At 40.9% G+C, this 88,963-nt stretch carries 61 protein-coding genes and 1 tRNA gene; 16 read left to right on the top strand and 46 right to left on the bottom strand.

The genetic code is table 11. The annotated features are described in order from the left end of the window. Window positions 1–599 precede the first annotated feature (599 nt). Complete coding sequence (gene recO, locus HCG69_RS14750) at window positions 600–1,328, bottom strand: DNA repair protein RecO (protein WP_221650666.1); 729 nt, start codon at window positions 1,326–1,328, stop codon at window positions 600–602. 287 nt (window positions 1,329–1,615) lie between these two features. Between recO and HCG69_RS14755 the strand changes: the two genes are divergently transcribed. The 3 genes from HCG69_RS14755 to gyrB all read left to right on the top strand — a co-directional run bounded on the left by HCG69_RS14755 (window position 1,616) and on the right by gyrB (window position 4,150). Next, a tRNA-Glu gene (locus tag HCG69_RS14755) sits at window positions 1,616–1,687 on the top strand. Window positions 1,688–1,726: 39 nt separating this feature from the next. Beyond that, window positions 1,727–1,981 carry a 30S ribosomal protein S20 gene (gene rpsT, locus HCG69_RS14760; RefSeq protein ID WP_221650667.1) on the top strand — a complete coding sequence of 85 codons (255 nt, stop codon included), beginning with the start codon at window positions 1,727–1,729 and terminating at the stop codon, window positions 1,979–1,981. 201 nt (window positions 1,982–2,182) lie between these two features. Further along, window positions 2,183–4,150, top strand: a complete 1,968-nt coding sequence (gene gyrB, locus HCG69_RS14765) for a DNA topoisomerase (ATP-hydrolyzing) subunit B (RefSeq protein WP_221650668.1) — start codon at window positions 2,183–2,185, stop codon at window positions 4,148–4,150. A 121-nt stretch (window positions 4,151–4,271) separates the two neighbouring features. On the opposite strand, the gene HCG69_RS14770 is transcribed toward gyrB, so the two are convergent. Both HCG69_RS14770 and gpmI read right to left on the bottom strand, forming a co-directional pair. Next, entirely contained in the window at window positions 4,272–4,853 is a 582-nt protein-coding gene (locus HCG69_RS14770; protein WP_221650669.1) for a DUF3109 family protein, read from the bottom strand. 118 nt (window positions 4,854–4,971) lie between these two features. After that, window positions 4,972–6,486, bottom strand: a complete 1,515-nt coding sequence (gene gpmI / locus HCG69_RS14775) for a 2,3-bisphosphoglycerate-independent phosphoglycerate mutase (RefSeq protein WP_221650670.1) — start codon at window positions 6,484–6,486, stop codon at window positions 4,972–4,974. A gap of 264 nt (window positions 6,487–6,750) precedes the next feature. Between gpmI and HCG69_RS14780 the strand changes: the two genes are divergently transcribed. The 3 genes from HCG69_RS14780 (at window position 6,751) to HCG69_RS14790 (ending at window position 11,253) form a co-directional block, all read left to right on the top strand. After that, complete coding sequence (locus HCG69_RS14780) at window positions 6,751–7,677, top strand: magnesium transporter CorA family protein (protein WP_221650671.1); 927 nt, start codon at window positions 6,751–6,753, stop codon at window positions 7,675–7,677. A 292-nt stretch (window positions 7,678–7,969) separates the two neighbouring features. Continuing rightward, window positions 7,970–9,754 carry a hypothetical protein gene (locus HCG69_RS14785; protein WP_221650672.1) on the top strand — a complete coding sequence of 595 codons (1,785 nt, stop codon included), beginning with the start codon at window positions 7,970–7,972 and terminating at the stop codon, window positions 9,752–9,754. Window positions 9,755–9,783: 29 nt separating this feature from the next. Continuing rightward, window positions 9,784–11,253 (top strand): DUF5723 family protein, encoded by a 1,470-nt coding sequence (locus tag HCG69_RS14790; RefSeq protein WP_221650673.1) that lies wholly within the window; start codon window positions 9,784–9,786, stop codon window positions 11,251–11,253. Here HCG69_RS14790 and HCG69_RS14795 read toward each other — a convergent pair. Further along, entirely contained in the window at window positions 11,242–11,844 is a 603-nt protein-coding gene (locus HCG69_RS14795) for a ribonuclease HII (RefSeq protein ID WP_221650674.1), read from the bottom strand. The two genes, HCG69_RS14790 and HCG69_RS14795, sit on opposite strands and share 12 nt — an antisense overlap. A 188-nt stretch (window positions 11,845–12,032) precedes the next feature. Then, a complete protein-coding gene (locus tag HCG69_RS14800) occupies window positions 12,033–14,237 on the bottom strand; it encodes a sodium-translocating pyrophosphatase (protein ID WP_221650675.1) in 2,205 nt (734 codons plus the stop codon). Between the two features lie 459 nt (window positions 14,238–14,696). Here HCG69_RS14800 and HCG69_RS14805 point away from each other — a divergent pair, with 459 nt between their 5' ends. The 4 genes from HCG69_RS14805 (at window position 14,697) to HCG69_RS14820 (ending at window position 18,630) form a co-directional block, all read left to right on the top strand. Further along, window positions 14,697–16,655 (top strand): heavy metal translocating P-type ATPase, encoded by a 1,959-nt coding sequence (locus HCG69_RS14805; RefSeq protein WP_221650676.1) that lies wholly within the window; start codon window positions 14,697–14,699, stop codon window positions 16,653–16,655. Window positions 16,656–16,657: 2 nt separating this feature from the next. Next, complete coding sequence (locus HCG69_RS14810; RefSeq protein WP_025866617.1) at window positions 16,658–17,074, top strand: Fur family transcriptional regulator; 417 nt, start codon at window positions 16,658–16,660, stop codon at window positions 17,072–17,074. A 77-nt stretch (window positions 17,075–17,151) separates the two neighbouring features. Beyond that, window positions 17,152–18,210, top strand: coding sequence for a YhcG family protein (locus tag HCG69_RS14815; protein ID WP_221650677.1), 1,059 nt, complete (start codon window positions 17,152–17,154; stop codon window positions 18,208–18,210). 15 nt (window positions 18,211–18,225) lie between these two features. After that, window positions 18,226–18,630 (top strand): serine hydrolase domain-containing protein, encoded by a 405-nt coding sequence (locus HCG69_RS14820; RefSeq protein ID WP_002558750.1) that lies wholly within the window; start codon window positions 18,226–18,228, stop codon window positions 18,628–18,630. Window positions 18,631–18,733: 103 nt separating this feature from the next. On the opposite strand, the gene HCG69_RS14825 is transcribed toward HCG69_RS14820, so the two are convergent. The 27 genes from HCG69_RS14825 to HCG69_RS14955 form a co-directional block, all read right to left on the bottom strand. Then, window positions 18,734–19,054 (bottom strand): heavy metal-binding domain-containing protein, encoded by a 321-nt coding sequence (locus tag HCG69_RS14825; protein ID WP_002558749.1) that lies wholly within the window; start codon window positions 19,052–19,054, stop codon window positions 18,734–18,736. An 87-nt stretch (window positions 19,055–19,141) separates the two neighbouring features. After that, entirely contained in the window at window positions 19,142–21,352 is a 2,211-nt protein-coding gene (locus HCG69_RS14830; protein WP_221650678.1) for a RagB/SusD family nutrient uptake outer membrane protein, read from the bottom strand. A gap of 36 nt (window positions 21,353–21,388) precedes the next feature. After that, entirely contained in the window at window positions 21,389–22,600 is a 1,212-nt protein-coding gene (locus HCG69_RS14835; RefSeq protein ID WP_221650679.1) for an aminotransferase class V-fold PLP-dependent enzyme, read from the bottom strand. 103 nt (window positions 22,601–22,703) lie between these two features. Further along, window positions 22,704–24,047 (bottom strand): Fe-S cluster assembly protein SufD, encoded by a 1,344-nt coding sequence (sufD, locus tag HCG69_RS14840; protein ID WP_221650680.1) that lies wholly within the window; start codon window positions 24,045–24,047, stop codon window positions 22,704–22,706. 114 nt (window positions 24,048–24,161) lie between these two features. Then, window positions 24,162–24,914 (bottom strand): Fe-S cluster assembly ATPase SufC, encoded by a 753-nt coding sequence (sufC, locus tag HCG69_RS14845; RefSeq protein ID WP_221650681.1) that lies wholly within the window; start codon window positions 24,912–24,914, stop codon window positions 24,162–24,164. A 110-nt stretch (window positions 24,915–25,024) separates the two neighbouring features. Beyond that, a complete protein-coding gene (gene sufB / locus HCG69_RS14850; protein WP_002558744.1) occupies window positions 25,025–26,479 on the bottom strand; it encodes a Fe-S cluster assembly protein SufB in 1,455 nt (484 codons plus the stop codon). Then, on the bottom strand, window positions 26,479–26,979 hold the full coding sequence (locus tag HCG69_RS14855) for a CvpA family protein (protein WP_002558743.1): 501 nt from the start codon (window positions 26,977–26,979) through the stop codon (window positions 26,479–26,481). The genes sufB and HCG69_RS14855 overlap by 1 nt, the downstream gene beginning before the upstream one ends. A 140-nt stretch (window positions 26,980–27,119) precedes the next feature. Then, the gene (gene infB / locus HCG69_RS14860) at window positions 27,120–30,179 is read right to left on the bottom strand and encodes a translation initiation factor IF-2 (RefSeq protein ID WP_221650682.1); all 3,060 of its coding nucleotides are present in this window, start codon (window positions 30,177–30,179) and stop codon (window positions 27,120–27,122) included. Window positions 30,180–30,324: 145 nt separating this feature from the next. Next, complete coding sequence (gene nusA, locus HCG69_RS14865; protein WP_221650683.1) at window positions 30,325–31,587, bottom strand: transcription termination factor NusA; 1,263 nt, start codon at window positions 31,585–31,587, stop codon at window positions 30,325–30,327. A gap of 2 nt (window positions 31,588–31,589) precedes the next feature. After that, window positions 31,590–32,057 carry a ribosome assembly cofactor RimP gene (rimP, locus tag HCG69_RS14870; RefSeq protein WP_221650684.1) on the bottom strand — a complete coding sequence of 156 codons (468 nt, stop codon included), beginning with the start codon at window positions 32,055–32,057 and terminating at the stop codon, window positions 31,590–31,592. 473 nt (window positions 32,058–32,530) lie between these two features. Next, on the bottom strand, window positions 32,531–32,821 hold the full coding sequence (locus HCG69_RS14875; RefSeq protein WP_221650716.1) for a hypothetical protein: 291 nt from the start codon (window positions 32,819–32,821) through the stop codon (window positions 32,531–32,533). Window positions 32,822–33,144: 323 nt separating this feature from the next. Next, window positions 33,145–35,394 (bottom strand): family 20 glycosylhydrolase, encoded by a 2,250-nt coding sequence (locus HCG69_RS14880; RefSeq protein WP_221650685.1) that lies wholly within the window; start codon window positions 35,392–35,394, stop codon window positions 33,145–33,147. 41 nt (window positions 35,395–35,435) lie between these two features. Next, complete coding sequence (locus HCG69_RS14885) at window positions 35,436–38,015, bottom strand: glycoside hydrolase family 3 N-terminal domain-containing protein (RefSeq protein WP_221650686.1); 2,580 nt, start codon at window positions 38,013–38,015, stop codon at window positions 35,436–35,438. Then, window positions 37,996–40,383, bottom strand: coding sequence for a polysaccharide lyase family 8 super-sandwich domain-containing protein (locus tag HCG69_RS14890; protein ID WP_221650687.1), 2,388 nt, complete (start codon window positions 40,381–40,383; stop codon window positions 37,996–37,998). Before HCG69_RS14890 ends, HCG69_RS14885 begins: the two co-directional genes overlap by 20 nt. A 10-nt stretch (window positions 40,384–40,393) precedes the next feature. Then, window positions 40,394–42,670: a glycoside hydrolase family 95-like protein gene (locus tag HCG69_RS14895; RefSeq protein ID WP_221650688.1), complete on the bottom strand. Its 2,277-nt coding sequence runs from the start codon at window positions 42,668–42,670 to the stop codon at window positions 40,394–40,396. A gap of 116 nt (window positions 42,671–42,786) precedes the next feature. After that, window positions 42,787–43,785 carry a glycoside hydrolase family 16 protein gene (locus HCG69_RS14900; RefSeq protein ID WP_025866607.1) on the bottom strand — a complete coding sequence of 333 codons (999 nt, stop codon included), beginning with the start codon at window positions 43,783–43,785 and terminating at the stop codon, window positions 42,787–42,789. Between the two features lie 111 nt (window positions 43,786–43,896). After that, a complete protein-coding gene (locus tag HCG69_RS14905; protein WP_221650689.1) occupies window positions 43,897–49,140 on the bottom strand; it encodes a RagB/SusD family nutrient uptake outer membrane protein in 5,244 nt (1,747 codons plus the stop codon). 110 nt (window positions 49,141–49,250) lie between these two features. Continuing rightward, window positions 49,251–50,765 carry a RagB/SusD family nutrient uptake outer membrane protein gene (locus HCG69_RS14910; protein ID WP_221650690.1) on the bottom strand — a complete coding sequence of 505 codons (1,515 nt, stop codon included), beginning with the start codon at window positions 50,763–50,765 and terminating at the stop codon, window positions 49,251–49,253. 21 nt (window positions 50,766–50,786) lie between these two features. Further along, entirely contained in the window at window positions 50,787–53,825 is a 3,039-nt protein-coding gene (locus tag HCG69_RS14915; RefSeq protein WP_221650691.1) for a TonB-dependent receptor, read from the bottom strand. Between the two features lie 18 nt (window positions 53,826–53,843). Continuing rightward, on the bottom strand, window positions 53,844–55,610 hold the full coding sequence (locus HCG69_RS14920; RefSeq protein WP_221650692.1) for a right-handed parallel beta-helix repeat-containing protein: 1,767 nt from the start codon (window positions 55,608–55,610) through the stop codon (window positions 53,844–53,846). A 599-nt stretch (window positions 55,611–56,209) separates the two neighbouring features. Then, window positions 56,210–60,256 carry a two-component regulator propeller domain-containing protein gene (locus HCG69_RS14925; RefSeq protein WP_221650693.1) on the bottom strand — a complete coding sequence of 1,349 codons (4,047 nt, stop codon included), beginning with the start codon at window positions 60,254–60,256 and terminating at the stop codon, window positions 56,210–56,212. 88 nt (window positions 60,257–60,344) lie between these two features. Continuing rightward, the gene (fucP, locus tag HCG69_RS14930; protein WP_221650694.1) at window positions 60,345–61,673 is read right to left on the bottom strand and encodes an L-fucose:H+ symporter permease; all 1,329 of its coding nucleotides are present in this window, start codon (window positions 61,671–61,673) and stop codon (window positions 60,345–60,347) included. A gap of 23 nt (window positions 61,674–61,696) precedes the next feature. Beyond that, on the bottom strand, window positions 61,697–62,092 hold the full coding sequence (locus HCG69_RS14935) for an L-rhamnose mutarotase (RefSeq protein ID WP_221650695.1): 396 nt from the start codon (window positions 62,090–62,092) through the stop codon (window positions 61,697–61,699). Window positions 62,093–62,106: 14 nt separating this feature from the next. Next, a complete protein-coding gene (locus HCG69_RS14940; RefSeq protein ID WP_221650715.1) occupies window positions 62,107–63,549 on the bottom strand; it encodes a rhamnulokinase family protein in 1,443 nt (480 codons plus the stop codon). Next, window positions 63,549–64,187 carry a class II aldolase/adducin family protein gene (locus HCG69_RS14945; protein WP_002558716.1) on the bottom strand — a complete coding sequence of 213 codons (639 nt, stop codon included), beginning with the start codon at window positions 64,185–64,187 and terminating at the stop codon, window positions 63,549–63,551. Before HCG69_RS14945 ends, HCG69_RS14940 begins: the two co-directional genes overlap by 1 nt. Window positions 64,188–64,251: 64 nt before the next feature. Continuing rightward, window positions 64,252–66,024, bottom strand: coding sequence for an L-fucose isomerase (gene fucI / locus HCG69_RS14950; RefSeq protein ID WP_221650696.1), 1,773 nt, complete (start codon window positions 66,022–66,024; stop codon window positions 64,252–64,254). 73 nt (window positions 66,025–66,097) lie between these two features. Further along, a complete protein-coding gene (locus HCG69_RS14955; protein WP_221650697.1) occupies window positions 66,098–67,078 on the bottom strand; it encodes a GntR family transcriptional regulator in 981 nt (326 codons plus the stop codon). Between the two features lie 456 nt (window positions 67,079–67,534). Between HCG69_RS14955 and HCG69_RS14960 the strand changes: the two genes are divergently transcribed. Next, window positions 67,535–67,930 (top strand): hypothetical protein, encoded by a 396-nt coding sequence (locus HCG69_RS14960; RefSeq protein WP_221650698.1) that lies wholly within the window; start codon window positions 67,535–67,537, stop codon window positions 67,928–67,930. A 139-nt stretch (window positions 67,931–68,069) separates the two neighbouring features. On the opposite strand, the gene HCG69_RS14965 is transcribed toward HCG69_RS14960, so the two are convergent. Continuing rightward, window positions 68,070–68,768, bottom strand: a complete 699-nt coding sequence (locus tag HCG69_RS14965; protein ID WP_221650699.1) for a SprT family zinc-dependent metalloprotease — start codon at window positions 68,766–68,768, stop codon at window positions 68,070–68,072. Window positions 68,769–69,038: 270 nt separating this feature from the next. On the opposite strand from HCG69_RS14965, the gene HCG69_RS14970 reads away from it, so the two are divergent. Beyond that, window positions 69,039–69,782, top strand: a complete 744-nt coding sequence (locus HCG69_RS14970) for a head GIN domain-containing protein (protein ID WP_221650700.1) — start codon at window positions 69,039–69,041, stop codon at window positions 69,780–69,782. A gap of 364 nt (window positions 69,783–70,146) precedes the next feature. Here HCG69_RS14970 and HCG69_RS14975 read toward each other — a convergent pair whose 3' ends face one another. The 7 genes from HCG69_RS14975 to HCG69_RS15005 all read right to left on the bottom strand — a co-directional run bounded on the left by HCG69_RS14975 (window position 70,147) and on the right by HCG69_RS15005 (window position 75,917). Continuing rightward, window positions 70,147–70,629 (bottom strand): DUF4252 domain-containing protein, encoded by a 483-nt coding sequence (locus tag HCG69_RS14975; RefSeq protein ID WP_221650701.1) that lies wholly within the window; start codon window positions 70,627–70,629, stop codon window positions 70,147–70,149. Next, window positions 70,629–71,138: a hypothetical protein gene (locus tag HCG69_RS14980; protein ID WP_221650702.1), complete on the bottom strand. Its 510-nt coding sequence runs from the start codon at window positions 71,136–71,138 to the stop codon at window positions 70,629–70,631. Before HCG69_RS14980 ends, HCG69_RS14975 begins: the two co-directional genes overlap by 1 nt. Then, window positions 71,128–71,637 carry an RNA polymerase sigma factor gene (locus tag HCG69_RS14985; RefSeq protein ID WP_195350650.1) on the bottom strand — a complete coding sequence of 170 codons (510 nt, stop codon included), beginning with the start codon at window positions 71,635–71,637 and terminating at the stop codon, window positions 71,128–71,130. The genes HCG69_RS14980 and HCG69_RS14985 overlap by 11 nt, the downstream gene beginning before the upstream one ends. Window positions 71,638–71,698: 61 nt before the next feature. Beyond that, window positions 71,699–72,472: an acetylglutamate kinase gene (gene argB, locus HCG69_RS14990; protein WP_221650703.1), complete on the bottom strand. Its 774-nt coding sequence runs from the start codon at window positions 72,470–72,472 to the stop codon at window positions 71,699–71,701. 181 nt (window positions 72,473–72,653) lie between these two features. Continuing rightward, window positions 72,654–74,546 (bottom strand): biosynthetic arginine decarboxylase, encoded by a 1,893-nt coding sequence (speA, locus tag HCG69_RS14995; protein WP_002558706.1) that lies wholly within the window; start codon window positions 74,544–74,546, stop codon window positions 72,654–72,656. A 120-nt stretch (window positions 74,547–74,666) separates the two neighbouring features. After that, complete coding sequence (locus HCG69_RS15000; protein WP_221650704.1) at window positions 74,667–75,194, bottom strand: shikimate kinase; 528 nt, start codon at window positions 75,192–75,194, stop codon at window positions 74,667–74,669. A 120-nt stretch (window positions 75,195–75,314) separates the two neighbouring features. Then, window positions 75,315–75,917, bottom strand: coding sequence for a nitroreductase family protein (locus tag HCG69_RS15005; RefSeq protein ID WP_025866598.1), 603 nt, complete (start codon window positions 75,915–75,917; stop codon window positions 75,315–75,317). 287 nt (window positions 75,918–76,204) lie between these two features. On the opposite strand from HCG69_RS15005, the gene HCG69_RS15010 reads away from it, so the two are divergent. After that, window positions 76,205–76,837, top strand: a complete 633-nt coding sequence (locus HCG69_RS15010) for a viroplasmin family protein (protein WP_221650705.1) — start codon at window positions 76,205–76,207, stop codon at window positions 76,835–76,837. A gap of 1 nt (window position 76,838) precedes the next feature. Here the strand turns inward: HCG69_RS15010 and HCG69_RS15015 are convergent, their stop codons facing one another. The 6 genes from HCG69_RS15015 to HCG69_RS15040 form a co-directional block, all read right to left on the bottom strand. Continuing rightward, a complete protein-coding gene (locus tag HCG69_RS15015; RefSeq protein WP_221650706.1) occupies window positions 76,839–78,071 on the bottom strand; it encodes a hypothetical protein in 1,233 nt (410 codons plus the stop codon). Between the two features lie 11 nt (window positions 78,072–78,082). Beyond that, entirely contained in the window at window positions 78,083–79,915 is a 1,833-nt protein-coding gene (locus HCG69_RS15020; protein ID WP_221650707.1) for an ABC transporter ATP-binding protein, read from the bottom strand. Window positions 79,916–80,259: 344 nt separating this feature from the next. Continuing rightward, a complete protein-coding gene (locus HCG69_RS15025; protein ID WP_221650708.1) occupies window positions 80,260–82,263 on the bottom strand; it encodes a glycosyltransferase in 2,004 nt (667 codons plus the stop codon). Between the two features lie 434 nt (window positions 82,264–82,697). Beyond that, window positions 82,698–83,687 carry a glycosyltransferase gene (locus tag HCG69_RS15030; protein ID WP_221650709.1) on the bottom strand — a complete coding sequence of 330 codons (990 nt, stop codon included), beginning with the start codon at window positions 83,685–83,687 and terminating at the stop codon, window positions 82,698–82,700. Window positions 83,688–83,704: 17 nt separating this feature from the next. Beyond that, window positions 83,705–84,895 (bottom strand): glycosyltransferase, encoded by a 1,191-nt coding sequence (locus HCG69_RS15035; protein WP_221650710.1) that lies wholly within the window; start codon window positions 84,893–84,895, stop codon window positions 83,705–83,707. After that, the gene (locus HCG69_RS15040) at window positions 84,895–85,854 is read right to left on the bottom strand and encodes a glycosyltransferase (RefSeq protein ID WP_221650711.1); all 960 of its coding nucleotides are present in this window, start codon (window positions 85,852–85,854) and stop codon (window positions 84,895–84,897) included. The genes HCG69_RS15035 and HCG69_RS15040 overlap by 1 nt, the downstream gene beginning before the upstream one ends. Before the next feature lie 171 nt (window positions 85,855–86,025). Here HCG69_RS15040 and HCG69_RS15045 point away from each other — a divergent pair, with 171 nt between their 5' ends. From HCG69_RS15045 to HCG69_RS15055, 3 genes are read left to right on the top strand one after another with little or no spacing between them, the layout of a single operon-like run. Then, window positions 86,026–86,811 carry a glycosyltransferase gene (locus HCG69_RS15045; protein ID WP_221650712.1) on the top strand — a complete coding sequence of 262 codons (786 nt, stop codon included), beginning with the start codon at window positions 86,026–86,028 and terminating at the stop codon, window positions 86,809–86,811. Further along, window positions 86,792–87,766 (top strand): glycosyltransferase family 2 protein, encoded by a 975-nt coding sequence (locus HCG69_RS15050; RefSeq protein WP_221650713.1) that lies wholly within the window; start codon window positions 86,792–86,794, stop codon window positions 87,764–87,766. Before HCG69_RS15045 ends, HCG69_RS15050 begins: the two co-directional genes overlap by 20 nt. Beyond that, a complete protein-coding gene (locus HCG69_RS15055) occupies window positions 87,766–88,722 on the top strand; it encodes a glycosyltransferase (protein WP_221650714.1) in 957 nt (318 codons plus the stop codon). The genes HCG69_RS15050 and HCG69_RS15055 overlap by 1 nt, the downstream gene beginning before the upstream one ends. The last annotated feature ends 241 nt before the right edge of the window (window positions 88,723–88,963 follow it).

An 88,963-nucleotide genomic window follows, 5' to 3' on the forward strand; every position in this document is an offset into this window, starting at 1 on the left:
TTAACTTGTTTTAACTACAAAGATAATATTTCAACCTCTATTTATTATGATGCAAATCTAAAGGATAAACGCAGATTAAAAGACTGTAGCTCTTTATCATACATTTGTTTCCCTTTGCGAAAATCTGCGTTCATTTGCGTTTCAATAAAGATTTAAACTCTGTGGAACTCCGTGTTACTCTGTGGTGAAATAGATTCATATCCATATAAGAACAAAGATTATGGCCCTATCCTTTCGGTAGCGGAAGTGCCCCTAAACGGCATCGCCACCGTTGCCCGGTATTGTACTTTGTCTTTCTCAGAAAGGAACGTTCCTTTCCCCGGTGAGCAGTCTTGTTTTACATGTACATGTTTCACTGCACCACATGTACATGTCGTACTGCACCACATGCACATGTCGTACTGCACCACATGCACATGTCGTACCGCTTTACATGTACATCTAAAACAACGCTACACACCGAGGCTTCCTACGTTACTCTACGAGATAGGACTTTATCGATACCGGAGAGATAAATAGATGGTAATGGCAGACAACATTTAGCGTAAAACTGATTAATAATAAATCAGCTCACCGCAAAGGACATAGAGACGAAGCAACTAATCGAATAACTCTTTCAGCACATCTAAAGATTTCAATAGCGGAAAATCGGGTAAGTGCAACCGATAATACTCATTAATAATTGTGAGGCAACGTGCCCGTTCTGTACGGTTCATACCGAAAATATGCATCGTATCATAATTCATTCGCATCAAACCAATAAGACGGAATGCCTCCTGCGGACCAATATACGACGAATGCAACTGCGGACGAAGCGAGGTAAAACAAGCATTCAACATATCAAAATAATCCCCTTCATGATAATCCTCCAAATTGGGATATAACCCCAAAAAGCGGGAAAGACGCATTAAAAACACCAAATGGAAATTGGCAAAACTCTCCCGGCATTCATCCAGCCAGGTAATGGAGTGAATCAGATAAGCAAACAACGGACGGTTTTCCGCTTCTTCACGAATGGCACGGTAAAGAAATTCCGCCAGAAAAAGAGCGATAGCTGACTTATATGGATCGTAAGGTATTGAAGAGAAAGGAAAAAAGGATTTTGCCTCTTTTATCTTATAAAGAGTAGTATTGGGTCGGAAATCTGCCTCAAACTCTATCAAAGAAAGTGGTTGAAACAATACGGACTTTACTGCCGCTTTTCTCGAACGTGGTACCGAAACTAAAAAAGAGGCGCGCCCCAACAACTCAGTATACATCTCAACAATATTAGATGTATCATTATATTTCAGTGTATGAAGAACTATCCCAACCGTTTTTTGTAACATTTCTCTTCTAATTCTAATTCAACACAAAACTACAAAAAAAAGCGGAATGTTAGTAGTTCATCTTCTACTACCTAAAAAAAAGAATATCTATATGACATTTTTTTTGCTGCATTATTTTATTGATAATCAGAAGAAAATCAGGTATAACACAAGAAACGAGGTAACTTCTTATAAAAAAAATCTTGCGAAATATTTGCTAATTCAAAAAAAGTATCTACCTTTGCATCCGCAATCGAGAAACAAACACTCGAAAAGCAAAAGAAACGGAAACGCTTCAAAGAAATGATGGCCCGTTCGTCTATCGGTTAGGACGCAAGATTTTCATTCTTGAAAGGGGGGTTCGACTCCCCCACGGGCTACAATTAAAAAAATAAACGAATTAAAACAGATTAGTCGAGATGGCAAATCACAAATCATCACTAAAGAGAATCAGACAAGAAGAAACAAGAAGACTTCATAACAGATATTATGGTAAAACCATGAGAAACGCTGTTAGAAAACTTCGTTCGACTACTGACAAAGCAGAAGCAACTGCTATGTATCCAGGCATCACAAAATTGCTTGATAAGTTGGCTAAAGTGAATATTATTCACAAGAACAAAGCTAACAACTTGAAGTCTAAATTGGCTATCTACATTAATAAGCTTGCTTAATATAAGAAATTAGCACTACTTCATACAACACAGAGACTGGACTTTTTAGTTCGGTCTTTTGTGCGTTAGGATCCATCTAATCAGATAAACCTTCTTCTTTTTCACTACTTATCAGTATTCTTGTTTTTTCACCCTTTATTCTTCCTCAATCCATTTTTTTTTGCTATTTTTGCTCTGTTATTATAACTTAGAAAGGCAATTATGAGCGAAGACTTATTCTCCCAAGTTCCCCAGGACAACGGATCGTATTCAGCCGACAGCATTCAGGTTCTAGAAGGTCTGGAAGCTGTGCGCAAGCGCCCCGCGATGTACATCGGCGACATCAGTGTAAAGGGACTTCATCACTTGGTATATGAAATCGTTGATAACTCTATCGACGAAGCGTTGGCAGGTTATTGCGACCACATTGAAGTCACAATCAACGAAGATAATTCAGTTACCGTACAGGACAATGGACGTGGTATTCCTGTAGACTTCCACGAAAAAGAACAGAAATCAGCACTTGAAGTAGCGATGACGGTACTTCATGCAGGTGGTAAATTCGACAAAGGTTCGTACAAAGTTTCAGGTGGTCTGCATGGTGTAGGTATGTCTTGCGTGAACGCGCTGTCTGCCCACATGATCAGTCAGGTTTACCGTAATGGTAAAATCTACCAGCAGGAGTATGAAATAGGAAAACCGCTTTATCCCGTAAAGGAAGTAGGCGAGTCGGAACATACCGGAACAAAACAACAATTCTGGCCGGATGCTACCATCTTCACAGAAACGGTTTACAAGTATGAAATTCTTGCCGGACGTATGCGCGAACTTGCTTACCTGAATGCAGGTATCAGAATTACATTGACAGATCGCCGTGTAGTTAATGATGAAGGCAAATTCAAACAAGAAGTATTCTATTCAGAAGAAGGCTTAAAGGAGTTTGTTCGTTATCTAGAATCCTCACGTGATCACCTGATTAATGATGTGATCTATCTGGACACGGAGAAGCAGGGTATCCCCATTGAACTGGCTATCATGTATAATACCGGATTCTCTGAAAACGTCCACTCTTATGTAAATAATATTAATACAATAGAAGGTGGTACACACCTGGCCGGTTTCCGTCGTGCACTGACGCGTACGCTGAAGAAATATGCCGAAGACAGCAAAATGCTGGAAAAGGTAAAGGTAGAAATCTCCGGTGATGACTTCCGCGAAGGTTTGACTGCTGTTATTTCTGTTAAAGTGGCTGAACCACAGTTTGAAGGACAGACCAAAACGAAATTGGGTAACAACGAAGTAATGGGAGCTGTAGACCAAGCAGTAGGTGAAGCATTGGCTTATTATCTGGAAGAACATCCGAAAGAAGCCAAGCTGATCGTTGACAAGGTGGTACTTGCTGCAACAGCTCGTCACGCTGCCCGTAAAGCACGTGAAATGGTACAACGTAAATCTCCGATGTCCGGTGGCGGACTTCCGGGTAAACTGGCTGACTGTTCGGACAAAGATCCACAAAAATGTGAATTATTCCTCGTTGAGGGAGATTCAGCAGGTGGTACAGCCAAACAGGGTCGTAACCGTGCATTCCAGGCTATCTTACCCTTACGTGGTAAGATTTTGAATGTAGAGAAAGCAATGTACCATAAAGCGCTTGAAAGCGAAGAAATCCGTAATATATATACAGCATTAGGTGTTACTATCGGAACAGAAGAAGATAGCAAGGCTGCCAACATTGACAAGTTGCGCTATCATAAGATTATCATTATGACCGATGCCGATGTCGATGGTTCTCACATCGACACACTGATCATGACATTCTTCTTCCGTTATATGCCACAGATTATCCAGAATGGTTATCTGTACATCGCTACGCCTCCGCTCTATCTGTGTAAGAAAGGTAAAGTAGAAGAATATTGCTGGACAGATGCGCAACGCCAGAAGTTTATCGATACCTATGGCGGTGGTTCGGAAAACGCGGTTCATACACAACGCTATAAAGGTTTGGGTGAAATGAACGCCCAGCAATTGTGGGAAACAACGATGGACCCGGAAAACCGTATGCTAAAACAAGTAAATATTGAAAACGCAGCAGAAGCTGATTTCATCTTCTCCATGTTAATGGGTGAAGACGTAGGACCGCGCCGCGAATTCATTGAAGAAAATGCAACGTATGCAAATATCGATGCATAATACGTAATTATATCACCAACCTCACATCTTACAACGAAGAAGCGCCGGTAAACAAAGGAAAATCCTTTGTACCGGCGCTTTTCTTTTTAAAAAGAAAGGTTGGAATACTACCTTGTTCCAATCAAATAAAACGTTGTTTCTTTAATTCTTCTGCAGTAACCTCTAACTCTCTATACCACTCTTCTCCGAATTTACGAATAAGTGGTTCTTTCAGAAATTTATATACCGGTACATCTTCTTTCTTGCCCAATAGCACAGCTGCCTTACAAATATCCCAACGGCTGTAATTAACAGCTTTATAAGGACCATAATCGCCCACACGAATAGGATAGAGATGACAAGACACAGGTTTGTAAAAATTCACTTTCCCTTCGCGGTAAGCTTTTTCAATGGCACAATAGCAGTAGCCTTTTTCATCGTAGCAAGTAAATACACAATCCTTATTATTTACAATAGAAGTCACAATATCTCCCTCTTGGTCAGTATACACCACTCCTTGTTTGTCAATAACGGCACGAGCCTCCGGAGAAAGTTCCTCCCAAATCACAGGAAGCACCTCTTCCAGCTTCGCAATCTCATCGAGTTCAACCGGAGCACCGGCATCTCCTTCGATGCAACATTCACCTTTACAAGCCTTCAGGTTGCAAATGAATTTTTCGCGAAACACATCTAAACTTACTACAACATCTCCTATTTGAATCATTCACTCAATCTATTAAAAGCAGAGACGCATTGAATACACCTTGTACCCTTATAAACATTTCATTCGTGTTTGCAAAGCTACAAGACGCATGCAGTGCGTCTCTACCATAAATTATATATTACTTAATCAGTACATTACCATTCATTTCCGCCGGTGCTTCAAGTCCCATAATCTTCAGGATTGTAGGAGCAACATCAGCAAGACGTCCATTCTCTACTTTAGCATCCTTATTTTCTGTAACATACACACAAGGAACCGGATTCAGAGAGTGTGCTGTATTCGGAGTACCATCTTCATTCAAAGCGTGATCGGCATTACCATGATCGGCAATAATGATAGCTTCATAGCCCTGCGCCTTAGCTGCTTCAACTGTTTCTTTTACACAAGCATCTACGGCAACAACCGCTTTCTCAATTGCATCATAAATACCGGTATGTCCTACCATATCGCCATTGGCATAGTTCACAACGATAAAATCATATTTATTCTCGTTGATGGCAGCCACCAGTTTATCTTTCACTTCGTAAGCACTCATCTCCGGCTTCAAGTCATAAGTAGCTACTTTGGGAGACGGAACCAAGATACGGTCTTCATTATTATATGGAGTTTCACGTCCACCGTTAAAGAAGAATGTTACATGTGCATATTTCTCTGTTTCAGCAATATGAAGCTGTTGCAAACCTTTGGCAGCCAGATATTCACCTAAAGTATTCATCACATTTTCTTTATCGAATAAGATATGAACACCTTTAAAAGAAGCATCATATGGAGTCATACAATAATACTGCAACCCCGGAATAGTATGCATACCTGCTTCCGGCATATCCTGCTGAGTCAGTACTACAGTCAGCTCTTTCGCGCGGTCATTACGATAATTAAAGAAGATAACAACATCGCCTTCTTTAATTGTACCGTCAACGTTCGCATTAACAATCGGTTTTATAAATTCGTCAGTAATACCTTCATCATAAGACTGCTGCATTGCCTGAACCATATCTGTAGCTTTTGTACCAATGCCATTTACCAGCAAATCATATGCTTCTTTCACACGCTCCCAACGTTTATCGCGATCCATTGCATAATAGCGACCAATGATAGAAGCAATCTTGCCGGCTGATTTTGCACAATGCGCTTCCAATTGTTCGATAAATCCTTTACCGCTCTTCGGGTCTGTATCACGACCATCCATGAAACAATGAATGTATGTATTCTCAACACCATATTCTTTGGATATATCACAAAGCTTGTACAGATGATCCAATGAACTGTGTACACCACCATCAGAAGTCAATCCCATGAAATGAATATTCTTTCCGTTTTCTTTAGCATAAGTAAAAGCAGAAACAATTTCGGGGTTCTTCATGATGCTGTTATCACGACATGCCAGATTGATTTTTACCAAATCCTGATAAACGACACGTCCGGCACCAATATTAAGGTGTCCTACTTCTGAGTTACCCATCTGTCCATCGGGCAAACCCACGTTCTCACCACTTGCCTGAAGCTGAGAATGAGGATACGTTTTTAGCAAATAATCCCAATAAGGAGTGGGAGTATTAAAAATTACGTCATCTTTTCCGTGGTCGCCTATTCCCCAACCATCAAGGATCATTAAAAGGGCTTTCTTACTCATAATATTTAAAATTAATTAATTGGCTTTCTTTAATTCGGGTGCAAAGGTACGAAAAAGATTATTTTAATCACAAAAAAGGAGAATAAGGTGCACTCTTATAAGAAATATTCCGTACTTTTGCCCCGCTTTTAAAAATATTAAGAATATAAATATGGACGATTCAAACCCGCGAACGTGCAACAGTATTAACTAAAAGCGAACAGAGCCATACAAGCGTCATGATGCCTCTGTTCGGATTAAAAACAAACGAAAGGAGGCAATAAGATGAGAAAATATCTTTATTGTGAGGCTGGCTTTGTGGAAAAATCACAATGGCTACCCAATAGCTGGGTGAATGTAGTATGCCCCGATGCAAATGATTTTGAGTTTCTGACTCAGGAATTACAAGTCCCAGAATCTTTTTTGAATGACATTGCCGATACCGACGAACGCCCTCGTACAGATACGGAGGGAAATTGGTTATTGACTATTCTTCGCATACCCGTACAAAGTAATCAGAACGCCATCCCATTCAGTACCGTCCCCATTGGTATCATTACCAACAATGAAATCATTGTTTCCGTATGTTATCACAACACGGAATTACTACCGGATTTTATTGAACATACCCGCCGTAAAGGGATCATAGTACGCAATAAATTAGACTTGATTTTACGGCTTATCTATTCATCGGCAGTATGGTTTCTGAAATACCTGAAACAAATTAATATTGACATCACCGCAGCAGAAAAAGAGCTGGAAAAAAGTATCCGCAACGAAGATCTCCTGCGCCTGATGAAATTACAAAAAACACTCGTTTACTTCAACACCTCTATTCGTGGTAATGAGGTGATGATAGGTAAGCTGAAAAGTATTTTTCAAGATACCGACTATCTGGACCAGGAATTAGTGGAAGATGTTATAATCGAATTAAAACAAGCATTCAATACCGTGAATATCTATAGTGATATCCTTACGGGAACCATGGACGCATTTGCCTCTATCATTTCCAACAATGTGAATGCGATCATGAAACGCATGACAAGCCTGTCTATTACATTGATGATACCTACACTGATTGCCAGTTTCTATGGAATGAATGTAGATATACACATTGATGAAGTGCCACATGCTTTTGCATTAATCGTATTATCCTCAGTAGTGCTTTCTGCAATGGCGTTCATCATATTCAGAAAGATTAAATGGTTCTAAAGAAGGGGAAGGAAAAAAGGAGAGTAGAGAAGGGAGAAGTACTATGCAGCGTGACAGGGCAACAACTTTCAACTTTTCATTAAATAACTTTCTTCATTTTCAATTTTCAATTAAATCAGGTCCAAACAGACATAAAGAATGCTTAAGTGGTTTAAATAGCTGCTTAAGTGTTCTTTTTGTTGTAAAACAAAGAATATCTGCAAGATGCATTTCTTACACAAAGTTTGTGCCGTTTGATTTATTTGTTTATTTTTGCAAAAAGTACTACTATCGTGTTAAAAAGGAATGCATTATGAAGAAAAAACACTTAAAACTCGGCTCATGTGCCCTCATGGCCTCATTACTCACGCTATCCTCTTGTGTGGATAACGATTATGATCTTACTAAAGACATCGACTTAACCATTCAGGTGGGTGGAAGCGAATTCGCTATTCCCGGAGGAGAGACTGAGCCGATAAAGTTGAGTAAGATACTGGATATTGAAGAAGATGGCGTTGTAAAGATCGACAATGAAGGCAATTATTATCTGCTACAGGAAGGATCGGAAAGTAACACAAACATCTCAGTAAATGGCTTTCAGGTAGAAGCTCCCAATATCACCCCGATAAGACCAGAATTAAACTTTACCATACCGCCTCTGACCGGTCTTCCTCCAACTGATATCTCAGCACCACTTCCAATAGAGAGTACAAATTTCGAATTGAAGGGTGAAAACCTTCCGACAGATATCACAAGCCTCTCTTCTATCGATATGGATATGGAAGCTGTGATTCGCTTTTCTATACCGGCAACAATCATCAGTAAACTCACTTTAAAGAGTGTTGAACTGAGCTTCCCGAAGTTTATCAAATCACCGAGACTCACAAATGGAGTATTACACCTGACAGGAGAAGAAGCTACTGCCGCAAATGGACTGACAATTACAATTCCCGTTGACGGAATTAACTGTAATAATCAAGAAGGGGTCACGTTTATCAAAGGCGATGAATATTCTCAACTTCTGATGAAAGGAACTATCTCTCTGGAAGGAGAAGTCAGTATCAATACCGGCGATGTACAACAAGGAGTTGAAGGCCCTGTTAGTATCAATCTGACAGTGGAAATCACACTACAGGACAAACAGTCCAAACAACCTATTATCAGCATAAAGTCAGTTACAGGTATTGTACAACCAAAGATAGATATCAACATTGATCCGGTTACTCTGTCCGGGCTGCCCGACTTTCTGGATGATGAAAAAGTAACCTTGTCTGTACAGAATCCAATGGTATTCTTCACAGCTAAGAACAATACCCCGGTTGCAGCAAACGTAAATGGTATAATCACTTCTTTCATAAACAAGGGTAGTGAAGAAATACCGGTAGGAGATCCTAATAAGCCTGTAACATTCAGCTTCAAACTGAACAAAGAAGAAGATCAGAAATTCTGTCTTTCACCGTTAGCACCTACAAATATGGAAGGAATAACCCATGTGGCAGTGCCCAATTTGCCTACACTTATCAACAAGATTCCTGACATATTTAAGTTCGACGTAAAAACCAACGCTACTACCGACGAAACTACTGTCGAATTAGGGCGTACTTACAATATTACTACCGATTATGACGTGAACGTACCTTTCGTATTTGGTAAAAACATCACAACGATTGTTTACAAAGACAGTGTAGACGGTTGGTATGATGACTTGAAAGACTATGAAATACAACAGGTAAACGCTACCGCTACTGCTTTCAACACAATCCCGTTAGGATTGAACCTCACAGCTAAGGCACTGACAGTAGATAATCAAGGAAAAGCCGAAGAACTGAAAGGTGTTGCTGTCACAGTAATAGTTGATGGTAAAAAAGACGGTACCATCAAAGCCGGTAAGAACAATATAGCCGTTGAAAGTACATTAGTCATTGAAATAAAAGAAACGACTTCCGGAGCTGTCAAGAGACTGGACGGACTTGCTTTCGAAATCGTAGCAGCATCAGCAGAAGGTGCCGAGGGACAACAACTGAACGAAAACCAAACGTTGCAATTGAAGAATGTACGACTGAAAGTACCCAATGGTGTAATTATAGATTTGAACTAATTTAGATGTATCAAAAAACGAATAGAACAATGAAACACTATAAATTAAAAGCCACACTGGCTTCACTCTTTATTCTCTGTACTACAGGCGTAGGGGCACAAAGCCTCAACTCGAGCTATTTTATGGAAGGTATGACTTATCGTCATCAGCTCAACCCGGCATTTATGAATGAAAGTAATTATATCAATTTACCCTTCTTCGTATTAGGTAATTTCAATGTAGGACTTCAGGGTAATATCGGGGTGAATGATTTCCTTTATAAATATAATCAGAACGGATATAAACTGACTACGTTTATGAACCCGACCGTTGGCAGTCAAGAGTTTCTAAGCAACCTGCATACTAACAACCACCTCAGTGTAAATCTTCGTATGCCTATTATTGCATTTGGTTTCCGTGGTTTCGGAGGTTTCAATACATTTGAAATTGCATTCCGCTCTAATACTTCTGTCAACTTGCCATACGGACTTTTTGACTTTATGAAAACAGGAATGAGCGACGAAGGCGGAACTCATTATAGAGTAAAAGATCTCACCGTACGCTCCAACAATTATGCAGAAGTAGCTTTGGGACATTCGCATGAGATCATTAAAGATCGCCTGACAATAGGTGCCAAAGTTAAATTCCTGGTAGGAGGAGCTAATGCAGAAGCGCAAATCAAGAGAATGGACATCACAATGGGACAAGACGAATGGCTCATAGATGCTGAAGGACAGGTAGAAGGTTCATTGAAGGGGGGGTATTTCGAAAGTAAAGAGCCCGATGAACACGGTAAACCCGGAGAAATTGACGGTTTTGACATCGATGGTCCAGGTATAGGTGGTTACGGAGTTGGATTTGATTTGGGAGCTGTATACAAAATGGATGATTACGTAGAAGGACTTACCCTTTCGGCTGCTCTACTTGACCTGGGGTTCATTAAATGGAACAACGGGCTGAAAGCTAAAATGCAACATAACTACACCTTCAAGGGATTTGAAAATCCAATTGCAGTAAAACCAGGAGAAGGTGAACCGGGAGATATAGACGACGAGTTGGATAACCTGGGGGATCAGTTTGAAGAATTCATCAAGTTCTATGATGACGGAACAGTTAAGAGCCGTACTACCAAACTGGCCACTACCATGAATATCGGTGCCGAATACGTGCTTCCTTATTATAAGAACCTGAAATTCGGTTTGCTTTCATCCACACATTTCAATAAGCCTTTCACATGGTCGGAAGCACGCCTTTCAGCCAATGTAGCCCCGGTAAGATGGTTTGAGGCTTCTGTAAACTATGCAATAAGCAGTTTCGGTTCGTCATTGGGATGGGTACTGAATTTCCACCCGAGTGGTTTCAACTTCTTCATTGGAACAGACCACATGATAACCAAAGTAACCCCACAATATGTTCCGGTAGGCAATGCTAATGCAAACGTAAGTATGGGATTCAACATTACCTGGGGAAAGAAGAAAACCAAAAAAGTGGTAACAACAACTACGACATCAGCATTCTAAAGATAACTGACCGTCACCCAACAGGTTGAAGGTCATCCGATGATAAGGAGAAACACCGTGTTCGGCAATAGCTGCACGGTGTTTTTTTGTGGGATACCCTTTGTTATGATCCCAATCGTAATAAGAGAATTCTTCATGCAGCCGGTTCATGTAATCATCGCGATAAGTTTTCGCCAGGATAGAAGCAGCAGCAATAGACAGATACTTCCCGTCCCCTTTAATCACCGTTGTATGAGGGATATCAGCATACTTTTTAAAACGATTACCATCAATGAGAAGATGTTCCGGTCGTACCTTGAGCTGATCTACTGCCCGGTGCATGGCAAGAAAAGAGGCGTTCAGAATATTTATATCGTCTATCTCTTCGGGAGATACAATCCCAACAGCCCAGGCAATAGCTTCCCGCTCAATAACCTCACGCAAAGCATAACGTTGTTTTTCGGTGAGCTGTTTGGAATCATTCAAGAGTTCATTCTTAAAATCTACCGGAAGAATAACGGCAGCAGCATAAACAGAACCGGCCAAACAACCGCGTCCGGCTTCATCACAACCAGCCTCCACAAGACCTTCATTCAAATAAGGTAATAGCATAATCGCTTTATTTAGTTGAAAATTGAAAGTTGAAAATTAACTGCGCGATCATGCTACGTAACAACTTTCAACTAATAGCACAATCATCCTTACATTTAAAAAACGGCACAAAGATAATTATTTAGTTGAAAATTGGCTACGCTATAACGCTGCATAGTAATTTTCAACTTTCAATTTTCAACTTTCAACTAAAACAAGCTCCAGGCAACAGTCAGACCTGCCATAACAATGGCGACCATGCTCATAAGCTTTATCAGGATATTCAAACTCGGGCCGGATGTATCTTTAAACGGATCGCCAACGGTATCGCCTACAACAGTTGCTTTGTGTACTTCGCCACCTTTGCCACCCAAATTGCCTTCTTCCACATATTTCTTTGCATTATCCCAAGCACCACCGGCATTAGCCATAAAAATAGCAAGTACGAAACCACTGCTCAAACCACCGATAAGCAACCCAACAACTCCAGTCACTCCAAAAACAACTCCGGTAAGAATAGGAGCAACAATGGCTATAAGTGAAGGAATAACCATCTCACGCTGAGCACCTTTGGTGGAGATAGCCACACAACGTTCGTAATCGGGTTCCGCCTCTCCGGTCAGGATACCTTTTATCTCACGGAACTGACGACGTACTTCATCCACCATATGACCGGCAGCGCGCCCAACGGCATTCATTGTCAATCCACAGAAAAGGAAAGCCATCATAGAACCAATAAAAATACCGGAAAGCACCTTTGGGTTCATCAGAGTGACATCATAGTAATTCATAAAATCCACAAAGGTAGCATTGGCAGTTGCTATAATATCGCCATTGGGCATCGTCAGTTCTACTGTTCCCAGACGGGTCAACCCGATACGGATTTCCTCAATGTAAGAAGCAAGCAAGGCAAGCCCCGTTAGTGCAGCAGAGCCAATGGCAAATCCTTTACCTGTAGCAGCTGTTGTATTACCCAATGAGTCGAGGGCATCCGTACGCTTACGTACTTCCTCACCCAAACCGGACATTTCAGCATTACCACCAGCATTGTCGGCAATCGGTCCATAGGCATCCGTAGCAAGGGTTATTCCTAATGTAGAAAGCATACCTACGGCAGCAATGCCAATACCATAAAGTCCCATACCAACATTATTGAAGTCGAAGCCGGAAGCAAACAGGAAAGAGGCTATAATACCCACTACCACAGCTAATACAGGAATGGCTGTAGAGATCATACCCAAACCGATACCGGAGATAATAACTGTAGCCGGACCAGTCTTACCGCTCTCGCTCAACTTCTGAGTAGGCCGATAGGACTGGGATGTATAATACTCGGTAGAACGGCCAATGATAATACCAACAACCAATCCAACTACCACGGCACAAGAAATCCACATCCAATTTTCAAGCTGCAATAACCAAAGAATAAAGAAAGTAGCCGCTACTATCAATACCGAACTCAGATTTGTACCGAAAGCAAGCGAGTTCAACAAGTCTTTCATCTTAGCATTTTCTTTGGTACGTACCGAGAAGATACCAATGATAGAAAGCAGAATACCCACAGCAGCAATCAGCATTGGGGCAATAACGGCTTTAAACTGCATCACGGTGTCACCTGTATGAATAAAGGCAGCTGCCCCCAATGCAGCGGTAGCAAGGATAGAGCCACAATAGGACTCATAAAGATCGGCTCCCATACCAGCCACATCACCTACATTGTCACCTACATTATCGGCAATGGTAGCCGGATTTCGCGGATCATCCTCCGGTATGCCTGCTTCTACCTTCCCCACAAGGTCGGCACCCACATCGGCTGCTTTGGTATAAATACCGCCACCTACGCGGGCAAACAATGCCTGTGTGGAAGCTCCCATACCGAAAGTCAGCATCGTAGTAGTGATAATACAAAGTTTATGAGTAGGACTCAGCACATCAGCCGGAATGGCCCAGTTCAACAATAAATACCAGAAAGATATATCAAGAAGTCCAAGGCCTACTACTACCAGTCCCATCACCGCACCACTACGGAAAGCGATCCTCAGTCCGGCATTTAAAGAAGTACGCGCAGCATTGGCGGTACGTGCAGAAGCGTAAGTGGCCGTCTTCATACCAAGAAATCCCGAAAGTCCGGAGAAGAAACCACCGGTCAGAAACGCAATAGGTACCCAGGCATTCTGTACCTGAAAACCGTAGGCCATAATAGAGAACAAGACTACCAGACCGAAAAATACCCATCCCACAATCTTATACTGTTGTTTCAGATAAGACATGGCACCTTTGCGCACTGCTGCAGCAATCTTAATCATTTGAGGAGTACCTTCACTCTCTTTCATCATTTGCTTGTGGAAATAATAAGCAAAGCAGAGAGCCAATACAGAGGCGGCAGGAACCAGCCAGAAAAGCAAGCTATCCATAGAATAAATTTTTAGAGGTTTACGAAAGGCTAAAAGTATTGATTCCAAACGAGATAAGCAAATAAAAAAGAAAGAAAAAAGATGTCGGATTACTTGACTTTAGCTTTTTTATATCGTATCTTTGTTAACGTAATCATAAAGTAGATTCAATTAAACTACATTAGAAGGAGAGAGCCGCAGCTTTCTCCTTTCTTCTTTTATATACGGAGGATATGCCTTCTTTCTTCGGTACTTTTTAAGTATTTCCTCGGTATATAATGAAAATTACACGGTATGTTACGGTTCATTACATACTATGTTACGACGCAAATGACATTGTGTTGTGATGTAAATGCTACTTTCTTCCCGAATAGTTGTTTTTTTAGTTAAGAATCAATAAATCAGCTCTTGACAAGATTGCAACCCAGTTGCACATGCAAATGCCCTATATTTGCATCAGAAATCAATAATAGAATCATTATGAGCTGTAACTGTTGTCACCCTTCCGGCTGTAGCCCAGAAAAGAAAAAGAACGAATATATACCGGCTATCATCAGTTTTACCATGCTGGCAGTAGGAATGATACTCAATCATTTCAATCTGTTTACACTGCCGGGCAGTGCTCTGATATGGTATACAGTGGCCTACCTGCCCGTAGGATGGCCTGTATTGCGGGAGGCTTTCGGACGACTCCGTCACGGAGAGTTCTTCAATGAATTTATGCTGATGGGTATCGCCACCATCGGCGCATTCTGCATTGGTGAGTATCCCGAAGGAGTGGCAGTGATGCTATTCTACTCCATCGGAGAAGCTTTTCAGGATCGTGCAGTGGGGAATGCACAGCGAAATATCAAAGCACTGCTCGATGTACGTCCGGAAACGGCAACAGTCATCCGTGATAAACGTCCGGAGGCAATGCACCCTGAAAATGTTAAGGTAGGAGAAACCATCGAGATAAAAGCCGGCGAACGCGTCCCTCTTGACGGAATGATGCAAAACGATCAGGCCTCTTTCAATACAGCTGCACTAACCGGAGAAAGTCGTCCTCGAACCATACGCTTAGGAGAGACGGTGCTTGCAGGGATGATTGCTACCGACCGGGTAGTACGGCTTACAGTAACCAAACCATTTAATGAAAGTGCACTTGCCCGAATACTTGCCATGGTACAAGAAGCCAACGAGCGGAAAGCACCTGTAGAGTTATTCATACGCCGGTTTGCACGGATATATACCCCTATCGTTACGGGATTGGCAGTACTTATCGTTCTCCTCCCCTTCCTCTACTCATTGGGAGTGCCTGCATTTGATTATGTTTTCAGAGACTGGCTTTACCGGAGTCTGGTGTTTCTGGTTATTTCCTGCCCTTGCGCGCTCGTTGTCAGTATCCCTTTAGGCTATTTTGGAGGTATCGGAGCAGCTTCCCGCGCCGGAGTCCTGTTCAAGGGGGGAAACTATCTGGATGCTATTACTCAGGTCAACACCGTAGTTTTCGACAAGACCGGAACTCTCACCAAAGGAGTATTTGAAGTACAGCATCTGGAGAGCGTACTCTTTTCCGATATAGAGTTATTGCAATACGTTGCCTCTGCGGAGCAGAAAAGCACACATCCGATAGCACGTGCCATCGGTGAATATGCGATCCGAAAGGAAGTAACACTCCTCCCTGCCACAGACACAACAGAGATACCCGGACACGGACTAAGAGTTATCATAGCCGGGCACGAAGTACTGGCAGGTAATCCCCGTCTACTCTCCCGCTACAACATTGCCTGCCCGGCAGAATTGAATGTTTCGGCAGATACCATTGTAACTTGTGCAGTAGACGGAACATATGCCGGATTTCTTCTTCTGGCTGATACTCCCAAAGAGGATGCAGAGATAGCTATCCAGGCACTGAAAGCATTAAATATTGATAATATACAAATTCTTTCGGGCGATAAACAAGCAATTGTTTCTAAATTAGGAGCGCAATTGGGAATATCTCAGGCATACGGCGATCTGCTACCCGAAGGAAAGGTTGCCCATATTGAACAACTGAAGGCCAATCCTGCCCACCGCATTGCTTTCGTAGGAGACGGTATCAATGATGCACCTGTACTGGCAATGAGCAATGTGGGTATCGCTATGGGAGGCCTGGGTAGTGATGCAGCCATCGAGACAGCAGATGTAGTGATACAAAACGACCAGCCGTCTAAAGTAGCAACTGCCATACGCATCGGTCGTGCTACCCGACGGATTGTCTGGCAAAACATCATTCTCGCTTTCGGTGTAAAACTGGCCGTATTGCTATTGGGTGCCGTTGGCATGGCTACCATGTGGGAAGCTGTGTTTGCTGATGTAGGCGTAGCTTTGCTGGCTATCCTGAATGCCATACGAATACAGAAGCAAGGTGCTTCAGATCGGTTTACATCCGGCATAAACAATGAAAACAGAAGATGATTATGGAAGAGAATATCTACCTCGACAAATTAGGACAACGGGATATTAAGCCAACCGCTATGCGGTTGCTTATCCTTCGAGCCATGATGCAGTTCAACCGGGCTTTCAGCCTGCTCGATCTGGAGACGTATCTGGATACTGTGGACAAATCTACACTCTCACGCACTATTAACCTTTTTCTGAAACATCATCTCATACATGGTATCGACGATGGTTCAGGCTCACTAAAGTACGCCGTATGTGGGAATGAATGCAACTGTGACATTGATGATCTGCATGTACATTTCTATTGTACTAAGTGCCACAAGACATATTGCTTGCGGAATATACATATCCCGGCAGTCAGCCTGCCACAACATTTCACTGCGGAAAGTATCAATTACGTGATAAAGGGCTTGTGTGATCATTGTTCGCATTGACAAAAAAAGATTCGGTTAGCGTTCTCTTATATATATCTTTTGTTACCTTTGTGTCTCATCATACTATTCAACACACAATGGAACAGCTTTATGGATTGCAAGAAGACTACCGACAATGGCTCACAGAGCTTAAATCAAAAATACGTTTCAGCCAGATAAAAGCGGCAGTAGCCGTTAACAGCGAGCTCATCCGCCTATATTGGAACCTCGGGCAACAGATTGTAGAAAAGCAAGAGAATGCACAATGGGGAAGCGGATTCATAGAACGGCTCAGTAAAGACTTACAAATGGAGTTTCCTACTATAGGTGGGTTCTCTTATCGGAATCTAAGACGTTGCAAACAGTTCTATCTCTTTTATAATCAATACAATACAATTCGGCCACAACTTGTGGCCAAATTAGAAGACGATTCTTTATTTCAAATACCCTGGGGGCATCACGGACTCATAATGGAACGAACCAAAGTTGTTCAGGAAGCCCTCTTCTACATCCACAAAACCATCGAAAACGGATGGAGTCGTGCCATATTAGAATATCACATCGAAAAAGACCTCTATCATACTCAAGGCAAAGCTATCAATAACTTTTCTACCACTCTCCCTGAACCTCAAAGTGAACTCGCCAACGAACTTATCAAAGATCCGTATCATTTCGATTTCCTCCAACTTTCAGACAAAGCATTGGAGCGCGACATTGAAAATGGTCTTGTGCAACACATCTCACAATTTTTATTGGAGATGGGACAAGGCTTCGCTTACATGGGACGGCAATACCTGCTGAGAGTAGGTAAAAAAGAGTATAGATTGGATCTGCTATTCTATCATACAAAACTTAAGGCCTATATCATTATCGAATTAAAAGCGAAAGAGTTCGAGCCCGAATTCATAGGTAAACTCAATTTTTACGTATCAGCTATTAACGAACTGGTACGTGACTCCCAAGACCGCCCCACCATCGGTATTCTCCTCTGCAAAGGAAAAGATGACTATGAAGTGGAATTCTCGCTTCGAGACATCAACAAACCTATTGGAGTCAGTACTTATACTTATAATGAACTTCCGGAAGAAATCCGACAAGCGCTCCCCGACCTGCAAGAGCTGAAAGAGCAATTAAACGAATATGACCGTTTGCAGTAAAAAACAATCTACAATATGAAGAAATCAATAATCTCATGTATTCTCTTCTGTTTAATCCTGTTGCCAATACAGGGACAAGAAATAAACACAGCCAAAATCGATTCTTTTCTTAATCATATCGAGAAGTATAATCAAGGTATTGGTTCTGTGGCCATTTCCAAAGGAGGGAAAACGGTGTATACACGCCGTTTCGGACAAAATAATCTGAATAAGAAACAAAACGGTGAAGCATTCAAATATCGCATAGGCTCCATCACCAAACTTATGACGGCTACACTGGTTGAACAACTTGTGGAACAAGGCCGGCTCAATCTAACCGAGACATTTTTGAAACCAAGGTTCAAAGTCCAGCCCAAATGTAGAACGGGCAAGTTCAAAAAAACTTTCACGCACCAAGACCTCCTCGAGAACATGGGTTGATATTGTATAGGTAGTTCCGTTAATATTGCAATGCATATCTTCTCTTCATAGAAAAACTCCCCCAATTGTTATAACTTTACTAACAACCAGAGGAGTCCTGTTATTATTCTATCACTACCGCCGTTCCGGTAGCAGTTACCATCAACATGCTACCACTACCCCCAACGGTTTCATAATCCAGGTCAACGCCTATTACAGCATTAGCCCCGAGCCGGGCAGCCTGTTCTTCCATTTCCTTTATCGCTGTTTCTTTAGCCTGACGGAGCACTTCTTCATAAGCACCGGAACGTCCACCTACAAAATCACGAATACCGGCTAAAAAATCACGAAATACATTGGCACCGATGATCGTCTCACCAGAGACAATTCCATAATAGTGAATTATTCTTTTCCCTTCAATAATGGGAGTCGTTGTTACTAACATAATCTTTTCTTTGTTTATTGGTTATTTACGTTATTAGACGCACAAATAACCGGAAAAGTTGCAACTGCTGTCCAATTTAATTCACAATTATTTCCATCCCGGATTCTGAATGAGATTTTTATTAGCTTCTATCTCCTGTAGGGGAATGGGCAATAACTGTTGATAATCTTTTATCTTCAACTGCTCAACAGCCAGATTGTTGCGCCGTAAGAATGAGAAATAGCTACCAAAACCCTTCAGTTCACTTTGCCAGACCGAGCGTAAAGATTCGATAAAGTTAACTTCGGAAATTAAGGGTAAGTTCCGCGCTTGTGTTACTTTATTCGAATAAGCCATTGCCTCAGCCCGGTTGCCTAAATGATAAGCACATTCAGCAGCAGATAACAGGACTTCGGTATAAGTCACAAAAGGTACATAAGCATTGCCTTTCAAAACAGATTCAGATGACTGCTGCAGGGAATCAGTACGCAATCCCCAGACGATTTCACGGGAGCTCAATCCCAGCGACGTTTCCGAAGAGGACTCCAGGGCGTATACACCACTGTCAATAATCCGTTTCAGATAATTATAAGCTTGCGCATAGGATTTCTGATGCAGATACATCTTAGCCAATAACGCTAACGAAGCACCTTTTGCAGGGTACAAAACGCCCTCGGGAGTATCAAACCCACCCGGTTCCAGCTTACTATGCTCCACACAATAATTCAAATCATCTATTAAGTTCGCAAACAAATTCTCACTACCCAGTTGTTGAGAGCCTCCAAGCGGATCATCATAATTTATCACATAAGGAACATTCTCCCACCAAGATGCTAACTGGAAATACTGAACGGCGGCTAACTGATGAATATAGGCCATAAAGGACGGGGCTTCAACGACTCCACCTTTTTCAAGTATATAATCTAACATCCTGATTCTGGAAATAGCATTATATGCCTTCCTCCAAATATTCAGTAATTTACTGTCATAGGTAGTCAATGTATGTTCATAAATAGCATAATATGACGTATTCCTACCATCAAAGCTTTGTGTATAGTAACCATCCAAATTGGAAAAGTCCTGCATGGAAATCATCATTTGATTGGCTATACCCGCAACAACTGCTTGTCCATCCTCTCCAAACTCGATCTGTTTAGAAGGATCTCCGTTTTGTGTAATCCTCAGTTCTGCAGAAAGTTTTCCACTTGTAGTATAGACAGTAATAGATTCTCCTTTTATCAAAGCTCCATCAGCAGGCCGGGCAACGATAATCAGTTCATTCCCCTCAATCGTTTTCGTGTAATTAATATCAGTATATTTAAAAACCTTCAGACTCTCCTCAGTGACAGACTCACCTGGTATCCCAGCCGGCCTCTCTAAAGTTACCGGTACTTTACAATCTATCTTAATACGGAAAGTTCCTCCCTCGGCAGGAATAGCCAACTCTTTTTTATCGAGAGTCAACGTCATATCTCCTCCGGCATCGGGTTCATTACCGGCAATACCATCACCATCCCAGTCAATAAAATAATTCAGGTTTGGGACAGTAACATCCATATTCAACGCCTTATAACGAGTGATGATGTTATCTGATATCTCATTTACATCCAACAGCACGGCATCCTCCCGGAGTTGTTTTTTTGTATTATCCGTAAATGTACCTTCCGCTTTGAATTCGGCACTCAGTTTGGCCAAGTATTCCGTTAATTCAGCATCCGTACGATCTCTCAATAAAGTAGAAGATACAACGATTAATGCACCGGCTTCATCAGTACCGGAAGCAATAGAAAAGTTACAAACGTCCTTTTCGGCATAACGTTCCAGACCAAAACTTTTCAAAACTTCCTTCTGGACTTTTGCATCAGCTTCATTGAAATCCGGCTTGTTATTCCTAAGAAGCTGCATCATACGTTGCGTTTTCAGGTGGGTAAGAATGTTGATATTAGCCTGTTTATTATCAGCCAAATTGACTATTGACTGCAGAGATATCTGCCCGGTAGACAATTCCCCGTCTACTTCATTAAAATAATATCCGTCAGCTGTTAATAACACGTAAGACGAATTCAATTTAATCTCTCCCAGATTAAAAGAACCGTCATCATCAACAATAATACCCTGGTAAACCTCACCAGTCAGATTATAATCTTTATCCAATGCTTGCGCAGTAATTTTGGAACCATTTATAAAAGGTCCTTTTTCTACTTTACCCGTTACTTTATAGAGGTTCGGGGTAAAATCATCCTTATTATCTTCTTCACATCCGGTTACGAATGCCAAAAGAAAAAGTAAACAGAAATAGTTTAGCAGTTTATGTTTCATAGTTTATGTTATTGTGCCTTACGGCATATTACTCAATCAGAACATTTTACTAACGCGCTCCACACCGGCTACAAGGGCATCAATCTCCTCTTTTGTGTTATAAACGGCAAAAGAAGCACGAACCGTACCCTCAATACCAAGGCGCTGCATCAACGGTTGTACACAATGATGTCCGGTACGGACAGCAATACCCAGTCTGTCGAGCAAAGTACCCATATCAAAGTGGTGAATATTACCTACCAGAAAAGAGATAACACTGCTCTTGTGCGCTGCTTCACCGAAGATACGGATATCCGGAATCTCTTTCAAACGCTGCATAGCATAAGTAGTCAGTTCATGTTCATGGGCGGTAATATTATCCATACCAAGACCAGTCACATAATCAAGGGCTTTTGCCAGCCCGGTAGTACCAATGTAATCGGGAGTACCGGCTTCAAACTTAAAAGGAAGTTCATTGAACGTTGTTTTCTCAAAAGAAACGTGCTGTATCATTTCTCCCCCACCCTGATAAGGCGGCAGGCGGTCGAGCCATTCTTCTTTTCCATAAAGAACACCCACACCGGTAGGACCATAGATTTTATGTGCAGAGAAGGCAAAGAAGTCAGCATCCATGTCCTGCATATCAACTTTCATATGAGGTACGGACTGTGCACCGTCTATCAATACAGGTACCCCGTGAGCATGAGCAGTAGCAATCATCTCTTTGACGGGATTAACCGTTCCCAATACATTGGAAACCTGCGTTACACTCACTATCTTTGTCCGGTCTGAAAAAAGCTTCTCGTATTCGTCCAGCAACAGTTCACCTTTATCATTCATAGGTATCACTTTTATTGCAATACCTTTACGGGCAGCTAAAAGTTGCCAGGGCACAATGTTACTGTGATGCTCCATCACGGAGAGAATAACCTCATCTCCCTCTTCCATGAACTCCTCACCGAAACTGGAAACAAGAAGATTAATAGCCTCTGTTGTACCACGGGTAAAGATAATCTCATTTATACTACGGGCATTGATAAACTCACGCACTGTAGCACGGGAAGCTTCATGTAACTCTGTAGCTTGCTGAGAAAGATAGTGTACTCCCCGATGCACATTGGCATTAACAGAATAGTATTCATCTACCAGCGAATCAATCACCAGACGTGGTTTCTGAGTCGTTGCACCATTATCGAAATAAATCAAAGGCTTCCCATATACCGTACGGCTAAGAATGGGAAAGTCTTCACGTATCTTCTTTATATCCATTTTATTAGTGATTAGTTGGTTAATGATTAGTGATTAGTGGTTAGTGATTAGTGGGCTGCGCTATTATGCTGCATGGCACTAATCACTAACCACTAATCACTAATCACTTACATATCGCACATCCCTGGCACTTGTTCAGTTCACCCCGGAAACGTTTCTCCACCAACAGATGTAAACGGTCTTTTAAAGCATCCAGACGGATGGTATCTATTACTTCATTTACAAAAGCAAACATAAGCAGCAAACGGGCTTCTTTCTCTGCAATACCACGGGTACGCATATAGAACAAAGCAGTTTCATCCAATTGGCCAACGGTAGCACCGTGAGAGCATTTCACATCGTCTGCATAGATTTCCAACTGAGGCTGGGTATACATACGGGCATCACGGGTGGCACAAAGATTACGGTTCGTTTGTTGAGAACTTGTATGCTGTGCATCAGGACGCACCAGTACCAAACCGGCAAAAGCGCCAACAGACTGGTCATCGAGTACATATTTAAACAATTCATTACTGGTGCAATTTGGCACAACATGGTCAATGGTCGTATTATTGTCTACATGCTGGTTCTTATCGGCAATAGCCATGCCACAAAGATTGATTTCGGCACCTTCTCCTGCAAGAGTTACCTCTGTTGTATTACGGGTAGTACCGTTATGAAGAGTCATACCGTTAAGCAATACGTTGCTGTTTGCCTCCTGTTTTACATAGAGATTACTGATACGCACCGTACTGGTATGTGTCTCCTCCAATTCATACAAATCGAATACGGAGTTCGCTCCGGCAAACACTTCAACCACTTGCGTAGCCAGGAAGTTTACGCCATCCATAGCATGGTCACACATCAATAAACGTGCCTGCGCACCTTCTTCAAGAATAATCAATACACGACGGTTTACCATGAAATTGACATCTGCACGTAATATATTAATCAACTGAATAGGGCGTTCTACCACTACATTTTTCGGAACATACATCAGTACACCATCCTGTGCAAAGGCGGTATTAAAAGCAGTCACTCCATCTTTAGAAGTATCAGCCAGCTTGCCATAGTATTTCTTTACTAAATCGGGATGTTGCTCTGCTACCTCTTTCAGACTTCCAAAGATAACTCCTTCCGGCAGATGCGACTTTGGCAATGCCTTATTATAAAACGCATCGTTCACTACAAAGAACAAAGAGGTACTCATGTTGGGCACATCGCACTTGAACACCTCATAGGGATTCACCGGAATATCCAGACGATTCAGATTAAGTCCGTAATCGGGTGCGAAGAATTTGCTGATATCGGTATATTTATACTTCTCCTGCTTACGCGTAGGAAAGCCCACCCGTTCAAAATCGGCAAAAGCAGTAGCACGCGGAGCATTCATGACCTCAGTACTATGCCGGCAAATCATTGCTTCACATTGTGAGAAGAGATCTATATATTGTTGTTCTACACTCATCTTTTTGATTTATGATTTATCATTTATGAATTATGCATGATGATGTATGGATTATGAGTTATGGTGTATAAGCAATGCCATGCTGCACAGTCTTCATTACTCATAATTCATAAGTCAATCCTTCACCTCTTTCTTAATCCAGTCGTATCCTTTCTCTTCCAGTTCGAGAGCCAGTTCCGGTCCGGCAGTTTTCACGATACGGCCTTTATAGAGCACATGTACGATATCCGGTTTGATATAGTCCAGCAGACGTTGATAATGGGTAATAACAATATAACTTGTATCAGGAGTCTTCAATTTATTAACTCCCTCGGCTACAATGCGAAGTGCATCAATATCAAGGCCAGAATCGGTTTCATCAAGAATGCTGAGACGTGGTTCCAGCATAGCCATCTGAAAAATCTCATTCCGCTTCTTCTCACCACCAGAGAAGCCTTCGTTCACCGAACGGTTAGCTAACTTATTATCCAGTTCTACCACCGCACGCTTCTCACGCATCAGTTTAAGAAACTCACTGGCTGTTAATGCAGGAAGTCCTTTGTATTTGCGTTGCTCATTTACCGCAGCACGCATAAAGTTTACCATACTTACTCCGGGGATCTCTACCGGATACTGGAAACTCAGAAAAAGACCTTCATGGCTACGATCTTCAGGGCTCAGGTCTAACAGATTCTTTCCATCAAAGGTTACGCTACCCTTGGTTACCTCAAAAGCAGGATTTCCCACCAAAACAGAAGAAAGCGTACTCTTTCCGGATCCGTTAGGTCCCATGATAGCATGTACCTCGCCCGGTTTCACTGTTAAGTTAATACCTTTCAATATCTCTTTGCCATTGATGCTGGCATGTAAGTCTTTTATCTCTAACATGATTATATTTACAATTTACGATTTACAATTTACGATTGAAATTACTTTTAAGACGGTCTACATTTACAATCAAACTTCAATCGTAAATCGTAAATCGTCTAATCGTCCAATCATCCCACGCTTCCCTCTAATGAGATCGTCAGCAATTTTTGCGCTTCAACGGCAAACTCCATCGGAAGTTTATTCAATACTTCTTTGGCATATCCGTTTACAATAAGTCCGATAGCATCTTCGGTTGGGATACCACGCTGGTTACAATAGAATATCTGATCTTCACTGATCTTGCTGGTAGTAGCTTCGTGTTCTACCACAGCCGTCTCGTTATGAATATCCATGTAAGGGAAAGTATGTGCACCACATTTATCACCGAGCAAGAGTGAATCACACTGGCTATAGTTACGTGCATTATCAGCTCTTTCAGAAACACGTACCAGACCCCGGTAGGAGTTTTCGCTCTTTCCGGCAGAAATACCTTTACTTACAATCGTACTACGGGTATTCTTACCGAGATGTATCATCTTTGTACCCGTATCCGCCTGCTGATAGTTGTTCGTTACAGCTACAGAGTAGAATTCCGCTGTAGAGTTATCGCCGGTAAGAATACAGGAAGGATATTTCCATGTAATGGCCGAACCGGTTTCTACCTGCGTCCACGACAGTTTACTATCTACTCCTTTACAATTACCACGTTTCGTCACAAAGTTATAAACGCCCCCTTTGCCGTTAGCATCACCCGGATACCAGTTCTGAACAGTGGAGTATTTCACTTCGGCACGATCATGTACCATAATTTCCACAATAGCAGCATGCAACTGGTTTTCATCACGCATCGGTGCTGTACAACCTTCCAGATAGGAAACATACGAATCATCATCCGCCACAATCAGTGTACGTTCAAACTGCCCCGTATTAGCCGCATTAATGCGGAAGTATGTCGATAACTCCATCGGGCAACGTACGCCTTTCGGTATATAAACAAATGACCCGTCAGAGAACACTGCCGAGTTCAGCGCAGCAAAGAAGTTATCACGATAACCTACTACCGATCCTAAATACTTCTTTACCAGATCGGGATGTTCACGCACTGCTTCACTGAAAGAGCAGAATATAATCCCTTTCTCCATCAGCGTTTCTTTAAATGTTGTCTTTACCGAAACGGAGTCCATTACAGCATCCACAGCCATTCCACTCAACGCCATCTGTTCCTCCAATGGAATACCTAACTTATTAAATGTCTTTATCAACTCCGGATCTACCTCATCCATACTCTTCGGTCCTTCTTTCTTCTTGGTAGGATCGGCATAATAAGAGATAGCCTGATAATCTATCTCAGGGATACGGAGATGTGCCCAGGTAGGCATCTCCAATGTCAGCCAGTGGCGATACGCCTTCAACCGAAACTCCAGCAACCATTCCGGCTCGCCTTTCTTCGACGAAATAAGGCGAATAACATCCTCATTAAGTCCTTTCTCAATGATATCTGTATGCACCTCCGTAGTGAAGCCATATTTATACTTCTCCTGCGTGAGTTCCTTTACATATTTATTGGGTTCTTCTTGTTGCATTATTTATTGAGTATATATTGTTGTGTCACTTCTTTTGCCGCAGGAAAGAATATTCCCGCAAACTTAGCCATAGGATAATATAACACTGATTCCTCCTTCTTTGTTTTATCAATCAATGTGTTATCTGCATCGATAAATTCTATCACACAAATTACCAGACTGGTAAGCAGCAGAAATTTCAACGCCCCCAGTCCACTGCCAAGCCAACGGTTCAGCCACCCTAAAGAAACAGCTTCCATTGCTTTTGTTAGCAGAGATGCCACCAAAGTAAAGATCAATGGCACGGCAATCCAAATGACAATGAAAGATAATATCTGTGCCACCGTCATTGAGTCTGTCACAGTAGGACAAAGTTTCTCGGCAAGAGAAGCATACAACGCTTTTGCTGCCAATAATCCTACTATCAGCCCCAGTATGGAAGCAAGCTGCCGGATAAACCCCTTCATAAAGCCTGTCACCACACCTGCACCAACGATAACCAAAATTATTATATCGATCATATATGAAGAGAGTTATAAGGTTATGGAGTCATAGGAAATCAGCGAGATAATAAGTTATCAAAAAGAAAAAGGTGGTAAGGTGGCCATTACCACATTACCACCCTATAACTTTATAACGTTATAACTCTATAACTTATCCATTACAGCGTTTGTTTTACTTCTACTTCTTCGTAAGTTTCGATCATATCCCCCACCTTGATGTCGTTGTAATTCACCAGGCTGATACCGCACTCGAAGTTCGTACCTACTTCCTTCACGTCGTCTTTGAAACGTTTCAGCGCATTAATTGCACCTGAGAAGATAACAATACCATCGCGGATAAGACGTGCTTTGTCGCTGCGTTTCACCTTTCCGGTCTTTACTACCGCACCAGCAACCGTACCAACCTTCGTAATGTTGAATACTTCGCGAACTTCGATAGTAGAAGTTACTACCTCTTTCACTTCCGGTGCTAACATACCTTCCATAGCAGCTTTCACCTCTTCGATAGCGTCATAGATAACCGAATACTTACGGATATCAACGCCTTCCTTCTCTGCCATTCTCTCAGCTGAACCTGAAGGACGTACCTGGAAACCGATAATAATAGCATCTGAAGCAGCAGCTAGAGAAACATCTGATTCGGAAATCTGTCCCACACCTTTGTGGATTACATTTACCTGAATTTGCGGAGTAGAAAGCTTAATCAATGAATCGCTCAAAGCTTCTACCGAACCGTCTACGTCACCCTTCACAATGATGTTCAATTCCTGGAAGTTACCCAATGCGATACGACGACCCAACTCATCCAATGTAAGAATCTTCTGTGTACGCAAGCCCTGTTCACGTTGCAATTGTTCACGTTTGTTAGTAATTTCACGTGCTTCCTGATCGGACTCTACAACATGGAATGTATCACCTGCTGCAGGTGCACCATTCAATCCCAGTATCAATGCGGGTTCAGAAGGTCCTGCTTGCTTGATACGCTGATTACGTTCATTAAACATTGCTTTTACACGACCATAACTGGTTCCTGCCAACACGATATCACCCACTTTCAGCGTACCATTGGATACCAATACCGTAGCCACATAGCCACGCCCTTTATCCAAAGTAGATTCAATAATAGAACCTGTTGCATTACGGTTCGGATTGGCTTTCAGCTCAAGCATTTCGGCTTCAAGCAATACCTTTTCCATCAATTCACTTACACCCATACCTTTCTTGGCAGAGATATCCTGTGATTGATACTTACCACCCCATTCTTCAACAAGGAAGTTCATGGCAGCCAGTTCTTCTTTTATCTTATCGGGATTAGCCGTTGGCTTATCCACCTTATTAATTGCAAATACAATAGGTACTCCGGCAGCCATCGCATGATTGATAGCTTCCTTTGTCTGTGGCATCACATTATCATCAGCAGCTACAATAATAATAGCAATATCTGTTACCTTAGCACCACGGGCACGCATAGCAGTAAACGCCTCATGTCCCGGAGTATCCAGGAAGGTGATCTTACGTCCATCTTCCATACTAACATGGTAAGCACCGATATGCTGTGTAATACCTCCGGCCTCACCGGCAATAACATTCGCCTTACGGATATAGTCAAGCAATGAAGTCTTACCATGGTCAACGTGTCCCATTACAGTTACAATCGGTGCACGTGGTTCAAGATCTTCCTCTGCATCTTCTTCTTCTACAATGGCCTGAGCAACTTCAGCACTTACATATTCAGTTTTGAAACCGAATTCTTCGGCCACCAGATTAATTGTTTCCGCATCAAGTCTCTGGTTGATAGAAACCATCATGCCAATGCTCATACAAGTTGCGATAACCTGATTTACAGATACATCCATCATACTTGCCAATTCATTGGCAGTCACGAACTCTGTTATTTTCAGTACTCTGCTATCTTCCATTTCCTGGTTTTCCAATTCCTGCATACGATTGGAAACCATTTCACGTTTCTCTTTACGATATTTGGAAGCCTTATTTTTGCCTTTTGTTGTCAGACGAGCTAAAGTTTCTTTTACCTGCTTAGCTACATCTTCCTCGCTCACTTCCTGTTTTACAACCGGTTTCTTGAAACGATCTTTATTATTGTTACGGTTGCGGTTTTGCCCACCACCTTGACCTGCAGGCTTCTGGCTATTAGGAGTAGGATGTGCAAAATTAGAAGCAACGTTATTAACGTCTACTTTCTCCTTATTAATACGGATACGCTTCTTCTTGGCATTCGCATCTGCATTCTCCTTCGGAGCAGATTTTGCTACCTTATTGTCATCTTTACGGATTTCCTTAATAATAGCATCTTTGATCTGTTTCCTCTGATCCTGACGAACTTTTTCCTTTTCTTCCCGTTCTTTCCGTTTTTCCTCTTTCGATTTCTTCTTGGGTCGGGTTGACTGGTTCAATGCAGCCAGGTCTATCTGACCGATTACATTAATCTTAGATACAAATTCCGGTTGGCGGATTTTAAAGACGTCATCGTCTTTCTTTTCAGACTCAGCAGCCTCCGAAACAACAGGTTTCGATTCTACCTTTTCTTCTTTTATTTCTGGAGCAGCTTCCACTTTCTGTTCTTCTTTTTTCACTTCTTCCACTTTCTTCTCTTCCACTACCGGTTTTGGCTGTTCTACAACTACAGGCTGTACTTCTTTTACCGGTTCCGGTTTTGAAGCAGGTACAACTACCTCCTCCTTTTTTGCCTCTACGACAACAGGCTTCACTACTTCTTCCACTTTCTTCTCTTCCACTACCGGTGTCGGAGTTGGCTTTGGAGGTTCTGGTTTAGTCTGCGGCTGTGCTTCCGGCTGAGGTTGCGGTTTTGTCTCACTCACTCCCCCTTTATCAGCTTTCCGGTTGAATTTATTTAAATCTATTTTTCCGACAGGTTTAAACTTCGGGCGTGCATCTTCAGGAACAACTGTCTTAATAACATCCTCCGTTTTAGGTTTTTCGGGCTGTTTTTCGTAACCATCAATAGCCACTGATGCTTTGTTACGATCCTTATTCTGACGTTCCTGGATAAAACGCTCTGATTCAATCCGAAGATTTTTGTCTGTGCTAAACTCTTTCACGAGTATAGCATATTGCTCTTCGGTAATTTTTGTATTTGGGTTTGCCTCAACGGTATACCCTTTCTTTTGCAGAAACTCAACTACCGTTGCAATTCCTACATTCAAATCTCTTGTTACTTTGTTTAACCTTATCGTCATACTTTAAATTAAAAGAATAATGGAATGAGAAGATATTTACGATTTCACGATTGACGATTAGACGACTTATAGTTCCTTTCATCTACAACCTACAATATAGAGTAGCTCCAATCGTAAATCGTAAATAGCCTAATCGTAAATGAAATTATTCATTGTCTTCAAACTCCGATTTCAAAATACGTAATACCTCGTCCACTGTCTCTTCTTCCAGATCCGTCTTTTCAATCAACATTTCGCGAGGTGCAGTCAATACAGCTTTAGCCGTATCAATACCGATAGCCTTAATAGCATCGATTACCCAACTGTCGATTTCATCTTTGAACTCGTCCAGATAGATATCTTCATCCTGCACACTTTCATCCAATTCACGGAACACATCAATAGTGTACTCAGTTAACATACTGGCAAGTTTGATATTCAAACCGCCTTTACCAATAGCCAGCGAAACTTCTTCCGGACGGAGGAAAACCTCTGCCTTACGCTCTTCTTCGTTCAATCGGATAGAAGAGATCTTTGCCGGACTCAGTGCACGCTGAATAAACAAGGAGATATTTGATGTATAGTTAATCACATCAATATTCTCATTGCGAAGCTCACGAACGATGCCATGGATACGACTTCCCTTTACACCTACACAGGCTCCTACAGGGTCGATTCTATCATCATAAGATTCCACCGCAATCTTAGCACGTTCACCGGGAATACGGGCAATCTTCTTGATAGTAATCAAGCCATCGTTAATTTCAGGTACTTCCATTTCAAACAGACGTTGCAGGAAAACGGGAGATGTACGTGAAAGAATAATCTTCGGATTATTATTTTTATTATCTACGCGGGCCACCACTGCACGCGCAGTCTCTCCTTTACGGTAGAAATCTGCCGGAATCTGCTCTGTTTTAGGCAGTAACAGTTCATTTCCTTCATCGTCAAGCAGCAGCATTTCTTTTTTCCATATCTGATATACTTCTGCATTAATGATTGTACCTACTTTGTCTATATATTTATTGTAAATACTATCTTTCTCAAGCTCAAGAATTTTAGAAGCTAATGTCTGACGAAGGTTTAGAATAGCACGGCGACCGAATTTTGCAAAAATAACTTCGTCAGTTACTTCTTCTCCTACTTCGTAAGAAGCATCTATTTTCTGTGCTTCTGTCAACGAAATCTGCATATTCGGATTTGTCAATTCCTCGTCTGCCACTACCTCACGGTTACGCCATATTTCAAAGTCACCCTTATCCGGATTTACAATTACGTCGTAATTTTCATCAGTGCCAAACATTTTCGCGATCACACTCCGGAACGACTCTTCGAGCACGCTAACCATCGTTGTTCTATCGATATTTTTCAGTTCCTTAAATTCCGAAAATGTATCAATCAAGCTGATTGTTTCTTCTTTCTTGGCCATAATTATTTAAAACTAATTAAGTATTTAGTGTATTTTATCTCATCATAACGGAAAGTTTCATCCTCTTCCATAAGTTTGGGACGTTTTGCTCCATCAAGCTTCATTTTCTTCTGTACAGCCACTACAAACTTCTCTTCATCGGCTTCCTTCAGCACTCCTGTCAGTTTTTTACCACTTTTGGTCAATACTTCCACTTCACTGCCGATATGATTATAGTACTGCTGCACTACCTTGAATGGCTGTCCGATTCCAGCCGAGCCAACTTCCAGCTCATAATCTTCCTCTTCACGGTTTAATTTAGATTCGATGAAGCGACTCAGCTCCACACAATCTTCAATCCAAACTCCTTCTGCATGGTCTATTTCAACCACAATCTTGTCATCAGGGCTTACAGTTACTTCTACCAGAAAGTAGTCTTTTCCTTCCAGCCACTCTTCAACAATCTGACAAACAGTTTTCTTTTCTATCATTGATTAGCTATATAAGAACAAAAAAAGGAGCTTAATCGCCCCTCCACCTTTCATCCGTTTCGGGTGCAAAGATATAAATAATCTATTCGACTACAAAATATTAGAGAAAAAAAGTTTAATATAACACCAGACGCAAAGGTAACTACTCTTTATACCACTAAAAGAGATGTCAAACAGATGCTGATTTGGTAAAAAAAGAGTAGTTATCTATTTGCAACGGAATTTATTCGGATCTGAATAGAAACGAGCAAAACTCACCACAGAGTAGCACAGAGTTCCACAGAGTAGTATTTATCTGATAAAACGCGGATTAACACAGATGAACGCAAATTAAAAGACTGTAGTTCTTTATCATACATTTGTTTCCCTTTGCGAGAATCTGCGATCATCTGCCTTCCAATAAAGATTTAAACTCTGTGGAACTCCGTGTTACTTTGTGGTGAAATACATTCAAAACCATACAGTAACGAAGATTATGTCCCTATCTTTTCGGTAGCGGAAGTATCCATAGACGGCATCATTACCCTTACCCGGTGTTGTACTCTGTCTTTCTCAGAAAGGAACACTCCTTTCCCCGGTGAGCAGCATTGTTTTATATGTACATGTTTCACTGCTCCACATGTACATGTCGTACCGTCCCACATGTGCATGTCGTACTGCTTTACATGTACATCTAAAACAACGTCACACACCGAGGCTTCATACGTTACTCTACGAGATAGAGCTTTATCGATACCGGAGAAAGAGACGGATGGCAATGACAAACACCATTAAGCTCAAAACTGAATTTATTTACTATTAGACGAATTACGATGTACGATTGAAGTAACTCTTTTAAAAGCCTGTTTCAGCGCTGTCAGAGACAGAGTAATCCCAATCGTACATCGTAATTCGTCTAATCGTAAATAGATTCGAAATGAATCGAACTTGCACAGAGTTTTTATCTGATGAAACGCGGATGAACACAGATAACGCAAATTAAAAGACTGTAGTTCCTTGTCATCTACTTGTTTCCCTTTGCGAAAATCTGCGTCCTGCGTTTCAACTAACCATCGCCTGGCGTACCTCCCCGTGGTGCGGGAAGCACTCAGTGATAAACCTCCGGAGTAGTGAGTGTGCCATCTTCCCCGATCAACTGAAATCCACGTTTGTTCCAGTAACGATGATAACCTCCAATGTTACTATTAATATAGATAAGTTCAAATGAGTGAATTCCTTTCTTCAAAGCAACTGACTTCCGGCTCACTGAATGTCGTATCAATTTCCCGCTATTATTTATTATTTTCTCCCCGTCTATCTTCAGTTGATCCATTTCGGAAGAGATATAATAAACCCCGTCAGCAGGAACCTCGAAATATCCTTTATAAAGGAAAGCACCGTTAGCTTCTGGTTTTACATCCAGATGAAACCCCGGAACGATCATTGGCTTTTCCCAATTCGCATCAGTTAAGTCTGTGACATAATAATACTTACCGGAGATACGTTGTAGTTCTGCTCCTGCCACCAATTTTCTGTGAAGAGCTGGTCTCATTTTTTCTTTCCGGACATCTATAATTCTTGTCCGGCTCAGTTTGCCGGACGGAAGCATGGTAGCTATTCTCAGCGTCGTATTCTTCATAAATACAAGAGGGGTGGTATATAGAGTGGATTGTATTGTAGGCATCGTTCCGTCAACTGTATAAACCATGGGTAAATTGCGGCTGTTATGAAAAGTCAGAGTTGTTTTATCAACAAATGCTACATAATCGGCCTGTGGTCCTTCGGGCAATGGAATATGATAATTAATATGATGGGCATCCAGGCGCCTCAACTGATTGTCCAAACACTGAACAAAGGCAGTATAATCCTTATTCTCTTTTTGTGTCCAGGTTAATTCTGCCATGGCCAGCATACGCGGATAAAGAAGATATTCCGTATGCTCGGCAGTCGGAGAATATTCTGTCCATAAATTGGCCTGTGCACCCAATATGTGGTGAGATTTCTCCCGGGAAATCCCTGCTGCTACCGGTTCATATTTATATGCCTTCTCGAGCGAAATACCGAAACTGATGGTGATAGGTTCCACTTCCGGTGCTCCTTGCCCGGCATCATAATAAGCAAAATTCAAAGGAGTCATAATAACATCATGCCCCATGTTGGCGGCAGTGATTCCACCCTCCTCCCCCGTCCACGACATGACAGTAGCAGATGCAGCAAGCCCTCCTTCAAGTATTTCATCCCAGCCAATCATTGCCCTGCCATGTCTTAACAGGATTTTCTCGATACGATGAACAAAATAACTCTGCAGTTCGTGTTCATCCTTCAGCCCCTCTTCTTTCATACGGTGCTGGCATTTGCGACAAACTTCCCAATGAATCTTCGGGCATTCATCTCCACCGATGTGAAAGTATTTTCCGGGAAATAGAGGAACGACTTCACCTATCACATCTTCCAGAAAATTGAATACACGGTCGTTTCCGGCACAATATACGTTATCTTCCACCCCCCACTGGTTTCTCAACCGGAAAGGGCCTTCGATGCAGGATAGTTCCGGATAAGCTGTAATCGCCGCGAGAGCATGCCCAGGAAGTTCTATTTCCGGGATAACGGTGATTTTCTTCTCAGCAGCATAGGCCACTACTTCCCTGATCTGGTCTTGTGTATAGAAACCACGATTCACACTTCCGTCTACATTGTGCCGGATGGATCCTATCTCTGTCAGTAAAGGGTATTTTTTTATTTCAATAGTCCAGAGGTGGTCATCGGTAAGATGCCAGTGAAAGTAGTTCATTTTAAACATAGCCATGATGTCCAACTGCTTCTTTACGAAATCGACATCAAGAAAGTGCCGACATACGTCCAACATCATACCACGATAGGCAAAACGGGGTTCATCTTTTACAGAAACGCAGGGAAGAGTCCATGCCACATTGTCCACAACAACCGTCTTTTCTATTTCAGGGGGAAGGAGTTGCATCACTGTCTGCATGCCGTAAAACACCCCTCTGTCACTCTTTCCGGTTACTGTGATCTGCCCGGGTATCACTTCCAATACATATCCCTCCTCATTGAGAGGCAGTTGGTTATCGATTGATAATATAATGCTGTTTTCGGTAGCAATCGGTTTTACAGGCAATTCATATCCTGTAGAGCGCTTTATTTTAGCTCCGAAATATCCGGCAACATCTTTCAAGTCAGCAGTCTGAACCACAAAAGAGGTCTGTGGAGTAATCATAAACTCTCCCTGCCGTACATGCACTTCCTGAGGATAAGGTGTGATAGTGATTGGTCTGTTGCCCGTTGCAAAAGCTGACACCACGCCAACGGTTGCCAATAAGTTTAGAAAGAATCGTTTCATAAATAGTATCAGTTGTTTTAATATTTATCCGTTTCCAGCCATTACCTGTCTTCACCGTACGCCAGTTTTACATTAATGTCCGTATGATGATTCACAGGTACAGTCTGTTTTAAGTACCCTTTCCCGGAGAATATCAGGATATCATCCGATGCAGCTTGTATTTCATACTCTCCCTTCTTATTTGTTTTCCCAATCTCCTTTTTCTGTCCGACAGACCAAATAGAAACGTTCGCTACCAAAGTAGCCTGTATATCTCTCACAATTCCCCGAACGGTCCTCATCTTTCCCGTCCCCACAGGTTTGCTTTGAGTTGCAGTTTCATCTCCTGAATCCTTCTTCACACTGTCACCTATCCTTATCGTTTGTTTCAACAGGATATTATCAGAAGAGTTACCCAACTGAATCTCAAACTCACCGGGTTCAACCAACCGCTGCCCGGCTTCATTTGTCAGGGCAAGTTCTGCAACCGGGAAACGTAACAAAACCGTCCTCTGTTCTCCCGGCTGCAGTTCCACCTTCGCAAATGCTTTCAGTTGTTTTATAGGGGTAACAACCGAGCTGACAAGATCACGCACATAAAGCTGAACGACCTCTTGTCCGGCCCTTTTGCCTGTGTTAAGTATTTCTGCTTTGACAAAAACCGAATCTTCCCTTACCGATACCTGCATATCCTTCATAGAAAAAGAAGTATAGCTCAATCCGTATCCGAAAGCCCATAAAGAAGCAGGAGAAGAGAATACATAATCCCGGCCCGGCTTCTGATAACTCCCCGGTTTTTTATAGAACCCTTTATCAGAAGGCAAATAATTATAATAAGCCGGAAGATGTCCTACACTCTGCGGGAACGAGAAAGTCAATTTCCCGGAAGGGTTTACCTTGCCGAAAAGAACGTCTGCAATAGAGTTACCCGCCTGCTCGCCTGCGTACCACTGTACAAGGATAGCCGACACATGTTCCTTCTCCCAGGCGATAGTGAAAGGTTTCCCACTTACCAATACCAGTACTACAGGTTTTCCGGTTGCATAAACAGCCTTTATCAACTCTCCCTGTGCTCCGGTAAGATTGAGATCATGCAAATCGAACCCTTCGCCGCAGTTGGTATTGCTATAATCTCTTGCCAAAGATGCACTCGAACTGCCACAGAACACCAAAGCGACCTCACTTTTCTGTGCTGCTGCCACAGCTTCGGGGATCAATGAAGTATCTTCGGACATCATACTGCATCCCGGAGCATAGTGAATGGCTACTTTACTTCCCAACAGCTTCTGTAATCCTGCCAATGGAGTAACTCCATCCTTATTATCCCGGCTCCAGGTATAATCACCAAACTGTACCTGCGCAGCATTCGGCCCTATCACAGCAATTGAATGCAGTTTGTCAGCATCCAGCGGCAACAGTCCATTCTCATTCTTCAATAATACAACAGACTCATCTGCTATTTTACGGGACAACGCAATACTCGCGGCAGAGTGCATCGCCGTCTTCTTTATCTTTTCACCAAAAGGGTCTTCAAAGAGTCCCTGTTTAAATTTAGCAGCCAGCACACGACGTACAGATTCATCCAGTATCTTTTCGTCAAACTCCCCTTGCTCAATAAGTTGCTTCAGGTACGGATAACATTCACTGGAAGCCTCTACATCGAGTCCGGCAGAAAGCGCTTGTACTGCACAATCGGCAGGGGTGGCAGCCGTATGATGAAAGTTCTGCAACATCTCGATCGCCCCCCAGTCAGAATAAACGTATCCTTTGAATCCCCATTGTTTCCGCAAAACGTCGGTCAACAAGTAGGCAGAAGCCGAATTAGGAACATGATTCCAGGAGTTATAGGTAGACATAACTGCCTGTACCGGCAACTGAGTAATAACCATCTCGAAAGGTTTCAGATAGATATCATGTAAATCCCTCAAGCCACTCTCCACAGAAGCGAGATTCAAACCGCCTAAAGGGTTACCATGTGCTCCGAAATGTTTCAGCATAGGAGAGATACCGTTATCCAAATACCCACGTGTCTCTGCCAGAGCCAATGTCCCGCAGAGGAAAGGATCTTCTCCGTAAGACTCTTCAACCCTTCCCCAACGCAAATCCCGTACCACATCGATACAAGGGGCAAGAACCTGACGCATCCCCTGGGCATGAAGATCAGAGGAAGTCAGAGCCGCCTTCTGATAGGCAAGCGCCGGATTGAATGTACTTCCCAATGCTATGTTCTGAGGAAAAATGGTAGAACCCTCATGAGCGGATCCGTGCAAGGACTCGGCCACGGTAAATACAGGTATTCCCAAGCGAGTATTCTTTATCATATACTCCTGAATCACCCGCATATTTTTCCGGCAGTTTTCACCGGTCAGCGGAAAACCTTCCACAAAGCCCCAACCTATATCACCTACAAAAGTGGCGAGCTTATTCTCATCGAGTTCCTGTCCGTTGAATATATTCCAGGAATGTATGTGGCGTATCTGGGCTATCTTTTCTTCAAGTGTCATGCGTTGCAGCAAATCCTCCACCCTGTCTTGTACAGGCAATGCGCTATTCTTATAAGGAAGTTGTTGTGCCACCCCTAATCCTTGCTGAGACAGCAACAGGAGCAATGAAAGTACTAATTTATTCAACCGTTTGTTCATGGTATGTCTTTTTATATATTTTGGTAACTGTTTTGCCACATTCTTTTCCCTGCGGCATGTCAATTGTGATTCTATCTTCTCCTATTCTCAGAGTAATACTCTGTAAATCAGCTCTCATCATAGCATCAGTCACTGATATCTTAGTGCCCTTCGCATCCTGTTCCATCAATACAACACAAGGTTCGGAAGCCGAGATTTCGGTATTACCAACCGTTACAGCTACATCGGCCTGATAAAAGACAAGCCCCGTAAGCATATGATCCACCGTCGAAACGGCTTGCGTTAGCGTATCATTTCTCCATACGGTAAAAGGCAATTCATAAGCAGGAGTCCCTTCACCACAATAAACAGTGTAGCCATATTTTCCATCTCTTACCTCCCGTCCCTGATCAATCCAAAGACGGAAGACAGCAGCACTATCCGGCAAATTCACTTTACCTTTATTGCTCAGGTTTCTTTTCAGCCATTCGTTAGGAAGGGTTTCGATTGAATAAAAGGCATCCGAAGAATAGGGTGGCAATACCGTATAGGCAAATCCTCCCTGCTGCATGATCCATCCCGGCTTTCCATCCCGGCACAAAGTACCCGCAGCCGAAGTCACCGGAGAGACGGACTTCCCATCAAACAAACACACTTCTCCCTGATGGGCTGTTTGTTCTATCGAAGTCCGGATCGTACCTTCCAGTTCAGGAGACAGGTTGGTTACACCGGCTCCTAAAGCAACCAGATAATCTCCCATTATAAACCAGGATTTATAGGCTTTCACTCCGAAGGCCGACGAATTACTCTCTTTCACCGGTTTCTCTTTTGCTTCGGCATCCATTTTTTCGAAGATAAAACCTGCCACCGCATTCTCTCCCCCGCTCGTAGCACCTCCGGCAAAGTTGTGTTTACTGCAAAATCCTCTCCAGTTAGTCACAGGGGCCAGTTTATCCATGCCTTCCCGTGCGGTAATACCTGGCATGGCAGTCAAATCCATAGCACCTATTATTCTACGGTATTCATCTCCCCGACGTTGAAAAAAGGTAAGTCCGTCATTGGTGAAAATATTAAACTCATCCGCAAAGTTACTCGCACTTTCCAGTCCGTCACAACGGAAAGAGGCCATATTAATAAGAATGTGGTACTCTTTATTCTTCTTAATCAGATCATCATTGTTGAAAAACCAGCGAGATCCGTGATACATACCGTCCGGATAATTATCCATACGGATATCTTCCCGTCCTGCCTCATCAATCAGCTGTTTCAATTCTTCCAACTCGGCCGAAGTAAAAGCGTCTGCATAGTCCTCCACCGTTCGTTTCAGCATTTCATAATAAGGTACGGGCTGATGCCTGCCCTCATAATATACCATCGAATACCGGTCGAGACACGGAGGAATGTATCCTTTGTAATGATAAAAGTTACTTCCCCGGTAGAAATGGAGTAGCGCTTCCGCATTCTCCCTGCTTAATGTCTGAGCCCAGGGAGTATGCTTCAACACTTTCAGAATATTCAAGGCACTGGATGCACCGTGAATAGGATATCCCCATACCAGACATTGCTTACCATGCCCCCATCCGGCGCCATCGGCTGTGAATCCTTCATTCCAGAAAGCCTCTTCATAATTGGTCTGAGACACATTGCTCAAACTCTTTTTCGCAACTTCCGCCACAACGTCCACCATCGGAATAGAGTCCATCAGCACAGCCGTCTCCAACAGAGGACGGTAAGCCAGTGCATTTCCTCCTACCCACCACACATGATGACGGAAACGAGGAATGCTGACCACATTCTTGTCCGTTTCATCATTGCGCAACGGTTGTGTCCACGACTGCATAGCAAGGTGTTTGAGCATCCGGTTCGCCTCTCTCTCCAAAGAAGAACCTTTTCCGTCCTTTTCTGCTTGCTCCATCGCCTCTATCAACAGATAATAAATACCGCAGGCCGCCTGAGGAATGGCAAAGCAGGAAGCATGGAACCGATCATTCGGCCGGCGGTTCTGTTCGATAGTACCATATCTGACAATCGCTTTCCAATACTTATCAGGAATCTCTTTCCCACCCTTCTGACGGTAATAAGCAGCAATTGATCTCAAACGGTTCATCGCCTCGGTAAGGTACAGTCCCATGTGTTGTTGTTCGTCAAAACTGATACTTTCGAGCAGCTTCCGTGTTCCTATCTCTCTTTCATAAGCAATCATGTCCGTAAACTGCCCGTCACGATTCAACAGGCTGATATATTTTTCACAATCAGCTTTATTACAGGTACCATTCACATTTGCCACATAATACTCCCTAAGCATCCGCATAGCTTCCTTCTTCGACGGTTGTGCAAAGACACCGTAAGAAAGCAAAATCAAAATCGCGAATAGATGTGTTCTCCTCATATATCAAATCTTATTTTCCCATCGGGAACTTATTCGTAAATGTAATTGTCTCTCCGGCCACCATCTTTCTCTCTGTTATTTTGTCCGTAAAAGGATTATACAGCTTCATCCATCCTCCTTTTTCAGATTCAACTGTGATAGAAGCAATCTTCCCTCCTTCATAAGAGGCCGATACGAGAAAAGCTCCCATCGCCCGGAGATGCCGGAAAGAGACATCCTCCCATTTGGTGGACAAAGCCGGAAATACTTTTATCACTCCGGTATGACTTTGCAGCAGCATCTCCTGAATAGCAGCTGCACAGGCAAAGTTACCTTCCAGTGTAAACGGACGATAGGTAAATTGCGAATAGCCCGCCTTCAACTGGTCACCATTCAGATGAAAACTGTTCGGAGAGCAAAAAGCTTTAATAAAGATGTGCAGGTTTCTCACTACATCGTCTCCTTCAAAAACACGGGCCTTCATGTTGGCCAGCCATGCATAGGTATATCCGGTCCACCAATCCGTGCCCAACATCTCTACATTCTTAATAGAACGCAATATCAAATCGATATTCCCATTTCCTTTACTCACGTCTATCAATCCAAAAGGATGAAAAGACAGCAAATGTGAAAAATGGCGATGCGACTCCGTTTGTGCCTTTCCGGGTGCAATCATCAACCCACTCTCATTCACAGCAGGTTTGGGCCATTCGCTTAGTTGTCTTACCCAGTAACCGGCTTCTTCATTCAAGCCCAAAGCCTCCGCCATCTCCCGGGCGATGGTATACGTCAGCCGTATATTAGCAAGGTCGTAGTTGGTTGTCTTCTGAAACCAGGCATCAATACGATTGTCATTTATCTCCGGAGAAGTAGATAAAGGCAGTTGCCGTTCTCCGTTTTCACCCCGGACTGAAATATTCTCAAAATACTGTGCCACCTCCTTTATCCATGGATAAGCGCGGTTCTTCAGGAAATCGGTATCCATGCTATACTTCCATTGCAGATAGAAATGGTGCGATAACCAACCAGCTGTAGAAGGAGAGTGTGAGTAAGGGCTCCATCCACCGATCGGTTCTCCTGTCAATGTGGCAATACAAGGTACATTCAGCCCCTCCACGCCATAAAATTGCCGGGTGAATGCTTCTGCATTTTCTTTTATCTTCCAAAGCCAGTCGGTAAATACGGACGACTCTTCAAGATGATTAGAAGTATATCCTGCCCAATAACTCAACTGGGTATTCAAATCGCTGTGAAAGTCTCCGCGCCAGGGAGGAGTCTGCCCGTTATCGGCAGTCCATACGGCTTGCAGGCAAATAGGAGGTGCACCCTTTCGTGAAGCAGCGGCAAACTTGTACATTTCCAGATACCATTGTTTCTCCAGCAATGTATCGGGCAGGCTGATAGAAGATTTCATCCAATATTCCCGCCACCAATGCTTATGCATTGCCAAACTACTATTGAAGTCGCTACTCATCGTCTGTCTCATACATTCCAATGCTCCCTCCCTCTCCGAATACCAGGTTCCCTTGGAGGTTACACAATACTCCCCTTCCAGCGAATGCCCGGAGGGAGACTTCCATTTTAATGCTATTTCATAAGAAACATCTCCCCACCCTTGCTGCTGATAGAGCAAAGTTCCGGGATTTATTCGTTCTACTTTTCCTCGTTTATATCCCAATGCAGTCAGCTTGTTTACACCGGGCTGATAGTCCAGTTCTGTGTCGTTTTCTTCATATAAAGGAGTGATCAACTCCGGCGAAAGAGTATCCGGCAGATTTTCAAAGAAGAAGCGCCCCCCTTTCTCATTGGCGGAAACAAAAATGCGTGCTTTGGCTCCATTCTCCCATAAAACGGTACAGACAGCAGAAGTCAGGTCCAGACTAACATCCTTCACTTTCCCTAAAGAAGCAATGTTGAACTCAATAGCCCCTGCAGGTATCTTAGTGGGAGCCGCGTCATATTTAGTCCTGTCGTCTATCAAACGCTGGATAGGGGCAATATCTTTTTTCTTTAGTACCTGATCACAAATAAACTGATAAGAGTGATCGGGTGATTTGAACTCTTCTACCGGACGTAAATCCCACAGATCGGCCCGGTCTATAGCGATTCTCAGTTTCCCTTCCTTCTGCCAGATAAGAGCACCGGTTAAACCATTTCCTAACGGAAGGGCTTCATCCCAAACCTCCGGAAGTTTTTCAAAACGAAGGTTATGATAAGGACGGGGAAGATCGGACACCTCCTCTCCCGACCGGCAGGAAAACAAGATTCCTACCACAACTATAAGTAACAAATGTTTTACACGCACCATAATCAAACAAAATTTAGATAGAAACAGGGATATATCCATTTCACAACATATATCCCCGGTTATCCTGTTAACAATACAATCAACTATCGCATAAAGCCTAATATATATGCAATTTATCAGGATACACTTACCTTTACAACCTGATTACCATACTTTAAAATATAACAGCCTGTATCCTTCACAGCAATACGTGCCGAATCAACTATATCTATTCTTTCTACCAATCGACCCGAATAATCATAAACAGAGACCTCACCGGTTGTATTCTCAACACAGATTTCTTTGCCCTCCACTGATACCTTCATCGGGTCTGCAAAGGTATGTTGGGAGAAACCGGTAGGAACTTTCTCATAAGCCTTTATCCAGTCTACTTCCATATATCCCGGTAACTCTTCATCATTGATCACTCCGGGCCAGGTTCCTTCACCTCCTAAAGCATAATTCAAAATAAGATAGTAGGGAACATCAAACACCCATTGCTTACAAGCCTCACTTTCGGGTAACTGAGTATTTCTCAGATAAGTACCCGTACTTACTCCGTTAATAAAGAAAGATAGTTCGTCCGCTGTCCAAACCAAAGTATATGTATTAAAATCATCGAGAACATACTTTCCGCCCAGACCCGATCCGCGATACTCCTCACTTCCCGGATGAACACTGTGCCATGCCATATATTCATGACTCACCTGCTCCATAAGATCTATTTCTCCCCCATATCCTGTTGAATATTGCGGACTGACAGGCAATAACCAAATAGCAGGCCATCCACCCTGTACAGATTTGAATTTTGCACGAACCTCCAATTTACCATATTTAAAAGCGACCTTTCCTTTTGTCCAGATGCCTCCTGTCCGGTATCGTTTCGCCTTCTCTGCTTTCAGTACGAGTTTACCATCCTGCAGGTAAGCCTGATCATAACTTTTTGAAAGATAAATAGACCAGGGTGCACCATCCGGAACAGCAAACGACCAATATTTAGGATCGGGTTTCCCGGTATCCTGATCGAAATCATCATAAAAGACCAGTTTATAGTCCGTAGTTTCCGAAGTTTTCATCTGTGCATAAAGTAGTCCGCCCAAAGATAAAGAAAGTACTAATAGAATCAGTTTTTTCATCGAATATCCGTTTTATAGGGTGAAGAGCCGGGGATATATTCGGCTCTTCACACCTTTCATTTATACTATTATTTACCACCGTAAAAATACGGTCCGGTACTGACATTCATATCATTTCACAATCACCTTGGCTACTTCGCCACCGCATCTGATGATGTAACAACCCGTCTCCTGTATTACGAACGTCACCGAACCATCGGCTTCTTTCGCATCAACAAGCTTACCTGCCACGTCATAAACAGCCACCGTTCCGTTTACATTCTTAACCTGTATATGATCCTCACAAACAGTGACCTTCATGGCTTCTGCCAAGTTCATATCAGAAATACCGGTAGCATTCGGATCCCGCAATGTAAAGTAAACCGGTTCTCCTTGTTCCAGATGCAGGCTTACTTGCGTGTTACCATCAGCCAAAGTGGTAACTGAAACGCCATCAACAGCTTTCTGGAGTTTCCATTCGCCCTTTACAACAATCGTAGCATTGGTTTCCTGTTCAATCCACTTAAACAGATCGTGTGTTTTCGGGCGAAGGTTCGGATTAGCGGCTGCAAATGAGATACTTTTGGCTCCCGTATCGGCCTTCTCCATCAATAACAATTCCGAGTCGGAAGACTTCACATTGGCAAAGCCGAGTCCGTCTACTGCTCCAAAGAACGTGTAAGCTGTAATACCCTGCGATTTGTAAGTCAATGCATGCAATTTGTCATTCTGTGCCTCCACTTTAAAAATATCTCCTCCGTTACCAGCAAGTTTTGCAGATAATTGTTGCATCTTTTCGGGTGTGGTCCCCGGAACAGCCACAAACAGGTATTCTTTATTTTCCGGTTTTACCCCGTGGTCAATATAAGCCTTAGCAGCCATTACCGTATTCATATCGCCTGTAACATCACTGCCGTCTTCACGTGGAGCTGTTTGATTAGCGTGTTTGATAACAATCGGGTCATTGCCTTTCGGAATAAAATATCCCGTTGTTTGCGGAGTTACCAACCATACATCCTGCTCTGAGTTGTTAGTCATATTCTCTGCTCCCGGAGCCATCACCTGCCCGTTTACGACCAGGTCACCGCTAATACCTTCATGATCAATTCCCTGGAACAAATTCGTAGCCGTAATCATATCATCTCCATAACTACCTTTGGCACTGATACCACTACCCATACTGATGAGCATACCATCGAACGCATAAACCGATTTCTTAAATTGCAGGTTAGTCGGCGTAAACTGTTGACCTCCCCAATCATCACTTTGCAGGAAATCCGTTCCAAAGATACCGTACTGTCCCCAAGCCAATGCTCCGGAAAAATCCTTTTTCGAATATTGGCAGTAAGTACCTTCCGTACCTTTTCGTGGCATCATCTCTTTCCATGAAGTATAATGTACGGTAGTAGCTCCCGGTACCACATTCCAATCCCAGCCTCCGGACATTTTACTGCCTGTCGCATTGGGTGCTGTTTCAACAGGATATCCGCATACAGCCGGCCCACCATCATACATGACTTCCAAAGTACCATGGCTCTGGTAACGTCCGAACCGGTTACTGGTCGTATAAATTTCCGTACCCCAGAACTGAGTGGTGGCACTACGCATGGTAGCTACCCAGTTATTCTGCCGATAAATACCAGCCGGACTATAATTAAACTGATAGTAACCATCCACTTTCGCCGGCTCTATATCATACTTATCCGTCATAAAGAAATAGTTATAGAATGCAGCTAATTCCATATCATATTTGGTACCTAAAATATCACCGCCACCTTCTATCAGGCGGTCCACATACCAGGCTTCTGACGGAACAATTCCACCGCCATCTGTATACGGATGTCTTCCGCAAAGACTGTTAGCTGCATAGTAGTCAGTTCTGTTTGCTCCTTTTACTGCCATCAGATACATGGATACGATCGCTTTACGAATACGTTCGTAAGAGTCTTTATTTATCTGGAAACAAGTTCCTTTCAGCGTGTAAATATAGTTGCACCATGCTTTATAAGCATACATATATGCATTATAATGTGTATCGTGGTGGAAACCTGTTCCGTCCACTTTCAATACTTCCCGCCCAGCCGGAGTATAAATGGTATGCAACTCCATGAAGCGAACCATATCTTTCAGGTTCTGGATAGCCTCTTTCTGATCAGTAGGAGCAACAGCCAGTGCAAACAGATGCTTAAAGTAATTACACAGATAATCCGCATTCATCCAGGAAATCAGGTAATCATCATCGGCATATACCATATTCGCTTCGAGCATCCAGGTCATAGCCTTTATCATCTCTTTCCGCTGTTCCTCCGTATATTCGGACATTGCTGCTATAAAACCTGCAGGAATACCATCCACACTATCATAATGACTATATGTCAGACGTTCGAAATCATAGAAGATACCTTGATCTAAAATATAATCAACATAATCTTTCAATAAGTCTTTTGCTTCCTGATCTCCCTTCTTTGCATGGGCTGCCAGTGCTTGCACCCTTTGAGAAATATCAATCATAATATCGATTGTCAGTTCTTCGCTTCCTCCTAATGCAGGGCCATTAATCGAACCGTCTTCATTGCGGACCAGACCGAGAGACGACATATAAGATCGCAAAGTTTTCATCGTTACTGTTGTAGTAGGCACCGTAGCCAATGCAGTTTTCAACTTTTCAAAATCAGTAACTTCCTGTGCTGTAGGTTCATTAATTACTTTATTCTGACCGGCAGCATACGCTTTCAGCAATTGAACATGGTCTTTATACAAATACTCCAGATCCGGCATCATCAAATCCTGATACAGTACTTTCCAATTGGAAGACTTAGGTGCATCAAAATTCACTTTATCCAGGTATATCTTTGTATTACCTACATTCTTTCCGGTATAAGTGAACCGTATATCGGTAATAGTAGCTGCATTCTTATTCGCATAATCCGAGTAGAAACGGTTGAACTCACGCCATCCTTTAAAATTCATTGAGATATGACCGGTTTTCACCGCTTTACCGGTTTCGTCCAGATAGTCAATCGTAATCTGATCGTCACACGGTTGTGAGTTATGTATCTCAAAAAATGCGGACTGGCTGCCAATGGTAAACTCTCCGACAGAAACGGTCAGCGTTCCTCCGTCTTGCGTATCCCAGCATAAAGCCTGATTCCCTTCACTACGGTGTTCTTTACTCAATGATAGTGTACTGTTCGCTGCACTCCACTGTTCCAGTTCCGATACGTTCTCAAAAGTAAATGCTTTCGGCTTGTTTGTTTCCAGTGCGGATAACTTATCGAAACGTACATCATCGATGTATGACTCTGCATTGTTCTGGTTATAAAACAATATACAGAAGTTAGTAAGGTCTATATCTGTAGATTCTTCCACGGGTTTCGACTCCCAGAAGTCCGGCTCCACTTTCGATAAATCAAAGTCAATTGTGTATTTAACCCAGTTATCGGTCAGTTTTAAAACAACCGATGCCTTTTTATTATCAGCCACATTATCTTGTTTCACAACAAAGAAACGACCTCCGGAAGCATCCGAGTTATCCTCTTTCGTAAGGAAAGTATATACTCTGAGCTGAGCTTCATTCATTGATTTGGCATAGAATGTCAAACGATAAATATCACGATCTGCTTTTCCTTTCATACGTTGTGCCAGGAAATCTTTATACCAGGTACCGGGCGCTCCGGTCATTTTTGCAACCTTTCCGTGCTCCGGGTCATCTACAACAGCAAACTGTACTACATTCGGCTGAGGATTATTCGTAACCCATTCATTGAAGAGATAAGGCTGTGTTTTAAAGCCCCGGGTCAAATCTGCATTGTCGAAACCATTGTCTCTAATCTGTATAGCATACTTATCATTTTCTGACGCTGGCAACGGCATCAGATAAATATCACGGTTATCGGCTGTTATGCCCCTCGCCTCATAAGAGGCCTTCACACGTGGATTATACAGATTTGCCTCGTATACTTTTTCCGTTCTCACCAATTGGAACCATCTTTTGAATTCAGCAAAAAATTCCCATCCCCGTTCATCAAATACAGCCTTGTCAAAATCGGCTTCGTTCAATCCGGCAGCAAGCTCGGTTCCTCCGGCCCGGTTACGTATCTGATTTATACATTGGTATGCTAAAGCATCCGGCCCCTTATCCGCTTTATTCTGAGCCTCAGCATAAATCAACAGTACATCTGCATAACGATAAATAGGAGTAATACCACTTGTTTGTGCACTCAGTGGTTCTATTCCTCCATAATCACGGTATTTATTAATAGCAGGAGAACGCATTTCCGATACCTTAAAGTCTTTCGCTCGTTTCCCCTCACCGAATTTTGTTACAAAATTAAAAGCCTTACGAGTATCTTCCGGATAACGTTCATAGAAACAGGAATCGGCCAGATAATCACTCCAGGCACCTGCATTCTCTTCCATTGCCATGTAAGAGATACCATAATTACTGGATCCGACAATGGTATGATTCAATGCCAGAATATGTTCCGTATCGTCTCCGCAAGTAGCCTCTTTCCACAAATCTTCATAACGGGGCAATAGAGAGTATTTTCCACTCTCAATCACCTCTTTAGCCGTTTCTTTTGCTAATGTATATTTATCTGTCTGTTTAAGAGGCCATCCTGCCATAGTCAGATATACCTCCGCCAGACAAGTCTTTGCTGCCCACTTAGTGGGGGTAGAATTGGCTCCGGCACTTCCTAAACGTCCCTGTTCCGGTAATTTCTCTGCCGCAGCCTGTAAATTTGGAATAATCACCTGATTATAAATGTCGCTTATCGCATTACGACCGATGATTGTGCTACCCAGAATATCTTCTTTCTGCTCCGAATCTTTATAAGCCGGCACCTCTCCAAACCAACGAACCAGTTGGTAATAGGCAAACGCTTTGAAAAAATGGGCCTCTCCGGCATATTGCACTTTGTCACTTTCGGTAAGAGCGGTTGAATTTTGAACTGTTTCCATCAAAAGATCACACTCTCTTATCAACGTATACATGTCCTGCCATATGATTTTCACATCACCGTCAAATGCCGCATCTACTTTCAGCTCGTCCATAGCATAATGACGCTTAGCTACCGATCCTCCGACAATATCATCCGCTCCTAATCCTAAAATCTGCGGGCGACAATTAAATCCCCAATTACCGCCCCATAGTGTAGTGTATAACTTATTGGCTGCCGTTTCCAATTCTGCTTTAGTCATGTAAGACGAAACAGATGCTTTTAGTTCTTGTAAAGACTGGTGCTGCAAGTGTTCGGAAACAGCCTGAGCATGTGATACCTCGTTTGACTCAAACAAGTTTGCAGGGGCAAACCATGCTGCATAACCAATGCCGGCAGCCCCACATAATGTCAATGCTAATAAAATGTTTTTCATTGGATTTCTTTTTTTAAGTTAAGTTTCGCGAACTCTTATCTTCCGGTAACCGTAACAATCCGGTTATCGGCTACTGAAGACAGAGTTCACTAAACTACGTTTTTTCTATATTAATAGACTCTCGGATTAGCCTCAAAACCACAATCAACTTGTTCCTGTTCGGGAAGTGGCATCAAATAGGTACGACGCTCTTCTTTGGTTATTCCATTCTTCATCATAGATGCTTTCACACGCGGATTATATTGATTCATTTCCCATACTTTTTCCGTTCTCACCAGTTGAAACCATCTCTTAAACTCAGCGAAAAATTCCCAACCGTATTCATCAAACACGGCTTTATCAAACTCCTCTTCGTTCATGTTTTCCGCTTTGTCATACACTCCGCCTCCTGCCGCACGTTTACGAATATCATTCAGACATTGGTATGCCAATGTATTGGGACCATGCTCTGCACGATTCTGGGCTTCAGCATAAATCAGTAATACTTCAGCATAACGATAAATTGGGGTAATACCCGAAGATTGCGCACTCATTTCTGCTCCATTCGCGGTAGTTGTGCCCCCGTAATCACGGTATTTATTGATGGCAGGAGAACGCATCTGTGTTTTACGAAAATCTTTCGCTCTTTTCCCTTCACCCATTTTAGTGATAAAGTTGAACGCCTTTCGTTCATCGGCCGGATAACGTTCATAAAAACAGGAGTCTGCCAGATAATCACTCCATGCAGCCGTACTTTCCTCCATTGCCATATATGAAATGCCATAGTTACTGGCTTGATTTACCTTGTCATGAGGTAACGCGAACATATGTTCCGTCGCATCAAGCTTAGTAGCTTCTTTCCATAATTCTTCGTAATGCGGAAGCAATGAATAACCTCCTTCATCAATAATTTCTTTTGCCTTATCACGGGCAAGTGCAAAATTTTCTGTCTTTTTTAATGGCCATTCTGCCATGGTCAGGTATACATCGGCCAGACATGCCTTAGCTGCCCATTTGGAAGGAGTTTCATTTGAACCGTTATTCTTCCGTCCTCTTTCGGGCAGATACTCTTCGGCTATCTTCAAAGAAGGAACAATAATCAGATTGTAAATATCTTCTGTCTTGTTACGGGTAATGTCCGTACTCCCCAATATATCTTTATAACAAGTGGAATCAGTAAATCCGGGAACATCCCCAAAATAACGCACAAGATGAAAATAAGCAAATGCACGCATAAAATAAGCCTCACCCAAATAGGGTTTCTTGGCTTCATCAGCCATAGTTGGAGAAGCTTCCAGTCCCTCTATAAACTGATTGCTTGCTTGTATCACAGCATATAAATACTCCCAAACCAAATCAACATCATCACCATGTACATAAAACTCATCAATCAGATAATGACGTTTACTAACCGAACCTCCGATAATATCATCGGCTCCTAATCCTAAAATTTGGGGACGGCAATTGAATCCCCAGTTATTAAACCACAATTTTCGATATAAACCATCAGTCAGGCTCGTTACATTGTCCTGATTATATTCAATATTCTCCGGAGTTGGAAAGCTCAATGGCTCTTGAAATAAATCAGCACACCCGGAAAGCCCAATACAACCTGTAAAAGCTAACGCTACAATATATTTTTTCATAAATCAATCTGCTTTTTATTATTAAAACCCAAAATTCAACCCAATCAGATAATTACGTCCGTTAGGATAATATCCGTAGTCGATCCCCGAGGTCAGTGGACTTTTCAATGTAACCTCCGGATCGATACCGGAATAACCGGTAAACAGGAATGGATTCTGGATAGAAGCATATATCCTCAATGTACTGATTCTCATGCGTTTCAATACCGTTTCCGGTAAATTATATCCCAATGTGATACTCTTTACTTTCACAAAATCACCTTTTTCCACGTATTGAGATACAGATTTCTTTGAATTACGTTTTGATATAAAACCGGCAATATCCGAATTCTCATTCTCCGGTGTCCAACGATTCAGCCATTCCGGATTAGGACCTAACTCCAACGGACTATCCCCTACTCCCAAACGAGCCGCACGCGTATAATTATAAATATCAAAACCGTGTACCCCAATGACAAACAGGCTTAAGTCAAAATTCTTATAGGTAAACGTATTATTCCATCCCCACTGAAAAGAGGGTTGCCCATTACCGATAATAGTCTGGTCTTCCACCGTTATCTGCTTATCTTCGCTACCATCCAGATTCTTGTACCGATAAGATCCCGCTTCTGTTCCCTGTGGAGCATCAGCCAGTTCACTTGTTTTCCAAACACCGTCACTTACATATCCCCACATCGTTCCAAGTTTTTCGCCCTTTATATTACGGAAATAGTCGTTCTGATATCCACCGCTAATAATAGCATATTCCAAATCTCCGTCCAGGCTTTCAATAACTCCTTTATTGTGTGATAAAGTGATATTCGTATTCCACCTGAAATCTCTGGTAGCTACAGGATCGGCTCCGATAGTAACCTCAAAACCTTTATTACGTATTTCGGCTGCATTCTTCAAACGGGTCTTGAAACCAGTATATAACGGTGCAGTCACATCCAGCAAAGCATCTTTGGTCAGTTTATCATACACATCTACCGTAAATGTCAGGCGATTATTGAATACTCCGAAGTCAATACCCGCATTCCACTGTTTTGTACGTTCCCACCGCAGACCTTTCGTTCCGATCCGCTTGGTTGTAAGAGTCAAATTATCATTTGCATCACGGGTTGCCTCCAACTCTGTCCAGGCAGAATATGCGGCTACAGCCTGGTTTCCTGTTTCACCATAGCCGGCACGGAGTTTTAATTGACTCAGGAAATCAACATCACGCAAAAATGATTCTTCCTTCATATTCCATGCCAAAGCCATGGAAGGGAATTGTTCCCATCTCTTCTCTGACGAAAGATTGGAAGAACCGTCATAACGCCAGGAGGCAGTCAGCATATACCGGTTCATAAGAACATAATTTACTCTTGCCATATAAGAAAGCATGAAAGACCGGGTATGTCCGGAAGAACCATATACTTTTTTAGCCAAAGAGGTATTATTGGCGCCTATTTCTTCGGAAATCAACTCACGACCTTCACTCTTATTGTTCATATTATTACTATACTGTTGCTCAATAACGGCTGTAGCATTAATACGATGGTTTTTATTAAACTCTTTCACATAGGATAGAATATTCTGGTTCGTCCAGGAATAATTTTGGGTACTGGTAAAAGCAGCAGAGTTATATCCGCTGTTCCACCCACTCAGGCTCCCTTTCGTATTGGTATTCAATGCACTGGTATTCCCAAACCAGAAATTCTGAGTAGTCCGTAGCGTTAGTCCTTTCAAGATCGTAACATCTACATACCCCTGTATTGTAGAACTATAATAATAACCGTCTTTATCTACCTCATTGATATGAGCCATCGGGTTGAATTTACGACCTCCCTGTATATCTTTGTGATGATAAGCTCCATCTTCATCTTTCGGTAAAACAGTATTCGGGAAATTCAACGCATCTACCAAGGTATTCTGCCATCCGCTAAAGTTCACCCCGGAATCTTTAGAGTAACTGCCATTAAAATTCACACCTGCTTTTAACCATGGAAGAAGTTCTGTATCCACCTTCAAGCGGGCATTGATCAACTTACGTTGCGATTCTTCAATCGTACCTTCGTTATAATTATAACGCCCGGAAAATACAAATTGAGTTTTTTCATTTCCTCCGGTCACCGACAATTCATGTGTATGCTCCAACGCCACATCCCGGAAAATAGCGTCCAGATAGTCATATCCACCTCCATTATAGAAACCTTTAACAGCATCTGCATCATAGAAAACCTGAGGATCCAGACCTGAATTCCGGTTAATTTCTCTTCCGTAATCATTAGCCAAATCGGCCATTTGTCCGGGAGACAAAATATCAGGAAGAGTATACGGCTTTTTAAAATTGACATATCCGTTATAATTCACATTTACTTTTCCGGATTTTCCTTTTTTAGTAGTAATCAAGATAACTCCATTCGCCCCGCGCGAACCATAAACAGCCGTAGCAGAAGCATCTTTCAGGACCTCGACGGACTCTATATCTCCCGGATTCAACATACTCAATGTACCTCCGATAAAACCATCGACTACTACCAGCGGCCCACCATCTGCCTTGATGGAGTTGGCTCCGCGTACACGGATCGTAGCTCCCTGGGTAGGGTCACCCGAAGCGGAAACAATACTAACCCCCGCCATGCGTCCCTGAAGTGCATTCTCAATATTATTAGTCGGCGTATTTTTCAGAATATCGTCTGCTTTAACAGAAGCAACTGCCCCCGTTAAATCCGACTTACGCTGTACACCATAACCTACTACCACTACTTCATCCAGAGCTTGCGTATCGTCCTGCAACGTTATTGTCAGACTTTTCTTTCCTGCTACTTTGACCTCTAATGTCTGATAACCGACAAAGGAAATTTTCAAAGTTGCATCCCTCCGTACGTTGTCCAACTTAAAGTTTCCATCCACATCCGTAATGGTACCCATTGTCGTACCTACCACCAGAACAGATGCTCCAATCACGCCCTCCCCGGCTTTATCAATAACCTTACCAGTTATAGTCCCTACCTGTGCCCATACTATTTGTGTCATCAGGCAGCAAACTACAAACAGGCTCCACAACCTTTTTGTCGCCAAATTACTTTTTTTCATACTATTTTATTTCTAAAGTTATTTCACCAGAACTTTAAATGTCTTCGAACCGTTTACATTGCTGACTTTCACCAGATAGAAACCATTTCCGGACATGTTTATAGTGTTATCACCAGCGGCAACCGGCACACTAAGAACCATTTCACCTACAATAGAGTAAACCTCTACAACCGAATTTTCATCAGAGGTTACTACCAACTGATTCCCATAAGCCACCACTGAGGAACCGTTATCTGCTTTGTTCGGATAAATGCCGGTCAGTGCCGAACCCTGGTAAGCTCCCATATTTATTTTACCATTTACAATACGATCATTTCCTGCAATATCTTTCTTCATGAATTTTTCAACCCAGGTATCTTCCAGTTCACAATTATAGTCAAATTCAGTAGTACCGGAGTTTATAGCTAATGAAGCCTCCTTCAAAGAATAATCAGCCTTTGCAGATTCCTCTTTCTGAGTTGCATCCACAGCAACCCCTTTGAAAGAAGCAGGATTTACAAATGGAGTAACATCTACAACATTATTACTATTCGTTGCTTCTCCAAAATCAATCTCTGTATCAAAAGCACTGTATTCTATCCAACACAGTTCGTTATTAGCTGCAACCTCCACAGTTTTTTCTCTACTTGCTTCATTGTTTACTACAATATTATTATACCAGAAAGGACTACCGGCACCATCAATATACAAAGTACCTTTATTATTGGCAATGGTATTATTCAACTGAGTACCTCCCTGAATATCCATCAGTAAGCGGTTACTTGTATTATTCACTATCAGATTATTAGCAAGAACCATATTGGAGACCGTTGTAATAATAGCACTTCTCCATTCGTCTCCACTTTCTGTTGTATTTTGATTATTACGAACAATGTTGTTAGTAAAACTTGCCTGTACATTTGACTTTCCGGAAAGCACAGTACCAGAAACAGTTGTGGCATTTCCTTCAAACAGACAGTCGGTTATCGCCATCGTACCTTCTGACCAGTCATAAGCAATTCCAATACATTTATCTGTATTATCTTTAAAAAGACACTTGGTAATCAGCACTTCATCTGATTGATTCTGTGGTCCACCATTATAATTATAAAGTCCAAAAGATTGCATTTTGTTAGCCTCAAAGACACAGTTCTCCATACGATTTGGCAAACTGCCTACTGCATAACCACAAAAATAAATCACTGAATTAGTCTTCGTCAAATCACCCAAATTGCTGTTATTGGCAAAATAACAATCACGCACTATGAAATTCTCTTCACCATAAACAAGGGTAGCATTAGCTGCGCAATTAATCACTTTGTTATTCTGGAAAGTAACAGAATTTCTAAAATATAAAAAACGCCAGTCCTTAGTTACCTTATAATTATTAAAAGTAATTCCATCCACATACAGCATATCCCAAAGAGAACTTTTATCCTCCCGCTCCATCAAACGGTTTTCATTCTCACCGGTAAAAATCGTTTCATTTGTAAAGTTCCAGGGTTCAGCTTGAGGATTGGGTCGTTGGCGTGCATCGACAGAAGTTTCTCCTTTGGCAAATCCACCATAAAAACTTACTCCATTTTTCATCATAATAGATGTATTAAAGACGTAGGTGCCTGCAGCAATATAAATATCATCACCTTTATCGGCTTTGCTTATTGCCACATTCAAATCTTTCACTGCCGTCTCCCAGGAAGTCCCGGCATTGTTGTCATTACCATCAGTAGTTACGTAGATTACTTTCGCACTCATGCCTGAGCAGAGAACCAAAGCACACATTGCAGAGAATAATGTCTTTTTCATACTATAAATTTTAAAATTGATAAGTTTTACATCGGTTTTTGATGCAACAAAAGTGGAATAAATATGAAAGAGAGGGATGCATATTGCGTACTTAAAGGAGGCACATCAAGTACAATTCACCAATATACAACATGCAGGAATTATTCTGTACGCAATGTGCACCTGATTGTACGCATAGTGCACATCAATCTAATAAATTTCGTATTAAACCTGCCCCTGCTATTGTATTAACACAATTAACATTATTCTTTAACAACCGCCTCCTGTCTTGTAAGAGTGTACACTTTTGCACTACAAAAATGTACATCTTTGCATAGCAAAAATGTACAATTAACACATGAATAAGTGTACACTTTTGCAAAACATTAAACAAGAGGCTATTATCTGTTATAAATCAGATGATTGTATAATATCAACGAAGTATATTCTACCCAAAAATTTCTTTTGAAAAATATCTGTAATTACTTTTTTGACTATTACGTATTTGCCGAATAAATCCAATATAAGAGGTGAAGAGAATATCACGTACATAAAAAACGACTGATACAGAATTGGGCATATATCATACACCAAAAACTTATACGATGATGAGCGCCTCTTTACCCGCCAGTTTCCTCTTCCGTTTCTTCCACATCCTCGTCCTTATTACCCGTGCGATAGAATAATGGGCTGATGCCATATACTTCCTTAAAGCAACGGCTGAAGTAACGGGGAGAGCTAAAACCTGTCCGGTCTGCCACCTCAGCTATAGACAAGAACAATTCATTCTTCAGAAGATAAGCGGCTTTTTTCAAACGAATTGTCAAAATGAAATCGTTCGGAGTTTGTCCGGTAATAGCTTTCATTTTAGAGAAGAAGTTGGTGCGAGAGATACACAACTCACGAATCACGTCATTCAGACTAAACTCTGCATTATCCATATTCTTTTCAATAATGGCAACGGTACGGTCTAACAGATCTTTATCCATCGGATTGGTTGCTAACATCTGAACACGGGTCTGTGGCTGTTTACTAAACTTCTCCTGCAATACGATACGACTGTTCACCAGATTATTACATCTGGAAATAAGCAGGTTCACATTAAAAGGTTTCGTGATATAATCGTCCGCACCAATACGCAAGCCTTCAATGGTATGCTCTATCGCAGTACGGGCCGTCAATAAAACAACCGGAATATGACACGTTTCGAAATCCTGCTTTATCTGCTTGCAGAGTTCAATACCGGTCATTTTAGGCATAACCACATCGCTAATAATAAGATCAGGCATCCTATCACGAGCCTCTTTCAATCCCTCTTCTCCATCCGCAGCGGTTATTATCTCATAATAAGGTTCAAACAGACCCGCCAACATTTCTCTTAAAGAGTCATTGTCCTCCACAATCAGCACCTTCGCTCCTTTGATACGTTCCTTCACCGTATCGTCCAGCACCTGCTGCTCAACCATGAATTTCGATTCGACAACGACCGCCGCCTCCTCTTCTTTCGGCTCCTCTGTCTCTATCTGTTCTGCGGTGAAATGGGCATTTCCTAACTTTAACGCAATAGTAAACGTTGTCCCACTGGTCTGATTGCTGCTAACCTCAATCCGCCCCTTATGTAACTCCACAATACCTTTACTCAAGGCCAGCCCAATACCTGTTCCCTGAGTATTCTCCGGATCATTGCTGGTTTGATAGAAGCGTTCAAAAATCTTCCCTGCTTCTTCCGGCTTGATTCCTTTACCACTGTCCTGCACTTCAATAATAGCTTCTTCTCCTCTCTTACTGATGTTAATGGAGATACTTCCTTTCTCAGGAGTATATTTAAAAGCATTTGACAGCAAATTATTAATAACTTTCTGCATCTGACGCGAGTCATACCAAACCTCCAACTGATCCTGATCTTTATTGAAATAGAATTTGATATGCCGGGTAGATGCATATTCGATATAAAGCAGATAGTTTTCATATAAGAAGTCAACCAGATTATGCCTGCTCACCTTTATCTTCATATGTCCTTGCTCCTGCTTGCGAAAATCAAGTAATTCACTGATCAATCCCCGTAACTGGAGCCCGTTCTTATAAACATTCAGAAGTTTATTGTAAATAGCCGGTGGAAACGACTGTACCTGCAGTAACATTTCAATCTGCCCCACAATAACCGTCAACGGAGTACGGAACTCATGAGAAATATTAGTAAAGAAACGGAGTTTAGATTGGTTCAGTTCCTCTACATCCCGAATGCGCTGTTTCTCGTATTTAAGAGATTCTTGCAATTTTATTCTTCCATGATAGGTCCTCACTATATAATAAAGAAGGCTAATCGTAGTGACAGCATAGATAAGATAGGCCCAGATTGTTTTGTAAAACGGAGGAAGAACGGTTATGTTAAGACGATATTCCGGTTGATACACATTATTAATTCCTGCCGGTTTTACAATCAGGGTATAGTCACCCGGCGACAGATTGGTATAAGTAATAGTACGTTGCTTGTATATCTTTGTCCACCCATTGGAGAATCCCTCTAACCGGTACACAAACTCATGCTGATTGGCAGCAATATAATTGGAAACAGCAAATTCCAGATTTAAAACCGAATGATCACTTTTCAGCGTAATAGCAGAGGTGTCATAAAAAGAAGATTTCAGAATGCCTGTCTTGTCATTGATACCCACCTCTTCGCCATTCACCCAAAGTCCTACCGGAAAGATATCATAAGGTTTAGGAGGAATATTGAGACTTTTTTCATAGAATGAAACCATTCCTTTAATACCTCCCAAAAATATTTCACCATCTTTACATTGATATAATGAGTTCTCATTCAACGTAGTGAAAGGAAAGCCATTCTCATTATCATAATTATAAAATAGCTTCGTGTAATAATCAAAAAGGGTGAATCCCTGGTTAGTGGTCAGCAACAATTTGCCGTTTAAAGACTCTGTTACAGCATAAATACAATCACTACCCAAGCCGTTTTTCTTAGAATTGAAATTCTCAAACTTACCTGTCTCCCGGTAATAAACGTCAATGCCGGAACTAATCGTCGAGAACCACAGATTGCGATGACGATCTTCGGCAATACAGGTTATCATATTATCGCTTAAACAATTTGTCTTCTCCGGATCATATCTGTAATTCACCAGCTCCTTCGTATCAAAATGGTAAGCATATACGCCATGCCCTTCTACCCCAATCCACAATAATCCCTCCGAATCTATTTTCAGATAATGTGAAAATAGATTTAACAACAAAGTGGAGTTTCCCGTCTCAGGATTGAATTGAAAGACGCCATCATAAGAAGCCAGCAACAAATCATCTTTATAGGGAATAATGTCCAGTATCACATTGGATGCTTGTTTTCCTTCTATATCAGGAAGCTTATAAGTGGTAATCTTGTCTGTTTTTAAATCCAGTTTATTAACTCCCTCCTGATGGGTTCCGATCCAAAGCGCTTCCCGTTTCTCGTCATAGTACAAAGCTTTAATGTTATTATGCGAAAGAGAACCGCTACCCTCCCTATGTTTATACCATTTGAAACGCTTGTTGGTACGATCATAAAAATCCAGTCCACCCCCTTCGGTAGCAATCCACAAGTTTCCTCTCTTGTCTTCTGCAAAACAACCGATCACCGGAAAACTAAGTCCCTCGTTCTCGTGCAATCCGGGACGATAATGGGTATAAATTTCATATTCGGGATTAAAATAGTTCACCCCACCGAAATAAGTGCCTACCCAGAGAGTTCCCTGGTGATCTTTAATAATGCAATAAACAGAAGCATTACTCAAACTTCCCGGTATATCCGTAGAAGTATAATAGACAAATTCGTTTTTCTTCTTATCAAACTTATCTAACCCATTGAAAGTTGCGATCCACAAATTTCCCTGATTATCTTCACAGCAATCCCGCACTGAGTTAGAAGAAATACAGTGTGTTTTGTCTGCTCCTCCATCTGTATAATGTACGATTTCATCATCAGAGATATGAAAAAGTCCGTCCTCCCAGGTACATACCCAAACATCACCGGACAAATCCTGATAGAGATTAAAGACATTACACCGGGGCAAAACACATTTCTGACTCGCCTGTCCTCTCTCCAAACAATATAGCCCTTCTCCCCGGGTACCGAGCCACAATCGCCCCCTACTGTCTTTCAGTATGGAAGAGATCTGTATGTTTCCTTCTAAAGAGCAATAAGGCTCCACCTGACGGCTTGCGACATCGTAATAATAGACAAAATTGTTACCACCTATCAGTAATGTATCAGCACTATAAGTAATTGAGTAACCCGCACCCCTCTGAATCGTTTCAAATGTTTCAGTACGCATATCAAAAGAGCATATCCCCTCAATTGTCTGTATATATAGATGTCCTTTATCATCACCACAAATCTTCCGGACATCTTTTCCTAAAATAGAATGACTGTTCTCCCGTTCCGGCTTGTAACTTTGTATCCGATTGCCATTGTAGACGTTCAACCCGTCACGTGTTCCTATCCATATCCTACCAAGTTCATCTTTATATAAACAGTAGGCTGTAAACTGTGAAAGTCCATTCTCAGTAGATAAATAATTGAACGATATGTCTTGCGCAATAAGCTTAGTAACCCAAAATAGTGAAATAAGAAATAAGGTAATCCTACTTATATTCTGATGCTTTATGTTTTTCATATCAGAGACGAATTAGATTCTTTATTGCGCAAAAATACGATAAATAAGAATCACGCCCAACTCTCTCATTAATAAAAAGACAAACTGGTTATTTACTACGCACCTTCTTCATCCTTTTATAAGACCGGTGTCCATATATAGTTACCACTACAAAACAAATAAATGGAAGTATAAACGACAAATTCACTGCCGGCATACCAAACAAAACCGATTGGTCAATAATGCTTGCCTGAACCGGAGGTAAAACAGAACCACCCAGAATAGCCATAATCAATCCGGCAGCACCAAACTTGGCATCATCACCCAGCCCCTGAAGGGCAATACCATAAATGGTAGGGAACATCAACGACATACAAGCTGAGACACCTACCAGACAATACATTCCACTAATATTCTGAAAATAAATAACTCCTACTGTAAAACAACAGGCAGCAATTGCAAGTATTTTCAGTAAAAGCCCGGGATTGAGATAACGCAAAATAAACGTACAAACAAAGCGGCTCACACAAAAAATGACCATCGCAACAATATTATACTGTTGAGATAAAACCTCGGCCGCTTGCTCACTCATCCCCTGGGAGACAAACAGACGGGTACCATATTGAATAATGAATGTCCAGCACATAATCTGTGCACCTACATAGAAAAACTGTGCAATAACTCCTTCCCGGTAATGTCGAATAGAGAAGATGCGTTTCAGCGTTGGTAAAAAATCAATCGAATGAGAATGATCACAACTTTTGGGCATCTTCACCATACGAATCAGTAACAACATAATGAGAATAATGACTCCAATCACGAGATAAGGAGCTATAAGTACTGCCAGATCCGAATCACGCACCGCTTCGAACTCCGTAGGAGAAAGCTGACTGCGTTCTGCTGTCCCCATCGGATTGAGACGATTCTGAATAAAATTCATGGCCACATACATACCTAACAATGATCCCATCGGATTGAAGGATTGAGCCAGATTAAGCCTGCGGGTAGCTGTCTCTTCCGTTCCCATTGACAAGATATAAGGATTGGCACTCGTTTCAAGAAAGGACAACCCACACGTCAAAATAAAGTAAGCGATTAAAAAAGGATAATAACATCCGGTCATCATTGCCGGGAAGAAAAGTAACGCACCCAATGCATACAACCCCAACCCAAGCAGAATACCCGCTTTATAAGAGTACTTACGAATAAACATCGCCGCCGGAAAGGCCATAGCGAAATAACCACCATAAAAAGCAACCTGTACCAACGCACCATCGGTTACACTCATTCGGAATATTTTGGAGAACGCTTTCACCATAGGATTGGTGATATCATTGGCAAATCCCCAGAGTGCAAAACAACTGGTGACAAGAATAAAAGGGATGAGATAGCTTACACCATCTTTACTTAAAATCGTTTTTTTGGAAGTGTTGTTCATAATGGTAAAAAGGTTATTAGAAATTATTCTGATTCATATAAATAAAACATGCGCTCCATAGGTTGCCATTTCTGCGCTGAAGTAGCTCCGGGTTTTGTCAACTGGAATATGGACATATAATCTTCCCATTCCTGTTGACGCGACAGGGTGGCAAGGCGAGACATAGCAGTATCCCAATCAAACTCCAACGGGGTCTCTACAATCATAAAGAGACGTGTACCGAGAATATAAATTTCCATTTCAAGGATTCCAACCTCGCGAATACCTGCCATCACTTCCGGCCAGATATTTTCACGGCTATGCCGACGACGATACTCAGCTATCAATTCAGGATCATTTCTCAAATCAAGTGTCTGACAATAGCGTTTTACAGGCTGATGATATTCCTGTGTCCGATAACTCTTTATAGATGTTTCCATAAATCTATTCACTTTTAAATTATTCCTGTTATTTCTCTACGGTCTGCAATCTCTCCTTTGGCTAAAGCTTGCACCAGAATGTTACCAATGGCAGTAGCTTCTACCGGACCTGCATACACTGGAATACCCAGCGCTTCTTCTGTCAACCGGTTCAACAGCTTATTCCGGCAACCGCCTCCAATAATGTGCAGTGCCTCTACCGGAGCGGGCAACAAACGGTTTAATTGTTCGATCCCTCTTTTATAACGTTGTGCCAGTGACTTTAGTACACAACGCACATATTCACCTTGTGTAGAAGGTACCTGCAGTTCATGAGTACGGCAATAGTCGGCTATGGCAATTTCCATATCCGCCGGGCAGGCAAAAGCCGGATCATCGACATCAATCACAGAGGTGATTTCTGCCAGTTCAGCAGCAGAGATTAAAGCATCGTATTCAGTCTCCTTTTGGTTTTCGCCCCATTGGGCTATCAACCGTTGTAAAATCCACAAACCCGTAATGTTCTGCAGGAAACGAATCTTGCCTCCTACTCCACCCTCATTGGTAAAGCCAGACAGCCGGGCTTCTTCGGTCAATATAGGTTCATCGAGCTCAATTCCCAGTAATGACCAGGTTCCGGAACTCAAAAATGCATGACGAAGGCTTGTAGCAGGAGCAACGCTTTCAAGTACAGCATCCGTATCGGCAAACACAGAGCACCCTGTCCCCAAACCAACAGTAAACACAGCACTTGCCGTATCATGCGAACCTACGGCTATCACATCTACCTCATAATCCAAACCAAGTTCTGCGGCAACATCTTGTTTCAACTGTCCACGCACTGTACCAGGCATAACAATCTCTCCGAAAAGATGACCGGGTAAGCCCAACTGATGGATTAATGGCCAGTTCCACGTCCGGCTACGCGCATCCAACAGTTCGGAAGTAGACGCGATACTATATTCATTGTTTGCCGTTCCAGTCAGGAAATAGCTGAAAAGATCCGGCATAAACAACAGGCGGTCGGCTATCTCAAGAGTAGCATCTTCCTCTTTCTTCAAACTGTAAAGCTGGAAGAGCGTATTGATCGCCATCACCTGGATACCTGCTTCGGCATAATGTTGTGAAACATCCGTACCCGCAAAGAATTCTTCAGGAAGTCCATTTGTCCGGGAATCACGATAACAAACAGGGTTGCCCAACAAATTACCTTTCTTGTCTATTAACCCAAAGTCGACTCCCCACGTATCAATTCCAATACCCTTTATATGATAGCCCCTGCGGATCGCTTTACTTATGCCTTGTTTCATATCCGCAAACAGTGCCGGAAAGTCCCAGTAAAGATGATTACCCAATTTTACCTGCCGGTTGGGGAAACGGTAGATTTCCTCTAAATCTACCATTCCCGCACTGACAAATCCAGCCATAACCCGGCCACTTCCGGCACCAAAATCTATAGCTAAATAAGTATCTAACATCATTTTGTCTTTTTTCCTAAAACATACGTTTCAAGGTCATCTATTTCTTCCGGAGTCAATACAGTATAATCACCACCCGACTGGATAATAATACGACATGCCATCTCAAAAAACATAGCACGTTCAAAAGCCTCATCAAAATCTTTACCACACACTACTTGCCCATGTTTCAGTAATAACACCGAATTATGGTCCTTCATCCCGTCAATCACTCCTTGGGCCAGTTCTTTCGAACCAGGACGATAATAAGGAACCACCGGAATTTCGCTGCCTACGTGACAGGGTATTTCAGCTGTTACATTAAAATTGGTGGGACGGTTCTTCATACAAGCCACAGCAGTTGCATAATGTGACTGAAAATGAAGTACCACATTCACATCCGGACGTTCACGAAGAACACCAAAATGAAAGCCACTCTCCATAGAAGGTTTTACGCCATTCAAAACTTCACCGGTGGAAAGGCGACAAATTGAAACTTTTTCCTTTGGTAAAGAGGGTACCCATGATCCTGTACCGGTAATCAATACTTCATCACCGATACGCCATGAGATATTTCCACTACTACAGATTGTAAGATTTGCATCGCCTACACGATGTGCCTGAGCCATAAACTGCTCTATTTGTTCATTTGTTATCATAATACTTATTTGCTGTTTTTTTAAGTACTGTATCTTAATTAAATATTTCAACTGCTGATTCGCATTATTTATAGACAGGGCCATAAACAGTACAAGCTCTGTAGTCTGCCCCCTCTTTATCCATACCAAATGCATTCCATGCTGCAGGACGGAAAATCTTATCATCTTCTACATTGTGCATACAAACAGGGATACGAAGCATGGAAGCCATGGTTATCAAATCCTGGCCGATATGTCCGTAACTAATAGCGCCATGGTTAGCTCCCCAGTTGTTCATGACAGAATATACATCTCTGAAAGCCGGTTTGTCACAAAGACGGGGTACAAACCAGGTAGTAGGCCAGGTACGATCCGTACGTTCGTCCAGCAATTTATGAATTTCCGGATCAATCTCAACGGTCCATCCTTCTGCAATCTGCAGAACCGGGCCAAGCCCTTTCACCAGATTCAGACGCATCATAGTGACAGGCATACCACCTTTTGAAAGGAAATTAGATGAAAAACCACCTCCACGGAAATAGTCACGGTTGGCAGGATACCAGGTGGTAGCCTCCAGACACTTTTCTACTTCTGCTTCTGTAATATCCCAGTAAGGTTTCATTACCGGTTCACCCTGTTCATTGGTTTGTTGCCCCGTACCATCCAATGTAGTAGCACCGGAATTTATTAAATGAATAATACCATTGGCAGCACGGCCGGTAAGTTCCTTTCCTGTCACACGTTTCACTGCCTCCGGGCTCCAATAAGTACGTACATCTGAGAAGATTTGCGCACGGTTGGTCAATAAATGTCCGAAGAGCATAGCGACTCCATTGCAGGCATCGTTTTCCGTTGCCACCACATAGGCTTCACGAATCCCATTCCAGTCAAAGGATGTATTTAATAAGGCTTCTGAATAGTCTCCGTTGGGATAAAAATCAGTCCACTGACGTTGTCCCTGAAAACCGGCAGCGATAGCATTATGCCCCAAAGCTTCCTCTTTGAATCCCATCTCACGCAATTTCGGGTTTCCTTGCATCAGATCACGCATTATAATGGTCATCTTCACAATAAATTCCCAATCTTCATCCTTCTGTTCACGGGTTTTCGTCTTTTCAGGGATATTGATATCTTTTCCTTCATTTTTCTTGCAATATTTTTCAGTCCATGCCATTGCTTTCACGAACTCCTCCTTATCATAAATACCTTCAGTCATACGACGGATTATTTCAGTCAAGTCAACAGATTCATTACGCATGCCTAAATATTCCTGGAAAAAATCCGGATTAACAATAGAACCGGCAATACCCATGGAAACACTACCCATAGAAAGATAAGATTTGCCTCGCATGGTGGCTACAGCCTGTGCAGCACGGGCAAAACGAAGAATTTTTTCCGCTACATCAGCAGGAATAGAGTTGTCGTTTAAATCCTGTACATCACGTCCATAAATGCCAAAAGCAGGTAATCCCTTCTGAGCATGCCCGGCCAATACAGCAGCTAAATAGACAGCTCCCGGACGTTCGGTTCCATTAAATCCCCACACAGCTTTCGGATAGTAAGGATTCATATCCATTGTTTCGGCACCATAGCACCAGCAAGAAGTGACAGTGATAGTAGCCCCTACTCCTTCACGCTCAAACTTCTCTGCACACGCTGCACTCTCAGCAACACGTCCAATCGTACCATCGGCAATTACACACTCCACGGGAGTACCATCACCATTTTTCAGATTCGTAGAAATTAATTCGGCTACAGCTTTAGCCAGATTCATCGTCTTTTCTTCAAGGCTTTCACGTACGCCACCCTGGCGACCATCAATCGTGGGACGAATCCCAATTTTCGGATACTTTTTCATATTCTATATTTAATAAATAAAACATTTCAAAAAACTATGCTGAACTGTGCCGAAGCAAGGAGATAAAAAAGGATCATAAAGATCCTCTCAATCGCACTTCAGTGGGAAGATAAGTATGTATCTGCTTACCCGAAAGAATGAAATCAGCTGCTAAAGTTCCCATCTTTTCCCAATCAATACTCAACGTAGTGATGCCTTTATCAATGACTTCATAAGCCGGTGTTTCGTTGTAAGCCAACAAGCCGAAATCTTCGCCACATGCAAGTCCATTTATACGGCTTTGTTTGATAAGGCTAACCACATCCAACTGTCTGATAGCGATATATACTTCTCCTTTACTAATCTTTATCTCATCCATATTGTCTACCACTTCACACTCAAACTGGTGATCTGTACAAAATTTACGGAAGCTAATGCAAGTGCTTTGAGGATGTTTGGTTCCTTTTACGAATAGCAGAATCAACTTTCTGTACTGTCGCAATCTATCAACAAGCTGTAATAATGCCTGATAAAAGGCATCGTCAAAGTCCTGACATATATAAGAGTAGTCTTTTTTATCAAACTTACCGAAATCGAGTAGTAAAAGTTTAGAAGGATTTATTTTATAAAGATCAGAAGAAAACTTTTCATTATCGAAGTTCATCACAACATATTTGTTGTAACGCCCGAGAGACTCGCGCAAAATAGCATTAAATAAACGTTCATTATATTGATGAAACCACAAATCGACCTTATAACGAACCGATAGATGTTTAATAAAACTATTATAAAGCGTATCTTTGAAAGGAGAATATTCATCAAGCAACAATAAAATACTTCTCTGCCTGTTTACTACATAATAACCTTTACCTGGTGTAGAATCAATAATACCTCTTTCTTTCAAATCGAGAAAAGCCTTAAAGACCGTGTCACGTGACACTTTATAATATTGACTTAGCTGGTTAATGGAAGGCAATGCGTCTTCAGCCTTATACTTGCCTATCGAAATATCCTGGCTGATAAGGTCAGCCAATTGTTTCACTTTAGTAGTTTGTTGTCCGAAAATGATTTCCATACAATTAAAATTAAAAGGTAGTAAGAATGGAACACATAACTATGCTGAACCATCCTGCGACAAAGTAAAGTAATTTATTTAAAATCAACAAGAAAAAAGAATATGTTCTACAACACGAAAGATATGATCTGAAAAAACAGAATTACACACTATGCAGTTTCATCTGTAGCGAATACAATAAATATGGATATAGAACAGTAGAATTCGCATTTCTTCAAAAACACCTGATTCCAAATAAATATCCGAAAAGAAATACCGATGCCCAATATTTCCATTACAAATTCATGATTACATTAGATAGATTTCTTCACACCTATATATACATTATAGAGACGAATAAAAGAGCATGATAATATAGTGATGACCATTCGCCATAAATTGACATTATTTAGACACCCTTATAGGCTATCACAAATAAAATCAGTATCTTTACCCCGAAACTTTAAAAGTATTATCATGGCACACCGTCTGAACACTAATAAACAATTTATGATAGGTAATGGTATTCTGGCATTTGCAGTCATCTTTATCGTAGTAGTCTTTGTTTATATGAGTATGAGACTACAACGCAACAAAGAAACAGACCGTCACTTTATCGAAACATACACTGTTAATCTGACAAAGGGATTTGTGGGTGATTCGCTTTCACTCTTTATTAATGATAGCCTGATAATGAACAAACAGATATCAGAAGAACCTGTCACAGTAGAAATAGGACGTTTTGCAGAAGAAAGCGCGTTGATGATTGTAGATAATATTACGGAACAAGTATCGGTTTTTGACTTGAGTGAAAAGGGAGGCAACTATCGATTTGAGAAGGATACACACGGAATAAAACAATTGGCACGCTAAACATAGATTCTCTGAATTATAAAAGTACGTATTTAACAGCGTGTTAATTACCTATTTAACAAGGCGTTAAAATGCATACTTTATACTTATAAAGTACGTACTTTTTAATAAAGTGTAATACAAGTATATAAAGAGGATTTCAAATTTCTGTTTTATACTTCTTCAGTTCCTCACGCAATTCAAAAGCTTTGCCGCCAGTCATAGAGTTTAGCAATGCCCAAAAACGATCTCCATGGTTCATTTCACGCGTATGACTGAGTTCATGAAGCAATACATAGTCAATTAAATGCTTAGGCAACAGAACCAGAAAATAAGACAGGTTGATAGCTTTCCGGGCCGAACAACTCCCCCATCGGCCACGACTGGAGTTAATCTTCACACTTTTATAAGGCAATTTATATTGTTCTGACAGCATATAAAGCCGTGGAGGCAGGATGATCTTTGCATTTCTTCTGAGAGCTTCTTCGATAACCTTACGTAACCACACTTGCAGGTTCTCATCTGCAAAGTCAGCAGAAGGTGGACAAATAATACGCATTTCACCCAATTCCGAATGAGCCAGAAACTTATCACGCTGCCCACTAACAAGTGATAATTTAAAATATTCCGTATCAATATGATAATTAAGATCTATCAATGGACGAACCACTTTCTCCTTAAGCCCACGTAACTTTACACGCAGCTGATCTATAGCGTTCGTAACATCAGCAGAGGTAGTTCCAGGAGGTACACTTACATAAATTGCATCGCTCTTTGTACGAAATACAAGGCTCCTTGCACGCGTATTGACACGTATGATCAAAGTGCCTAACTCATTATCTTCAATTATCCTATCCATTCCTTTCATACATCTGCAAATAAACAAATAATCCACCGGAAGAACAAATACAATATAGTAAAATCAGGGTAAATGATGGTTAATTATTGAAACGCAAATATCCGTAAAAAGGTAAATACAGGTATAAAAAAGAATAATAGCCTTTTAATCTGCGTCAACCCGTATTAATCGACATTTCATCAGATATTAATACGAAAAAAATCAAGATAAGATGCAACTTTACCAGGATAAACTACGTCTAATATACAGAAACCCAGAAAAAAGAAAAAAATGAAAACAAATTTAACAGTACTATTAGCTACACTCTTAGCCTGCTTACTGACCAGTTGTACCTTCGTAGCCGATAAATCAGGAAGATTAAAACCAAGTAAGAAATCTATTACCAGAGATTATGAGATTAAAAACTTCACTGCAATAGATGCCAATACAGTGAGTAACATTTACTACACACAGGCCACAGACGGAAAAAGTTCTCTCCAGATATCCGGACCGGATAATTTTGTTAATCTGATACAGGTTTCGGCAAAAGGCAATACATTGATACTTACAATGGACAAACAGAATAAAATAAGAGATACCAAAAACCTTAAAATCACAATCAGTTCCCCCGATCTGGACCGCATTAATTTTAAAGGTGTAGGAAATATCAGCATCAAAGATAGACTCATAACCAACACACTCGACATAGAGAGCAAAGGAGTGGGTAATATAGACATAGAAGATCTTAGTTGTCAAAATCTGACAGTGAGCTCTATGGGAGTAGGAAATGTAAACCTGAAAGGTAAAGTAGAAAATGCCAATCTCTATTCAAAAGGTGTGGGCGATGTAGAAGCCATCAATCTGGAAGCCATTCATGTGAAAGCTTCTTCCCATGGAGTAGGAAATATATCCTGCAATGCTGCCGAATCATTGGACGCCGCAGTAAGAGGCGTAGGAAGTATCCACTATAAGGGTTCGCCTGTGCAAAAGACATTCAGTAAAAAAGGTGTGGGAAGCATAAAAAGTATAGAATAACAAGAATTGCAGAAACAAAAACATCTGTAGCTTGTTACTTCAACTCAAAGATGTTTCGGAAGCATAAAGGTTTTCTCAATGCCAGACATCAGATAGATTATTAAAATTCTCTCTTACATATAACTTTATCTCTAACAGAGATACAAAAAAGGAAGTTTCCGTGAGGCAATTTCCTTTTTCTTTGTTTATCCCCCGATGACAGATAAGCATAATAAAAGGGCTACTGCATCACGCGGTAGCCCATCTATTTAGTTAGTTTTATTTATAAAAATTTGAGAGAATTGAAACTTCACAGCCTCAAGTTGTTTTAATTAAGCACACTAACTATATTATATGTTTAAAGCAAATGAAAATGTCTTTTTTATCAAGAGTGTTTGGGCTTCATTGAAGCAGCCAATTTTGAGATAAACTCTGCACTCATATTACCTGTAAAATTAATCACGGAAAAATTATTTTTCCCATGCATTAACATCACCAATTCAATAATCGTATCATTCTTCTTTCGTACCATAATCTGACAATTTTCGGCACCGTCTTTGAAAGAAAGAAACGGTTCAAATCTTCCGGAATTCTTTTCTACCACTTTCAGAGCTTCATCATAATACTTTTGCCCTTTTACCTTGGCAGTAAGCATTTGCATACTCTTCAGATTAGATATTATCTCCAGAATTTCATCATCTTTTTCAGCATCACTTTTCATTATTTCCTCCATCATTTTCGGACTGATAGTAACACAAGTAAGATTTGAATCTCCTTTATGTTCTGTCAGAAAACGAGAAGCAAAGTCCTGAGCTGATACAGCTACAGACAGCAATGCCATCCAGCACATTAAAAGAACGCTCTTCATTATTTCTTTATCATATCGACTACACCTGCCCGCACACTGTCGGCCAAATGCTGGTCTTGTGATTTATTGATTCCCTCAGACAATATCATTAAAGCAGAAGATACTTGTTTGTAAGCTACTTCCGGATCATCATATGTATCTGTGTAAGCATCATAATTATAGTCCAAAGCCTCATCGGCAAAAATGGTATGTTGTGCTATACCGCCCAATGAAAACATTACAGCAACAACTGCAGCAGCTTTGAACAAAGGCATAAATCTTCCTACCAATGTCAGGCGTCTTGCCTTCACTACAGGCGTTTCTACCTGAGCAAGAATACGCACGTCAAAGTCTTCACTCAGCCCAACCTCCTGCTGAATCTGCTGATAAACAAACAGATCTCTATATTGAAACAAATGAGCAGGTACCTTTTCCTGTGAGAAGAAAGTACGCAATTCCAACTCCTCTTCTAAAGAAGTTTCACATTGCCAATATCGCTCCAAAAGCTGTTCTATATACTTATAGTCCATATTCTTCAATCTCAATATACTGTTGTTTCACTTTTTGTCTTGCCCTGAAGAGGTTCACTTTAACCTGTTCCTCCGTCAGATGCAGGACTTTTGCAATATCCTTATAACTTTCGCCCTCTATATCCCGGAGCTGCATTATAAGCCGCTGTTTCTCAGGAAGCTCATTAATCAACCGATGAATAATCTTCATCCGCTCATCATTTACCAACTGTTCATAAGGACCAGAAAGATCAACCTCTTCAGCCATATCCGAGGTAAGTTCTACGTTCTGAGCTTCTTTCTTTTGACTCCTATCTATTGCCAGATTTTTTGCAACGATCAGGCAATAAGCTTCAATAGACTCAAACTGCTTCCACTCATCACGTTTATTCCAGACTCGTATCATGGTGTCCTGAACTACATCCTCTGCTTCTGCCCTATCCAGGGTTATTCTAAGCGCCAATCGAAAGAGTTTATCTTTCAAAGGAAGTATGTCGTTTCGGAAACTGATTTCTTGCATCTCTATAAGAATGACGGGTGAGAATATAAAAAGTTACAGGTACAATCGTATTTTTTTTGAATTATTTTTTAATACGTGTACCGCTATCTCCATTAATAGCTGATGCTAAGGTGATTATCACTTCTGAGACACCTGCATTAATTGCTTCAAAAGAATTTTCAAGCTTTGGAATCATGCCACCTTGAATAATACCATCAGCCACATATTGATCAAACTCAGCAGGTGTAATCTGCGGAATAACACTGTCGTCATCATTTTCGTCGCGCAATACCCCCTTCTTCTCAAAGCAAAAGACAAGAGTCACATCAAAAAACCGGGCAAGCGCCTTTGCTGTTTCCCCGGCAATCGTATCGGCATTCGTGTTAAGCATATTCCCTTCGCCATCATGAGTCAGCGGAGCCATAACCGGAACTACACCTTTATATATAAGGTCAGACAACAAGGAAGCGTCTACCTTCTTCACATCACCTACAAAGCCATAATCAACTTCTTTCACCGGACGTTTGGCCGAGCGAATCACATTCATATCCGCCCCGGTCAGCCCTAAAGCATTCACCCCACGAGCTTGCAGGCCCGCTACAATATTCTTATTGACCAGTCCTCCATAGACCATTGTTACCACTTTGAGTGTTTCGGCGTCAGTTATGCGACGCCCATTCACCATTTTACTTTCAATGCCGAGTTGGGTTGCAATCTTTGTAGCCGATCTCCCTCCTCCATGAACAAGGACTTTGTGCCCTTCAATAGCTGCAAAATCATTTAATAATTGGTTGAGTGTGGCTTCTTCTTCTACTATTTTGCCACCAACTTTAATAACAGTCAGTTTTTCTCTCATAATTCTATATATTATATAAAGGAAGGTGCGTTAAAAGTCTGAGACAGCTATCAATATATAACTTTAAAAACGCAGATTAACGCTGATTACCGCAGAGTTATTTAATCTTTGCGTAAATTAGCGTAATCTGCGTTTTAATGATAACGAATTTTACTTTCGGACACCCTCGCCAAAGGTTCTATTATTCCAAATAGGTATATCCGTAAAGCCCGGAACGATAATTTGAAAGGAACTCTTTTCCTTCTTCCACAGAAATCTTTCCTTCTTTTACAGATTTTGTAACCCAGGTTTCCAATGTACGCACCAGCTTCTTAGGATTATATTGCACATAATCCAGCACTTCTGCTACAGTCTCGCCGTCAATGATCTGTTCAATAGTATACCCTTTTTCGTTTACAGATACATGTACTGCATTCGTATCCCCAAACAAGTTATGCATATCTCCCAGTATTTCCTGATAAGCACCAACCAGGAATACTCCCAGATAATAAGGCTCTTTACTTTTCAAACTATGCACAGGCATATAATGAGCTACATTCTTCGTAGAAATAAAGTTTGCAATCTTCCCATCCGAGTCACAAGTAATGTCCTGCAAAGTAGCTGACCGCTCAGGTTTTTCATCCAATCTTTGAATAGGCATAATAGGGAATATCTGATCGATAGCCCAGGAATCCGGCAGTGATTGAAATAACGAGAAATTACAAAAATATTTATCGGCCAATAGTTTAGACAGACCACGGAACTCATCCGGTGCATGCTTCAACCCACTTGCGATCTGATTTACTTCGCGAGTGATAGACCAGTAAAGACGTTCAATCTGTGCACGAGTTTTCAAGTCAACAATACCATGACTGAACAGATCGAGTGCCTCTTCACGAATCTGCTGTGCATCATGCCAGGCTTCAAGCATCTTGTTCTGATTCAAGGTATCCCAAATACCATACAGTTCCTGCACCAATTCGTGTGCGTCCGGTGCTATCTCTTCCTCATCATCCCATTCGGGCAGTGTGGTCGTTTCCAAAACTTCAAAAACAAGTACAGAATGATGTGCCGTCAATGCACGTCCGCTTTCTGTTATAATATTAGGATGAGGAATACCATTCTTATCACTGGCATCTACAAGAGTAGAGATAGAGTCGTTGACATACTCCTGAATAGAATAGTTCACACTACTTTCGCTGCTCGATGAACGTGTTCCGTCATAATCAACTCCCAATCCACCGCCAATATCAACAAATTGTACATTAAAGCCCATGGAATGAAGTTGTACATAAAACTGGGAAGCTTCACGCAAAGCAGTCTTTATGCGGCGAATTTTAGTCACCTGACTACCAATATGGAAATGAATCAGTTTCAAGCAGTCTTTCATATCCTTCTTTTCCAGGAAATCAAGTGCCTCAAGCAATTCGCTGGAAGTCAATCCAAACTTACTGGCATCACCACCGGATTCTTCCCATTTACCACTACCGGAAGAAGCAAGTTTAATACGAATGCCGATATTGGGCATCACATTCAATTGCTTCGCCATCTTGGCAATGAGTTTCAGCTCATTCATTTTTTCTACAACGAGAAAAATACGCTTGCCCATCTTTTGTGCAAGCAAAGCAAGTTCAATATAACTTTCGTCTTTATATCCGTTGCAGATAATCAACGAATCAGAATCAGTATTAACAGCAATTACAGCATGGAGTTCCGGTTTAGAACCAGCTTCAAGACCAAGATTAAACTTCTTTCCATGACTGATTATCTCTTCCACAACCGGGCGCATCTGATTTACCTTAATGGGGTAAATGATGAAATTCTGTGCTTTATAGCCATACTCTTCAGCAGCTTGTTTAAAGCAATATGCTGTCTTCTCAATCCGATTATCCAGAATATCCGGAAAACGCAGCAACATGGGAGCTGCCACATCACGCAACTGCAGTTCATCGACCAACTCCTTCAGGTCGACACCTATGCCATCCTTACGCGGTGTAACAACCACATGACCTTTGTCATTTATACCAAAGTACGAAGTACCCCAACCAGTAATGTTGTAGAGTTCCTCAGAATCTTCAATACGCCACTTTCTCATTTTAATGTATTCAGTTGTGTTTATAAAATATTTAAGGCAACAAAAATAGTTATAAATCCATAGTATACAATCAGAAAGACACGTTTTTTAAATAAGACAGGTTCGGAAGGCGCAAATAAGTCATAGTTTTAATAAATCGCGTAGCCGCTGCACTGATTTTTCAATCTGCGAGCGATCCTCTAATTCATCGGCATTAAAAACATACTGGGCCTGAGAATAGAACGGTGCACGTTTCTCCAACGCCTGAATGATAAATTCTTTCAGTTCCTCATCCTCTTTACCTTGTAAAATAGGACGCTGCTGTTTGGCAACACGCAGTCTATGAAATAAAACATCGGGATGGACATTCAAAAAAACAGTTTTACCATGATGATTCATAAAATCCATATTATCGAAGAAACAGGGGGCACCACCACCTGTAGAGATAACAACATTTTCAAAAGTACCTACCTCACGCAACATATTTCTTTCCAGTTCACGAAAACCTGCTTCACCGCGTTCGGCGAATAACTCTCCCACTGTCTTATGGAAACGCTCTTCCATATACCAGTCCAGATCAACAAACGGTACGTTCAGTGTTCGGGCAAAAGCTTTCCCTAAAGTTGTTTTACCGGCACCCATATAGCCGGTCAGGAATATACGAATCATAATTACCTATCTTTTCTTTTCAGAGCAAAGATAGGTAATATAATTATAGAATAAATAAAGTTTGTACTTCAATTTACTCTAAATTTGTTATGATTTTAAGCGATTTATATCCTGACGTGATCACTTAAATACTTTCACTCTTTCAGAGAGTGCTTTAAATTCTTTATCACCCGGTTCTCCAACCGGCATACCAAACGGCATTTCAGCAATCAGATGCCAACTGGCCGGTAATTCCCAGGTACGACGCACTTCTTCATCAATCAGAGGATTGTAATGTTGCAGAGAAGCGCCAAAACCAGCATCTTCCAACATACTCCAGATTGCTAACTGATGCATGGCCGATGTTTGTAAAGACCACCCAGGAAAATTATCTTTATAACTGACAAATGTATCCTGCAGCGTTTGCACAACATATTGATCTTCAAAGAACAATACAGTACCATAACCACTCTCAAAACAATTATCAATCTTTGATTCTGTATTTTTAAAAGCCTCCGGAGTTACAATCTTCCGTATAGCATCTTTCACTATTTCCCATAGTTTCTTATGATTCTCACCCAAGAGTAATACGACGCGGGTCGACTGAGAATTAAAAGCCGATGGTACGTGGGTTACCGCAAAATTTATGATACGCTCTATCTCTTCGTCAGAAACAGGTGACTGATTTGTGATTGAATAGTAACTTCTCCTGTGTTTCAGGACATCTTTAAATGATTTTTGCATCATAGTCTCCTTTCTTTGGGTTTATAATCTGTTATATAGAGAACAACTGATCTTGAAAACTTGTTCGATAAGTAGTACTTCAAATTTAATTCATACTATGACAACGTTTTATTAAAACGCAAATGATCGCAGTTTTTCGCAAATTAGAAGGTTTGCTGTACTTGAGAGACGATATTTTTGCGTGAATTTGCGATAATCTGCATTTCAATGATAGGTTCATTTAATTAGGATACAGTACTTACTAAAATATATTTGTAACTTTACCACCCGAATAAATAAAAAGATGAATGGCAAAGCAAAAATTTTATGTGGTATGGGAAGGCGTAACCCCAGGCATTTATTCTTCCTGGACTGATTGCCAACTACAAATTAAAGGATACGAAAGAGCCAAATATAAGTCATTTGACAGCCGGGAAGAAGCAGAACGTGCTCTCGCATCATCTCCCTACGCATATATTGGTAAAAATGCCACAAACAAAAAAGAAAATAAACCTACCTCACACACGTTGCCTGCTGCTGTAATAGAGAATAGCCTTGCTGTAGATGCAGCCTGCAGTGGTAATCCCGGTCCGATGGAGTATCGCGGAGTACATGTAGCCAGTCAACAGGAAATATTTCACTTCGGCCCAATGAAAGGTACAAATAATATCGGTGAATTCCTGGCATTAGTACATGGACTTGCCCTCCTGAAACAAAAAGGATTCGATATGCCCGTCTACAGTGACAGTGTGAACGCTATCAGTTGGGTAAAACAAAAGAGATGCAAAACAAAATTGCCACGCACCGCTGAAACGGAACAGCTTTTCTTATTAATAGAACGTGCCGAGAAGTGGTTAAAAGAAAACACCTATTCTACCCCTATTCTGAAGTGGGAAACCAAAGAATGGGGCGAAATTCCCGCCGACTTCGGAAGAAAATAAACTACTTGAACTTCTTTATCAGAAAACTCGGATTCACACGCAGGTAAACACCAAAAGAAAAGCTGGTGGCACTACCAGGCTTTATCATTTCCCCATCTGCTTTTGTCATAGTGCCAGGCAGATACTGATAAATATCCGCTTTAGCGCCAAGGGCATAGTGTTTACCAAATGAGCGAGAATATTCTACAGAAAGGAAAAGAGTTTGCGGATCATTATAAAACGCCCCTTCTTCTTTCGTGGAAACAGAGCCAAAATAAGGAATGCCAAGCAAAGAGATAAAGTCTTTTGACATAAAATACCCACCTTTGATACGTATATCTTTAAGATCAGTATAAGCAGCAGCGTATAGCCCTACTCCTTTATCAAAAGGCCATAAATGTCCCGCCTGCTGATAATAGGCTACTGCATCCACTTCTACATTCACTCGTTTCAGCACCGGACGATTCACGTTCCAGGTTACTCCGGCTCCTACGGAACCATTCATCAATGTTTGTACCGAATTCGTATAGATCGTATCCTGTTCTCCTCCACGATGTTGAATAGTCATTTGCACAGGTGTATAGTAATGGAAGCGCGCTTTCGGATCATTGTATTTTATCAACGAAGACAGCCCTACAACAAAAGACTCCTGATGGGTATCTTCTTCAAAAATGTAGCTCATCCAATTGACCCACGCATCCAGATGCAAGTGCCGGGAGTCATATAAAAACTGCAATCCCGTTTCCGGATCGGCAGTCAGGTTTAATTCCGGACTATAAAGAGGAGCAATCAGCCCGTGATTGGAACCACCATAAATATTTCCCAGAATAAGATTCACACGAGACAAGGCCAATTGCACTCTGAAATAAGGCAAGATATGTGTTCCTCGTTGGTATTGATTTCCTTTCCAGGTGGCTATATCATGATAAGCATAGTTGGGGAATTTATAAGCACCGCTATAAATCAATGCATGCGCTCCTAACTCCAGTTTTATATTTTTCAGCGGATAATAGACAACCTTAGGTTCCAGCCACATACCCGGCAATGAATATCCCTTCATCACAGTACCGGCATACTCGTTATCTTTAAAAAAACTGATATTATCCAGTTCTACAGACAACTCTCCTACTCGTTCAGGATTAATATTGTAATCAGTCTTACAAACTTTCTCTTCCACTTGGGCCCGAACCGTTGTAGTTACTATGAGAAGCATCATCAAACAACCTGTCCATCCAATATATCTGCCGTTTTTCATTTTACCTTCTATCAAAGGGATTGCATATCATTCAGTCGCTTATAGTATCCATTCATTTCCAATAATTCTTCATGCTTGCCGCGTTCTACAATCTCTCCTTCATAAAGTACGCAAATTTCATCTGCATTCTTTATTGTCGAAAGCCGATGGGCAATAGCAATCGTCGTACGTGTTTTCATTAATCTTTCAAGAGCTTCCTGTACCAGACGTTCAGATTCTGTATCAAGAGCAGAAGTTGCTTCATCAAGAATCAGAATCGGAGGATTTTTCAATATGGCACGGGCAATACTGATACGTTGGCGCTGCCCTCCGGACAGTTTACCACCACGGTCTCCGATATTGGTATTATAGCCATCTTCCTTTTCCATGATAAAATCATGGGCATTAGCAATTTTGGCAGCCTCTATCACTTGTTCCATAGTTGCATTTTCCACACCGAAAGCAATGTTATTGAAGAAAGTATCATTAAAAAGGATAGCATCCTGATTTACATTTCCAATCAAACCACGCAAATCAGATATACGTACATCCTTAATACTCGTACCATCAATCTTTATATCTCCTCCTTGCACATCATGATAGCGAGGCAACAAATCAACCAATGTAGACTTGCCGGATCCGGATTGTCCAACTAAAGCGATTGTTTTTCCTTTTGGTATTGTAATACTAACATCCTTCAGCACCTCTCTTTTTTCGTCATAACTGAACGTAATATTTTGAAACTCGATCTTGTCATTCAATCCGTTCAACGGCTTCGGATTCGGAGATTCTTTTATTTTGTTTTCTGCTTTCAATATCTTATCCACACGCTCCATAGAAGCCAATCCCTTTGGTATATTATAGCCCGCCTTTGAGAATTCCTTTAATGGATTAATTACGCTATACAAAATAATCATATAAAAAATAAAAGACGGAGCATCTATAGCAGAGTTATTACCCAATATCAACGATCCTCCAAACCATAACACAACCACAATCAACAAAGTACCCAAAAATTCACTCATCGGATGAGCCAATGATTGTCTGATAGCGACACGATTTGTAGCATCCCGATATTCGTTACTACACTTTGTAAAACGATCCACCATTTTCTTCTCCGCAATAAAAGCTTTAATTATACGGAGCCCCCCCAAAGTTTCTTCCAGCTGCGACATGGTATCACTCCATTTTGCCTGCGCCTCCAAAGACTGGCGTTTTAATTTCTTTCCGACAACTCCCATCACCCATCCCATACCGGGTAATACAAGTATTGTAAACAAAGTCAACTGCCAACTCGTGATAATCAACGTACTAAAGTAGAAAAGGATCAAAATCGGGTTCTTAATCAACATATCCAACGAACTGGTAATAGAGTTTTCTACCTCACCGACATCTCCACTCATACGTGCAATAATATCTCCCTTACGTTCTTCGGAAAAGAATCCTAATGGCAATGACATCACTTTTGAGTATACCATTATGCGAATATCACGAACTACCCCTGTGCGTAATGGAACCATTACAGCTGAAGAAGCAAAATAACAAGATGTTTTCAGCAGTGTCATAAAAGCAAGAAATAATCCTAAAAAGAGTAAGGTAAGTGACGCCCCATTCGTCTGGATCATTTGGGTAACATAATAATAAAAATTATTCACCCCTATTTCTTTTAAACTTGCACCCGAATCCCATGGAATAAACTCATAAACTTTATTATCCATCTTAAACAGAATCTGTAAGATTGGGATAATCAATGTAAATGAAAAAACATTAAGTACAGCAGATAGTATATTCAACAATATAGCCCATCCCAGATATTTTTTGTAAGGCGCCACGAATCGGCGCATGAGTTGAAAGAATTCCTTCATTAGTTTGTCATTAAAAGAATTAAGTCGCAAAGATAGGAGAAAATCCTCAGTTTACAGAAACTACCTTTAATTTTATTATCTACTTTAGAATTTGTTAAAACCGAAAACACACAAAGTTACAAAAAAAAAGATATTTTAAGAAGCTGCTTACAGGAATTTTAGTCTCTCGATTAATTGAAACAATCAATCACTAGACCAGATATCCAACTCTTTAGGGTTTGTATAAGGACAATATCAAGCTACACAATATACTACAGATATGAATCCAATATTTAGCTATTTCCTTCTCCAAATTATAAACGGGAATAATATATAGAAATAAGGGGTGCATTCAACATATCCAATTACTTTTTAGTTACAGAATCTTTTATTAGCTGTCTCACATCACGTTGAAACTTCTGCACAGAGTGTACCTCACGAATATAACTAACGGCCTCACATGACAATTTCTTACGCCTTTCTTCATCACTCATAACTTCCTCAATTGCTGAAACAAATTTAGGAACTTCATCAAATCCATCGCCCAATACTGTGCCTACGAATTTTCCAAATTTAGAAGTTAAATCCTCAGGATTTCTACAACTGACAAGAAGTGTACCATAAGCCAATGCTTCAAGGAAGGTGATAGGCAAGGCTTCATGGATAGAGGTATTTACCAATATTTTAGCATCTCTTATGTATGCATTTTTCTCTTCACCCTCTACATGCCCCACGAAATGGAGGTTAGGGATACCAGCTTTATATGCCGACATAACTACCTCGTTCTCTTTTTTCTCTCTAAAAGTTTGTCCCAACATAAAAAATTCATATTGAGGCATTCTTTTCGCTATTTCACAGAATAGCCATCCTCGTTTCACCGATTCAATACGTCCAATAAAAATTATATGATTCTTTTTTTTATAAGTAGCAGGATCAAATGTATAATCTATATCTATCGGATTCGCACAATAAGTAATATCTACATCTTCCGGTAACCGATACAATACTTTGGCTTTCTCATTTAAGAAATATCCTTGTGATATAAATTTAAGCTGCCCATTACAATAGAATCGATTCACCATATCATATAGTTCAGAATTCCAATAACATGACTCAGTAAAGAGCTTTACTGTCTGAATTTCCTGCCATTCGGTCCAAGGTCTGGGATCTTGTATCCAATGTATAATAGGCTTTCCCCGGTGTTCGTACTTCAAAAGATCATGCGTCAATTCAACGGTAAGATAGACATCATAATTGGTTCTTTTCAACCACTTATAAACAAATTTTCTACCGGGTGGGACTATAATTGTCACTCCATCTATTTTCTTTTTCTTAGCTCTATACTCCCATTTATTAGAACTCTTTCCTAAGAGAACTTCCACAGACATCTCTTCATTCGGTAGATAACGAGCTATATAATAACGTGCAAGAAAGCCATACCCTCCAAAGGCAGTCCCCATTCCACCAAAATACTCGTCAATAATGAGAGCTATTTTTATCTTCTTGGGATTAATATTTATTCCACACATTTTTTTGATTGTTCGAATCAACCGTTCTTTTTTAAACATACCAATAAATCCTTTATAAGGTGTTTTCTTCAGATATTCAAAATAAAGGTTCCGCAATGGGTTACAACACTCCTCATTAATACTCCATGGTTTGATCCGACCCGTATAGTGAATGATAACCGGACTTTCTGCCCTTGTATGGAGAACCTCCTCTGTCGTATAGTTATAGATTACTGGGACTTCTTTTATCTTTCCTCTTAAAGCCCAATTTATAATGTCCTGATCTTGATACTCAAATTTATCGCAGTATTTTTTTGCCACATCCATCAGTAGTGCGGTTATATTCTCATTACGCATAGCCTCAAGATTCATCAAAATCACTCCGGCATTTATATATATATCAGACTCTTGCAAACCAATACTATATTTATATTTTATCCGTTCTATCCAGGAATCATTCACACCTGCGCACAAATAACCCTCCAAAGGAGTTTTCCATAATTCGGTTATAGGGCCATCAACAATCAAGTCAGCATCTAAATACAAAATACGAGTAAGTTCCGGGAACAGATCTGCTATTAGCAATCGATAGTATGTATGACAAGTAATGTATTTTATATGGAGTTTAAAGCCTTCAAATATAGCATGATCCACTAATTTAAACTCAACACGATTATTATTACCATATCCCTCTACTGCAGAAACAAACAACTTCTTATTTTCATCAGAAAAATAGTCCGTCAAAATGTAGAAATCAATGCTACTGGTAAGATTATTCTCCAGAACAGATATCATTGCAGCACAACAATGCTGAGCATATGAATTGTTTACGGTAAAAACAATCGAAATTCTATTATCCATTACTTATTCAGGAATTTAATATTATTCGACAAATATAGATAAAAAATCTCGGTTCATAAGCGGGCCTTATTAAAAGAACAGTTTTTTTTCTACCCCCGTTTGTAAAAAAATCAAGACCTTATATCTTCTAAATTTGGTACTACGAACTCACAGTTCAATTAATATTATATTTATGAGGAACATCTAAATTGATGCCTATGGAACGATACTGCGGTCTTGATGTACACAAAGACAGTGTATCCATGTGTATAAGTGACATATTTAATATTCCCAGGAAAACAATATCTTGTCGTTACCACAGTCCATATCATACATCGATTTTATTCCTGTCGTTATCTCCTTAATATATTAATATTACTCTGAAAATGCCCATAATATATTTATCGCACTCAAATGAAGAGTTATCGATTACCAAACGATCTTTATAATCTTATTTATATTTTCCCTCTACTACGATAATAAGATAGATATAAATCACCTAACCAACCTGACAATTGATAAACTGATAGAATCTTTAATTGACGTTTAGTCAACCCAGCCCGTAATCCGGGCATTCTTTTTAGATCATTAGCCGCTTTTCTCAGATCTGCAGGTGCATCTTCATATCGCTTCCAATACATTGCCAAAAAAAGATTCTGAAGTTGCAAATGCGCTAAATCCTCCTCGAACTCTCTAATTAACCCCTTTCTCCGTAAATAATGCTCTATCCAAGTAGGATAAGCCCTAAGGTCTTTATACATCGTGTCACTTACTACCTCCGAACGTGACAAAGAATTAGGACGTACATAATAATTTAAAATAGGCATATCGATAGTCACTACTTTTTGAGCAAAAGAAAGAAGTTGAACCATCAGTATGGCATCTTCACCTAAAGAAATATCGGGAACATGCTCTATAGAATGGTCAAGGAATAAAGAACGCTTCTGAAAATTAGCCCACACACTCCAGTATCCTCTACCCTGAAGAATCTCTCTAAAATATTCCATCCCGGATAATGTATCAAAAGTCATCGATACAGATCTTTTAGGTTCTTTTCCTAATGTACAAAAATAAAAAGGTGCTGCAACAATATCAGCATCGGAATTTTCAGCTTTATCTACCAAATGTTCAACCGCTCCGGGCAGCAAAACATCATCGCTATCCAGGTGTTGAATATATTTCCCTTTAGCAATATCAATCCCTGATTTTCGCGCAGACGGCAACCCTCCATTTCTCTTATTTATAATAATAATACGTTCATCAAGTTTGGCATACTTCTCCATAATAGTAAAACTATCATCTGTAGAGCCATCATTAACTATTATTATTTCCAGTGTAGAATAACTTTGCCCAATCACGCTTTCAACACACGCCTCTAAATAAAGCTCACTATTGTAAACAGGTATAATTACAGAAACCAAAGGAGATGATAAGTTAACCATCATAAACAATTTCTAATTTATTAATTCCATTCTTTTTTCGACGATAACAATAATGATTCAAATAGCCTTAGCCATTTTTCACCAATTACCTCCGGAGCATAATCCATAGACTTACGAATAACATTCCCTTTCATTTTTTGCAGTTTATCAGCGTCATTCAATAAGTCAATTAACAAACGCGCATATTCTTTTAAAGAAAATGGAGGTACGAGTATTCCATTTTCTCCCGAAGGGGATATAATTTCATGTATACCCGCTACGCAATCAAAAGCAACAGGTACCACTCCATTTGCCTGAGCTTCGGTAAGGCAAAGCGGCCATCCTTCATAATTAGAAGTCAAACATAGCACCGAAGCATTATAATAATATTTATCAACACAGCTACTATATCCTACAAAGCTGATACGCTGTAATTGTTTTTTTTGCGCTCTCTGTTGAAGAAACACTTTTTCATCCCCGTCGCCAACCAAAATCAACTCCCAATCCGGTACTTCTCTATAAATCAGTTCCCAAATATCTATCAAACGATCTATACGTTTATCTTCATAGGTCATACGCCCTACAAATAAAATTTGTTTCTTTTTATTCGGATTTATGTTCTCAACCCGTTTTTCCGAATTAGGAATTACAGATATCTTATTTTCCTCAGGAGACAATCCTATTTTATCAATCAACGTCTGTTTATACCCTTCGCACAAGACCGTATATACATCCACCTGTTCGTATATCCTACGATAATCACCCAAAAGACGTTTATAGTATTTCTTAAACCAAACGGTTTTAGGGTAAGTAAATAAAATCCACTTTATTCGCCCGGATAATGAATGCCATGCTTTTTTCTTTTTATTGTAAAGATCATGCCCAATCTCCCAAAAAGGAACACTATGCAAAGCAAATATTATTTTACAATTAGTATTATTCCGTATATGTGCCAGATGCGACAATGTTTGAACAGGCAAAACAAATATATCAATCCTCAGCTGCTTTAAAGTCTCAATAATAGCATCTGCATTTTCTTTACTATTAATGCTTGCTTTGTCCGGCAGTTCCAAAAGTATTATGTTGGATAAAAACTTATCACGTATTTCTCTCGCCAGAACATATACTTCAAATCCATAATGAGATATATAACCAGCAATATCAATAGTCACTCTATCTGCTCCACCACTAGGAAATTCGTTATGTAAAAACAAAATTCGTTTTTTATCCATTACTTTTTAGGTCTTTGTTTTATAAAGCGGTAATACTTTTCGAAAAAAAACGGTGACATATTAAACATCCAATAATAAAAAGAAGTTTTACGGGGTTTAAGAGGGAGTAATCCTCCTTCTTTTATTTTTTTTATCATATCAGTCTGTCCTCGTCCACCGCAGCGAATGCTGTTCTTAAATAATCTCATAATAATCACAGCAATGTGATCATCAAAATAGGCTACTATCTTTGGATCATTACTAACAGTAATTTTAAAATTATTCAGCGATACCATAGCCGCAACCATATATAGCGCATTAGATTCACAATACTGATTCATAAAAGAACCGCTATTTTGGAAATAAGAATAAAAACACAAGGGTAGATATTTTATTCTGTTTGCATAAAAAATAGCTCTTGGCACAAATTCTTCATCCTCATGCCTAATAGGAATCATCTTTAATTGATTAGCAATAAGAAAAGTGCGTTTATAAACATATAGCGGAACCATTGCCGGATAAAAATCTCTCAGAAGAAACTCTCTTCCGGAAATGATATTTGAATCATTCAATTCCATATGATAAGGTTGCTCTAAAAAACTTCCATCCAAAGAAATATGCTTATAATTCAACAACATCATATCCAATTTACCATCAGACATCTCCTTATAAATACGTTCAAAAACATTCGGATAGAAGCAATCGTCAGCATCCAAAAAAAGCAAATACTCACCACAAGCCTCTAATATCCCCTTATTCCTTGCGCAACTAACTCCCTCATTTTCAACATCAATATACTTTAAAAATGAATATTTCTCACACAAAGAATCCAATATTTCAATGGAGTTGTCCGTTGAACCATCATTTATTACAATTGCTTCATAACAATCATATGGTAAATCCTGATTGGCAACTGACTCTATACATCTGTTTAAATATTTTGCAGCATTATAAGCTGGTATAATAACAGAGATTTGCATATATATATCCCGCTTTTCGTAAATTAAGGTGGTAAAGATAGTCAAATATAGTTGGACATAATTAATAGAAAAAGACTTTTTCAGAAAAAAGAGCAAAAATATGCAGTATTTCCCCTATCTTTGCATTTATTACTTTACATAGTAAAACAAAAGCTGATTAAGATATATCCAATGAAAGTTTCATTAATCATTTCAACCTACAATTGGCCTGAAGCGTTAAGACTTAGCCTTATGACAGTGTTGCATCAGACCCAATATCCGTACGAAATAGTTATAGCGGATGACGGCTCTACCATTGAAACTCAGAATATGATTAAAGAGCTTCAGACTGAATATCCTATCCCCATACAACACATTTGGCACGAAGACAAGGGGTTTAGGAAAACAATGATTATGAACAAGGCCATCAAAGCAGCTACGGGAGATTACATCATCCAAATTGATGGAGATATATTACTGCACCCTTATTTCATAGCAGATCATCTTGAGATAGCTGAGCCTGGATATTTCATAAGAGGCGGGCGTACACTCATCAATGCATTTAAAACAAGATTTTTTCTGCACCGCAATGCGCTTCGCCCCCAGAAAAGTAATTTAATGAGAAGTAACAATAAGTTCAATGCATTCAGAATACCCTTCCTTGCAAATATATTCAGTGGGGTATCGGAAGATGTAACACATGTAAAAGGGTGCAATATGGCTTATTGGAAGAAAGACTTTATTGCAGTAAATGGCTATAATAATGATATTAATGGCTGGGGACATGAAGATATAGAGCTTGCTATCCGCCTTCATAATTCAGGAATTAAGATGAAAAAAGTGAAATTTAAAGCAATAGCTTACCACCTTCACCATCCTTTGAATTCAAGAAACTGTGAAGAAAAGAATATGGAAATTTCCAATCTTGCACTCAACAAAAAAATAATACGAGCAAAGAATGGATACGACAGCCTATAGCCGTACTTCAAAAGTCAGTATAATCGTTCCAATGTATAATGCAGCCTCTTTTCTAAAAGAGACTTTAGACAGTATTCTTAATCAAACTTTCACAGACTTTGAGCTACTACTTATTGATGACTGTTCAAAAGACAATACCTTAGAAATAGCTAATTCTTTTTCTGATCCTCGTATTTGTGTTATTAAAAACGAGAAGAATTTAGGAGCCGGAGGCACCCGGAATAAAGGTATTAAACTCGCACAATCAACCTATATTGCATTCTGTGATGCGGATGACATTATGTTTCCCAATAGATTAGAAGAGCAATACAACTTTATGGAGCAGCATCCGGACATTGATATCTGTGGTAGTTTTGTAAAATTAATCAACGAACAAGGTGATATAACAGGTAAATTTACATTTCCGGTAAAACATGATAAAATAGCTGTTGAGATGTTCTTGCGCTGTGCATTTCAACAATCCACAGCTTTTATCCGCAGTCAGTCTTTTAAGCAATCCGGACTTAAATATAAAGAAAATCATTATGCAGAGGATTATGATTTATGGGCCAATGCCATAAAAAAACTGAAATTTCATGTTATCCCTCATTTTTTGATGTACTACAAGATTTCTGATTCGCAGATATCTTCTGTATCTTTTGATAAACAGCAAAAAGATGCCTATCTGGTTTACAAACAGATGATGGAGGATTTAGGGGTTCGTTACAATGAACATATTATTGAACTTCATTATGAGTTGGCACATCGCAAGAAAAAAACATTCCCGGAAGAATGGATAAAAGAATATGAAACTTTCTGCAGAGAATGCCTTTTAAGGAATAAATCTGTAAAAATCTACAAAGACAAGCTCTGGAGACAAGCTATGATACATAATTATAAAAAATCGCAATATTTATTGCATAATAAAATTGTAGCGACTATTAAGACATTTTTCAAATTCAAAATTCTCAAATAATGGATATCAAAATTTCTATTATCATACCAGCTTACAATGCACAAAAGTATATTGAGAGGTGTCTTCGGTCATTGTCTGTACAAGACATGCCAACTAATAATTATGAAGCGATTGTGATCAATGATGGTTCTACAGACAACACTCAAAGCCTTTTAGATGTATTATGTAAACAGTACTCATTTACCCGTTATGTATCTACCCCTAACAGCGGGCTTAGTGCATCCCGAAACAGAGGTGTAAAAGAAGCAACAGGAGAATATCTATTATTCTTAGATGCAGATGATAGTATTATACCCAACTGCTTAAAGGATATTTATGAGGAGATGTCTGGAAATCAACTGGATATGATGTTAATGAACTACCAATATATACTTCCCAACGGAACTCAACGAAAGGGCGGATATCATATTGATAAGAATGACGAGAAAATAGTCTCCGGCAAACAGTTTTTAATCAGAGAAAACTATCCGCCGATGATTCCATTGTATGCATATCGTCGCTCTTTTATTACCGAGAACAACCTCACTTTTCTTTCTATCGGACATGAAGATGAGGAGTTTACTCCCAAAGCTATTTACATGGCTAAGCGTATTAAATATTATCCTCGGACTTTCTATAACTATTTCCAGAATGAAGAGTCATTCATGCATACCTACAAAGAAAGTAACTTTTATGATATGCTCACTGCAATGGGTTCACTCAATAGGTTCAGACTTGAACACGAAAATGATCCTAAAATCATATCCTATTTCAACGACCACATTGCAAACAGAGTGATAATGATATTCAAACGCAGTATCAGGGACGGACATTCCATCCAAAAGGAGTTAATACAGAAAATTAAAGAAGAAGGTCTATATCCATTGTGTCCCCGAAAGCCATCCTTCTATATACGATTATTCAATTATTCGCCTACCTTATTTGAGAAATACTACCGCTTCATTAAGCATAAATAAGAAAAGAAACAGAAATAAAGATATTTTTTTAATACATTCCCAAAAAGTCTTTTTATTATTTACCCTCTTCAGATGTAATATCTTACGAACTTTTAGTATACTCTTCGTAGAGTTTCACTTCATTGTCCGTAGAGTTTCGCATCATTCTTCGTAGAGTTTCGAGCTGTTCCTCGTATACTCTATTAAAACCAAATGTTTCCGCAGAATATTGCTTTAATAAATGTTAACTACGAAAGATATG

The sequence above is a fragment of the Bacteroides sp. K03 genome (assembly GCF_019734355.1).
In the GTDB taxonomy this organism is placed as follows: domain Bacteria; phylum Bacteroidota; class Bacteroidia; order Bacteroidales; family Bacteroidaceae; genus Bacteroides; species Bacteroides nordii.

What these genes read in the sequence shown, in the direction of transcription:
- HCG69_RS15025 (WP_221650708.1), bottom strand. Translation starts at nt 82,263, where the DNA reads ATGGATAATAGAATTTCGATTGTTTTTACCGTAAACAATTCATATGCT.
- HCG69_RS14780 (WP_221650671.1), top strand. Translation starts at nt 6,751, where the DNA reads ATGAGAAAATATCTTTATTGTGAGGCTGGCTTTGTGGAAAAATCACAA.
- HCG69_RS14810 (WP_025866617.1), top strand. Translation starts at nt 16,658, where the DNA reads ATGGAAGAGAATATCTACCTCGACAAATTAGGACAACGGGATATTAAG.
- gpmI (WP_221650670.1), bottom strand. Translation starts at nt 6,486, where the DNA reads ATGAGTAAGAAAGCCCTTTTAATGATCCTTGATGGTTGGGGAATAGGC.
- HCG69_RS15035 (WP_221650710.1), bottom strand. Translation starts at nt 84,895, where the DNA reads ATGGATAAAAAACGAATTTTGTTTTTACATAACGAATTTCCTAGTGGT.
- rimP (WP_221650684.1), bottom strand. Translation starts at nt 32,057, where the DNA reads ATGATAGAAAAGAAAACTGTTTGTCAGATTGTTGAAGAGTGGCTGGAA.
- HCG69_RS14920 (WP_221650692.1), bottom strand. Translation starts at nt 55,610, where the DNA reads ATGAAAAAGACATTATTCTCTGCAATGTGTGCTTTGGTTCTCTGCTCA.
- speA (WP_002558706.1), bottom strand. Translation starts at nt 74,546, where the DNA reads ATGAGAAAGTGGCGTATTGAAGATTCTGAGGAACTCTACAACATTACT.
- HCG69_RS14830 (WP_221650678.1), bottom strand. Translation starts at nt 21,352, where the DNA reads ATGAAACATAAACTGCTAAACTATTTCTGTTTACTTTTTCTTTTGGCA.
- argB (WP_221650703.1), bottom strand. Translation starts at nt 72,472, where the DNA reads ATGAGAGAAAAACTGACTGTTATTAAAGTTGGTGGCAAAATAGTAGAA.
- sufB (WP_002558744.1), bottom strand. Translation starts at nt 26,479, where the DNA reads ATGCAACAAGAAGAACCCAATAAATATGTAAAGGAACTCACGCAGGAG.
- HCG69_RS15010 (WP_221650705.1), top strand. Translation starts at nt 76,205, where the DNA reads ATGGCAAAGCAAAAATTTTATGTGGTATGGGAAGGCGTAACCCCAGGC.
- HCG69_RS14945 (WP_002558716.1), bottom strand. Translation starts at nt 64,187, where the DNA reads ATGATAACAAATGAACAAATAGAGCAGTTTATGGCTCAGGCACATCGT.
- HCG69_RS14855 (WP_002558743.1), bottom strand. Translation starts at nt 26,979, where the DNA reads ATGATCGATATAATAATTTTGGTTATCGTTGGTGCAGGTGTGGTGACA.
- HCG69_RS15055 (WP_221650714.1), top strand. Translation starts at nt 87,766, where the DNA reads ATGGATATCAAAATTTCTATTATCATACCAGCTTACAATGCACAAAAG.
- HCG69_RS14885 (WP_221650686.1), bottom strand. Translation starts at nt 38,015, where the DNA reads ATGAACAAACGGTTGAATAAATTAGTACTTTCATTGCTCCTGTTGCTG.
- HCG69_RS14900 (WP_025866607.1), bottom strand. Translation starts at nt 43,785, where the DNA reads ATGAAAAAACTGATTCTATTAGTACTTTCTTTATCTTTGGGCGGACTA.
- HCG69_RS15030 (WP_221650709.1), bottom strand. Translation starts at nt 83,687, where the DNA reads ATGATGGTTAACTTATCATCTCCTTTGGTTTCTGTAATTATACCTGTT.
- HCG69_RS14960 (WP_221650698.1), top strand. Translation starts at nt 67,535, where the DNA reads ATGGCACACCGTCTGAACACTAATAAACAATTTATGATAGGTAATGGT.
- HCG69_RS14770 (WP_221650669.1), bottom strand. Translation starts at nt 4,853, where the DNA reads ATGATTCAAATAGGAGATGTTGTAGTAAGTTTAGATGTGTTTCGCGAA.
- HCG69_RS14935 (WP_221650695.1), bottom strand. Translation starts at nt 62,092, where the DNA reads ATGGAAACATCTATAAAGAGTTATCGGACACAGGAATATCATCAGCCT.
- HCG69_RS15000 (WP_221650704.1), bottom strand. Translation starts at nt 75,194, where the DNA reads ATGATTCGTATATTCCTGACCGGCTATATGGGTGCCGGTAAAACAACT.
- HCG69_RS14965 (WP_221650699.1), bottom strand. Translation starts at nt 68,768, where the DNA reads ATGGATAGGATAATTGAAGATAATGAGTTAGGCACTTTGATCATACGT.
- HCG69_RS14980 (WP_221650702.1), bottom strand. Translation starts at nt 71,138, where the DNA reads ATGGACTATAAGTATATAGAACAGCTTTTGGAGCGATATTGGCAATGT.
- rpsT (WP_221650667.1), top strand. Translation starts at nt 1,727, where the DNA reads ATGGCAAATCACAAATCATCACTAAAGAGAATCAGACAAGAAGAAACA.
- HCG69_RS14820 (WP_002558750.1), top strand. Translation starts at nt 18,226, where the DNA reads ATGAAGAAATCAATAATCTCATGTATTCTCTTCTGTTTAATCCTGTTG.
- infB (WP_221650682.1), bottom strand. Translation starts at nt 30,179, where the DNA reads ATGACGATAAGGTTAAACAAAGTAACAAGAGATTTGAATGTAGGAATT.
- HCG69_RS14955 (WP_221650697.1), bottom strand. Translation starts at nt 67,078, where the DNA reads ATGGAAATCATTTTCGGACAACAAACTACTAAAGTGAAACAATTGGCT.
- HCG69_RS14825 (WP_002558749.1), bottom strand. Translation starts at nt 19,054, where the DNA reads ATGTTAGTAACAACGACTCCCATTATTGAAGGGAAAAGAATAATTCAC.
- HCG69_RS14785 (WP_221650672.1), top strand. Translation starts at nt 7,970, where the DNA reads ATGAAGAAAAAACACTTAAAACTCGGCTCATGTGCCCTCATGGCCTCA.
- recO (WP_221650666.1), bottom strand. Translation starts at nt 1,328, where the DNA reads ATGTTACAAAAAACGGTTGGGATAGTTCTTCATACACTGAAATATAAT.
- HCG69_RS15050 (WP_221650713.1), top strand. Translation starts at nt 86,792, where the DNA reads ATGGATACGACAGCCTATAGCCGTACTTCAAAAGTCAGTATAATCGTT.
- HCG69_RS14905 (WP_221650689.1), bottom strand. Translation starts at nt 49,140, where the DNA reads ATGAAAAACATTTTATTAGCATTGACATTATGTGGGGCTGCCGGCATT.
- fucP (WP_221650694.1), bottom strand. Translation starts at nt 61,673, where the DNA reads ATGAACAACACTTCCAAAAAAACGATTTTAAGTAAAGATGGTGTAAGC.
- HCG69_RS14790 (WP_221650673.1), top strand. Translation starts at nt 9,784, where the DNA reads ATGAAACACTATAAATTAAAAGCCACACTGGCTTCACTCTTTATTCTC.
- HCG69_RS14805 (WP_221650676.1), top strand. Translation starts at nt 14,697, where the DNA reads ATGAGCTGTAACTGTTGTCACCCTTCCGGCTGTAGCCCAGAAAAGAAA.
- HCG69_RS14895 (WP_221650688.1), bottom strand. Translation starts at nt 42,670, where the DNA reads ATGGTGCGTGTAAAACATTTGTTACTTATAGTTGTGGTAGGAATCTTG.
- HCG69_RS14835 (WP_221650679.1), bottom strand. Translation starts at nt 22,600, where the DNA reads ATGGATATAAAGAAGATACGTGAAGACTTTCCCATTCTTAGCCGTACG.
- sufC (WP_221650681.1), bottom strand. Translation starts at nt 24,914, where the DNA reads ATGTTAGAGATAAAAGACTTACATGCCAGCATCAATGGCAAAGAGATA.
- HCG69_RS14800 (WP_221650675.1), bottom strand. Translation starts at nt 14,237, where the DNA reads ATGGATAGCTTGCTTTTCTGGCTGGTTCCTGCCGCCTCTGTATTGGCT.
- gyrB (WP_221650668.1), top strand. Translation starts at nt 2,183, where the DNA reads ATGAGCGAAGACTTATTCTCCCAAGTTCCCCAGGACAACGGATCGTAT.
- nusA (WP_221650683.1), bottom strand. Translation starts at nt 31,587, where the DNA reads ATGGCCAAGAAAGAAGAAACAATCAGCTTGATTGATACATTTTCGGAA.
- HCG69_RS14795 (WP_221650674.1), bottom strand. Translation starts at nt 11,844, where the DNA reads ATGCTATTACCTTATTTGAATGAAGGTCTTGTGGAGGCTGGTTGTGAT.
- HCG69_RS15015 (WP_221650706.1), bottom strand. Translation starts at nt 78,071, where the DNA reads ATGAAAAACGGCAGATATATTGGATGGACAGGTTGTTTGATGATGCTT.
- HCG69_RS15040 (WP_221650711.1), bottom strand. Translation starts at nt 85,854, where the DNA reads ATGCAAATCTCTGTTATTATACCAGCTTATAATGCTGCAAAATATTTA.
- HCG69_RS14910 (WP_221650690.1), bottom strand. Translation starts at nt 50,765, where the DNA reads ATGAAAAAATATATTGTAGCGTTAGCTTTTACAGGTTGTATTGGGCTT.
- HCG69_RS14815 (WP_221650677.1), top strand. Translation starts at nt 17,152, where the DNA reads ATGGAACAGCTTTATGGATTGCAAGAAGACTACCGACAATGGCTCACA.
- fucI (WP_221650696.1), bottom strand. Translation starts at nt 66,024, where the DNA reads ATGAAAAAGTATCCGAAAATTGGGATTCGTCCCACGATTGATGGTCGC.
- HCG69_RS14880 (WP_221650685.1), bottom strand. Translation starts at nt 35,394, where the DNA reads ATGAAACGATTCTTTCTAAACTTATTGGCAACCGTTGGCGTGGTGTCA.
- HCG69_RS15005 (WP_025866598.1), bottom strand. Translation starts at nt 75,917, where the DNA reads ATGCAAAAATCATTTAAAGATGTCCTGAAACACAGGAGAAGTTACTAT.
- HCG69_RS14970 (WP_221650700.1), top strand. Translation starts at nt 69,039, where the DNA reads ATGAAAACAAATTTAACAGTACTATTAGCTACACTCTTAGCCTGCTTA.
- HCG69_RS14890 (WP_221650687.1), bottom strand. Translation starts at nt 40,383, where the DNA reads ATGAGGAGAACACATCTATTCGCGATTTTGATTTTGCTTTCTTACGGT.
- HCG69_RS14925 (WP_221650693.1), bottom strand. Translation starts at nt 60,256, where the DNA reads ATGAAAAACATAAAGCATCAGAATATAAGTAGGATTACCTTATTTCTT.
- HCG69_RS15020 (WP_221650707.1), bottom strand. Translation starts at nt 79,915, where the DNA reads ATGAAGGAATTCTTTCAACTCATGCGCCGATTCGTGGCGCCTTACAAA.
- HCG69_RS14985 (WP_195350650.1), bottom strand. Translation starts at nt 71,637, where the DNA reads ATGCAAGAAATCAGTTTCCGAAACGACATACTTCCTTTGAAAGATAAA.
- sufD (WP_221650680.1), bottom strand. Translation starts at nt 24,047, where the DNA reads ATGAGTGTAGAACAACAATATATAGATCTCTTCTCACAATGTGAAGCA.
- HCG69_RS14975 (WP_221650701.1), bottom strand. Translation starts at nt 70,629, where the DNA reads ATGAAGAGCGTTCTTTTAATGTGCTGGATGGCATTGCTGTCTGTAGCT.
- HCG69_RS14940 (WP_221650715.1), bottom strand. Translation starts at nt 63,549, where the DNA reads ATGTTAGATACTTATTTAGCTATAGATTTTGGTGCCGGAAGTGGCCGG.
- HCG69_RS14915 (WP_221650691.1), bottom strand. Translation starts at nt 53,825, where the DNA reads ATGAAAAAAAGTAATTTGGCGACAAAAAGGTTGTGGAGCCTGTTTGTA.
- HCG69_RS15045 (WP_221650712.1), top strand. Translation starts at nt 86,026, where the DNA reads ATGAAAGTTTCATTAATCATTTCAACCTACAATTGGCCTGAAGCGTTA.